The organism is Pseudoclavibacter helvolus (genome assembly GCF_014191305.1).
GTDB classification, from domain to species: Bacteria; Actinomycetota; Actinomycetes; order Actinomycetales; family Microbacteriaceae; genus Pseudoclavibacter; species Pseudoclavibacter helvolus.
Map to the genome: position 1 here is coordinate 1 of NZ_JACHWJ010000012.1, position 97,164 is coordinate 97,164.

At 65.0% G+C, this 97,164-nt stretch carries 111 protein-coding genes and 1 pseudogene; 49 read left to right on the forward strand and 63 right to left on the reverse strand.

All coding sequences use genetic code 11. The annotated features are described in order from the left end of the window. Window positions 1-1,000, reverse strand: a 1,000-nt coding sequence (locus tag FHX72_RS17895) for an ISL3 family transposase (RefSeq protein WP_183626860.1), incomplete at its 3' end; no start/stop codon positions are given. Window positions 1,001-1,316: 316 nt separating this feature from the next. On the opposite strand from FHX72_RS17895, the gene FHX72_RS17900 reads away from it, so the two are divergent. Next, window positions 1,317-1,916, forward strand: coding sequence for a NucA/NucB deoxyribonuclease domain-containing protein (locus FHX72_RS17900; RefSeq protein WP_183626862.1), 600 nt, complete (start codon window positions 1,317-1,319; stop codon window positions 1,914-1,916). Between the two features lie 7 nt (window positions 1,917-1,923). Beyond that, window positions 1,924-2,388 (forward strand): hypothetical protein, encoded by a 465-nt coding sequence (locus FHX72_RS17905; RefSeq protein WP_183626864.1) that lies wholly within the window; start codon window positions 1,924-1,926, stop codon window positions 2,386-2,388. Between the two features lie 373 nt (window positions 2,389-2,761). Here FHX72_RS17905 and FHX72_RS17910 read toward each other — a convergent pair. Beyond that, window positions 2,762-3,049: pseudogene (locus tag FHX72_RS17910) on the reverse strand (transposase); the annotation flags it as partial. A gap of 109 nt (window positions 3,050-3,158) precedes the next feature. Here FHX72_RS17910 and FHX72_RS17915 point away from each other — a divergent pair. After that, window positions 3,159-4,469, forward strand: coding sequence for an ISL3 family transposase (locus tag FHX72_RS17915; RefSeq protein ID WP_183626866.1), 1,311 nt, complete (start codon window positions 3,159-3,161; stop codon window positions 4,467-4,469). A gap of 34 nt (window positions 4,470-4,503) precedes the next feature. Continuing rightward, the gene (locus tag FHX72_RS17920) at window positions 4,504-6,180 is read left to right on the forward strand and encodes a hypothetical protein (RefSeq protein ID WP_183626868.1); all 1,677 of its coding nucleotides are present in this window, start codon (window positions 4,504-4,506) and stop codon (window positions 6,178-6,180) included. On the opposite strand, the gene FHX72_RS17925 is transcribed toward FHX72_RS17920, so the two are convergent. From FHX72_RS17925 to FHX72_RS17935, 3 genes are all read right to left on the reverse strand, one after another. Further along, window positions 6,114-7,424, reverse strand: a complete 1,311-nt coding sequence (locus tag FHX72_RS17925; protein WP_183626866.1) for an ISL3 family transposase — start codon at window positions 7,422-7,424, stop codon at window positions 6,114-6,116. The two genes, FHX72_RS17920 and FHX72_RS17925, sit on opposite strands and share 67 nt — an antisense overlap. Window positions 7,425-7,905: 481 nt before the next feature. Next, window positions 7,906-9,366 (reverse strand): hypothetical protein, encoded by a 1,461-nt coding sequence (locus FHX72_RS17930; RefSeq protein WP_183626870.1) that lies wholly within the window; start codon window positions 9,364-9,366, stop codon window positions 7,906-7,908. Beyond that, window positions 9,359-10,333, reverse strand: a complete 975-nt coding sequence (locus FHX72_RS17935; protein ID WP_221187055.1) for a hypothetical protein — start codon at window positions 10,331-10,333, stop codon at window positions 9,359-9,361. Before FHX72_RS17935 ends, FHX72_RS17930 begins: the two co-directional genes overlap by 8 nt. A gap of 495 nt (window positions 10,334-10,828) precedes the next feature. On the opposite strand from FHX72_RS17935, the gene FHX72_RS17940 reads away from it, so the two are divergent. The 3 genes from FHX72_RS17940 (at window position 10,829) to FHX72_RS17950 (ending at window position 12,233) form a co-directional block, all read left to right on the forward strand. After that, window positions 10,829-11,413 (forward strand): ParA family protein, encoded by a 585-nt coding sequence (locus tag FHX72_RS17940; protein WP_183626874.1) that lies wholly within the window; start codon window positions 10,829-10,831, stop codon window positions 11,411-11,413. Further along, the gene (locus FHX72_RS17945) at window positions 11,410-11,643 is read left to right on the forward strand and encodes a ribbon-helix-helix domain-containing protein (RefSeq protein WP_183626876.1); all 234 of its coding nucleotides are present in this window, start codon (window positions 11,410-11,412) and stop codon (window positions 11,641-11,643) included. The genes FHX72_RS17940 and FHX72_RS17945 overlap by 4 nt, the downstream gene beginning before the upstream one ends. 365 nt (window positions 11,644-12,008) lie before the next feature. Next, window positions 12,009-12,233: a DUF2188 domain-containing protein gene (locus FHX72_RS17950; RefSeq protein WP_183626878.1), complete on the forward strand. Its 225-nt coding sequence runs from the start codon at window positions 12,009-12,011 to the stop codon at window positions 12,231-12,233. Between the two features lie 104 nt (window positions 12,234-12,337). Here the strand turns inward: FHX72_RS17950 and FHX72_RS17955 are convergent, their stop codons facing one another. From FHX72_RS17955 to FHX72_RS17965, 3 genes are all read right to left on the reverse strand, one after another. Beyond that, window positions 12,338-13,051, reverse strand: a complete 714-nt coding sequence (locus FHX72_RS17955) for a DUF3800 domain-containing protein (RefSeq protein ID WP_183626880.1) — start codon at window positions 13,049-13,051, stop codon at window positions 12,338-12,340. 49 nt (window positions 13,052-13,100) lie between these two features. Then, the gene (locus FHX72_RS17960) at window positions 13,101-13,955 is read right to left on the reverse strand and encodes an ArsR family transcriptional regulator (protein WP_183626882.1); all 855 of its coding nucleotides are present in this window, start codon (window positions 13,953-13,955) and stop codon (window positions 13,101-13,103) included. 224 nt (window positions 13,956-14,179) lie between these two features. Then, complete coding sequence (locus FHX72_RS17965; RefSeq protein WP_183626884.1) at window positions 14,180-14,953, reverse strand: hypothetical protein; 774 nt, start codon at window positions 14,951-14,953, stop codon at window positions 14,180-14,182. Window positions 14,954-15,526: 573 nt separating this feature from the next. Here FHX72_RS17965 and FHX72_RS17970 point away from each other — a divergent pair. From FHX72_RS17970 to FHX72_RS17995, 6 genes are all read left to right on the forward strand, one after another. Beyond that, window positions 15,527-16,567, forward strand: a complete 1,041-nt coding sequence (locus FHX72_RS17970; RefSeq protein WP_244964386.1) for a DUF3560 domain-containing protein — start codon at window positions 15,527-15,529, stop codon at window positions 16,565-16,567. A gap of 558 nt (window positions 16,568-17,125) precedes the next feature. Further along, window positions 17,126-17,647 (forward strand): hypothetical protein, encoded by a 522-nt coding sequence (locus FHX72_RS17975; RefSeq protein WP_183626886.1) that lies wholly within the window; start codon window positions 17,126-17,128, stop codon window positions 17,645-17,647. Between the two features lie 451 nt (window positions 17,648-18,098). Next, window positions 18,099-18,503 carry a hypothetical protein gene (locus FHX72_RS17980; protein ID WP_183626888.1) on the forward strand — a complete coding sequence of 135 codons (405 nt, stop codon included), beginning with the start codon at window positions 18,099-18,101 and terminating at the stop codon, window positions 18,501-18,503. An 83-nt stretch (window positions 18,504-18,586) separates the two neighbouring features. Continuing rightward, on the forward strand, window positions 18,587-18,808 hold the full coding sequence (locus tag FHX72_RS17985; RefSeq protein ID WP_183626890.1) for a hypothetical protein: 222 nt from the start codon (window positions 18,587-18,589) through the stop codon (window positions 18,806-18,808). Then, on the forward strand, window positions 18,805-19,065 hold the full coding sequence (locus FHX72_RS17990; RefSeq protein ID WP_183626892.1) for a hypothetical protein: 261 nt from the start codon (window positions 18,805-18,807) through the stop codon (window positions 19,063-19,065). Before FHX72_RS17985 ends, FHX72_RS17990 begins: the two co-directional genes overlap by 4 nt. A gap of 31 nt (window positions 19,066-19,096) precedes the next feature. Next, on the forward strand, window positions 19,097-19,516 hold the full coding sequence (locus FHX72_RS17995; protein ID WP_183626894.1) for a single stranded DNA-binding domain-containing protein: 420 nt from the start codon (window positions 19,097-19,099) through the stop codon (window positions 19,514-19,516). Window positions 19,517-19,643: 127 nt separating this feature from the next. Here the strand turns inward: FHX72_RS17995 and FHX72_RS18000 are convergent, their stop codons facing one another. From FHX72_RS18000 to FHX72_RS18030, 7 genes are all read right to left on the reverse strand, one after another. Next, a complete protein-coding gene (locus tag FHX72_RS18000) occupies window positions 19,644-20,582 on the reverse strand; it encodes a translation initiation factor IF-2 N-terminal domain-containing protein (protein ID WP_183626896.1) in 939 nt (312 codons plus the stop codon). 117 nt (window positions 20,583-20,699) lie between these two features. Next, entirely contained in the window at window positions 20,700-21,494 is a 795-nt protein-coding gene (locus tag FHX72_RS18005) for an FAD:protein FMN transferase (RefSeq protein ID WP_338110171.1), read from the reverse strand. Continuing rightward, window positions 21,491-22,018, reverse strand: a complete 528-nt coding sequence (locus tag FHX72_RS18010) for an FMN-binding protein (protein ID WP_183626898.1) — start codon at window positions 22,016-22,018, stop codon at window positions 21,491-21,493. Before FHX72_RS18010 ends, FHX72_RS18005 begins: the two co-directional genes overlap by 4 nt. Continuing rightward, window positions 22,015-23,454, reverse strand: coding sequence for a ferredoxin reductase family protein (locus FHX72_RS18015; RefSeq protein ID WP_338110172.1), 1,440 nt, complete (start codon window positions 23,452-23,454; stop codon window positions 22,015-22,017). Before FHX72_RS18015 ends, FHX72_RS18010 begins: the two co-directional genes overlap by 4 nt. A 121-nt stretch (window positions 23,455-23,575) precedes the next feature. Beyond that, entirely contained in the window at window positions 23,576-25,051 is a 1,476-nt protein-coding gene (locus FHX72_RS18020) for a sensor histidine kinase (protein WP_183626901.1), read from the reverse strand. Beyond that, complete coding sequence (locus tag FHX72_RS18025) at window positions 25,048-25,737, reverse strand: response regulator transcription factor (protein ID WP_183626903.1); 690 nt, start codon at window positions 25,735-25,737, stop codon at window positions 25,048-25,050. The genes FHX72_RS18020 and FHX72_RS18025 overlap by 4 nt, the downstream gene beginning before the upstream one ends. Beyond that, window positions 25,737-26,480 carry a VIT1/CCC1 transporter family protein gene (locus FHX72_RS18030; protein WP_420892899.1) on the reverse strand — a complete coding sequence of 248 codons (744 nt, stop codon included), beginning with the start codon at window positions 26,478-26,480 and terminating at the stop codon, window positions 25,737-25,739. Before FHX72_RS18030 ends, FHX72_RS18025 begins: the two co-directional genes overlap by 1 nt. Window positions 26,481-26,758: 278 nt before the next feature. On the opposite strand from FHX72_RS18030, the gene FHX72_RS18035 reads away from it, so the two are divergent. Next, on the forward strand, window positions 26,759-27,322 hold the full coding sequence (locus FHX72_RS18035; RefSeq protein ID WP_183626905.1) for a helix-turn-helix domain-containing protein: 564 nt from the start codon (window positions 26,759-26,761) through the stop codon (window positions 27,320-27,322). A 116-nt stretch (window positions 27,323-27,438) separates the two neighbouring features. Continuing rightward, window positions 27,439-28,335, forward strand: coding sequence for a zeta toxin family protein (locus FHX72_RS18040; RefSeq protein ID WP_183626907.1), 897 nt, complete (start codon window positions 27,439-27,441; stop codon window positions 28,333-28,335). An 88-nt stretch (window positions 28,336-28,423) separates the two neighbouring features. Here FHX72_RS18040 and FHX72_RS18045 read toward each other — a convergent pair whose 3' ends face one another. Continuing rightward, window positions 28,424-28,801 (reverse strand): SPFH domain-containing protein, encoded by a 378-nt coding sequence (locus tag FHX72_RS18045; RefSeq protein ID WP_183626910.1) that lies wholly within the window; start codon window positions 28,799-28,801, stop codon window positions 28,424-28,426. 277 nt (window positions 28,802-29,078) lie between these two features. On the opposite strand from FHX72_RS18045, the gene FHX72_RS18050 reads away from it, so the two are divergent. From FHX72_RS18050 to FHX72_RS18060, 3 genes are read left to right on the forward strand one after another with little or no spacing between them, the layout of a single operon-like run. Beyond that, window positions 29,079-29,489, forward strand: coding sequence for a plasmid mobilization protein (locus FHX72_RS18050; protein WP_183626912.1), 411 nt, complete (start codon window positions 29,079-29,081; stop codon window positions 29,487-29,489). Next, on the forward strand, window positions 29,486-31,195 hold the full coding sequence (locus FHX72_RS18055; protein WP_183626914.1) for a relaxase/mobilization nuclease domain-containing protein: 1,710 nt from the start codon (window positions 29,486-29,488) through the stop codon (window positions 31,193-31,195). The genes FHX72_RS18050 and FHX72_RS18055 overlap by 4 nt, the downstream gene beginning before the upstream one ends. A gap of 16 nt (window positions 31,196-31,211) precedes the next feature. After that, window positions 31,212-32,060, forward strand: a complete 849-nt coding sequence (locus FHX72_RS18060) for a hypothetical protein (protein WP_183626916.1) — start codon at window positions 31,212-31,214, stop codon at window positions 32,058-32,060. 64 nt (window positions 32,061-32,124) lie between these two features. Here the strand turns inward: FHX72_RS18060 and FHX72_RS18065 are convergent, their stop codons facing one another. The 8 genes from FHX72_RS18065 to FHX72_RS18100 all read right to left on the reverse strand — a co-directional run bounded on the left by FHX72_RS18065 (window position 32,125) and on the right by FHX72_RS18100 (window position 40,862). Continuing rightward, complete coding sequence (locus FHX72_RS18065; protein WP_244964388.1) at window positions 32,125-32,583, reverse strand: DUF4913 domain-containing protein; 459 nt, start codon at window positions 32,581-32,583, stop codon at window positions 32,125-32,127. Next, the gene (locus FHX72_RS18070) at window positions 32,576-34,375 is read right to left on the reverse strand and encodes a type IV secretory system conjugative DNA transfer family protein (protein ID WP_183626920.1); all 1,800 of its coding nucleotides are present in this window, start codon (window positions 34,373-34,375) and stop codon (window positions 32,576-32,578) included. Before FHX72_RS18070 ends, FHX72_RS18065 begins: the two co-directional genes overlap by 8 nt. After that, window positions 34,372-35,943: an ATP/GTP-binding protein gene (locus tag FHX72_RS18075; RefSeq protein WP_183626922.1), complete on the reverse strand. Its 1,572-nt coding sequence runs from the start codon at window positions 35,941-35,943 to the stop codon at window positions 34,372-34,374. The genes FHX72_RS18070 and FHX72_RS18075 overlap by 4 nt, the downstream gene beginning before the upstream one ends. Next, window positions 35,940-37,451, reverse strand: coding sequence for an SCO6880 family protein (locus FHX72_RS18080; RefSeq protein ID WP_183626924.1), 1,512 nt, complete (start codon window positions 37,449-37,451; stop codon window positions 35,940-35,942). The genes FHX72_RS18075 and FHX72_RS18080 overlap by 4 nt, the downstream gene beginning before the upstream one ends. Continuing rightward, a complete protein-coding gene (locus FHX72_RS18085) occupies window positions 37,438-39,042 on the reverse strand; it encodes a TrbL/VirB6 family protein (protein WP_183626925.1) in 1,605 nt (534 codons plus the stop codon). Before FHX72_RS18085 ends, FHX72_RS18080 begins: the two co-directional genes overlap by 14 nt. Window positions 39,043-39,147: 105 nt before the next feature. Further along, window positions 39,148-39,915: a DUF8175 domain-containg protein gene (locus tag FHX72_RS18090; protein WP_183626926.1), complete on the reverse strand. Its 768-nt coding sequence runs from the start codon at window positions 39,913-39,915 to the stop codon at window positions 39,148-39,150. A gap of 13 nt (window positions 39,916-39,928) precedes the next feature. Then, window positions 39,929-40,234 carry a hypothetical protein gene (locus FHX72_RS18095; protein WP_183626927.1) on the reverse strand — a complete coding sequence of 102 codons (306 nt, stop codon included), beginning with the start codon at window positions 40,232-40,234 and terminating at the stop codon, window positions 39,929-39,931. Between the two features lie 10 nt (window positions 40,235-40,244). Beyond that, complete coding sequence (locus FHX72_RS18100; RefSeq protein ID WP_183626928.1) at window positions 40,245-40,862, reverse strand: DUF6668 family protein; 618 nt, start codon at window positions 40,860-40,862, stop codon at window positions 40,245-40,247. A gap of 139 nt (window positions 40,863-41,001) precedes the next feature. Between FHX72_RS18100 and FHX72_RS18105 the strand changes: the two genes are divergently transcribed. From FHX72_RS18105 to FHX72_RS18150, 10 genes are all read left to right on the forward strand, one after another. Further along, window positions 41,002-41,289 carry a helix-turn-helix domain-containing protein gene (locus FHX72_RS18105; protein WP_235812757.1) on the forward strand — a complete coding sequence of 96 codons (288 nt, stop codon included), beginning with the start codon at window positions 41,002-41,004 and terminating at the stop codon, window positions 41,287-41,289. Between the two features lie 137 nt (window positions 41,290-41,426). Then, on the forward strand, window positions 41,427-41,975 hold the full coding sequence (locus FHX72_RS18110; protein WP_183626929.1) for a hypothetical protein: 549 nt from the start codon (window positions 41,427-41,429) through the stop codon (window positions 41,973-41,975). 1 nt (window position 41,976) lies between these two features. Continuing rightward, window positions 41,977-43,071: a M23 family metallopeptidase gene (locus FHX72_RS18115; RefSeq protein WP_183626930.1), complete on the forward strand. Its 1,095-nt coding sequence runs from the start codon at window positions 41,977-41,979 to the stop codon at window positions 43,069-43,071. A gap of 12 nt (window positions 43,072-43,083) precedes the next feature. Then, window positions 43,084-44,640: an AAA family ATPase gene (locus FHX72_RS18120; RefSeq protein ID WP_338110173.1), complete on the forward strand. Its 1,557-nt coding sequence runs from the start codon at window positions 43,084-43,086 to the stop codon at window positions 44,638-44,640. A 2-nt stretch (window positions 44,641-44,642) separates the two neighbouring features. Further along, window positions 44,643-45,470 (forward strand): FHA domain-containing protein, encoded by an 828-nt coding sequence (locus FHX72_RS18125; RefSeq protein ID WP_183626933.1) that lies wholly within the window; start codon window positions 44,643-44,645, stop codon window positions 45,468-45,470. Window positions 45,471-45,561: 91 nt separating this feature from the next. Next, a complete protein-coding gene (locus tag FHX72_RS18130; RefSeq protein WP_183626935.1) occupies window positions 45,562-45,798 on the forward strand; it encodes a hypothetical protein in 237 nt (78 codons plus the stop codon). Between the two features lie 183 nt (window positions 45,799-45,981). After that, a complete protein-coding gene (locus FHX72_RS18135; RefSeq protein ID WP_183626937.1) occupies window positions 45,982-47,949 on the forward strand; it encodes a bifunctional DNA primase/polymerase in 1,968 nt (655 codons plus the stop codon). Between the two features lie 42 nt (window positions 47,950-47,991). Then, a complete protein-coding gene (locus FHX72_RS18140; protein ID WP_183626939.1) occupies window positions 47,992-48,672 on the forward strand; it encodes an SOS response-associated peptidase in 681 nt (226 codons plus the stop codon). A gap of 19 nt (window positions 48,673-48,691) precedes the next feature. Then, window positions 48,692-48,943 (forward strand): glutaredoxin domain-containing protein, encoded by a 252-nt coding sequence (locus FHX72_RS18145; RefSeq protein WP_183626941.1) that lies wholly within the window; start codon window positions 48,692-48,694, stop codon window positions 48,941-48,943. Between the two features lie 43 nt (window positions 48,944-48,986). After that, the gene (locus FHX72_RS18150; protein WP_183626943.1) at window positions 48,987-49,184 is read left to right on the forward strand and encodes a hypothetical protein; all 198 of its coding nucleotides are present in this window, start codon (window positions 48,987-48,989) and stop codon (window positions 49,182-49,184) included. A gap of 6 nt (window positions 49,185-49,190) precedes the next feature. Here FHX72_RS18150 and FHX72_RS18155 read toward each other — a convergent pair whose 3' ends face one another. From FHX72_RS18155 to arsB, 10 genes are all read right to left on the reverse strand, one after another. Further along, entirely contained in the window at window positions 49,191-49,550 is a 360-nt protein-coding gene (locus FHX72_RS18155; protein ID WP_183626945.1) for a hypothetical protein, read from the reverse strand. Window positions 49,551-49,631: 81 nt separating this feature from the next. Further along, entirely contained in the window at window positions 49,632-49,925 is a 294-nt protein-coding gene (locus tag FHX72_RS18160; RefSeq protein ID WP_183626947.1) for a hypothetical protein, read from the reverse strand. Beyond that, window positions 49,922-50,527, reverse strand: a complete 606-nt coding sequence (locus FHX72_RS18165) for a hypothetical protein (protein WP_183626949.1) — start codon at window positions 50,525-50,527, stop codon at window positions 49,922-49,924. The genes FHX72_RS18160 and FHX72_RS18165 overlap by 4 nt, the downstream gene beginning before the upstream one ends. 30 nt (window positions 50,528-50,557) lie before the next feature. After that, window positions 50,558-50,905 (reverse strand): hypothetical protein, encoded by a 348-nt coding sequence (locus tag FHX72_RS18170; RefSeq protein ID WP_183626951.1) that lies wholly within the window; start codon window positions 50,903-50,905, stop codon window positions 50,558-50,560. Then, window positions 50,898-51,170, reverse strand: a complete 273-nt coding sequence (locus tag FHX72_RS18175; protein WP_183626953.1) for a hypothetical protein — start codon at window positions 51,168-51,170, stop codon at window positions 50,898-50,900. The genes FHX72_RS18170 and FHX72_RS18175 overlap by 8 nt, the downstream gene beginning before the upstream one ends. A 99-nt stretch (window positions 51,171-51,269) precedes the next feature. Continuing rightward, on the reverse strand, window positions 51,270-52,646 hold the full coding sequence (locus tag FHX72_RS18180; RefSeq protein WP_183626955.1) for an FAD-dependent oxidoreductase: 1,377 nt from the start codon (window positions 52,644-52,646) through the stop codon (window positions 51,270-51,272). 15 nt (window positions 52,647-52,661) lie between these two features. After that, complete coding sequence (trxB, locus tag FHX72_RS18185; protein WP_183626957.1) at window positions 52,662-53,651, reverse strand: thioredoxin-disulfide reductase; 990 nt, start codon at window positions 53,649-53,651, stop codon at window positions 52,662-52,664. Then, the gene (locus FHX72_RS18190) at window positions 53,648-54,328 is read right to left on the reverse strand and encodes an arsenate reductase ArsC (protein WP_183626959.1); all 681 of its coding nucleotides are present in this window, start codon (window positions 54,326-54,328) and stop codon (window positions 53,648-53,650) included. Before FHX72_RS18190 ends, trxB begins: the two co-directional genes overlap by 4 nt. A 6-nt stretch (window positions 54,329-54,334) precedes the next feature. Next, complete coding sequence (locus tag FHX72_RS18195; RefSeq protein WP_183626961.1) at window positions 54,335-54,745, reverse strand: arsenate reductase ArsC; 411 nt, start codon at window positions 54,743-54,745, stop codon at window positions 54,335-54,337. 55 nt (window positions 54,746-54,800) lie between these two features. Then, window positions 54,801-55,895, reverse strand: a complete 1,095-nt coding sequence (gene arsB, locus FHX72_RS18200) for an ACR3 family arsenite efflux transporter (protein WP_183626963.1) — start codon at window positions 55,893-55,895, stop codon at window positions 54,801-54,803. A gap of 181 nt (window positions 55,896-56,076) precedes the next feature. On the opposite strand from arsB, the gene FHX72_RS18205 reads away from it, so the two are divergent. After that, on the forward strand, window positions 56,077-56,400 hold the full coding sequence (locus tag FHX72_RS18205) for an ArsR/SmtB family transcription factor (RefSeq protein WP_183626965.1): 324 nt from the start codon (window positions 56,077-56,079) through the stop codon (window positions 56,398-56,400). Window positions 56,401-56,504: 104 nt separating this feature from the next. Beyond that, the gene (locus FHX72_RS18210; protein ID WP_221187056.1) at window positions 56,505-57,359 is read left to right on the forward strand and encodes an arsenate reductase/protein-tyrosine-phosphatase family protein; all 855 of its coding nucleotides are present in this window, start codon (window positions 56,505-56,507) and stop codon (window positions 57,357-57,359) included. Here FHX72_RS18210 and FHX72_RS18215 read toward each other — a convergent pair. The 5 genes from FHX72_RS18215 to FHX72_RS18235 form a co-directional block, all read right to left on the reverse strand. Next, window positions 57,328-58,041 carry a response regulator transcription factor gene (locus FHX72_RS18215; protein ID WP_183626968.1) on the reverse strand — a complete coding sequence of 238 codons (714 nt, stop codon included), beginning with the start codon at window positions 58,039-58,041 and terminating at the stop codon, window positions 57,328-57,330. The genes FHX72_RS18210 and FHX72_RS18215 overlap by 32 nt on opposite strands. Beyond that, window positions 58,038-58,808, reverse strand: coding sequence for a phosphate ABC transporter ATP-binding protein PstB (pstB, locus tag FHX72_RS18220; protein WP_338110175.1), 771 nt, complete (start codon window positions 58,806-58,808; stop codon window positions 58,038-58,040). Before pstB ends, FHX72_RS18215 begins: the two co-directional genes overlap by 4 nt. A 103-nt stretch (window positions 58,809-58,911) precedes the next feature. Further along, complete coding sequence (gene pstA, locus FHX72_RS18225) at window positions 58,912-59,817, reverse strand: phosphate ABC transporter permease PstA (RefSeq protein WP_183626972.1); 906 nt, start codon at window positions 59,815-59,817, stop codon at window positions 58,912-58,914. Continuing rightward, window positions 59,817-60,770 carry a phosphate ABC transporter permease subunit PstC gene (gene pstC, locus FHX72_RS18230; protein WP_183626974.1) on the reverse strand — a complete coding sequence of 318 codons (954 nt, stop codon included), beginning with the start codon at window positions 60,768-60,770 and terminating at the stop codon, window positions 59,817-59,819. The genes pstA and pstC overlap by 1 nt, the downstream gene beginning before the upstream one ends. A 28-nt stretch (window positions 60,771-60,798) precedes the next feature. Further along, window positions 60,799-61,767, reverse strand: a complete 969-nt coding sequence (locus tag FHX72_RS18235; protein ID WP_183626976.1) for a PstS family phosphate ABC transporter substrate-binding protein — start codon at window positions 61,765-61,767, stop codon at window positions 60,799-60,801. Window positions 61,768-61,956: 189 nt separating this feature from the next. On the opposite strand from FHX72_RS18235, the gene FHX72_RS18240 reads away from it, so the two are divergent. From FHX72_RS18240 to FHX72_RS18270, 7 genes are all read left to right on the forward strand, one after another. Next, a complete protein-coding gene (locus tag FHX72_RS18240) occupies window positions 61,957-62,328 on the forward strand; it encodes an ArsR/SmtB family transcription factor (protein WP_183626978.1) in 372 nt (123 codons plus the stop codon). Next, window positions 62,325-62,732, forward strand: a complete 408-nt coding sequence (locus tag FHX72_RS18245; RefSeq protein ID WP_183626980.1) for an arsenate-mycothiol transferase ArsC — start codon at window positions 62,325-62,327, stop codon at window positions 62,730-62,732. Before FHX72_RS18240 ends, FHX72_RS18245 begins: the two co-directional genes overlap by 4 nt. Before the next feature lie 738 nt (window positions 62,733-63,470). Next, window positions 63,471-63,677, forward strand: a complete 207-nt coding sequence (locus FHX72_RS18250; RefSeq protein WP_183626982.1) for a hypothetical protein — start codon at window positions 63,471-63,473, stop codon at window positions 63,675-63,677. Between the two features lie 246 nt (window positions 63,678-63,923). Further along, a complete protein-coding gene (gene cmtR, locus FHX72_RS18255) occupies window positions 63,924-64,283 on the forward strand; it encodes a Cd(II)/Pb(II)-sensing metalloregulatory transcriptional regulator CmtR (protein ID WP_036297877.1) in 360 nt (119 codons plus the stop codon). Next, window positions 64,280-66,196, forward strand: coding sequence for a heavy metal translocating P-type ATPase (locus FHX72_RS18260; protein ID WP_036297919.1), 1,917 nt, complete (start codon window positions 64,280-64,282; stop codon window positions 66,194-66,196). The genes cmtR (FHX72_RS18255) and FHX72_RS18260 overlap by 4 nt, the downstream gene beginning before the upstream one ends. Next, the gene (locus FHX72_RS18265) at window positions 66,196-66,804 is read left to right on the forward strand and encodes a cadmium resistance transporter (protein ID WP_036297875.1); all 609 of its coding nucleotides are present in this window, start codon (window positions 66,196-66,198) and stop codon (window positions 66,802-66,804) included. The genes FHX72_RS18260 and FHX72_RS18265 overlap by 1 nt, the downstream gene beginning before the upstream one ends. Beyond that, window positions 66,801-67,331, forward strand: a complete 531-nt coding sequence (locus FHX72_RS18270) for a signal peptidase II (RefSeq protein WP_036297873.1) — start codon at window positions 66,801-66,803, stop codon at window positions 67,329-67,331. Before FHX72_RS18265 ends, FHX72_RS18270 begins: the two co-directional genes overlap by 4 nt. A 108-nt stretch (window positions 67,332-67,439) precedes the next feature. On the opposite strand, the gene FHX72_RS20000 is transcribed toward FHX72_RS18270, so the two are convergent. From FHX72_RS20000 to FHX72_RS18290, 3 genes are all read right to left on the reverse strand, one after another. Further along, window positions 67,440-68,930, reverse strand: coding sequence for a hypothetical protein (locus tag FHX72_RS20000; protein ID WP_377604252.1), 1,491 nt, complete (start codon window positions 68,928-68,930; stop codon window positions 67,440-67,442). Between the two features lie 683 nt (window positions 68,931-69,613). Continuing rightward, window positions 69,614-69,949 (reverse strand): helix-turn-helix domain-containing protein, encoded by a 336-nt coding sequence (locus tag FHX72_RS18285; protein WP_058631822.1) that lies wholly within the window; start codon window positions 69,947-69,949, stop codon window positions 69,614-69,616. Further along, complete coding sequence (locus tag FHX72_RS18290) at window positions 69,939-70,778, reverse strand: tyrosine-type recombinase/integrase (RefSeq protein ID WP_276510563.1); 840 nt, start codon at window positions 70,776-70,778, stop codon at window positions 69,939-69,941. Before FHX72_RS18290 ends, FHX72_RS18285 begins: the two co-directional genes overlap by 11 nt. Before the next feature lie 611 nt (window positions 70,779-71,389). On the opposite strand from FHX72_RS18290, the gene FHX72_RS18295 reads away from it, so the two are divergent. Continuing rightward, a complete protein-coding gene (locus tag FHX72_RS18295; RefSeq protein WP_068476692.1) occupies window positions 71,390-71,653 on the forward strand; it encodes a DUF3892 domain-containing protein in 264 nt (87 codons plus the stop codon). Window positions 71,654-71,689: 36 nt separating this feature from the next. Here the strand turns inward: FHX72_RS18295 and FHX72_RS18300 are convergent, their stop codons facing one another. Then, on the reverse strand, window positions 71,690-72,649 hold the full coding sequence (locus FHX72_RS18300; RefSeq protein WP_338110174.1) for an arsenic resistance protein: 960 nt from the start codon (window positions 72,647-72,649) through the stop codon (window positions 71,690-71,692). Between the two features lie 97 nt (window positions 72,650-72,746). On the opposite strand from FHX72_RS18300, the gene FHX72_RS18305 reads away from it, so the two are divergent. The 3 genes from FHX72_RS18305 to FHX72_RS18315 all read left to right on the forward strand — a co-directional run bounded on the left by FHX72_RS18305 (window position 72,747) and on the right by FHX72_RS18315 (window position 74,589). Then, window positions 72,747-73,148 (forward strand): MerR family transcriptional regulator, encoded by a 402-nt coding sequence (locus tag FHX72_RS18305; protein WP_183626986.1) that lies wholly within the window; start codon window positions 72,747-72,749, stop codon window positions 73,146-73,148. Window positions 73,149-73,261: 113 nt separating this feature from the next. Further along, window positions 73,262-73,648: an ArsR/SmtB family transcription factor gene (locus tag FHX72_RS18310; RefSeq protein WP_183626988.1), complete on the forward strand. Its 387-nt coding sequence runs from the start codon at window positions 73,262-73,264 to the stop codon at window positions 73,646-73,648. Further along, window positions 73,648-74,589, forward strand: coding sequence for a cation diffusion facilitator family transporter (locus FHX72_RS18315; RefSeq protein WP_183626990.1), 942 nt, complete (start codon window positions 73,648-73,650; stop codon window positions 74,587-74,589). The genes FHX72_RS18310 and FHX72_RS18315 overlap by 1 nt, the downstream gene beginning before the upstream one ends. A gap of 46 nt (window positions 74,590-74,635) precedes the next feature. Here FHX72_RS18315 and FHX72_RS18320 read toward each other — a convergent pair whose 3' ends face one another. Then, window positions 74,636-75,268, reverse strand: a complete 633-nt coding sequence (locus FHX72_RS18320; protein ID WP_183626992.1) for a copper resistance CopC family protein — start codon at window positions 75,266-75,268, stop codon at window positions 74,636-74,638. Window positions 75,269-75,297: 29 nt separating this feature from the next. Then, window positions 75,298-77,292, reverse strand: a complete 1,995-nt coding sequence (locus FHX72_RS18325; protein WP_183626994.1) for a bifunctional copper resistance protein CopD/cytochrome c oxidase assembly protein — start codon at window positions 77,290-77,292, stop codon at window positions 75,298-75,300. Window positions 77,293-77,451: 159 nt separating this feature from the next. On the opposite strand from FHX72_RS18325, the gene FHX72_RS18330 reads away from it, so the two are divergent. Further along, window positions 77,452-78,045 (forward strand): vitamin K epoxide reductase family protein, encoded by a 594-nt coding sequence (locus FHX72_RS18330; protein ID WP_183626996.1) that lies wholly within the window; start codon window positions 77,452-77,454, stop codon window positions 78,043-78,045. Here the strand turns inward: FHX72_RS18330 and lspA are convergent. From lspA to FHX72_RS18405, 15 genes are all read right to left on the reverse strand, one after another. Next, on the reverse strand, window positions 78,042-78,605 hold the full coding sequence (gene lspA, locus FHX72_RS18335) for a signal peptidase II (protein ID WP_271986294.1): 564 nt from the start codon (window positions 78,603-78,605) through the stop codon (window positions 78,042-78,044). The two genes, FHX72_RS18330 and lspA, sit on opposite strands and share 4 nt — an antisense overlap. After that, window positions 78,589-79,263 (reverse strand): DsbA family protein, encoded by a 675-nt coding sequence (locus tag FHX72_RS18340; RefSeq protein WP_183626998.1) that lies wholly within the window; start codon window positions 79,261-79,263, stop codon window positions 78,589-78,591. The genes lspA and FHX72_RS18340 overlap by 17 nt, the downstream gene beginning before the upstream one ends. A 33-nt stretch (window positions 79,264-79,296) precedes the next feature. Then, entirely contained in the window at window positions 79,297-80,046 is a 750-nt protein-coding gene (locus FHX72_RS18345; protein ID WP_183627000.1) for a cytochrome c biogenesis CcdA family protein, read from the reverse strand. Further along, window positions 80,043-80,660, reverse strand: a complete 618-nt coding sequence (locus FHX72_RS18350) for a TlpA family protein disulfide reductase (RefSeq protein WP_183627002.1) — start codon at window positions 80,658-80,660, stop codon at window positions 80,043-80,045. Before FHX72_RS18350 ends, FHX72_RS18345 begins: the two co-directional genes overlap by 4 nt. 195 nt (window positions 80,661-80,855) lie before the next feature. Further along, the gene (gene cmtR / locus FHX72_RS18355; RefSeq protein ID WP_068476667.1) at window positions 80,856-81,218 is read right to left on the reverse strand and encodes a Cd(II)/Pb(II)-sensing metalloregulatory transcriptional regulator CmtR; all 363 of its coding nucleotides are present in this window, start codon (window positions 81,216-81,218) and stop codon (window positions 80,856-80,858) included. A gap of 497 nt (window positions 81,219-81,715) precedes the next feature. Continuing rightward, entirely contained in the window at window positions 81,716-82,621 is a 906-nt protein-coding gene (locus FHX72_RS18360) for a cytochrome c oxidase assembly protein (protein ID WP_183627004.1), read from the reverse strand. 108 nt (window positions 82,622-82,729) lie between these two features. Beyond that, window positions 82,730-83,803: a M23 family metallopeptidase gene (locus FHX72_RS18365; protein WP_183627006.1), complete on the reverse strand. Its 1,074-nt coding sequence runs from the start codon at window positions 83,801-83,803 to the stop codon at window positions 82,730-82,732. 162 nt (window positions 83,804-83,965) lie between these two features. Further along, window positions 83,966-84,559, reverse strand: coding sequence for a hypothetical protein (locus FHX72_RS18370; protein ID WP_183627008.1), 594 nt, complete (start codon window positions 84,557-84,559; stop codon window positions 83,966-83,968). Window positions 84,560-84,721: 162 nt separating this feature from the next. Next, complete coding sequence (locus FHX72_RS18375; protein ID WP_183627010.1) at window positions 84,722-85,384, reverse strand: recombinase family protein; 663 nt, start codon at window positions 85,382-85,384, stop codon at window positions 84,722-84,724. 715 nt (window positions 85,385-86,099) lie between these two features. Beyond that, window positions 86,100-86,489, reverse strand: coding sequence for a hypothetical protein (locus FHX72_RS18380; protein ID WP_183627011.1), 390 nt, complete (start codon window positions 86,487-86,489; stop codon window positions 86,100-86,102). A gap of 244 nt (window positions 86,490-86,733) precedes the next feature. Continuing rightward, window positions 86,734-88,953, reverse strand: a complete 2,220-nt coding sequence (locus tag FHX72_RS18385; RefSeq protein ID WP_183627013.1) for a glycoside hydrolase domain-containing protein — start codon at window positions 88,951-88,953, stop codon at window positions 86,734-86,736. Window positions 88,954-89,092: 139 nt separating this feature from the next. Further along, window positions 89,093-89,404 carry a hypothetical protein gene (locus FHX72_RS18390; protein WP_183627015.1) on the reverse strand — a complete coding sequence of 104 codons (312 nt, stop codon included), beginning with the start codon at window positions 89,402-89,404 and terminating at the stop codon, window positions 89,093-89,095. A gap of 11 nt (window positions 89,405-89,415) precedes the next feature. Next, complete coding sequence (locus FHX72_RS18395; protein WP_183627017.1) at window positions 89,416-89,787, reverse strand: hypothetical protein; 372 nt, start codon at window positions 89,785-89,787, stop codon at window positions 89,416-89,418. Continuing rightward, a complete protein-coding gene (locus FHX72_RS18400; protein WP_221187057.1) occupies window positions 89,787-90,530 on the reverse strand; it encodes an N-acetylmuramoyl-L-alanine amidase in 744 nt (247 codons plus the stop codon). Before FHX72_RS18400 ends, FHX72_RS18395 begins: the two co-directional genes overlap by 1 nt. Before the next feature lie 46 nt (window positions 90,531-90,576). Further along, on the reverse strand, window positions 90,577-91,047 hold the full coding sequence (locus FHX72_RS18405) for a hypothetical protein (protein WP_183627020.1): 471 nt from the start codon (window positions 91,045-91,047) through the stop codon (window positions 90,577-90,579). 239 nt (window positions 91,048-91,286) lie between these two features. Between FHX72_RS18405 and FHX72_RS18410 the strand changes: the two genes are divergently transcribed. Further along, window positions 91,287-91,640, forward strand: a complete 354-nt coding sequence (locus FHX72_RS18410) for a hypothetical protein (RefSeq protein WP_183627022.1) — start codon at window positions 91,287-91,289, stop codon at window positions 91,638-91,640. Here FHX72_RS18410 and FHX72_RS18415 read toward each other — a convergent pair. Further along, window positions 91,637-91,963 carry a peptidoglycan-binding protein gene (locus FHX72_RS18415; RefSeq protein ID WP_183627024.1) on the reverse strand — a complete coding sequence of 109 codons (327 nt, stop codon included), beginning with the start codon at window positions 91,961-91,963 and terminating at the stop codon, window positions 91,637-91,639. The two genes, FHX72_RS18410 and FHX72_RS18415, sit on opposite strands and share 4 nt — an antisense overlap. 443 nt (window positions 91,964-92,406) lie before the next feature. Here FHX72_RS18415 and FHX72_RS18425 point away from each other — a divergent pair, with 443 nt between their 5' ends. Both FHX72_RS18425 and FHX72_RS18430 read left to right on the forward strand, forming a co-directional pair. Next, on the forward strand, window positions 92,407-92,760 hold the full coding sequence (locus tag FHX72_RS18425; RefSeq protein WP_183627028.1) for a helix-turn-helix domain-containing protein: 354 nt from the start codon (window positions 92,407-92,409) through the stop codon (window positions 92,758-92,760). 31 nt (window positions 92,761-92,791) lie between these two features. Continuing rightward, entirely contained in the window at window positions 92,792-93,178 is a 387-nt protein-coding gene (locus tag FHX72_RS18430) for an ImmA/IrrE family metallo-endopeptidase (protein ID WP_183627030.1), read from the forward strand. Window positions 93,179-93,244: 66 nt separating this feature from the next. On the opposite strand, the gene FHX72_RS18435 is transcribed toward FHX72_RS18430, so the two are convergent. Continuing rightward, on the reverse strand, window positions 93,245-93,805 hold the full coding sequence (locus tag FHX72_RS18435) for a hypothetical protein (RefSeq protein ID WP_183627032.1): 561 nt from the start codon (window positions 93,803-93,805) through the stop codon (window positions 93,245-93,247). Between the two features lie 165 nt (window positions 93,806-93,970). Here FHX72_RS18435 and FHX72_RS18440 point away from each other — a divergent pair, with 165 nt between their 5' ends. The 4 genes from FHX72_RS18440 to FHX72_RS18455 all read left to right on the forward strand — a co-directional run bounded on the left by FHX72_RS18440 (window position 93,971) and on the right by FHX72_RS18455 (window position 96,885). Then, window positions 93,971-94,573 carry a sigma-70 family RNA polymerase sigma factor gene (locus FHX72_RS18440; protein WP_221187058.1) on the forward strand — a complete coding sequence of 201 codons (603 nt, stop codon included), beginning with the start codon at window positions 93,971-93,973 and terminating at the stop codon, window positions 94,571-94,573. After that, window positions 94,536-95,096 carry a hypothetical protein gene (locus tag FHX72_RS18445; protein WP_183627033.1) on the forward strand — a complete coding sequence of 187 codons (561 nt, stop codon included), beginning with the start codon at window positions 94,536-94,538 and terminating at the stop codon, window positions 95,094-95,096. Before FHX72_RS18440 ends, FHX72_RS18445 begins: the two co-directional genes overlap by 38 nt. A 202-nt stretch (window positions 95,097-95,298) precedes the next feature. Next, on the forward strand, window positions 95,299-95,898 hold the full coding sequence (locus FHX72_RS18450; RefSeq protein ID WP_183627034.1) for a recombinase family protein: 600 nt from the start codon (window positions 95,299-95,301) through the stop codon (window positions 95,896-95,898). A gap of 396 nt (window positions 95,899-96,294) precedes the next feature. Continuing rightward, a complete protein-coding gene (locus FHX72_RS18455) occupies window positions 96,295-96,885 on the forward strand; it encodes an AAA family ATPase (protein WP_183627036.1) in 591 nt (196 codons plus the stop codon). Here FHX72_RS18455 and FHX72_RS18460 read toward each other — a convergent pair. Beyond that, window positions 96,854-97,164, reverse strand: a 311-nt coding sequence (locus FHX72_RS18460) for a transposase (RefSeq protein ID WP_183627038.1), incomplete at its 5' end; no start/stop codon positions are given. The two genes, FHX72_RS18455 and FHX72_RS18460, sit on opposite strands and share 32 nt — an antisense overlap.

Below are 97,164 nucleotides of genomic sequence, written 5' to 3' on the forward strand. Positions count from 1 at the left end.
CGGCGATCATGCGCTGGTAGATGCCCCAGGTCGCCTCGACCTCGACGTGCTCGGACACTGCGAACAGCGCGTCGAGACGTGCTTGCTGTCGATCGGTGAGCAGCCCCGCGCCGGTGTGGAGGGTGCGGCGGGCCTTGTAGAGCGGATCGTTCTTGCGCCCGCGCCGGCCGTGGAGGCGCTGCTGGACGCGGCGGCGGCAGACATCGAGCGCGTCGCCGGCGAGACGGACGACATGGAACGGGTCCATCACTGCCGTCGCTTTCGGCAGTTCTTCGCTGGCGGCGGTCTTGAACCCGGTGAACCCGTCCATCGCGACGACCTCGACCCCGTCCCGCCAGTGCTGAGGACGGGACGCGAGCCAGTTCTTGAACACCGCTTTCGAGCGGCCCTCGACCATGTCCAGCAGCCGCGACGGGCCCGTCCTGTCGCGCACCGGGGTGAGGTCGATGATCACGGTGACGTACTTGTCGCCGAGGCGGGTGTGACGCCAGACGTGCTCGTCAACGCCGATCACGGCGACGCCGTCGAATCGGGCCGGATCATCGATCAGCGCCCGCTTGCCCTCTGCGAGGATCGCGGTGTTCGTCGTGTGCCAGCCGACCCCGAGACCCGCCGCGGCGCGGGAGACGGTGAGGTGATCGACCACGACGGCTTCCAGCGCCCAGCGCATCCCGCCGCGGGACAGCTTCGCCCCGGGCTCGGCCGCCGTGGTGGTGTCCTGCCGCCAGACCCGCCCGCAGCCGGAGCACTTGTAGCGGCGAACACGGACCAGCAGCGTCGTTGGCCGATGCCCGAACGGGACATGCGCCAACCGGCGCGTCACCGTGTCGCGAGGAGCGCCCTGGGCCCCGCAACGCCGGCACCACGGATCCGGCTCGAGGACCCGGCACTCCAGCACCGTTCGCTCCGGGCTGCGGTGCTGGCCGACGACGACCAGGCCAAGGTCATCGAGATCGCAGAACGTGGTCAGATCGGGGGTCGTGAAAGTAGGGTGAGGCAACGTCGAGGTCTTCCTTCGGACGGTCGTGTAGGAACTTCCATCCTGGAAGACCTCGACCCCTACCCGGCGACCGCCCCGCGCCCACGGCTACACCTTCATCTGCGAAGAGCCTATATACTTCTCTCTCGTTCCTAAAATGAGGGCGAATGAGGGCTACATCAAGTCAAGCGTACGAATCGACAGCTGGACAGGCTCAATTCCTGGCATTACCGTGACATCGAAGCCTTCCTGTGGTGGAAGTTGCACGGTTGTGAGTAACAATTGGAAGATTGAGAGTTATCCGCTGGTCAACTCTGCCTCCAAACCTGACGGTTCGATGTCGTTCAAGACGACCCTTGGAGGCAAGAAGGATGTCAAATCCGCTTCGGGCATGTACTCGTTCGAGATGTGGGTTGGTTCGGAGAAAGTCCTCTCCGGTAAGCAGGTTCACAAGATGCGGTGTGACAATGCTGCATACGGTTATTCAATTGGCTGCGTGATTCCAGACTCTCCGGCGACGCACCTAGTGAGCAAAACTGGGCAGGAGCAGTATCACGCGCACCTGTTGAAAGCTAAAGCCGCCGGTGTCGTAGGCTTCTATAGCACCAATATGCTTCGACGCAGCATGGACACCTACACCAAGACTGCAAACAACAAGAAGGCCTGCGGGGCAGGCAGTGGTGTTCCGAGTCCCCGACCTGCAGGTATGCAATGCGACGAGTATCCATTTGCGAGTACGTACAATGGCGCTGCTTCTTCATCGACGACCAGGACATACAATGGTTGTGGGCTTCTGAACATGCCCAGGGAAGGTGCATACCCGAGTCGGTGTCTTATACTTGCTGAGCACAATCAGTCAGGTGGAAACAAGCTCGCTGTCTTCTATCTAAACAATCGAATGGCAGACTTTGAGCCGTTCTGGATCGACATTAGGTGAGGGTTGAATGAATCTTGAAGTGGAGTACGGCTTCTTCGTCGTCGAAATCGGCGAGCTGCCATCCGATAAGCCCCGTGAGGACTATATTCTTAGTCCCTCGAAGCACCAGCGGCTTATCCTCGCCGAGGCGGGGCTGGTCACTGTAAGTACCGGCTGGCCGAATGGGCAGGTCCAGGTGGATATCGACTTCCTCGAACACAATCCGGGGCGCCCCGTCCTCGAGAGTGGGCAAGAGATGCAAGAGATCTCCATTCGACCATTCGGTACAGACATCGTGCTCACCTCACCGGGGTCGATCGAGACGCCGGACACAGTTATTGGCTCATCTCCTTCAGGGTTCTATCGATTCCGCTGCATCGCTACAGGGCGAGAGCGCGACAACGAGGATTCAGTGGAGAAGTACCGAATTGAGATTTGGCCGACTTTTGGAGTCGAAGCCGAGGTCTTAGACAACATCCGGGACATGTACTGATATTGTCCTGGTGCCCCCCTGAGCGGTAGGAAGTGCTCGGAGGCTTTTCGAGGGCCCGTGCGCGTTGTGATGACAAGTCGGCACTCGTGCACGGACCAAAAGCAAGCCTGGAACAGCTGGCAGCATTCACGAGACGAGGGCCGGAACCTGTTAGTGGGTTCTGGCCCTCGGGCTTGGAGAACGTAATTCCGTTCCGGCGTTCAGCGCTGTCAGGGGCCAAGAACGCAGGCGACTAATCGTCAGCACGTCCGATTTCTATCGGACGGTGCGGGTTCAGTCGGGTGCGTGTCATGACGAAGATGGCTCCGCGCTGGGACACAAACCCGTGCTCCAGCAATGCGAGCGAGTGCGACTGTGATGCACCTGCTGTGCACTAGTGTCGCGTTTCTGAAGTTGGTTGACGGTTCGCTTTCGCGAGGATCTCGTCGCTGGTCTTGGTCCAGACGAGTGGGTGCTTTCGGTCGTTCCAGCCAGTGATGAACTGCCGGATCTTCGCGTTGAGGTCTTTCACCGAGGTGAAAATCCCGCGACGGATCGCTTGCCGGTCGATGATCCCGAACCACACCTCGACCAAGTTCAACCACGACCCGGACGTCGGCGTGAAATGAACGTGGAAGCGGGGTCGTTTCTCGAGCCAGGTCTTGACCTCTGGCGTTTTGTGGGCTCTTCGCAGATGAGGGTGTAGTCAGGATGCGCGCGGCGATTGGTGGATAGGGGTCGAGGTCTTCCAGGATGGAAGTTCCTACGCTGTCCACCGGAAAGACCTCGACGTGTTCCACGCTACCTTTGCCGCGCCCGATCTGACTACCTTCTGTCGCCTTGACGAGCTCGGCCTGCAAGCTGTCGGGCAGCGCCTGGAGCCGGATCGGGCGGTGATCGAGTGCCGGGCCGTTGAGGCTGATCCGTGGTGTCGGGGGTGCGGCGCCGAGGGCGTCATTCGGGATACGGTGATTCGTCGTCTTGCGCATGAGCCGTTCGGTCACCGGCCCACGACGCTGCAGGTTCGGGTTCGTCGATACCGGTGTGATCATTGCAAGCGCACCTGGCGGCAGGACATGTCGAAGGCATCGTCGCCGCGGACGAAGATCTCCCGAAGCGGGGTGCGGTGGGCGTTGGAAGCTCTCGTGGTCGACCATCTCACCGTCTCTCGTGCCGCCGCCGGGCTTGGGGTGTCCTGGCATACCGCGAACAGCGCGATCCTCGCCGAAGGCAAGCGACGTCTAATCGATGACCCTCACCGTTTCGACGGCGTGAGCACCATCGGTGTCGACGAGCATGTCTGGCGTCACACGCGCAAGGACGACAAATACGTCACGGTCATCATCGACCTCACCCTCGTGCGGGACAAGACCGGCCCCGCGCGACTGCTGGACATGGTCGAGGGACGCTCGAAGGCAGTGTTCAAGCAGTGGCTCGCGCAGCGGCCGAAACAGTGGCGAGATCGGATCGAGGTCGTCGCGATGGACGGGTTCAGCGGCTTCAAGACCGCCGCCGCCGAAGAGCTGCCCGACGCGGTCCCCGTGATGGATCCGTTCCACGTCGTCCGCCTCGCCGGCGACGGGCTGGATCGGTGCCGGCAACGCGTTCAGCAGGCCACGCTCGGGCATCGAGGCCGTTCGGGCGACCCGCTCTACAAGGCCCGCCGCACCCTGCACACCGGCGACAGCCTCCTCACCGACAAGCAACGCGCACGCCTTCAAGCACTATTCACCGGTGATGATCATGTTGAGGTTGAAGCGACCTGGGGAATCTACCAGCGCATCGTTGCCGCCTACCGTGAACCGGACAAGACCAAGGGCAAGCAGATGATGCAGGCCGTCATCGACGCCGTCACCAGCGGTGTTCCCACCGCGCTGATCGAGATCCGTCGCCTCGGCCGAACGTTGAAACAGCGCGCCGCTGACGTGCTCGCTTACTTCGACCGCCCCGGCACCAGCAACGGCCCCACGGAGGCGATCAACGGCCGCCTCGAACACCTCAGAGGCTCAGCGCTCGGCTTCCGAAACCTGACGAACTATGTTGCCAGATCGCTACTCGAAGCCGGAGGATTCAGATCCCACCTACACCCTCGATTGCGATGAGCCGGATATCCCGCTCGGACCAGGAGGGGCGACAGTGCAGCGCCTCAGCGAGACGCGGCTCTCCAGGACCGCGACTGGCCTGCAATCGATCAACGGAAACCGCGAAGAGCTTAAGGCAGCCGTTGAGGAAGCCCTCGTGGCCGCAGGGCGATCGTTGCTAGGGGCAACATATGGCTCGGTGCGAGAGCTACGCGAAGCGCTCGAACGAGCCGTGCAGGAGCACAACAATCGTTTACTCCCGTTGAACGAACTGAGCGGAACCGATGTCCCTGACCTTCCCGCGCTTCCCAACATGCACGACTACCTCGAAGAAGTGCGGCGCGCCGACAAGGTCGAAAGTGCGCTACTCCCACTGTTGACTGCTGTTGTAGACACTTCTGAACTCGCCGAAGTCGATCATTCAGTAGATTGTCCCGTTTGCCTGACACCGGACGCGCTCAGTCCGGAACGCATCGCCGAAATTCGCGAGCGTCTACGAGATACCAACAGTCTCTCGGCCTCCGCGGCAGCGGCTGAAAAAGAGCTCAGTTTGTTTCAATCTAGGATAACGGAATGGGAAAGCCGTGTTCGTGAATCCCGGCCGACAGCAGCCGCGTGGGGCCGGATACGAGTAGATGAAGTTATGTCCGCTGCGGCCAATCTCGGCGAAGACGTTGTAAAACAGCTCGAACCGGCGATAGCGCGCGCCGTCGACCTCGCGAAGTCATCAGTAGTCATTACAGATTCGGTGACCGCAGTGGTTAGTGACGTGAATCGCTTGGTCGAACTTGTTCGCCGTCGGGCGCCCATCCCTGAGACTGCGCGTCTAGACCTTGCGCCGACGAAACAGGCGCTAGCTGACTACCGGATAAGCCTCGCTGACGACGAGCCGTTGCGCGCATTAAACCAGACGGTCGAACCTATCCTGCGATCTCGGCTACAGTCCGAGGGTATTTCTGAGTTGCTGGCGGTCACAGGACTGATTGATGAGTTCGTAGACGAACGGTATGTGGCAATACGTCGTCAGGCAGCTGTCGTTCGCCTCCGACGAGTGGACCGCGCCTTGCAGAAGGCGGCAGCCACCGTGCTTGACAAGCGTTTCGCGGCGATGAGTGAGGCTATTGAGCGATGGTGGAGTACCATCCGCCCAGAAGAACTCGTTAGTTTCGCGGGCGTGAAAAGACGGGCTTCTGGGGCAGTTTTTGTGAACCTGGTAGCTGCGCTGCAAACAGACCTCCACGGTGAAACTGTTGAACGGGACGCGCTTGGCATATTTAGCGACTCCCAACTCAACGCACTGGGTTTGTCCACGTTCTTAGCCCGCAACGAACTAGTTAAAGCGCCGTTCGTGTTCCTAGATGATCCTATTCCAGGTAGTGACGGTGAGCATCGTCTTACGTTCGTTCAGAACACCCTCGCATCCCTACTGGACGCGAATGTTCAGGTTGTCATTACTACCTATGACCCTAAACTGGCGGAACATGCTCAAACCGTTAATGAACATCATCAGCCCATCACTTACGACCTCACTCTCACCAACGTTGTTGAGGGGACCGAACCTGCCCAGACTTCAGACCAATTTAGCAATTACATGCTCCAGGGCGAGGATGGCGTGAACGCGCCTACCGCGGTTGGGCGGGCGAATTCATCAGGCGCATACCGGGCTCATCGCAATCGAGGGTGTAGGTGGGATCTGAATCCTCCGGCTTCGAGTAGCGATCTGGCAACATAGTTCGTCAGGTTTCGGAAGCCGAGCGCTGAGCCTCTGAGGTGTTCGAGGCGGCCGTTGATCGCCTCCGTGGGGCCGTTGCTGGTGCCGGGGCGGTCGAAGTAAGCGAGCACGTCAGCGGCGCGCTGTTTCAACGTTCGGCCGAGGCGACGGATCTCGATCAGCGCGGTGGGAACACCGCTGGTGACGGCGTCGATGACGGCCTGCATCATCTGCTTGCCCTTGGTCTTGTCCGGTTCACGGTAGGCGGCAACGATGCGCTGGTAGATTCCCCAGGTCGCTTCAACCTCAACATGATCATCACCGGTGAATAGTGCTTGAAGGCGTGCGCGTTGCTTGTCGGTGAGGAGGCTGTCGCCGGTGTGCAGGGTGCGGCGGGCCTTGTAGAGCGGGTCGCCCGAACGGCCTCGATGCCCGAGCGTGGCCTGCTGAACGCGTTGCCGGCACCGATCCAGCCCGTCGCCGGCGAGGCGGACGACGTGGAACGGATCCATCACGGGGACCGCGTCGGGCAGCTCTTCGGCGGCGGCGGTCTTGAAGCCGCTGAACCCGTCCATCGCGACGACCTCGATCCGATCTCGCCACTGTTTCGGCCGCTGCGCGAGCCACTGCTTGAACACTGCCTTCGAGCGTCCCTCGACCATGTCCAGCAGTCGCGCGGGGCCGGTCTTGTCCCGCACGAGGGTGAGGTCGATGATGACCGTGACGTATTTGTCGTCCTTGCGCGTGTGACGCCAGACATGCTCGTCGACACCGATGGTGCTCACGCCGTCGAAACGGTGAGGGTCATCGATTAGACGTCGCTTGCCTTCGGCGAGGATCGCGCTGTTCGCGGTATGCCAGGACACCCCAAGCCCGGCGGCGGCACGAGAGACGGTGAGATGGTCGACCACGAGAGCTTCCAACGCCCACCGCACCCCGCTTCGGGAGATCTTCGTCCGCGGCGACGATGCCTTCGACATGTCCTGCCGCCAGGTGCGCTTGCAATGATCACACCGGTATCGACGAACCCGAACCTGCAGCGTCGTGGGCCGGTGACCGAACGGCTCATGCGCAAGACGACGAATCACCGTATCCCGAATGACGCCCTCGGCGCCGCACCCCCGACACCACGGATCAGCCTCAACGGCCCGGCACTCGATCACCGCCCGATCCGGCTCCAGGCGCTGCCCGACAGCTTGCAGGCCGAGCTCGTCAAGGCGACAGAAGGTAGTCAGATCGGGCGCGGCAAAGGTAGCGTGGAACACGTCGAGGTCTTTCCGGTGGACAGCGTAGGAACTTCCATCCTGGAAGACCTCGACCCCTATCCACCAATCGCCGCGCGCATCCTGACTACACCCTCATCTGCGAAGAGCCGCATACCGGCGCGCCGCGGAGCGGCTTGCCAAGCAGATCATTGCCACGAACCGGACTGCGTCGGGCATTCCGACTTCAGTCGCAGAGGTAGGCGCGGAGGCAAATACCCTCGGGGATTTAATCCCCTTGACGGTCCCGTTCATGTTGAGTGCGGACGAAACTGGGAAGTGGCGTGTCATACCTAGGGTCCTCAATCCAGGTAACCACGACGACGGTGCGCCCAGCAGTTCGGAGCTCAAAACTGTACGAGGTAACTTAAGGCAGTTTGCTAGGGCGCATCACGCTAAATGGGGCAAGCAATTCGTGCGATGATGACGACCCGTTGTCTGTCAGGTACCTGGGAATTCGAGATAGAGCCGCCTTTCTGGCCCGCTATTCCAGAAAGTAGGCGTGCGTCTTGGTCCTGGTGTCAAGCACCTCGTCTGGGGTAACGCCTGCCTGGAGTGCAAGCTCGACTGAACCGTGGAGAGCGACAGTGATGCTGGGTGCGAACGCTCGATCGAGGGTGTCGAGGTAGTCGGACATGCTTGTGTCGAGCTGCTGGATAAGCTCCTCGTACTCGTCTGCGAGCTGCCCGGCGAGAGTTTGCTGTTCGCGGAGGTAGCGCTCGATGAGTGCGGCCTCGCGTGCGGCAAGCGAGTCCTTGCCTGACTTATACATGATGGTGCCGACGGTGTTGCCGATGACGGCGCCCAGTACGGGCACGGGGATGAGTGCTTGGCCGATGAGCGAGGACAGGGCGCTCACTGCGGAGTCCAGGCAGACGAGTTCCGCGTTCTCGATGAACTCTGCTTCGGTGATCTCGCCTCGACGCAGTTGGTTGGCTTGTTCCGCGATGGCGAAGCTCGCGGTGACGACTGCACTGGCGACCGCGGCGGAGGTTTTGGTGAAGTTCGTTAGGGAGTAGATGGTGAGGCCGCGCACGCCACCCTTGGTGAAGCCCAGTCCTGTGGCGCCCGCGATATCGGTCCAGTCTTCGCGCGTGAAGTCTTTGAGCTGTGTCCCCTGCCGGCGCTTGTCGATGACGGTGAGCACGAAGGCGGTTCCGCCTTCGATGGCTGCGGCGCCGAGGGTCGCTTTCGCGCCTTCTTGAAGGGTCGCGCGGCTCGCTTGCGCGGCGTCTGTGCGGAGGTCCTGGTCGGTGGCTCGGAGGGATTCTTGCTCTGTCTCGAAGGTCTGCTCGTAGGCTCCGCGTTGCGCCTGGTGGTAGTCGAGTTTGGAGGGTTCGAGGGAATCGATGTCGACCGTGTCTTGGTCGAAGAAGGCCTGGACGCGTTTCCAGTCTCTGAAGGATGGCCCGTCGCCGGAACTGTTCAGGAGCTTGCCCGCGTCCTCGGGGCTCATGGCGTGCAGCTGCTGGATCGTTTCGAAGTGGTCTGCTGGGATCTGATACTTCGCACCGTTTTTGAGGAAGTCCGGGTACTTCTCGAGGTGGTCGGCGATCGCGCCGAGCCCGAGCCGGCCGCCGGCTGCGACGAACTTCTGCTGGATCTCGACGCCGTCGCGTAGGAGGTCCACCGGTCCGTTGTCGTTGACCCACTGGTACGCGGCTTCGCCACCGACGATCTTGCTGCGCGCGTTGCTGATACCGACTTCGGCGACCTCGGCGATGAAGCCATGCATGCCTTTAGTGCCGCCGCGGTTGGTTTCGATGACCTCGAGATTGATCTTCTTGATCGCCGAGTCGAGGGTGGAGAGCGCGTCCTTGAGGTTCAGGTCCTGCTGCCCGAGGGCGTCGAGGAGGGTATCCAGCCGGACTTGGTTGAGGTGACTGATCCAGGCGGCGACGGCCTGTTCCTGGTTGCTCTTGACGAGCTTGGGGGCGTCACTCATCGTTGCCGGCGGGAACAATGCGGTGCCCGAGCAGCGCTGCGCATGCCTTGGTGTTATTCACCAACGCTGCGAGCTGGGACTGCTGCGTCGAGGTCAGGGCGCGGAAGTCAGCTGCGTAAAACTGCAGGGCAGCGCTGTAGGTCTTGACTAGGAGTTCGCGTATCGATGCGGTTCGCTGGTGGAGGTCGCCGATCTGGGCGTCCATGGTGCGTACGAGGGCGGTGTTCTGCATCACGGCCTTCAGTGCTTCCTGTTTCGCTTCTCGGTTCTCGAACTTCTTCTTCGCGAACAGCGCGATGGAGGTGAGCAGTGCTGCGCCTGCCACGGTCCAGCCAATTGGGCCAGCGAGGGCGAGGAGTGCGCCGCCCGCGGCGGTGCCTCCCCCGCCAGCGGCGACCGCTCCCCCACCGAGCCATGCGATGGCTGCGTTGCTTGCGGCGGCGCCGGAGAGCGTGGAGATCGCTGTACCGGTGGATGCGGTCCCGAAGGTGGTTGCGACCCACATCGCTGCGGTCGGAGCCACGCTGGCGACCGCAGCTCCCGCGGTGATGCCCGCCCCTGCCCCAGCAGCTGACGCTCGAGCGGCTTGGAGGTCGTTCTGCGCGAATGCTTCAGCCTCGAGGAACTGCGCTTTCAGGATGTCGATCTCTTGGAAGTCTGTGTCAAACGATTTTGGGGTGTTGGCGACACTGTTCACGAGGAACTCGACGAGCTCGATGAGGTCTGTCGAACGCTCGCGCTGGCGCAGGAGGGAGAAACCCTTGTCGCTCATCGCGGTGAAGGCCGCGTTGTACTCTGCGATCGCGTCCTCGTACGGGTCTGACTTCGGGGCGTTTAGCTTCTCAACGGTATCGACCGTCGCGTCTTTCAGATCTCCAGCTTGCTCAACGAGTTGTGCTGATGCGTGACGCGCGAACTTCCCCAACCCACCGAACGCTCTCGAGAGGCCCTCCTTGGCCTCATCCAAGCCATCTCTGGCATCTTCCGACCTGACTGAGCTGTCCATTCGTGCCTCATATTCTTTTCGAGTTCTCGTGTGGCACGAGCGTAGCGAGCACCGCCGACATAGCGGGCAACGTGTGCGGTAGATGGGCGCTGCGTCAGCCCGAGAGGTTCTCGTGCGGCACTCCCCTACCGATAAACCCGCATCAGAGCTGCCACTTGCGTGCGGTCGTGCACATGCGCGCATGTGCACAACCGCACAAGTTCCCATGCATTCCGCTAGTGCTGATCACTGCGGAGCAACCGTGACGCATCCATGCGGGGTCCTGAAATCAATGAGCGCGCGAGTGCCTACGCCGTGCGACGGACTCCATGTCGAAGAAAGGATGCGCTACCCAAGACACACAACCCGCGCGTGCGCATGTGCACATGCGCGCACCTACACACGCGCACAAGCACACACGCGCACAACTACACAAGCGCACTTGTGCACATGTGCGCGGCGTGGTTTTATGATGCGATGAAGATCGCAGTAGTGAACCTCAAGGGCGGGACGGGTAAGACGCTGACGGTGATGCATCTCGCCGCCGAACTCATGAGCAGGCAGGAGAGTGTTTTCGTAGTCGATGCGGACCCGCAGGGATCCGCGCTGGATTGGGCGAACGCGCTGGATTGGCAAGCGACAGCTCATCCGAAGAACACCATCCATCGACAGTCCTGGCTCAGCGGCGTGGCTGACCATGTCGTGATCGACACTCCTCCCGGTGATCTGGGGGTGGCAACGTCGGCCATGCGCGCGGCCGATCTGATTTTGATCCCTATGCAGCCGACCGGGGGTGACTTCGCCCAGTTTGCTGAGACTGCGCAGTTGGTTGAGGAGGTGCAGGCGCTCACTGATGCGCATGCAGCGGTGTTGCTCACTCGAGTCGTGAAGCGCACGCTCGCCTCGGTCCAAGTGCGTGAGGCGCTCGAACCGTTCGGCGTTCCGGTCCTGGAATCAACCGTTCCTCAGGCTCAGGCGCTTGCAATGGCCTACGGGGCGAAGATCGCACTGGGCACTGCGTACGCAGATGTCTTGACCGAAATTCGGGAGATGAGCAAGTGAGCGAGAGTAAGAACATGTTCACCGCCGCGGGACGCACTGCGAGGCCGCAGCGCGCCAAGGCGGGGGAGCGAACCCAAGCTGCGGCGGTTGAAGAGGAATCGGTCTACCACTCCGCACGAGTGCCTCTCTCGCTTAGTAAGGAGATCAAGAAGCTCGCGCTCGAGGAGGGTACGTCGCAGCAGGCGCTTACAGTCGAGGCTCTGCGGCTGCTCCTTGCTAGCCGAAATTAGGACACTGGCGCCGCACCTAGTCCCACATGTGCATAAGTGCACGCACGCACATGTGCACATGCGCAGGTCTGCACACACGCACGTGTGCGCGTGTGCGCGTGTGCACGTGTGCACGTGTGCGCGTGTGCGCGTGTGCACACGTGCGCGGAGGCCGACTTATCAGGTTGAGTGACAGTCGGTCGGCCGGATGTAGGCGGGCGTTCGGCGCCTGCTGGAAGTTGCCTGCTGCTGCGTGACTTCTTGCACGCGTGGTCCTGCACGTTCCGTGCAGTTCATCTAGCCCCCCGAGTATCAGTATCCGGCTTTATCGAGGCAGCGGTGCTAAGAATCGTGTCAGGTGAGCTGGCTCTGAGGAGGGATGACGGATGGCTACTGGCGACGTAAGCACGTATAGCGAGGACGGTGTTTGGAAATCGAAGGTTGAGGGGAGCTCGCGTGCTGCGCATGTGGGTGGCACCAAGTCCGAGCAGGAGGCAGTCGGCCGCGACATGGCAAAGGCTCGCCGCGTCGAGCACACGGTTCGTAAGCTAGACGGCACGATCGGCAAGAAGAACTCGTACGGCAACGACCCGAATCCGCCCCGGGGGTGATGGACGCTGGAGGGTGTCTAGCCCCTCGGTGTAGCATGGTGGTTACAACGGGCCGGCTACCGGAACGTTGCCAGCCAAAGGCCCCGCACTGCGGGGCCTTTGTTTTATGGTGTCCACGTCCAGCTGTGCGCGGTGGCCGCGTCGAGGTACTTGCCGAGCCGGTTCATCGTGGACGCGGCTTTGGGGTGGGACTCGGCGACTGTTCGCCGTCGGCGGTGGAGGTAGACCGCGAGGTCGGCTGCTTGCAGTCCGGCGGAGTCCCTCGATGAAGCAAACTGGATCGGTGCCGAGATCAGGTCGAGCTTGCTGGACCTGTATCCGGGGGTGCCGATGAGCTGGTAGCTCTCGAACTGCTTCTTGTGATCGTCTTGGGTAGAGATCTCGTCGGCGACGACGATGACCTGTTCTTTGTCGAAGACGTGGAAGTCTCGTCGGTGCTCGTTGACGCGTTCGAGCAGATGGCTGAGCACGATCGAGTGGGGCTGATCGGGGTACTTGTAGCGGGCGTTGAGTCTTTGGACGTCGACTCCGCGGAACAGGTACCTGACGCCGGCAGCTTCGGCCGCGTGGAGTGCCGCTGCGTAGATGTTGGCTGCCTCGCGGTGGCGGCCGCGGAGGGGCTTCCAGTCACCTGACCCGCCCATGAGTTCGTGGCCGTGGAGCTCAGCGTTGGCGGGGACGCCGTAGTCGTTTGCTGCGCGTGTGCGGATGGTGTCGTAGGCGTCCTCGAGCACCTCCCACTGTTCTTGGGTCATGATTGCGGCGCCGATGAAGTAGAAGTCCTGGGTGTATGACTCATCGACGTAGGCGATCAGCACGGTTGGTTCCTCTCGCTGTCGCGTCGGTCTTGGTTCTTGGTGTGTGTTGTCATGCGGGCGGTCTCGTCGCTGCCTTGTTCTGCGCGGACGAGGGGGGAGTGGGCCGGACGCGTTTCTTGGCGGCCTCGCGGAGAGCTTCGCGTCGTTCGGTAGAGAAGTCTTCGAGCAACGTGTGTTCGGAGGCGAAGCGTCGCCCTTCGGGCGCGTTCGCGTCCTTGATCCATCGGTCTCTGCTGCTGAGCAGGTTCTTCGCGCGCAGCTCGGCCAGTCCCTTTTCGGTCGTTGTACGTGAGATCCCGTACCAAGCCTGTGCCTGGTCGATTTTCAGCGTCGTTGTCGACGTGGAACCGGTCTCCTTGAGAAGGATCAGCAGCGCGGCAAGCGCCGGCCAGGACAGCGTCGCGTAGAGCTCTTTGGTCCAGAGCTCGTGAGGTACGACCAGGTACGAGTCAGCACCCTTGCCCGTCGGAGCTTTGTAGGGGCCGGCCCCGGCTTCTGACCGAGGTGTTACCCGGATCAGGCGCCCTTGCCGTGGGAGCTCGACGAGGTCGAGGGCCTTGAGTGTTCGCCATGCGTTGGACAACGACTGTGGGTTCCAGGTGAGCGCGTTCTCTTCGTCGCTGGTCAGGAACCGTATCCAAGCAGAGGCTGAGATGGGGGCGTCTTCTCTCGACAACCAGGGCCAGTTCGCGAGCAGCGCGAGATAGAGCACCGTGGCTCGGTGGTTCCTGGTGAGCTTCGCCAACGTGCCGGGCCGACTGCTGTGACTGGTTTCAACTCGGGTCTGTACGAACGAGTGGCGAAGCTTGGTGTACCCGCTCTTGGTGCGGTCGAGGTAGATCTGCCGCGTCTCTGAGGGAGAAGCGGGATCTTCGTTGTCGGGATCTGGTTCGATGAGGTTCATGGGGAGAAAGTATCACCTGCTGGCCCTTGCAGATGTGTTCTGAGAAGAGCACCGTTCGAATTTCGCGACACTATATGAGAGTGCATGACTCCATATGAGATGCAGAGATGGCACGACGGCGTACTAACTTAGCCCCGCTTCGAGCGTGCCGTCGTGACGTGTCGCGCCGGGTCGCGGCTTGGTGCTGTTTTCGCCACGAATACCGTTGAACTTTGGCGGTCATCTCAGTTGAGGCCGTCAGCTGCTTGCGGTTGGTCGGTCGTGGTGGTCGCTCGCGGGTGCGGGGCTTCTCGTGGCAGCATCACGATGAGGGAGTCGTGGCGGCCGAGGTGCTCGCGTTCGGAGCAGCTCAGGGTGATCTCGGTCTTCGTCACTGTGTAGCTGCGGAGCATGCCTAAGTACTCACCGGTGACGGTCTCATACTCGCGCCCGATGCGGTCTGCGTTGACTGACGTCAGCTTGGACGGCTGGGGGTTTCGTGCCGCAGTCTTGCGTCGCTCTTTGGTGTCCGGGTTGCAGCGTAGGCAAGCGCGGTAGGAGCGCAGAGCTTCCACTTCGTCGAGGGTGAGCAGGTTGGGCCACTTCGCAACTCCGTCAAACCCCGTTCCCGAGTGCCAGGACCCGTGTATCTCGCCTTCCTGTTCCTGTTCCATCTCGTGGGCGACATCACGGTCGACCTGATGCCGGACCGTGGCGCAGGACGCGAAGTGCACCACGGGCGAAGAAGTGCCAACGGAGTTGACGAGGTACAGCTTGCCAGCGTTCAAATCGGCCATGACTTGACGGTTCTCAGCTGCGATACGTGCGGGCAGTTCGCGGTAATGCTGGCGTTCACGGGCATCGATGGTCGCTGCGAAGCGGACAGCGTCGTCGTAGGCGGCCTGTTGCCGCGGCGTCATCTCAAAGGTGATGACGCCCTGCGCCATGAGCTCCATAGCTGATTGCTCGCGAGCAAGGTGCTCCATGCGTAGCACCGCATCTGACTTCTTGAGGGGCATGGAGAGATCATCTCGCACGGTCCCGCTCGCTAGGCTCACGCCGCCTCGGCACGCGCAGCAAACTCGCTCGGTCCTCCTCGACGAGGTCGTCGTAGCGAAGCGACGTGAGCGTTGTGTCGAAGAAACCCACCGCGTGCGCGGCCTGCAGCCGGCGCACCTCATCTTCAGTCGCTGGTCCAGATGGGTGCTGTGAATCCATGCTCGATGGTCGCGGTGACCACCGACAAAGAGACATCATCGCGCACGACCAAGCAGATGACGTGGGGTGTCGTCTTGAGCGGTGCCCTAGAGGCTAGGGAGTCCTGAACGGAGCGGCCTGCGGCCACGCTCTGTTCTGTCACGCCTGCGGCGCTCGTTTTCTTGCCTGGAAGCCTGCGGCGATTGTACGGACGCTCCGTTGCGCACAAGCCCGCCACACGCTCCTGCGTCGGAGTGTCGGGCCCGACCGTCGAAACCGGCTCCGCACGCTCCGCCGGCCCCGACGCCCGGCCCTTCGGGTTGCTGCTCCACTCCTCGTCCTGATCGGCACTGCGTGCCTTCCAGGCAAAAAAACGATGGAGAGATGGGGAGTACATGATGAACAGTCACACAGCCACCGAGACGGCCGCCGAGGTGGGGGAGCGGACGCGTAGCGTCCTTACGATCACTCACACCCACGAGGCCGGAACATTGATCGAGGGCACAGCTCGCGGCGATGGAACCGCCGCTGTCCTGAAAGAGCAGCGCTGGCGCTGGAGCCGCAATCTCGGAGCCTGGTACGTGCCGCAGAGCCGCGACCGCCGCCCCAAGCACCACGTGATCCGCCCGACCGTCGCAGCGCTGGAGGCGGCAGGCTTCGAAGTCACCACGGAACTCGACGAGACCACCCGCAGCGCCGCGGAGGTGGACGCCGCCCGCACGGAACGCGCGAACGACCGTGCCGCAGCGCTCGACGAAAAGGCCGGCCGCAAGGCAGCCGACGCCGAAGCGGCTGAGCTGCGCCGCCAGCGGGACTACAACAGCCTGCCCGAGGGTGGGGAGCCCATCAAGATCGGGCACCACTCTGAAGCGCGCCACCGCCGCGCCCACGACCGCGCCTGGTCGAGCCTGGGGAAGAGCGTCGAGGCCGACCGCGCCGCCGAGGAAGCCGAACGCCGCGCGAGGATAGCGGCCAGCGCCAACAGCGCCCGCCACAACCCGGTCACGGTCGCGAACCGCATCGAGAAGTTGCAGGCCGACGAGCGGCGCATGCAACGCCGCATCACGGAGCAGACGTACTCCTACGAGCACGGCTACCAGGACGCGACGCCCGAGAAGCAGGCCCCACGCGCGGAAGCGCTCGCACAGCACCTCGCGGAGCTGCGCGACCAGATCGAGTTCTGGGAAGGCATCAGGGCCGAGCAGATCGCCAGCGGCAAGGCGACCGACTACGGCCGCCACAACGTCGCCAAGGGTGACGCCGTGCAGGTCCGCGGCACCTGGTGGATCGTCGCCCGCTGCAACGCGAAGACGGTCGCCGTGGAGACCGAGTACAGCTGGACGCATAAGACGCCCTGGCACGAGGTGCAGGACCACCGCACCGCGGCGCAGCTCGAAGAGGCCAAGGCCAAGAAAGCCGCCGCGGCCACCAGCTAGCCCCAATTACGGGGCCGCGTTCACGCGAGGAACGTGGCCCCGCACTCTGGGCACTGCATCGGCTTGGTCACGTTGAGTTGCAGGAGGCAGCGCGGGCAGCGTGGCCAGCCGAGCGAGTCGTCGTCGTTCATGCGGCGGAGCCTAGACCGCCCCAGCCCAGAGCGGAGAAATCATCCACAGGCGCGGGGAGTGGTCACGGCTCAGGCGACCTCCGGCCGCCGCGAGGGGGACGCGCCCCCTCGCGCACCCCCGAGTACACGAGGCTCCCCTTCGGGTCGCGAGTGATGCCGCTGCGCGGCCAGTGCTTTTTCACGCCTGCGGCGCTCGTTCTTTTACCTGGAAGCCTGCGGCGATTGTACGGACGCTCCATTGCGCACAAGCCGCGCTGCGCGCGGCCAGCTCCGCCGAGATTTTCGACCCGCGCTCGCAGGCTCGCTTACCTCGGGCCGAAATTCTCTCCCCCGCTGCCCTTCGGGTTGCTGCTCCACTCCTCGTCCTGATCGGCACTGCGTGCCTTCCAGGCAAAAAAACGATGAGAGAGATGAGAGAGATCACCCCATGAGCGCAATCATGCTGGCCCCCGAACATTTCAACGTCCTGATCTGGACCGCGATCCACGCGGCCCCCGCTGTCCCGAGTGAGCGGAACCTCGTCACCAACACGACGGCCGAGTCCACCCCGTACAACGGGGTTCGCAGCTGCGGACACATGGGCAACGTGCGCGAGCTCACCGCCGGCACTGAAACGGTGTACGGGCAGATGCTGGTCGACGCGAACGCCGCGAGCGTGAATGGCAAGTACGGCGAAGACAACGCGTACGTCTACGCCTACTCGCGGCCGAAATCCACCGAGTGGACGCCGCGCGAAGTGCTCTCCGCGCTCGACGGGTTCGAGTACCAGGCATGCGAGGTCGCGGACTGGGCGTCGAGTGAGGCGAAGCAGTTCTGCGACATCCTGCGCCGCCGCCTGGAGCGCCGCATCATCGGTAACGACGACGGCCCCTGGATCATCGGTGAGGACACGCTGCCTGCGCTCGTCGAGGAGCGCCACGCGAACATGCGACGCCGCGGCATCGCCTGACCCGGAGAGACGGCGAGGGCCGGGCGGTCTGAGAAACCGGCCCTCGCTTCCCCGACAGAGTGCCACACCGAAAGAGCGAGATCACCCCGGCCGCGCCCAGGCGACCTGGCGGCCGCCGCGAGGGGGAAGCATCCCCCTCGCGCACCCCCAGCTCACACGAGGCTCCCTGCGGTCGCGAGGGATGCCGCTTCGCGGCCAGTGCTTTTTCACGCCTGCGGCGCTCGTTCTTTTGCCTGGAAGCCTGCGGCGATTGTACGGACGATTCGTGGAGCACAAGCCCGCTGCGCGGGCCGGTTCTTCCGAGACTTTCGGCACGCGGTCGCAAGCTCCCTTATCTCGCGCCGAAACTCTCTCCCCCACCGCCGCAAGGGTTGCTGCTCCACTCCTCGTCCTGATCGGCACTGCGTGCCTTCCAGGCAAAAAAACGATGAGAGAGATGGAGACCCACATCATGGAACGTCCTACAGGAGCCGTCGCGATCAAGCTCGACGCAGACATCCTCCTCAACCGCGCTCGCGCGGCCGAAGCCGCACGACTCGAAGACGAAGTCTTCGACCCGGCAACGCTGACCCACGGGCCAGGCCCGCAGATGCTCATCGCGGTGGATCGCGGCGTGGCCGCCGTGATCAACGGTGAAGGCGTCGGGGAAGTGGAGCAAGATTTCGACCGCATCGACGTCTGGTTCACGCGCTCCGGCATGTGGGAGACGGTGCCGCTGTCGCTGGCCGACATCAACGCCGCCGCGACCGAAGAAACGATCGACCTCGCAGACGGCATCCGCCGCTTCGGAGATCGCCTCGACATGAACTTCTTCCGCTGGTTCGGCCGCTACGACCGCGACCACCGCCCCGCCTGACCGAAGAGACGGCGAGGGCCGGGTGCTCTGGAAAACCGGCCCTCGCAGCCCCCACAGATTGCCACATCGAGAGGACTCGAATCATGCTTGAACTCATCACCCCAACCGCCACGCTCACCGCGGACACCGAAGTCGAGCTCGCGTCCCGATGGGCCGCGCTGGAGAACGGCGGGGATTGGGAAGTCGACGTCATCCCGTTCGTCGAGCACAGCACCGTGTGGGCGTACGTCGAGGCGCTGGAGCTCGTGCGAGACGGCCACGTCGACGACCACACGCTGACCGCGACCATGGCAGGTGCGCGATGACCCTCGTCGGCCGCAACGAGGACAGCTCCGGGTTCTACGAGATCCACCAGGAGGGCGCCGCGCTCATCACGTACACGGGCTCGAGCTCCGACGAGCTCCAGGAGCTCGCCGTGCAGCAGCTGCGCCCCGTCGACCCCGGTAGCGTCGAACAAAGCGACGCGCACTGGTACGAGTACGGCACACACGGCCACCGCTGCGGCATCTACGAGGGAGACGGATTCGCCCGCATCAACGGCATCACCTACGAGCTCCACTAACCACGAACCACGACGACGCCGAGGAGGGCGCATGTTCACGCAGATCACCCGCACCGGGAACCTCACCAAAACCCCGACCCTGTTTCGCGACCAGGACGACGGCAAGTACACATACGCGAGCATCGCGTGCTCGCGCCGCTTCAAGGACAAGGCATCGGGGGAGTGGCAGTCCGGGCCGCGCATCGTCTACGACGTGCACGTGACCGGGAACCTTGCGGCAGCGGTCGTTGACCTCGCGACCAGGTGCGGAAACGTCGCGCTGGAGTTCACCGGCCGCCTCATCGAGGAGGCGGACGATTCCGGCACGATCCGGCAGAAGGTCTACGCCGACAACGTGACCGTGAGCCTGCGCGGCCAGAACGTCACCGTGGAACGCCCCAAGGGCAAGCCACGCCAGGGGCCGGACCTCGCCGCTGAAGCCAGCAGCGCGTGGGAAGAGCAGGCTGACTAGCGCCGCTCCGAGTCGCCGGCCTCGCTGCGGGCAGCGCGGGCGAGGGACCCCTCGCGCACCCCGGTTTGACGGTGGGATGTGTGTCGAGGCTTATCGGGGTTGCGGTGGTTCGCTGCTGCCGGCGGGTCTAGGACGGTTTGCGTGGTGCGGCGGTGACGAAGACGCGTTCTGCTTGGAGGAATGGTGCGTCTCGTGAGCCTGACGTGTGCTGTTTGATCCAGATGGTTTTGTGGGTCTGCTCGCGGGGGTACCACTGCTGTCGCTGGTGGGCCGATACTGGCCACCGGTGTTCTGGGCGTCGTCTGCGACGATTGCCTGCTTGTTCTGTGGCTTCGCTCGACAAAGGGCGGTACGCGAGGACAATTTCTGCGGGTGTTTTGGTCCCCGGAGGGGTGGGCGAGGGGTTCTGCTCCTGGTGAGTCGGGAGGGGAACCGTGGCGAGGCTTTGGTGGACGTCGTGGTGAGTGAGTGAGCTGATGGCGTGGACAAGCGTTGCGCCGTTGCCCCGTTGCTCGAGAAGTGAGGTGACGCGAGCCATTGGTGTTGCGGTGACAAGGTTCCCCCAAGGGGCAATCGCAACGATGTGTTTGTGCCAGTAGAGGAGGCGCTGGCCGTCTTCGAACCAGGCTATGCCGGAACGTGGGGTTCTTGATAGTTGTTCGTCGTTGGGGACTCGTTGGATGAGCTCCGGGAGAGTTCCGTAACGGAAGTAGCTCAGTGCGGAGTCGCGTCGGGCTTTGCGAAGGAGCGCAACGGAAGGTGTGTCGGCTGCGAATCGCAGCAAGGTTTGGAGAGCGATGTCGATGTTGGCCGGCATGCGTTGAGGTGTCCAACTAAGTGTGCGCGCATGTTCGATGTCTGCGTGCGGGACGGGCTGGATACCGGGGAAGCCCGTGGGCGAGTTGCTGCCTTCTGACCAGAGCTTGCGGAGTTGTTTCTCGACAGAGCTTTCGATGCTGGATGAGGCGCTTTTCACGAAGAAGCCGTTGTGGCTCATGAATTGCATGATGGTTCGCGAATCGATGCCGAGCTCGGAAGCGAGCTGGTGCACTCGGGTCTTGGGCATGTCGGAATAGTACGGGCGGTGGTGACTCACTCGGGCTTTGCGCGCTGACGTTCCCGGGATCGTGTCTCGGCTGACTTCTGTGAGCAAGAAGCGTGAGTGGTAGGGCGGGGCGTCACGTCATGGATTGAGGGTGTGCCAATGCTCGACTCGGCGGAGCAGGCGGGGTGAGAACCTGAGCGATCCGTCCCGTGCGCAGGTGACCGCGTCGATGTCGAAGCGGTCGGTGGCGTCGTTCAGCGCTGGGATGCCACCGGCGAGGATCGCGGTGGCGAGCGCGTCGGCGGTCACGATGTCGGCGGCGGCGACGGTGACTTGGATGAATTCACGCTGGTTCGAGTGGGGGTCGCGGCGCCAGATGTGCTCGCCACGTTCGCCGATGCCGGAGGTCGCCACCGCACGCTGAGCTTCTTGCAGTGGTACGGACATCAGGAGCGATGATCTGTCTGTGGGGTCGATGATGCCCACGGTCCAGTCTCGAGGCGACGGATTCTCTTGCGTACTGTTCTCGGTGCGTTCGCGCCCCCGCGCGAGGACATCACCGCCGACGTTGAGCAGCCAGTTCGCGACGCCGAGCTCGTCGAGCAGGTTGCCCGCTTCTTCCATGGCCTGCGCTTTCACCACACCGGACAGGTCGATGACCCCGTCGGGGCGGTGCGGGGTGAAGGCTCCGGATGTGAGCGAGCGCCAGTCGAGCGCCCGTGCGTAGGTGTCCCTCGTCTGGAGGCTCGCGTCGGCGAGGCGGAGCTCACCGCGAGCGATGAGGCTCGCCTCGGACGCTTCTCGGTAGAGGCTGAACTTCGCGTCGGCGTTCGCGAAGCAGAATTCGACGGGAGCAAGCACCTTGGGGCTCACCTGGGCGTGTGTGCGCAAACTCGCGACGGTGCCCATCGTCGCGAACGTGTGGGTGCTCACAGCCCCGCCTGGTCGAGCGCCGACTGCAGCGAGGACAGGTAGCCCTCGGTGGTGTAGGTTGCTCCGCTCACCGTAGAGACCTTGGCGGATTGTGCCGCGAGAACCTCCGCCCGGAGCACCGGTGCGGCACGGTTCGAGATCGCGACGGACCTGCCGTCGGCATCGGTGAGCTGCAGCGCTGTCACGTCCGTGATGGAGCCGCCGCTCACCGTGACCTGCACCTGGACGTTGCCGTAGCGAGTGCGCTGCGAATCGCCCGTGTACGTGCCATCGGCTGCAGTGGTCGTGGCCGAGCTCTGTCCCGCCGCGACCGGGTCAGTGGCCGTGCTGGGGTCGGGGGAGGCAGTGGGTGCGACGGCAGTGTCGGAAAGCGGGGAGCTCCCCGCCGTTGATGGCGCCGGAGCTCGCGACGTGGTGACGACGGCCTGTGGCTGATCGAGCGTTCCCGCGGCGCCGAGCTGCCACCCGGTGACGAGGACGGCGATCGACGCGATGACGCTGGCAACTGCTGCTCGTGTTCTCACCAGTCGAACCTCTCTGTGTGGATCTGCTGATCGGGGAGACCTGCGGCCTTCGCGTCCCTGACGACGAGGTCGGTCCAAGCACTCGGCCCGCAGATGTACAGGTCGGAGGAGCAGAGGTCGGGGAACACCGACTCGAGGGTCACACCTCGACCGAGGTCGTTGGCGGACATCCAGGTGCTGGTGCCCGCAGGGCGCTGCCCCACCATCGAGTGGACACGACTGCCCGTGCGCTTGGCGAGGTGCGCCATCTCATCCCACAGGTACGCCTGGGTCGGGTCGGTGGCCCGGAGGAGCACGGTTGCCTCGCCGGGTTCGAGCCTCGAGTGCTCGAGCAGCGCGCGTGCGGGGGTGATGCCGATGCCGGCGGTGATGACGGCGAGCTTCGGGGACGTGCGAGCGACGGGCGTGAAGGTCCCGTACGGGCCCTCGATGGAGACTCTCGTTCCGGGGCGGAGGCGAGAGAGGCGGCGTGTGCCGGAACCGAGCTCGCGAACAGTGATGCGCGCGTGCTCGTCGCCCGGGACCGCCGAGAAGGAGATGGGGTGCGCGTGCCACCAGGTCGCGCCATTCCAGAACCGCCAGATCGCGTACTGGCCGCCGTTCGCGCCGAGGCGGCGCAGCTTCCGTCCGCTCAGATGGATGGAGAACACACCGGGCGCGATGGCCTCGACTCCCTCCACACGCAGGTGATGGCGAAGCGATCGGATCGTGGGAGTCAGGAACCGGAACCAGGCGATGGAGCCGAAGGCGATCGCGTAGAGGCCGATCCAGTACGCGCGCTGTGGACCTCCTTCGGCGAGGACCTGCCCTGTGGAGAGCTGATGCGGCACGGCGGTGAGCACGGCGGCGTAGCTCAGCAGGTGAATGGCATGCCAGGCCTCGTAGGGGAATCTGCGCCTGACGGCGACAACCGAGGTGACGACGACCACGATGAGGAGGGCCATCGCGAGCACCGCGAGCAGGATGTCGGAAGCGCTCAGCAGCGAGATGGACTCTGCGATCACGCTGGAGCCGTCTGTCATGGCGTAGCCGATGATGAGCAGAGCCCCGTGCCCGAGGAGCAGGAAGAGGGCGGGCTTCCCCAGCCGCCGGTGAAGCGCCATGGCTTCGTCGAGGCCAACCGCGCGATCGACTGCAGGGATGCGAGCGGCGAGCACGAGCATCAGCAGGATCAGGTCGGTTCCCACGAGACCCGCGACGATGCCGACTGCCGTCACAACATCGCCGGGGGTCGCGATGCTCGCGGCGCCTCCGCTCGACAGGAACAAGGCGATCGCGGCGGCGACCGAAACCCAGCAGGCGGTGACGAGCAGGTCCGCCGCGCGGAGGCGACGGCGGTGCATGCGCGTCCTGGTCTGCGCGACCCGCTCACGGCTTGTCGGTGGCATCGTGGGCGCCTGGTCCGCGGGGGCGCTGGTGGTGTGCTGGGCGGTCACGTCGGTTCCCTCTGCAACTCTCGGGTCTCCGCTCCGAGTGCTCGGTGCGGTGGTGTCCATTCAGAGTGCGGTCGGGGCCTCGACGGAGCCGGTGAGAACGTGCCTCACTGGATTCGAGAACTCACATGTTCGCGCCACGGGGCGAACTGGGGAGGGTGACGGTCACTCGAGCACCCCCTTGTGCGAGGTTGACGATCGCGGCCACGCCGCCGGCGTTGCGAGCGAGCGCCTCGACGAGCGCGAGCCCGAGTCCACTGCCGCCGCTGCTCGTGTCCCTGGCCTCGTCTGGGCGGGTGAAGCGTTCGAATGCGTGGGGGATGAACGATTCTGGGAGGCCTTTCCCTGTGTCGCTTACCGTGAGCTCGACGGCGCCATCCTGCTGGCGGAGCTCGAGGTGGATTCTGCCAGCATCCGTCCCCCTCGTCGCCGCGATCGCGTTCGCCAGCAGGTTGTCGAGGATTCGGGAGAAGGCGGGCGCGGAAAGACGCGTGCGGTCTGTCGAGTCCTCGAGGTCGATCGTGAATTCGATATCTGGGCCGCGGGTGCCGGCGATCAGCCGAGCACGGTCCACCGCGCTCATCATCTCGGACTCGAGCTCGACGAGGTCGGCTGCCTGTTCCGCTTCGTTCGAACTCTGGCCGCGCAGGGCGTCGAGGCGCGACAGCTCGAGGAGGTTCGCGGCGAGCCGCGCGAGCCGCTCCAAGGAGCCTTGCGCGGCTCGGATCTCGTGTTCCAGTGCGGGAGCGTCACCGAACGAGCGATGAGCGAGCTCCAGCTGCGTCGTCAGCGCAGCGATGGGTGTGCGCAGCTCGTGACTGGCGGCCGAGACCATTTCCCGTTCTCGCGCGGCGGTGTCGCGCATCCCGATGATGAACGCGTTGAGCGTCTCCGCGAGGTCGGCGAGTTCGTCGCGAGCGGGTCCGACCGGCAACAGCGTCTCGCTCGACTCCGTGCTCAGCGTGCGAGCGATGCGCCTCATCCGGCTGACCGGCCGGAGCGCGGCCGTGGTGAGCGCCCAGGCGGTGAAGCCGAAGACGACCACCAGGAACCCTGCTCCGATGACCAGCGCCTGGTCGAGCGCCTCGACGGTCAGATCGCTCCCGGCGCCGCTGCGTGCCGAGACGAGCTGCCATCGGCCCTCTCCTGAGGTGACCGTTTCGGCGACCAACGTGAAGCGGACGTCCTCGTCGGTCACCATCGTCGAGACGCCCTCGGCCGCGAGCCTCGTTGGCTGGTTCCCGCTCCCGTCAGCGCCACGAGAGGCATCATCAGCGGGTGAGTCCGGTCCCTTGCCGCGGCCCTCGATCGCCGCACGGACGTCGTGGGGCATCGTATCGACTGGGACGGAGCCATCGGGCGCACGAATGTAGACCAGGACACCGGCGCTCGGCGCATCCGGTGCCTCATCTGGGTTGCTCGAGATATCAGCCACGTACGGGGCCAGGTCGCCCGTCGCCAGCGTCACCTCGGCATCGCGGACGAACTGGGCGAGCTGCAGGTGCACGGCGAACGCCGCGCCCGAGACGACGAGGGTCGCCACGAGCACGCTGCCGAGCGCGATACGGGCGCGGATGGACAGGGAGCGGAGCCACGTCATGACGTGCGCTCGCTGCTTGTGACGAGCTGGTAGCCCGCGCCGCGCACGGTCGCGATGCGGACTCCAGCGCCGCTCGGCTCGAGCTTCTTGCGCAGGTAGCTCACGTACTGGTCGACGATGGTCGGCTCGAAGTGCTCGACGGATCCCCACACTTCGTCGAGGATGTCCGCTCGAGAACACACCTCCCCCGGGTGCGCTGCGAGGTGACGCAGCAGCGCGAACTCCTTCATGCTCAGGGGGAACGGCCGTCCGTGCACGCTCGCGCGGACGGCGAGCGAATCGAGCCTGAGGGCGCCGACTTCGAGCACCGGTTGCGGAGAGCCCGATTGACGGCGGAGCTGCGCCCGGATGCGGGCGCTGAGTTCCCCGAAATGGAACGGCTTCGTGACGTAGTCGTCGGCACCCGCGTCGAGCCCGAAGATACGATCATCGACGCTATCCCTGGCCGTGATGACGATCACGGGCAGCTGGCTCCCTGACTCGCGGATGCGCCTGCACACCTCGAAGCCACTCATCTTGGGGAGCATCACGTCTACCACTGCGACGTCGAGCGGGCCGCTCGAGAACGCGATGAGCGCATCCACCCCGTTTCCGACCAGCGTGACGTCGTGCCCCTCCTCGCTGAGACCGCGATCGAGCAGCGCCCCCATCGTCGGGTCGTCTTCGACAACGAGGATCCGGGCCATCAGACCACGCCGGAAGTTCCGAGCAGAGAGCCGATGAGGAACGTCGCCCCGAGCGCCACGGCGCCTCCGGCGACAACGCGGATGGTCGGCCGCAGGGCTGGGCTCCCGCCGATGCGGGCGCCGAGGTAGCCGGTCGCCGCCAGCGCGAACAGCACGACCGCGAAGGTGGCTTGGATCCGGATGCTCTCGGGGAGCAGCAGAATCGAGAGGAGTGGGAGGAGCGCACCGATCGTGAACGCGAGTGCGGACGCTCCGGCGGCTGCGAGCGGGCTGGCCACCGCTTCTTCACTGAGGCCGAGCTCCGTCTCAAGGTGAGCCGTGAGAGCGTCCTTGGCGGTGAGTTCGACGGCCACCTGGCGTGCGGTGTCGGGGCTGAGGCCCTTGGCCTCGTAGAGGCCTGCAAGCTCGATGAGCTCTGCTTCCGGTTCCTCCGCGAGCTCGCGGCGCTCCTTCGCGATCAGGGCCTTCTGGCTGTCGCTCTGGCTGCTCACGGAGACGTACTCGCCGAGCGCCATGGAGATGGCACCGCCGACGAGCCCAGCCGTGCCCGCGGTGAGGATGGCCGGAATCGCTGTCGTGGCTCCCGCCACACCGACGACGAGCGCAGCGACGGAGACGATGCCATCATTGGCGCCGAGCACCCCGGCTCGGAGCCAGTTGAGCCTGCCGTGAATGGAAGCATCGTGTGGCTCGTGGGCATGGGCACCCGGGGTGGGCGCAGCGGGGGTCGTCATAGGCGTCATGAAAGCACAGCGCGGGCGCTTTGTGAGCGGCGAGCAGACACGAGCGGGTGAGCACTGCCTGTCCTTCCTCCGCCGAAACGTAGCTGTGGCGACGTCGTTGTCGTGGCCCGAGCTCGCTACTGCGCCAGCGCGGAGACCAGATTGATCATCGCGGCCAGCACGGTCACCCCCAGGACGAACGAGAGCAAGGCGTGCCGGAGAGCTTCGCGTCGGATACGCGTACTGAGTAGTTCTCGACGACGGCTGATACCTTGGGGTATCACTACTTGGAGGTCCGCATGTCTACTCAGCTTGAAGACCGCGCCAAAGAGGCGCGTTTGCTCCGTCGCCGTTCGGAGCTCGACCGGCTCACATACATTCGCAAGGTGGCCGAGCTCGCGCAGCTTGGCTCGCAGCGGGAGATCGCACGCGCGCTCGGGATCGCGCAGCCCAACGTGTCGAAGACGATGAAGGCCGCAGCGGCTGCGCCGCCGCTGGTCGAGGGGTTCTCGGGCGCTGACCCGTTCGAGATCGCGGAGCGCTACTCCATCGGTGAGCTGACGCTCTTCCAACTCGTCCACGAGCTGCTGCGGTGGGACTACAAGCCGACGCAGCGCACGGACGGGTACAACGACCTGTTGTTCTCCGTGCCGGGTTCGTGGGACGACATCGTGCGCGCCGAGAGCGAAGGACTGATCGGCCTCGATGTGTACGGATTCGTGCAGCGGGAGACCGCTGCGTTGGACGCGCGCCAGGAGGCTTCGGGGGAGCCTTACCGTGGGTTCACTCATGAGGAGGCGAGCGAGGCTGCGCAGCGGTTCGTTGAGGCGGCCTCTGGTGATGTGCTGGCCGGGGCTGCCTAGTGGTGGATGCGTCGCTGGTGGAGCGTCACCGGCGAGGTGTGGTGGAGCTTTCGCGTGATGGTGCGGCGCTCGCGCCGAATGCGCCGACGGCGACGATTCGGAACCCTGAGTGGTTCGTGACGCAGCGTGGGGTTTCGACGCCGACGCCGCAGCGTCTTGAGCTCCACAAGGCGCTGAAACGCGAGTACCTGGAGAAGTACCCGGACGTGCGCAACGAGTCGCGCGCGATGGTGCTGGCGGGGCCTCCCGGCGCTGGCAAGTCGACCGCCAAAGGTGAGGTGCTGGGGGAGCGGTCGGAGCAGTACCTGACGGTGGACGCGGACGAGTTCAAGGCCATGCTGTTGCGGGAGGCGTTGCGCGATGGCAGCTATGAATCGTTCATCAAGCCGGAGGCGGTGAAGTGGCTCGAATCGACGGGTGAGCAGTTCTTCCCGTTGGAGCTTGCGTCGCTCGTGCACGAGGAGTCCTCGATGCTCGCGAAGGAGCTGCGCGACGAGGCGTTGCGTGAGGGGAAGAACGTCATCATCGACACCGTGTTGTCGTCGGAGACGAGCGCCCGTCAGCTCGGGCAGCAGCTCGCAGCCGAGGGGTACACGGCAGAGGTGCTGGACGTTGAAGTGTCCTACGAAATTTCGCAGGGTCGCATCGCGAAACGGTGGCAGCAGTCCTACGAGGAAGCCACCGAAAAGGGCGGGCTCGGTGGTCGTTGGGTGCCGAGCGAATACGCACGCAGCGTGTTCGACGGACCGAACGGAAAGAGCAAGTCCGAGGCTGCCGCGCGGGTGCTCGCTGATGAGTGCCCGGTGGTGCAGCGCTACCGCGTCTATCGCACCACGCAGGAGAGCACGTCAGAGCGTCCCGCGGTCGCGTCCTGGGAGGTCGACATGAAGCGTGCAGCGCCAGGGGCTGCGCTCACGACTCCGAAGGCCGCCGCCGCAGCTGAGCACTACAACATCGCTCATCCGCAGCAGCCACAGGTCGATCCGAAGCGTGGTCCCGATCTCGGCCGGTAGATGCCGCCCGGAACGTCACGACCCCCTGCCCCGGTAGCCCGGTGCAGGGGGTCTTTCGCAACCGCTCATGGTCGCGAGGACGTGCGCGTTACTGCTGGTCTGTGTGCTGCTCTTCGCCGCCATTGGTGTCAGCTTGGGAGGAGGTTGCCGCCACCTTTGGTTTCCGAGCCGAGCGGGCGCGAACGCGCTTCTTCTTCTCGGGTTCCGTGAAGCCGATGTCACGCAAGGCGTCCGCGCTCCAGCCCGCCTTGATCGCCGCCGAGTAGGCGCGCACGTCGGCTGCTTCCGCGTCGCGCTGGAGCTCCGCGTGATGCGCTTGCAACTCCGCGAGTTCGCGCGCTGCGTCGTCGCGAGCGTCGGTGATTGACTGCCGCGCTGTGGCGAGCACTCGGATCGCTTCGATGCGGTCTTGTTCCGCGCGCTTTGCGCGCTCCACTGCTTCTTGAACGCTCACGCTATTACTCATGCTCTCCATCGTAGGGACGCGGACACAGAACGTCGAGCGCTGAGCGCTCTCTGGGTCAAGCGCTGTGCGCTTTCCCGCGGGCTCGGCCCGCAACGCGTCACGACCCGCGTCTGGCGACGTGTGCCGCTCCGCAGGGTGTCCCAGACGGAGCAAGCTATAGACTTAGCTGTGCTAAGTCGGCTTGGCCCTCGACTTTCCGTCTCTGGCTTGGCACACTGGTGGTGTGGTCCCAACGTTGTTGGTTCGCTGCGCTAGGCCGGAAAGGGGAGTGGTGTTCATGGATGAGCAGGCTTCTCGCGGGCGGTTCTTCGACCGTCGTCGTCGCGCGAATGTCGAGGGTGGTCGGCAGCACCGTCACGAGGTGAAGGTGACGCCCGAGGAAGAGGGCGCGCTGCTGCGGAAGGCGAATGCCAAGGGGATCACCATTCCCCGGCTGCTCGTGGAGTCAGCTTTGGCCGAGGACGGTGCGGAGATTCCCTCGGATCGTCGCGCGTTGCTGGTGGACATGTTCGCCGCGTACCGGACGCTGGCGAGCTTGGGGAACAACCTGAACCAGATCGCGAAGGCGACGAACGCCGAGGGGTCGGTGCCGTCCGAGCTGCGGGAGCCGCTGCGCCACACGCTGGATGCAGTGCGCACGGCGGCCGTCGCAATGAATGCGGCCATCGAGGAGATGCCGAAGCCATGATGCCGAATGTCGTGCGCGGTGATCGGATGACCGGCTTGCTGACGTATCTCGTCGGTCCAGGCCGCTCGAACGAGCACGAAGAACCACACCTGGTTGCTGGTGACAGCCCCCTCATGTCTTGGTACGACGACGCGGAGCTGAGCCGCGAATCCGCGGTCGAGATCGCTCGCCACCTCGACCTGCCGAAACGCATGTATGACACCGAGGTCAACGGCGGCCACGTCTGGCACGCGTCACTATCGCTGCGCGCAGACGAGGGTCAGCTCACCGACGAGCAGTGGGGCCAGATCGCGGAGGAGTTCGTGCGCGAGATGGGGTTCGATGACCACGAGGGCACGAAGGCACCGTGCCGTTGGGTCGCGGTCCGTCATGGCGTCTCGAAGAACGGCAACGACCACATCCACATCGCGGTGAATCTGGTTCGTGAAGACGGCACGAAAGCTCCCATCCACAATGACTACTACCGCGCGCAGCAGGTCACTCGTGCGCTGGAAACCAAGCACGGCTTGGAGGAGCTGGAGTCGGTGCGGCAAGAGCGCGCGACGCGCGGTTTCGACCCCGCGGAGCGCGAGGCGCAGGCGCGGTCTCGGGCGCGAGCTCGTTACGAGCGTGAGCGCGCGACCGGCGATACGAAGTCGCCCGCGTGGGAGGCGCTGTCCGGTGACGACCGGCGCACGAAAATCGCTGCCGAGCTGCACACTGATCAGCCCCGCTACCTCCTCTCGCTTCGCGTTCGAGGCGCTGCCGCTGCGTCACAGGACGAGGGGGAGTTCGTGCGCCGCATGCGCCGCGTCGGGCTGCTCGTGCGCCCACGTTTCGCGGACGGTCGAACGGACGTCGTGACGGGCTACTCGGTGGCCGCGCGACCCACCTACGGGGAGCGTCCGATTTGGTACGGCGGTGGACAGATGGGCCGCGATCTGACGCTGCCGAGGTTGCGCGCAGAGTGGCCGGATACCCCCACGGGCGCATCCGATGCTGCCAAGGAATGGGAGGCCGCGTACCGTGGCCGTCGCGCCGTCGCGCCGGGGCGTGAGACGCAGGAAATCGACCCCGAGATGTGGGAGCGGCAGGGCAAGGAGCTGCAAGAGACGGTTGCTCGTTTGGAGCAGATTCCGGTCGAAGATCGCGAGACATGGGCGAGGGTTTCGCGACACTCCGCGGGCATCCTGGCTGCATGGTCGAATGCCACCGAGAAGACCCCCGGACACCTCGCTGTCGCAGCCGAAGCACTGTCGCGTTCCGCGCAAACCTACCGGCAGCCTGAGCGTGAGCCGAAGGTGAACATGCAGGCCCTTGCGGGCACGGCGATGATCGTCGCCGCGGCCACTCGCGGGGGTCAGGGCGTGGTCGCGCAGCGCGCCATGATTCGGCAGATGCTGCGACTCATGGGCGCGATTCACGACTACGCGGAAGCACACCGCCAGAAGACCATCACCGACCGCATCATGACCGACACCGGATACCGGCTCGCCGCCGTGCGTGACCGCCTCGACGCACGCCCGATTCCGGGCGTCGCGGTGAAGCAACCGGAACGTGACACGTCGATGATGAGCGAGAAGGCGCGCATCGCCTACGAGCACGAACGCATCGGTCAGGCGCGCCCGCCCGAGGAGGCCGTGCGGACGCCGCTGCCGAACAAGTTGGAGCAGCCGACGCGCACTTACGAACCGACACCACAGGCCGATACCGGCGTGGAGCGATAGGAAGGGAACACGGATCATGGCTGAGGAATCAGACGGCATCGAGGAAGCCTTCGAAGGTCAAATGCGGATGGTCGCGATGACCGCAGCGCGCGCGGGGGAGATGTTCGCCCGAGCTCGCGAGGACGCGAAGCGGCGGGCACAGCAGAGCAGCGACCGCGAGGCGCGCGAGCTGGCGTCGCGCCTCGAAGCTGAGAAGCAGATGGCGCGCACGCAGTACGTCGACGTGCAGCGCCCAGAGTGGTGGGATCGCGCAACGCCGGACGAGATCGGGCAGCGCTTCCAGACCGCCCGTGCCTGGCAGCAGGAGGACCCGGAGGCAGCTCGCGCGGAGCTTCGGATGCGGCAGGAAATCAAGACTCGGTACGGCATCGATGTCCCCGCGGACGGGCGAGCGGTGAGCGGGGTCGAGGTCACAAACGCGGTGCAAGGCAGCGTCGACCAAGAGCGCGCGGCGGCCGAGCGGACGCGCGCCGAACGCGAGCGGGCCGAGGCGCTGTTGCTTGACGCTGACGCAAACCGGGACGACCGCGACGCGGACGCTGCGCGCAGCGCCGCCGAGCTCGAACCGGACGCTGAGGAGCGCGAGCGGGCCACCGTCGAGGCGGCGCAGCGCGACACCTCGTCGACGGTGGCGCGTGACAAGAGCGAAGTGCTCTACGACAGCGCCGAGCGCCGCGACGCGACCGCTCAGGAGCTCCAGAAGCAGGGTATGAGCGAGAAGGCCATCGCAGCGCGCATGCACGAGGACATCGGCCAAGCCACGCCACCCAGTGCTGCGGTCAAGCACGGCGGCCCGAAGAAGGCACCCAAGGCACGTAAGGTGGGCGGGCCGCAGAAGACCCAGCAGGCTGAGCTCGGCCGCTGAGTGGAATGCAGAAGGGGCGGGAATGGCTTGAAGTCATTCCCGCCCCTTCGTCGTGCGTGCGGTCTTATTGAGTCGTCCTGGACGCCTCCTCTGGCACGTATGGCAGCGGCTCTCCCGGACGATTTAGGTTCTCTGGGTTGTCGTGGTCAGCGCCAGCGAATGGGCCGTCCTTGTCCAGCAAGACGCGCATGTGCGGGTCGGCGTGGTTCAGGTACCAGACGCTGAGCCCGGTCGCGGAATCTTTGCGCAGGAACTCCCACGCCCGCCACATCGCCCCAAGCCGTGACATCGCTTCGGGGTACTCCCAGTAGCGTCCCGCCCACACGCGCGCGTGACCGTTGATGTGCCGCGCGTATCCGCTGATCAGGAAGCCGCGCACGAACTCATCCAACGAGGCGTAGTACAGGTCAGACTCCTCAGTCGCACCCGACTCCACATCCGGTTCCACGTCGTCGTCGACGTCGCTCGGGTCGGGCGCGAACGCCGCCGCCCCGGTGCCGAACGCTTCCCAGTCCTTAGGCATTGACACCCTCCCTCCGCTGGCGCGCCTGCTCGTCGCGCAGCTCCTTCTCCGCGTCAGTGATCGTCTGCTGTCCCTGCGGGTCATACCTCCGGATGGACTCTTTCACCGCGTCGGCGTGCGCGCCAGCCATCCACGGGATGGTCTTGGCCAGCACCGGCCGGGAGCCGGACGCGAACACGATCGCGCGGCCCTTGGGGAGCGCGGTGAGGTCGTCGACGTCCATGATCCGTTCTCGGTTCACGTTGTTCGAGACGGTGCGCTGCCCTCGCGTGTAGGAGGTGGTGGAGGTCTGTCGGTCTCGGTCTCCGATGACTTCCGACATGCTCTTCATGAACGCGGGCTCGTCGACGCCGCCGCCGTAGACCTTGATGTTGGAGGCGGACCAGAGCTTGCGCATGCCCGACTCGCCCCACACGTCCACGCCCTGCGACCAGGACTGCAGAATCGTCATGAGGATGATGCCGCGCGAGCCGTAGTGCGAATAGAGGCTCGGGAGCTGCGCCCACCGGCACACGTTCGCGGCCTCATCGAGCACGCCCACGAGCGGCACGCGCAGGCGTCCACCGGGGGACTGGCGGCCGAGCTCTTCGGCGGCTTCCGTGACGGCCACGGTCAGTGCGGTGACCAAAGGGCCGGCGGTGCTCTCCCCCTCCATGGAGAGGCTGTAGAGCGTGCCTGGGGTGCGCACGAACTCGGCGGGGTTGAAGTGCGGGCGCGCGTCGTGCTCGCCTTGCGGGTTTACCCACGCGGCCACTTGGCGGTTCGTGAGGCACGCGGCCATCTGCATGGCCGTGCCGTAGATGCCGCCGCGCTGTTTCTCGGGTGAGCGGATCACGCCGCGCAGCTGCTGTGCGAGCAGTGGGTAGTCGTGCTGCTGGAGGATCACTGCCGATTCTTCATCGTCGGGCTTCGCGAGCCACGTGTAGACGTCGGTGATCGGCCGCTGGTCGAGGGCCGCGGCGAGGAGGAGCCCTGCGAGGAGGTCTTTTCCTGCGGGCTCGAAGAACGCGTCCGTCTTGGCACCGGCTGGTCGGGAGCCGTTTGCGAAGTGGGCGGCGAGGTTCTTCGCCTTCACCTCGTCGGTCACGTACGAGAGGGGGTTCCACCACCACGTCGGTTGCTCGTTCGCGACGCCCTGCGGATCGAACACCCAGACCGGCCCCACGTTCGCGCGGACGCCACGGGTGGCGTCCACGACGTCGCGCTTGTTGGAGGTCACCAGCACGCCCCCTGGAGCGTCCAGAATCGCCGGGATGGCACGAGAGGTCGTCTTTCCCGTGCGAGGCCCCCAGATGTCGATATGCATGTCTTCGACGGAGCCGTAGAGCGTCTGCCCGTCGATGACGGCTTTCCCGACCTCGACGCCCACGAATCCGTCGACGCCGAGACGCTGCGCGGTGCCTTCGACGGCCTTGCGCTTCAACCCGGCGATGTCGCGACCCCGGCCCATCGAGCGGGCCGCGTAGTCGACGCGGCTGCGCTTGCGGCCGCTTCGCATCTTGGCGATGAGGAACAGCGTGAGCAACGCGGCGAGGACCACACCGCAGCCAATCGCGACGACGGTGCCCCACACTCCGGGCCAGGCGAGATCGCCGCCGAGGAGCCCGAAAAGCATCTGGAACGGATCGACCGGGAGATTGGTGCCCGTGGCCGCGAGCTTGTGACCGAGAACCATCGAGACCCACACGACGGCGAGCGTGACCACGACGAGGCCGATGCCCCAGAACATGAGCAGTGTGCCGCCCGAAAGGCGCGCCCCGTTGTCGTAGCGTTCCCGATGCTGTGAGCTCATGATGCTTCGCCTTCCCTGTCACCGACGCGAGATTGTTCGTGCCAGCGCGTGTTCGTGTCGCTCATCAGGTCATCGGCTGCCGTGAACTGCACGTCGACGGGGATGCCTGGGCGCCCGCCGACCTTGACCAGGAACTTCCCCCGCCCGGGAGGGGTCGCTTCCTGGTTCGTCGTCGGGTCCCACGCGGGCGGGTCCTGCCAGCCGATCAGCAAGTCCTGCTCCGCTCGGGACAGCGGGATCGCGGACGTGAGCTGCGGCATCTCCGCGGACGGGAGCCCGCCGCAGATGACCATTCCCGAGCGCTCCACGAACCCCTTCGCTTTCATCCGGTCCTCCTCAGAAGCGAGGGAGAGAAGGTCACTCATCGTGTGGGTGACCATCGCCATGCCGACTCCTCGAGTTCGGTTCAGGCGGGTGAGCGCGTCCACGCGGTCGACCATGCCGCGGCCGGCGCGGAGGGCTCGCCAGAGTTCGTCGAGCACCACGAAGTAGTGCCGTCGCGGCTCCAGGCCCGCGTCCGCGAGGGCGTTCGCGACGTTGACCGTGCCGAACCCGGCGGACCAGCACGCGAGCAGCGCTGCGGCCTGGAGGTCCATTTCGGAGTCGTCGATGGAGGAGACGTCGTAGACCACGGGCCGGTCACGACGCATCGGGTTCGTCGTCGGCTTGGAGAACATCTCCCCGAGACGGCCACCGCCCGTGAGCCCGATCAGCGAGGCTTCGAGGTCTTCGGTGATCTCCTTGTACCGCTCATCGCTGCCGCGGTCGAGCGCGACCGCCCGCACCTCCAGGGGTGGGTCCTGGATGACTTTGAGGAGATCGCCCAGCACAGGCACGCCCTCGTGGGTGTCGTCGAGCACCTTCAACGCTCGGTCCAGGATGGTCTCTTCCCGGTCGGTTGGCGGAGCGCCGCGCATGATCGTCAGGAGCGCGGAGACCATCGTGTGACGACGGCCGTGCGCGTCCGCGAGGACCTGGAGGGCTTCTTTCTCGTAGCCCTCCGAGCGCAGCCGGCGAGCTGCTTCCGTGGACTCGCCGGGGTCGAGGATGTTGAGGTATCCGCGGCCACGTCCGAGCTCGATGACCTGCCCGCCGAGCGCCTGGATCATCACCAGGTAGTCCGGCTTCAAGTCACCCAACACCATGGGAATCACGCCGTAGCCAGAAAGGCCGGCGGCCATGCGCCGGATGATCGAAGACTTCCCCAATCCGGGCTTGCCAAGTACGAACACCGAGGGGTTCGAGATCAGCTTGGCCCGCTGGAACCAGGAAATGGGGTCGCAGCAGAGCGTCGCGCCCGTGTGAATATGGCGACCAAGCGGCACGCCCACCATGGGCGTGCCGGTCCCGATGGCGAACGGCCAGAGCCCGCACACCTGGACCGTCGTGCCCCGCCACTCCTGAGGAGCCTGCACGTACGTGGATTCGCCACGGCCCTTGCCGAGCCAGCCGCGCATCCCCGGCCGCTTAGGACGGAGTGCGGTGGGCTCGGTCTTTTCGTTCTTGGCTGCCTTGGAACTCTTGCGCTTCTTCTCGCTCGCTCCCTTGTCGCGCCTGGTGAGTGTCATAGCTTGTCCCTCAGTTCGGCTGGCACCTTGACGTGCTTCTGGAGCACGAGTCCCAGCGGCAGGGCTGCCGCGAATGCGGAGTCCTGCGATCCGAAGACCGGACGCACACGCAGGCGTGCGGTCGCGGCCAGGTTGTCGATGGCAGCTCGCGCGTCGGCCACCATGTCGAGATCGTCGACGGTTGCCGTCACGAGCACGCCGAACTCGACGAGGCCCGCGCCGGATGCTTCCTCGCGTGCCGTGGCTTCCGCGGCGCGGATGCCGAGGCTGTCACGGGCGGAGGGCTTCGCCGTCGCGGTCGCGCGGAACTGAGCGGCCGACAGGTCGGCCTCAACGATGGCCGCAGCTCGCGCCGAGTCAATCGGCCGGTACAGCAGCGTGATGCGCTTGCGCGCGATGTCGCGGTGTGGGGCGAGGAGCTTCGCGAGGACCCCGGACTGGACGCTGCCGCGGGGAGCGGAGGTCATCGACCAGGTGACCGAGTAGGCCGAGTCGTGGCGGTATCCGCCCCAGTCGGCCTGCGCGGCCGTTGGGCCAACGTCGGGCCAGGTCAGCTCGGGCGTCTCCCCGTTCGCGTGCGCCTCATCGATCAGGGCTGCCGCGGCCGGGTCATACGCGATACGCACGGTCTCGCACAGCTCTTGCGCGGCGACCGGATGCGCAGCCCCAGCACCCGTCGCTTCAAGCCCAGCAGTGAGGCCCGGGATGCGAGCGGCCAGCTCGCGCGCCATGTCGTCGGCGCTGCGCTTCTTGCCACCGGATCGCATCGTGGCGGAGAACGTCAGTGCCACGTAGGCCTTCACGGTCGAGGAGCCGGACGGGTACGAGTCCACGATGTCGGTGAGCATGCCGCGCGCGAACTCGGGTGCTGACGCATCGATGTTCGTGGCGACCTCGCGGCGCAGCCGTGTCCCCGAGTCCGGGGCGGTCTCGATGGTGACGGCCGCGGCCTCCAGGCCCGGTTCGTCCCCGATGTTGGAGAGCCAGTGGCCCCAGTCGGCCACCCACGAGTCGACCTGTTCTGGGTCGACGAGCGCTGCCCCATCTGGCTCGGTGCCGAGCACGATGGAGTACGAGAGCGTCGCCGGCGTGTAGATCAGCGCGAACGGGCGACCGTACGAGTCGCGGTGCTCGCTGAGCCGCGTCGGAGCTGCGAGGCCGGGGAGCTGGTACGTTCCCCAGTCGGTGCGGCCGATGGGGCCAGACCGGTACACGTTCGCGCCCCGGCTGCGCGCCGCGGCGAACCCGAGGCGGGTCGCGATGCGGCTCACCACGGACTGCCCGTGCGAGTCCTTCGTGACCACTGCGAGCATGAGGATCGAGAGCACCCCGAAGGTGATCGCCGCCTCCAGCACGCCAACGAGCATCACGATGAGCACCACCAGCACGAGGCAGCCGAGCATGAGCGCGGTGCCGACCGATCCGAGGCCCATGAGGCCGGGGGAGGTTGGACGTCGCCAGTTCCCGTAGGTACGGGGCGCGCGGTTGTTGGGGTCAACGGCTACCATCTGGGCCGCCTCCTTCTCCAGTCGATTGCTCACCGAGGTCCTTCACGGCTCCTGCCGCGGCCTGTCCCGCTTGCTGCGCCTTCCCGAGCGCTACACCCGCGGCAGCGCCAGCCGCCATGCCGACCGGGCCGCCCGCGGCTCCTGCGGTCGCGCCCGCTGCGGCACCTCCACCGGCTCCCGCAGCAGCTCCAGCACCTGCACCGGCCCCAGCTCCCGCTCCTGCGGTTGCTGCGCCGGCACCGCTCGTCGCGGCTCCCGTCGAGGCTGCGCCGGAGGATGCTGCGGCGCCCGACTTGCCACCAGCTGCGCTCTGCGCGCCAGCGTTCTGCGCCGATGAGGACGCGGATTGGCTACCGGACTTCCCACCTGTGGGTGCCGAGCTCGAACCGCTGTCGCCCTTCTCGCCGGAACGGCCGCTGTTGCCGTTTCCACCGCCGCCACCTCCTGTCGAGAGGCGACCGAGGGCTGCGGCGCCACTGGGGAGAGCCGCCAGGGCGCCGGCGGCGAGCATCCCGCCGCCGGCGCCGGCTGCCATCGAACCGACCATGGGCGTCACGAAGCGCATGAGAGCGGGCATCGCGAAGAGCGCGATGATCATCAGCATCAGGCCGGTCAGAATCGCCAAGATGCCAGTGCCGTCGTCTTGGAAGACGTCGGTGCCGGCCAGTTGGAACGCCGCGCCGTAGACGATCGCAGCGGCTGGCTTGTAGAGGACGAGGGCGATGATCCAGCCGACGCAGCGCTTGAACCAGGTCTTTCCCATCTCCGTGTTCGTCGCGGCTGCGGCGACCGGGAGGATGCCGACGAGGACGACGAGCATGCCGCTACGAGCGACCATGAGCACGATCTGGAACGCAGAGGTCAGGATCGCGATGAGGCCCAGAATGATGATCAGGATGGGCGCGAGTGCTCCCCCAGCCGGGTTGTTCGTGAAGGCCAGGAGCGTCGTGATGTTCTCCCCGAAGCAGGCACTGCCTTCGGCGTCGACCCCTGTGGGGCAGTTCGTCGACGCGTTCAACACCCACACGGAGAATTGGTCGGATGCACTGATCAAGATGCCGACCATGGAGGTTCCGAACGCGGTGACGGCGATGAGCGTGATGAGGCTTTGCACGAGATCGCGCCCGGGCTCAGCGCGCTTCTCCCAAGCCATGCGGATGCCGCCGATGATCACCGACAACACGGCGACGGCTCCAAGAATCCACCACAGCGAGGATTGGATGAAGAACGCAGCACCGCCGACCCCCTGCGGGCCTCCGCTGCTCACGAGCTGAGCCACGAGAGCGCTTGCCGCGCTGATGAGCACGACGCCGCCGAGGACGAATCCGAGCTTCCCGACCGCCATGAAGCCCTCACCGGCACGCATGCGGGTCGCTATCTGCATGGCCAGGAAGACCGCCGAGATGATGGCGAAGACGAGACCGAGCCAGGTCACCCAGCCGAGCAGCACTTCTATCTCTGTGCTGATCGGAGGTGCACCCACGACGGTCTGGTCACCGCTATCGGTCAGGTTCGGCGTACCGATGTAGACCCAGATGGTGCCGAGGGAAGCCACCATCTTGCCGACGCCCTCTGCAATGGAATTGGCCAAGTCTTCAACTGCGCCGCTGGCGACAGCCTGCGCGCCTTCCGCCAAATGGCAGTTGACGTTCCAATAGTTCCACCCGGTGCAGCCCGGGTCTGCCGCGGCCACGGTCTAGGCGCTCCAGGCGATGTACCCCGCCAGGTCAGGGATGGTCGCCACGTCGATGGGTGCGTTCGGGTCGGTCACGCTGAGCTTCCAGTCACCGGCTTCCCACACCAGGTCGTAGACCGACGACAGGTTGACGACTTGCCCGTTCGTGGAGCCCTGCGCCGCGATATCGATGCGTGCTGTGTCGCCCGTGTAGGACAGAATGCGGAAACCTTCGATGTCTACGCGTACGCCTGTATTGCCGCCACCGGTTCCCGGTCCTGCGGCCAGGACGGCCTCACGGTTCGGTCCCTCAGCGAGGAAGTAGTCCAGGAACAAGCCAACGGTTTCGGAGTTGCTGCCCTGGGCGACTGCGTTCGCGGCGGCAAACACTGCGCCTTCGGGCGAGTGCTGGAAGCAGCTGCGGATCCCGTTCTCATCGGTCTGCCCTGGACCATACGTTGCAGACTTCGGGTACCCCAGAGTTCCATCGAACGCCCACTCCGCTTCGGGAGCCGCCGTGACGGAACCGGTCAGCACTTCACCGGGGAGGCCGCACACGCTGCTGCTTTCGGGAGCAGGTTCCTCGGTCGCCTGAGGCTCGGATGGAGCGGTGCTTGGCTGGCTGGTCGCGCTCGCCAGTGGGGCCGCCGCTTCGTCATCCTGCCTGTTGAGTGCGCCCACCACGGCGAGGGTGATGCCGAGTGTCGCCACAATTGCGACGACGATGGCCGCGACGATGAACCCTGGGCGCGTGAACGGGCTGGAGGTGTTTTCTTCGTTGTTGGCCATGTTGCGGCGCTCCTTAGATCAAGAACCCGATGAGGGACGTCGCGGCCGAGATGACGATGACGCCACCGAGGGCCATGCCGATCTTTCCGGCGTGCTCGCCGCCCTCACCACGGCGCGACTGGATCGCCATGAGGGCACCGGCCATGATGAGGCCGATGACGCAGATCGCGAGGGCGACCCACTTCAACCAGCCCATGATCGTGGTGACGCCTTCGGTGCCCGGAGGCTGGATGGGCGGGGAGTCCGGGATGCCCAGCGGGGCGACGGTGGCTGCGTAGTCTCCGACGAGCGCGACAGCGGTGATGAGTTCAGGGCTCATGACGGTCCTTTCAGTGGGTGGTGCGCGAGGCACCAGTGAGAATTGCGGTCAGATCGGTGACAAAGGCGCGAACGTCCTTGTGGGCTGTGGTGGGGTCCGGGAGTTCCCCGAGGCGTAGGGCGTCGCTCCAGGGCACGTTCCAGACGCGAGGGACTCCGCCGCCGACGATGGCGGCGAAGTCGCGCAGCGGGCGCGGGAGCTTGCCTGGGGCGTCTGCGACGATGACGAGGCCCACTACGTCGACGAACGGGACCAGTCCCGAGCCCCACTGTGTCGCCGCGCGCTGCGCATCAAGCAGCCCTTGCATGTTCGAGCGGGCGACGATGACGACTCGAGAACGGTTGTTCGACGTCGTGACGTGCGGCCACGCGTGTCCGGCAGCGACCCAGTTCGGAGAGAGCGCCGCAAGGGAGGACTCCCCCGCGCCGCCATGAGCTCCAACTAAGAAGAGCTCGGCTTCCCGGTGGAAGGGACGTGTGCCGAGCTGGTCTGCTCTGTCTGGAGCTGGGACGCCGCGTTGCGGAGCAGCCGGCCCCTGTATGCCCGTCGAGATTGCGTCTGCGCTCGCTTCGAGCTCCACGGGCGGAACCAGCGGCTGGGAGACCCATGGGTTATGAGCCGTGCTCATCTTCTACCTCCCCCGATAATTGCGGCATGTCTGTCGACCTCAACCAAGCCCGACAAGCCAATTTAACTATAGAGAAGAGTGTAGCTGACGTGAAGCTATCCAGTGCTGTACAAGACGTCAAAATGTGTATAGTGGGCGCATGGCGCGCAAATACTGGATCGAGGTCGTAATGGCCGACCACGAGGGCCTCGAAGCAGCGTTCGCCAACGCCCCGGACATCCTGACCACGCCAGAGCTCGCTGAGCGGTTGAACATGACCGTCCAGGGCGTCCAGAAGTGGCTGAAAGACGGGGTCCTTCCCGGATACAAGGTCGGCCGCACCTGGTTTGTGACGAAGCACGATCTGCTCGCCACCTTCCAAGCCGGAGCAAACCGGGGGGCATCTGGAGAGGTGGCTGTCGACGTTTCAGAGGAGTCAGAAAGCTGACAGCCACGCGGAGGGGGCACAGATGCGGAGATCAAAAGACTCGTCATCCTGCCTCCTCATGCTCGACGTTCCGAAGTTGGATCTCGTCTAAGTAACCCCATCACAAACCGTGGACATAGCGAAGGGCAGTACTCCCCATGACGCGCACACACCGACTCAGCGCCGGTCTCGCCCTTCTCGCGATGCTCGGGCTGACGGCGTGCGCGACGGACGAACCGGCAGAGACCGCGGTCCCCACCGCGACACCGACGTCCACCATGTTCGTCCCGGACCTCGACCAGTTCACCCCGCCGCCCGCGGGCATCATCGACGACAAGACCGGGCAGACGACCGGGCCAAAAGCCCCCGCCGTCTGGGACGAGGCGTCTCGCGCCGCGGTGATCGCCGCCGCCGAGACCGCCATGACCGCCTACGCGCGCCCCACGGTCGATGCGAACACGTGGATTACCGAGCTCACGCCGCTGCTCACTCCCAAAGCGGCCAAGGACTACAACTACAGCCGCAACAGCAACATCCCCGCCACGCAAGTCACCGGCCCCGGCGTCATTGTGAAGGACGACAGCGTGTACCTCGCGCACGTCGAAGTCCCCACCGACGCAGGGACCTGGACGCTCATGCTCGTGCGCGAGTACGGCGACTCCCCGTGGCTCGTCGAGCGGTTCACGCCGCCTGAGGGAATCCACTGAGATGAGCGAGCAGAAGAAGGGCTCCGGCGCGCTCATCGCGCTCATCGCCGTCCCCGGCGTGGTCATCGCCATCGTCCTGAGCATGGTGATTCTGCTGGGTTCCGACCCCGATGCCTGCAACCCTGCAAAGGGGGGCGCGAGCGGCGTCTCGGTCGATCCGAACAGCGTCCCTGACGTCGAGATCGCGGGCTATGGCCGTGAGCAACTGATCAACGCCGCGAACGTGATCCTGGCCGGGAAAGACATGGGGCTGAGCGTGCGAGATCAGACCATCGGCGTCATGACCGCGATGGGCGAATCCACCCTCAACAACATCGACTACGGCGACTGGGAAACCAGCGGCGTCACGAACCCGGACGGCTCCCCCACCACCTCTATTGGCCTCTTCCAGCAGCAGGACCACTGGGGCAGCCGCGAAGAGCGCCTGGACCCGTACCGGGCTTCACAGATCTTCTTCTCCGCCATGGAGACCTCAGTGCCGCTGCCCGAGCGCGACTCCGTGGAACCGACACTGGTGGCACACCGCACGCAGGTCAACTTGGACCCGTACTACTACACGAAGTTCTGGGACGGCGCGGTGCAGATCGTCGAAGAGCTCTCCGGCACCACGACCGGCCTCAAGTCCGGTGCGGGCGCGCAGGTGTGCTCTGGTGTTGCGGGCACGCCAGGCCAGGTTTCCTCGTCCGGCTGGGCGATGCCGGGTGAGGGACCGATCACCTCGCCGTATGGCATGCGTGTCCACCCGATCTACGGGGACGCTCGCCTGCACTCCGGCACCGACCTCGCGGCCGGTGGCTGCGACGGGCCGATCTGGGCAGCCCAAGCCGGAACCGTCACGTTCCGTGGCTTCGACTCTGGCGGCAACGGCACGATCACCCTCGACCACGGTGGCGGCATCACCACCAAGTACCTGCACTCCTTCGAAAGCGGGCTCCTTGTCAACGTCGGAGACACCGTCAAAGCCGGACAGCAGATCGCGATGACCGGCACCAGCGGCCAGTCGACCGGTTGCCACCTGCACTTCATGGTCCTCGTCAACGACGAGACCGTGGACCCCGAACCTTTCCTCGCCCAAGTGGGCATCACTCTCGGATAGATGGAGCACACCGTGACCACGAATCAGGCAGTTCCCGTCATCACCGCCCGCACGGACGCCTCCGGCGTCGGCTACATTGCCGTCGACGGACAGCAAGAGCCATTCGACGCCCCCACGGTCGACGTGGCACGCGGCTACATCGTCGACAAGCTCAGCGAGATCGCCCGCACCCGCAACGAGGTTGTGCGGGCAGAGACCACCGACCCAGACGGGGTGTGGACGCTCGTCGTGGACCCGTGGGGGCGAGTCAAAGCCGAAGTGCAGCACAGCAGCGATGGCATCGACGAGGACACCGCGCAGGCTCCCCCGAAGTCGCGCACCGAACCCAAGCCCATCACCGCGCCGCAGCCGATCATCGCGACCGAGCCTGCGGCTCCCATCGCACCCGTTCAGCTCCCCGCTCCGGTGCAGCTCCCCGCTCCCGCAGCCCCGGCAGCGTCCGCCCCCGCAGCACCGTCCTACCAGGCACCAGGGGCCTTCATCTCGACGCCACCCAGAGCCGTGCCACAACAGCCGGCCCCTGCGCAGGCCCCGAGCTACGCACCAGCTCCAACCCCCACGGCCTCCGCGCCTGCGCCCAGCTACGCGGCCCCCCAGCCAGCCCCTGCGCCAGCTCAGCAGCAGCAGCAGGGTGAGCAGCCGACGCGGCGCGACGCTCGCCAGTCGTTCCTCACCCAGGAGCAAACCGAAGAGCCCGCCACGACCGGATGGCGCGGCGCGCTGTCTGGCATCGGCATTCGTCTCAGCCCGTCCGAGAACGAGCGAGCGGAACGCGCCGACGTGCAGGCCGTGAGCCAGCACTGGCCCGGACCTCGCACCATCGCCGTCGTGAACGCGAAGGGCGGCAGCTCGAAGACGCCCACCACGATCCTTCTTGCGGCCGTGTTCGCCCGCTTCGGCGGCGCAGGCGTGTTGACGTGGGACAACAACCAGACCCGAGGCACGCTCGGCTGGCGCACCGAGCAGGGGCCGCACGAATCCACCCTCCTCGAGCTGCTGCCACAGGTCGACCGGTTGCTGTCCACCGGCGCGCAGTCCGCGGACCTGGCCCACTACGTGCACCACCAGACGCGCGACCGGTTCGATGTGCTGCGCTCGCAGCCCACGAACCTCGCTCACGAGCAGCGCATGGCACCCGAGGACGTCGACGCGATCCACGCGGTCGCCTCGAAGTATTACCGGCTCGTGTTCATCGACTCCGGCAACGACGAGTCCGACCCCATGTGGTTGCGCATGATCGACCACACCGACCAGCTCGTGCTGGCTACCACCACCCGTGACGATCACGCTGAGGCGGGCGCGCTCCTGCTGGAGGCGCTGTCGCAGCGGGACGAAAAGTCGGCGCAGCTCGCGCGCCAGGCTGTCGTCGTCGTCAACCAGGCGAACGCGAAGAGCAACCGCGCCGACGTCGACCACGTCGCCAACGGCTACCGCAGCTTGGTGCGCGACGTCGCGGCGATCCCGTTCGATCCAGCCATGGTCGACGGCGTGCTGCGCTACGGTTCGCTCGGCGTCAAGACGCAGCGAGCCTGGCTGTCCGCTGGCGCTGCCGTCGCGAGGGGACTCTGACCATGCCGAACACCCAGACCGCGCAGCATGCGCAGCAGCTCGCCTCCTGGCCGCGCATGGTCGCCCTCGTGCGACCGGACGGCAGCGGATCGCTCACGATCAACGGCACCGAGCGCGCCTGCGCCGCCGCCTCGATTGAAGAGCTCCGCACCGGCATGATCGCCCGTTGTGTGTCCTACGCGATCCAGCTCGGCCGCCCCGTCCGACTCGACGTCGACGAAGCCCCGAACGCGTGGACGCTCGCCGTCCGCGCTGACGGCATCGTGCAGGAGATCGACGAGACGGGCGAGCTGCCCTCCCCCGATGGGCTCGCCCCCATCGAGGGACGATGCCGAACCTGTCGGCACCTGGAGCCGGTCATCGCCGCCGCCTGCTCGCAGTGCGCGACGCCCGAGCCCCACCGCGTGGAGCTCGACGCCACGGTCACCGAGAGCGCGCAGCTCGCCACCATCCGCGACGAAGAGAGCAAGCCACAGGAGCAGACCCGGGACCGCGCGCCGAGCGCTCCCCCGGCACGCCTCCAGCTCACCTTCAACGGGCAGCCCGCGGTCGTCGTCGACGGGCACGCCGCCATCGGGCGCGACCCCGAGCCGGTCAACGGCCGCACGCCCATCCGCGTGCAGAGCCCGCAGCAGCTCGTCTCCCGCACGCACCTGTTCGTCGACCTCGACGAGGAGGGACGCATCGTCGTCACCGACAACGGCTCCGGCAACGGCACGGAAGCGCAGACCGAGCCGCCCATGCGCCTCGACGCGGGCACGCCATACGCGCTGCATCCCGGCACGACGCTGCACCTGGGCGACGCGACGTGCCGCATTGATTTGGTCTGACGGACCCGGATTTCGAGAGGAAACGCACCCAATGCGCCGACACGCCGCTAACGACCGCGTTAACAAGCTCGGTCATCTCCATCATGGACCCATGACCGGTGACAACGCAGGTATCCGCCGCAACAGGCGTCCCGCAGGCGAGCTCGCTAAGCCATTCCAGGTGCGACTCGCAGCCGACCTCGCCGCAGAAATGCGGCAGGCAGCCCGAGCATCGGGCAACCTCTCCTACTCCCTCTACGTGGAGCGTATGGCCGCCACTCTCCGTGACGAGAATGGCCAGCTCCCGGTCTTCACCGATGATGCGGAGGCACATACGGCAGCGGCTTAAACGAAGAAGCCCGCCGCTTCCGCGACGGGCTTCCTAAAGTTTCGTAGCTCCAACCCTCTGAGTTTGGCGACCTGAGGTTCGAGCTAATCCCCACACAGTCCCGGCTACCAACCGGGGGCTTTGTAGTACCCACTCCGAGGAGGAGGTGCCCTCATAGTACCCAAATCTGTCTCGTTTGTCCCTGTGTTGGCACTGAGTCGTGCGCACGAGGGCGTCCCAACCACCCCGAGCGGGTGGGAACTGGCGAGAGCACTCAGCCCACGGCCGCGCATTCGCGTCGCGGATCGCCTCGCTGACGGCGAGGTGCTGAACGCGTACAGCCGCGATGTTTCGGTGTTCGCGGAGCAGCCGCAGAGCCCCTGGGCGATGTACCTCGCGACCGAGACCGGCGACTACCGGTTCCTCTGCTTCGACCTTGACGCGAGCCGCGGCAACACGGTCTACGACGCAGGCAAGCTCACACTTTGGTTGAACGAGCTCGGTATCGACCACGTGCTCACGAAGTCCGGTCCCAGTGGAGGGCGCCACGTCTGGCTTGCGCTCGAGGAAGAGGCATCGGCCGAGACCGTGCGCGAGCTCGCGCAGCTCGCAGCTCAGCTCCTCCCGTCGTTGGACCCCACTCCCCTTACCAATCCGCGCACGGGGTGTGTGCGTCCGCCTGGTTCCCCTCACCGCTACGGTGACTCGTCGCGGCCTGCCGGCCCGCTCGACGCACTCCTGGACCCGTCGGTGACGCCGGACCAAATGCGGGAGCTCCGGGCGTTCCTCATCGACACAGGAGCTGAAGAGCTCGCCCCGGTCACGTCTCTCACCAAGGGCATGGTCGTCGATGCTGGCGGCCACCCGCACATCACTGGTACGAAGCGCCCTCTGAGTTCGCGTGTGCGTTTGGTGCTCGACACTCCCCCAATCGATGACGCTTCCCTCTCGCTCGCTACGGTCCTGGCGGGCTGCGCGAACGCCCGCTGGACACTCGCGGACGTGCGCGAGCTCGTCGACGATGCGCCCGCGTTCGAGCACGTGCGGTCCCAGCGCCACAAGCACGGCCACCGCATCCCCCGCACCCCACAGGGCCGGGAACGCGCCCTGGTCTCCGCGTGGAGGCATGCCGTGACCTACGTGGCCGCGAACCCGTCCACGGGCGACGGCACCGATGACGGCTTCCTCACCCGCTGCGCTGCCACGGTCGAGGCCGTGGACGCGGCGCAGGCACGCGCGAACGCGATGCCAGGCCTCTGGGGCGGCGACCGTGCCTCGTCCCGCTCACGCGTCCGCACGGGCACGCACAGCACCCGCGCCGTCCTCGACGCCCTCTGCCTCTACATGGCGCAAGCCGCACAGCTCACGGTCGAGGCCGACGTGCGCCGCATCTCCGCGGACACCGGCTATGGCCGCACCACCGTGCACGAGGCGCTTCGCCGCCTCGCCACCCCGACCGACGAGGCCTCGCCGGAGTCGGCCTGGATCGTCCGTGTGGGAACCCCGGAGGGCGCCCACGCGCAGCGCTACCGCCTCTCCCAAAAGTTCTCCACAGGGGCTGGAGTTGGTAACCGGACACAAGTGCGTGCACGCCCCGCCGACCACTCCCCCCTGCAAGCTCGAACCCAGCACATCGCCTGGCTTGCGAAGAACCTGCAGGCGCTCGCGCACGACACCTTCGCTGCTCCTCGCAGCTTGGGCCGAACCGCCGGACTCGTCTACAAACACGTCGATGAAGGCTCCGTGCTCACCGTCGAGGAGCTCACCCGCAGTACCGGTCTCGACGCCCTCCGTACCCGGCAAGCTCTCCGTGCCCTCCACCTGCATGGCCTCCTCTCCCGGACCGATCACGGCTGGACTCGGGAAGAAGGCAGCTCCGTTGACGTCGTGGCGCAAACCCTCAATGTCGCGGGGCACCTCGAAGCACGTCGAGCGCGCTACGCCGACGAACGGCACTGCTGGGCGTGGTGGCAGGCGGAGGTGCAATGGATGTCGAGGCGCGGGAAGCGACGTCGTCGACGCCGCTCCCCCACGGCCGCGCAGCTGCTCAGCGTCAGCGATCGGCCGGACTATCCGAGATACCCCCGCAGCGAGGGTCGAGGCGATCACCGAGCCGCGCTCGCCCTCGTGAGGGCTGGCACCGTCAACGCTCCAGCGCTGCGCGCCGCGTGAATCTCTCGACCGAACCGAACTTCTGAGCTTTACGCTGACGACATGCGCGGCCGATACGTCATCGCGAAGACCAGCAGCGACCTCCTGTTCGAGTTCGACGCGGGCGGTGAGTTCGAGTGGGAGCCCGCCTACAGCGTCGCGCCCACGAACTCCGCCCCGATCCTGCGTCAGCACGACGGTGAGCGCGAGTTTGAGATTGCGAAGTGGGGCTTTCGGCCGTCTTGGGCAAAGGCCGGCGGCCCGCCCCGCATCAACGCGCGCCTGGAGACCGTGGCAACGAACGGCTTGTTTCGGGGCGCGTTCGCGGGGAGCCGCTGCATCGTGCCGATGAGCGGCTACTACGAGTGGGAAGAAGTGGAAGACGGCAAGCAGCCGTACTTCATCTCCTCCCCCGCAGCCGTGCTCGCCGCAGCAGGGCTACAAGCTGCGTACAAGGACGAGAACGACGAGTGGCGCTCCACGTTCACGATCATCACCCGCGAAGCCAAGGACGCCTCTGGGGAGATCCACGACCGCATGCCCGTGTTCCTCGAACCGGAGATGTTCGACCGGTGGATCAGCGCCGAGAAGATCGAGCACAAGGACGCGATGCTGCACGAGCTCGACGAAACGTCGGCTGCGGTCGCGGCGACGATCACGACGCTGCCGGTTGCTCGAGCTGTCAACAACGTGCGGAAGCTCGACCGCACCGATGCCAGCCTCATCGAAGCCATAACGCTCTAGCGGTTACCGGGGCGATGTCGTGCGCGAGGAGGTGCGGGTCTACACAACCGGCGAGAGCTGCATACGTTGCAAGCTCACCAAGAAGGCTCTGACAGCCAAAGGAATCGAGTTCGTCGAGGTCGACGTCACCCTGGCCGAGAACGCCGCAGCCCACGCCTACATCACCGACGAGCTCGGCTATACGGAAGCGCCCGTCGTGGTCGTCGACGACGAGGACCACTGGTCCGGGTTCCGTCCCGACCATATCGACCGCTTGGCCGCGCACCACTAGTAGCTGCGGTGCGATTGTCGGAGGGAGGTGCGAGACTTCCCGCATGGCTGAGCAGCAGACGAACGTTGTGACCCTCGATCTCACGGACGGTGACCGGTACGCGATCCTGGTCAACGCGCTTCAGGACTACGCCAGCGATGCCCTCGATAAGGCGCAGCAAGAGGGCAACACGACCGCGGAACGCGACCACTTCCAGAGCGTCGCTGCGACTGCCACTGAGCTGCTCGACGAACTGGGCTAACACCAGTCAGTTCGCCATCCACGCGCCAGGCGGCAGTCGGTCGTAGCTCGTGGTCAGGTAGTTGCGCCGATCCGCGAGGTAGCGGCACCCGTCGACGAAGACGGCCGCGCTTTCCAGGCCCGTCGCGGGAAGCTCGCGAAGCGAGTTCGGGTAGCAGGGCGGCACCTTCTCCCACAGCAGCCAGGAGAGCCCGTCGATGGGGCGGGTCGCGAGCGGCACCCACTGAATCTCTTTCACGAAGCGTTGCCCTTTGACGCCGAGGTAGTGGATGCGGCTGCATCGCAGGGTGAGCGCCGCGAGGGCAGTAGCGGCAGGCACGAGCTCCGCTGAGGGAACGATAGAGCCTGGATCGAACGAGGTGAACACGACCCGCAGGGTCCCACCAACCGGGGACATTTACGGCGGGCGGCCAATGCGTGCCGCGCTTCTCGGCACCCTCGGGCTTGCCTATTCCGCGCTGGCTCGCGCGTCTTCAACGTCGAATGCTGCTCGGTACTGCTCTGGCACGGAATGGATGAGTTTGAGTCGTTCGTTGGGGTTGATGAACACACCAGGTTGAACCCCCACCCACGTGTGCATGGCCCGTGACCAGGCCTCGACCGACTCCTGCACCACGAGCCCGATCAGCCGGGCGTAGGTGTCGGGTATCAGCCAGGACGTCGAGAGGTGGATTTGCTCCCCGTGAACGACTCCGGACATCCCCGAGTAGGTCTCCCCAATCGTGGGAATTTCTTCGGTCACCCGCTGCGAATACTGAAACCGGGTCTTCGCGTGCGCCCGTCCCACGATGACCTGGGACACCTCGTCGGTGGAGATTCCTTTTTCGTGTGGCGCACCACGCGGACGCCGCTCTTCGCCAGGTCCTGCACGATGCCTTCGCGGAGCACGCGGTGTCGTTCTGCGTCGCTGGTGAGGGAGCCGGAGATGCTCTTTTCCAGAGACCGGAACAGTCCCGCGTATCCACGAGCTGCGCGCTCGTCCGGTTCGACATTCGCTGCGAGCGCCCACGACGTTGAGGCTGCGACCTCTGCGATGGACCTCGCAATTGGCATCGCCGGCAGCGGGTAGAAGGTGCCTTGTTGCAGCAAGATATCGAGGCCAAGCAGGTGCGAGAGCATGGCGTTACTCGTCGCCTCGGCGTGAGCGACTTTCCACTGAAGCGCGAGCTTGTGCTGTCCCTGAGCCGCAGCGGCAGCCTCTATGCCGTATGGCGTGGAGGCGGATGCGGCGGCGAGCCGGCCCGCGTACCTCAGTGTTGAGGCGTCAACGTGCGTTCGGCACTGCCGGACGATGCGTCGCGCAGCGTCGGCAGCGAGCTGGAAACGGGCGTCATCATCGGTCATAGGCAGGTTGGGTGAGGAGTCGGGCTGCGGCTATGGGCGGGCAGCCGGTGTGGTGTGCGGGGTCTGGACGTACTGGGCGACCGCGTCGCGGACCACCTGGGAGATGGAGATCCCGCGCTCTTGCGCGACGAGGCGGACTTGCTCGTCGAGGAAGGGGGTTGGGCGCACCTTCCACACGTGGGATGCGGGGGCAGTCGCGTCGAGACGTGGACGTCCCTTGGCGACGCGCACGGCCGATTCCAGATCGCCCGTGCCCGCTGCCTCGATGAGGGCGCGCTGGGCGGCCGCGGCCGCGGCCGGACCGCGACGGACCGTGCCCTTCTTGGGGAGCAGCGCGCCAGCTTCCGCCTGTGCTGCGAGTTCGGTGTAGTCACTCATGGTCTTCTCCTTCAGTCGGCAGGTCTCGGTACAGGTCGCTCAGTTCCATCACGTGGAAGATCACGAGGTCACGCGGTGGGCGGTGGGCTGCGATGACTTCGAGGTAGCGCTCTGTCTGCGCGTGCGGGTGGCCGATGTACACCGTGGTGGTCTCCCCCGGCTTCCCATCGAGCTCGGCTGCGGCCTCGGCATGCGTCATCGCGTAGAGCGCATCTTCACGCGAAATGCCGTGCTTCGCCGCGCTTGGCGTCCACCGAATACCCATGCAAAAAACGTACCACAAAAAGCGACCACGAAACAGGGGGTGACAGGCGTGATTCGGAGCAACGCGACCGTCCGCCGGCTCCGTCGCGAGGAGTGTTGTTCAGCCGCAGCTGGAAGTGGGCTGGGGGGTCTGTCCGTCACTCGTGACGAGTTGCGGTGCGCCGCAACTCGTCACGTTGTTCTCTTCGGGTGTGCTGGTCGAGCACACCCCGGTTTCCGGGAGGACGAGGGTGACGAGGCGCGCTTGCTCGTGGTGTCCGGCGAGCTCGTCCGCGATGGATCGCACTTGCTCGTACCCGGTGAGGAGCAGGAAGGTGGGGGCGCGGCCGTAGCTCTTCATGCCGGCGATGTAGAAGCCGGGTTCGGGGTGGGTGAGCTCGTCCACGCCGTGCGGGTAGACGGTGCCGCAGGAGTGCGCGTTCGGATCGATCAGGGGTGCGAGTGCTCGGGGTGCTTCCACGACGGTGTCGAGGTCGAGTCGGAGTTCGCGCAGCAGGTCAAGGTTGGGGCGGAACCCGGTCGCGTTGACGATCACGTCGACGTCTACGGAGGCGGCGACTCCGGCGCGAAGCCCGGTGACTCGAACGCCACCATCTTCCGCGGGGGCGAGGGCGTCGATCTCGAACTGGTCGAGGAGCTGGACCTGCCCGGAGGTGACGAGCGCCCGGGTGGCCCCGCCGAGTTCGCCTCGCGCTGCGAGCTTGTCGTGGGCGGACCCGTATACGCGGGTGGGCTGTTTGCCACGGATGGCCCAGAAGATCTGTGTGGCAGGTTCCCGCTTGGCGAGGGAGGCGAGTTTCAGCAGGGTGTTCGCGGCGGAGTGGCCGGCACCGACGACGAGGACGCGTTTCCCGGCGAATTGAGCACGGTCGTGTCCGAGCACGTCGGGGAGGGCGTGGCTGAGGTGCTCGCGCACCTGGTTTGCGCCGATGGGCTCGAGGCCGCTGGAGCCGATGGCGTTGCTCGTCTCGTACGTGCCGGACGCGTCGATCACGGCACGCGCGAGCGTTTCGGTGACCCCCGCAGTGGATTCGGTGCGGAGCACGAAGGGGGCGCGTTCGCGTCCGAGTGTGCGGGTGCGGTCCATGCCGCGGCGGGTGACGGCGAGCACCCGGTGGCCGTAGCGGACGCGGTCCGCGAGGGCGGGGACCGCGGCGAGCGGCAGGAGGTAGTCGTCGACGAGCTGCTGCCCGGTGGGCAGGGTTTTGGCGGGTGGTGCGTTCCAGTCGGCATCGTCCAGGAGGCGCGCGGCGGCTTCGTCGACGAGGTACTCCCACGGTGAGAACAGGCGCGTGTGTCCCCACGCTGCGACAGAGGCTCCAGCTTGGTCTCCTGCCTCGAACACGACCACCTCCTGCCCTCGCTCCAGCAGCTGCGCGGCGGCGGCGAGGCCGATTGGCCCCGCGCCGATGATCGCGACCGGCAACGCGTCGAGCCCGGTGGTCGATGCTGGGGTGGTCGCTGGGGAGGTGGTCATGACTGGCTCCTTGGGTTAGCGGACGGGTGTGGCGGCCGCGTCGAGTTCAGCGGTGGCAGCCTGCGGGTAGGTGGCGAGGCCCGCGGAGGCGAGGTAGTGCTCCGCGTCTTGGGCTGCGGCGCAGCCGGTGCCCGCAGCGGTGATCGCCTGCCGATACCGGAAGTCGACCAGGTCGCCTGCCGCGAACACCCCCGTGAGAGAGGTGTGGGTGGTGGGTGCGCTCACGCGCACGTACCGGTTCTCGTCGACGTCGACCTGCCCGTCGACGAGCTCGCTGCGGGGGTCGTGGCCGACGGCGATGAACAGCCCCGTCGCGGGCAGCTCGTCGAGCTCACCTGTGACGGTGTCGCGCAGGCGCAGCGATTCGAGGTGATCAGTGCCGACCGCTTCGAGCACCTCCGAGTCCCAGCGCACGGTGATGCGCGGGTTCGCGAACGCACGATCCTGCATGATCTTCGAGGCGCGCAGCGAATCGCGGCGGTGGATGAGGGTGACGCTGTTCGCGAAGCGAGTCAGGAACATCGCCTCCTCCAGGGCGGAGTCCCCGCCCCCGACGACGGCAATATCTTGACCCTTGAAGAAGAACCCGTCACACGTCGCACACCAGGACACCCCGTGCCCGGTCAACCGCTCCTCACCCGGAACACCGAGCTTCCGGTACGCGGACCCCATGGCGAGCACCACGGCGTGCGCATCGAACGTGCCCGAGTATCCGGTTTCAACGGTCTTGACCGGACCCTCGAGCTGCAACTCCGTGGCGTCGTCGACGACGATGCGCGTCCCGAACCGCTCCGCCTGCTGCCGCATGTTCTCCATCAGGTCGGGGCCGAGGACGCCGGCCGGGAAGCCCGGAAAGTTCTCGACCTCCGTGGTGTTCACGAGCGCGCCGCCCGCTTCCACGGCGCTGGTGAGCAGCACCGGAGAGAGTCCTGCGCGGGCGAGGTAGATCGCAGCCGTGTACCCGGCCGGGCCGGAGCCGACGACGACGACGTTCTCGACGCTCACGCGCGGGAGCCTTCGAGCGCGATGGGGGTGACGCCGAGGCCGGCGAGCAGCTCGGTGACGTGCGTGTGGAGCTGGTCGCGGATCGCCCGCACCTCGTCGGCACCCAGCCCGGACGGATCGGTGAGGTTCCAGTCCTGGTATTGCTTGCCCGGGTAGACCGGGCAGGCATCGCCGCAGCCCATCGTGATCACGACGTCCGCGGCCTGCACGACATCGTCGGTGAGGGGCTTGGGGAACTCCTGGCCGAGGTCGAGGCCGAGCTCCGCCATCGCGTCGACCGCTTCCGGGTGAAGGGTCTTCGCGGGTGCGGAACCCGCGGAGCGCACGTGCACCTTGTCGCCGGCCAGCGCCTGGGTGAGGAGCGCGGCCATCTGGGAACGGCCCGCGTTCTGCTCGCACAGGAAGAGGATCTCCGGCACGGGGCGAGCGATGTCGCCCTTCGCCTGCGCGAGCGCCGTCAGTCGGTCTTTGACGAACCTGGTCGTGTTGGTGATGAGGTGCGCCTTGACGGTGGAGGTGCGCAGGAGTGCCGCGTACGACTCGAGCACGTATCGCTCGACCGTCTCTCTGTTCAGGATGCCCGTGAACTGCTCGGCGAGCTGGTCGGCAAGGCGGTGCAGGGCTGCTTCGGGGTAGGCGAGGCCGGGCAGTCCGCGGCGCTGGCTCAGATCAGTCATGGTCGGCTACGCCTTCGCGGGAAGGAGCTCGGCGATGAGCGCTTCGACGCGCTGCTTGATGTCGTCGCGGATGGGGCGCACGGCCTCGATGCCCTGGCCTGCGGGGTCGTCGAGCTTCCAGTCCTCGTACCGCTTGCCGGGGAAGAACGGGCAGGCGTCGCCGCAGCCCATCGTGATCACGACGTCGGAGGCCTGGACGGCTTCCGTGGTCAGCACCTTCGGGGTGTTCCCCGCGATATCGATGCCTTCTTCGGCCATGGCCTCGACGGCGACGGGGTTGATCTGGTCTTTCGGCTCGCTCCCCGCGGAGAGCACCTCGATACGCCCACCTGCGAGGGCGGTGAGGTAGCCGGCGGCCATCTGGGAGCGGCCAGCGTTGTGGACGCAGACGAACAGCACGGAAGGTTTCGTGGACATCAGGGGCCTTTCACAGAGGTGGGTGGAGCGGGGTCAAAGAAGGAGGTGGAGCGAGTCAGGCGAGGGTGGACGTCGACGCAGCGGGTGCCGGGCTGGCTGCTGCGGCGGGGAAGAGCCGGGGGCGCAGCCAGAGCGCAACGTAGACGAGGGCCACGAGCACGGGCACCTCGATCAGTGGGCCGACGATGCCCGCGAGGGCCTGCCCGCTGGTCGCGCCGAACGTGCCGATGGCGACGGCGATCGCGAGCTCGAAGTTGTTGCCCGCCGCCGTGAACGCGAGCGTCGTGGTGCGCTCGTAACCGAGCCCCACGAGCTTCCCGAGCCCGAAGCCGAGGAGGAAGGTGACGGCGAAGTAGATGAGCAGCGGCAGGGCGATGCGTGCGACATCCATTGGGCGGTCGATGACCTGCTGCCCCTGGAGCGCGAAGAGCATGACGATCGTGAACAGCAGCCCGTAGAGCGCGAATGGGCCCACCTTAGGGAGGAACCTGGACTCGTACCAGTCGCGGCCCTTCGTCGATTCCCCGATGCGGCGGGACAGGTAGCCGGCGAGCAACGGGATACCGAGGAACACGAGCACGCTGATCGTGATCGCCCAGAACGAGAAGTCCGCACTGGTCGTGGGCAGGCCCAGCCAGGACGGGAGCAGCTGGAGGTAGAACCAGCCAAGCGCCCCGAACATGATGACCTGGAACACGGAGTTTAGCGCCACGAGGAACGCGGCCGCTTCCCGGTCCCCGCAGGCGAGGTCGTTCCAGATCAGCACCATCGCGATACAGCGTGCGAGCCCCACGATGATGAGCCCGGTCCGGTATTCGGGCAGATCTGGCAGCAGCAGCCACGCGAGGGCGAACATGAGGGCGGGGCCCACGAGCCAGTTCATGACGAGCGAGGAGATCAGCAGCTTCCGGTCCCCCGCGACGGCCCGTGCATCCGAGTAGCGGACCTTCGCGAGCACCGGATACATCATCACCAGCAGCCCGATGGCGATCGGCACGCTCACCGAGCCGATCTCGAAGGTGTGCAGGAACGCGCCGACGGAGGGCACGAACACCGCCAGCAGGAGGCCCACTCCCATGGCCAGGAGAATCCAGACGGGGAGAAGGCGATCGAGGGTGCCGAGCCGGGCAGGTGCGGTGGGGGTGCTCATGAAACTCCAGATCTGCCGGCTTCGGCAGTTGACATCGATGCTGATCGATTCGAGTATTGTCACCATATCGATGGCTGTCAATCTGACCGGGAGGAGTTCAGCTGTGGTTCAGCCTTTTGCCCCCGACTCGTAACCGGTGTTCGCGGTTGGGGGTGGCAGCTTGCGGATCTAGACTCGGGTGATGACTGGTCCCGAGTTTGCGTCCGTTGACGCCACGCCGTCGGGTCCGTTGAGTCGCCCCGCCGCTGAGGCGCTCGCGAGTACGTTCCGAGCCATCTCAGATCCCACTCGGCTGCAAGTGCTGAGCATGCTGCTCGGGAGTGCGACCGGGGAAGCGACGGTGGGTGAGCTCGCGACCAGTTTGGGGCTTCGTCAGCCCACCATCACGCATCACCTGCGCATCCTGCTCGAGGACGGAATCTTGACCCGCGAACAGCGTGGCCGCCACGTGTGGATGTCGATTGCGCGCGAGCGCAAGCAGGAGATCGTCGACCTATTGAGGTAGCCATGCACGTCCCGCCGGGATCGCTCGCACGACCATTGGACGATGAGTCAGCGCACGCGCGTTCGCGGCAGCTGCATCTTCTCGCGTCTCCCGCGAATCTGCGAGTGCTGAGTGCTCTCGCGGCTCGCCCCGCCGAGCACACACCGCTTGCGGCACTCGCGGCCGGCATCCAGCTGTCCAGCTCGGAGTTCGCCGCGTCGCTGTCTGCGCTGGAGGAGGTGGCGCTGGTGTTCTGGGATGCGAAAGGGGCTCCGCAGTTGACGGCCGAGGCGTGGATACGCTTCGGCCGTCTCCTCGCCGGCACGCCGATCGCGATCGCATCTCTTCCTGATCGGCCCCGGCCGCCGGTTGCGGGGTTGGAGCGTGTTGTGCGGGACCTCTCGGATCGGTTCGCGTCCGTGCTCTCCGTGGAGACGGTCCGAGAGTACGTCGAGCGCAGCTACGAGCTGTTGGTGCCGCGGGTGAACGCTGACGACCATCTGGTGGCGATGACGGCGCAGTTCGCGACCTCGCGCCTCGATGCGCTGGTGGCTGCCACCGGGCTGCGACCCGCGGCGATCCCTGAGGTGCTGTTCGTGTGTGTGCAGAACGCCGGCCGCTCCCAAATTGCGGCCGCGGTGCTTCGTCACCTCGCCGGCGAGGGTGTGCATGTCCGGACGGCGGGCTCCAAACCGGCAGACGTTGTTCACCCGAGTATCGTCTCGGCGTTAGCGGAGATCGGTGTCCCGTTCGCCTCGGAGTTCCCGAAGCCGTTGACGGACGAAGTCGTTCAGGCGGCCGACTTCGTGGTCACGATGGGGTGCGGGGATGCGTGCCCGGTGTATCCGGGGCGACGGTACATGGACTGGCCGATCGCGGATCCTGTCGGTCGCTCCGAGGGCGAGGTGCGGGAGATTCGCGATCAGATCGTGGATCGCGTCCGGAACCTCATTCAGACGTTGGCGTCGCCGAGTCGGTGAGCGTCGGACTGAGTCTTGGGACGCCGCCGCTTCGTGGATCGAGGAGGTCGGGGGTCCCGGGAGCAGAATCGGTGATGCGCAGACGGAGGCGTGTGGCGATGGCGCGCACGTTGCGGGTTCCGCCCACCGCGATCGCGAGCTCAGCGAAGCTTGGCGTGACGGGGTAGGCGCGCGCGAGACAGTGGAGGAGATCGAATTCTCGACCGACGAGGGCGAGGTCGTGTCCGTGCCAGTGCGCTCGAGTGATGTCAACTTCGAGGAGGAGCTCTCCGAGCTGGAGCCGCTCGACGAAGTGAGGCTCGGGCAGTTCACCGAGTGCGACCCGCAGCGTCGCTGCGGACACGGGCGCGGGGATCGCGTAGGTGCGCGAGTGTCGGGCACGAGCAGTGGTGACGCCGGGGCGGGCCCGGGGGCTCACCGCGAGGAAGAGGGGGGCCTCGGTGAGGGACCGGACGAGGGTGGCCCCCTCGTCCGGTCCCACGTCTGCGTGCTCGCTGCTGAGGACCACCGCGTGGGCCGCGTGCTGGGCGAGGTCGAGCAGCGCGTCCACGAATGCTGAGTAGTGGACGAGCGCCATTCCGAGGTGACGAAACTCGGCGGCTCGGCTGCGCGTCACGTAGTTCTGGCGGCCGATGGTGACGACTCGCAGCTGCCCGTCAGCAGCCGTGAGGGCTGCACTCACCCAAATCGCCCGCTGATGTAGTCCTCGGTGCGCTTGTCGGCCGGGTCTTCGAAGATCTTCGTCGTCTGGTCGTATTCGACGAGCACGCCGGTGCGGTCACCGCTCGTCTCATCGGCCAGTGCCGTGAAGAACGCCGTGCGATCTGCGATGCGGGCCGCTTGCTGCATGTTGTGCGTCACCACGACGATCGAGTACTCGCGTCGCAGATCGTGCATGAGATCTTCGATGCGGGTCGTCGCGATCGGATCCAGGGCGGAGCAGGGCTCATCCATGAGGATCACGTCCGGGCGCACGGCGATCGTGCGGGCGATGCAGAGACGCTGCTGCTGCCCACCGGAGAGCCCGAACGCGCTCTGCTTCAGCTTGTCTTTCACTTCGTTCCAGAGCGCCGCCTTCGTGAGCGCCTCTTCGACAAGGTCGTCCATCGAGGACGGCTTCATGCCGACCACGCGCGGCCCATACGCAATGTTGTCGTAGATCGATTTGGGGAACGGGTTGGGCTTCTGGAAGACCATGCCGATACGTCGGCGCACGGAGATCGCGTCGACGTCTTTCGCGTAGATGTCCTGCCCGTGGAAGAGGACTTTGCCCTCTACACGGGCTCCGTCGACGAGGTCGTTCATACGGTTCAGCGACCGGAGCAGCGTTGACTTGCCGCAGCCCGATGGGCCGATGAGGGCGGTGATCTCGTTCTTGCCGAAGGTGAGGTCCACGTTGGTCACGGCCCGGAACGAGCCGTAGTACACGTCCACGCCATGGCATTCGATGACCGGCTCGGGAACGGCGGGAATCTGGGGACGCTTGCGGGTTGCGATGTGCAGGCCGTCGGAGAGGTTGGTGGTGGCGTTTGTAGTCATGGTTGCCTCGCGTCTACCAGCGCTGCTGGAATCGGTTGCGGATGATGATGGCGATCGCGTTCATGGCGAGCAGGATCACGAGCAGGAGAATCGAGGCGGCGGACGCCAGCGTGTGGAACTCCTCTTGCGGTCTGCCGGTCCAGTTGAAGATCTGGATCGGCATGGTCGTGAACCCGCTGAGGAGCCCGTTCGGGTCGAAGCTCACGAAGACCAGGGCGCCCAGCAGCAGCAGCGGCGCGGCCTCACCGAGCGCTCGGGAGAGCGCCAAGATCGTTCCGGTCGCGATTCCCGGAACCGCCGCGGGCAGGGTCTGCCGGAACGCGGTTTGCACCTCGGATGCCCCCAACGCGATCGAGGCCTGCCGAATGTCGAGGGGAACCGCTCGCAGCGCCTCACGCGTGGAGATGATGATGACCGGCAGGATGAGCAGGCCAAGGGCGAGCGCCCCACCGATGACGATGTTCTTGTCCCGCACGCCGATCAAGCTGAGTGCTGAGAGTGCCAGCAGGCCGTAGACGATGGACGGGACGGCGGCGAGGTTCTGCACGTTGAGCTCGATGAACCGATTGAAGCGGTTCTTCTTGTCGGCGAACTCCTCGAGGTGGAGCGCCGCGGCCACCCCCAGGGGAATGGTGAGCACGGCGGTGACCGCGATAACCCAGATGGAGCCGAGGATCGCCGGGCGCGCGCCGGCGCGCTCCGGGTCCGAAGAGGGGTATTCCGTGATGAGGCCAGCATCGAGACGGCCCATGCCGTCGATGAAGGTCGTAACGATGAGGGTCACCAGGAAGCTGAGCGCGATGAAGAGGCAGATCCAGAGCAGGATGAGGAATGCGACCGAGCGTGGGCTGAGTTCTCCTCCCCGCACGCGTCCAGCGATGGAGGGTCGGGTTCCGAGCGGGGCGAGTTTCGTGGACATCAGTAGGCCTCTCGGAAGCGACGGACGATGCGAACGGCAACGGCGTTGATTAGCAACGTGAGCAGGAACAGCAGCAGGCCGACGGCGAAGAGGGTGTCGTATTCGATGGATCCGACCCGGGAGTCTCCCAGGGCGGCGTTCGCGATGAACCCGGTCATGGTTTGGCCCTGTTCGAGAGGACCGGTGACGATGCGTGCCTGGTTCCCGGCGGCAATGGCGACGATCATGGTTTCGCCGACGGCTCGGGAGATGCCGAGCACGACCGCCGCGATGATGCCGGACAGTGCGGCCGGGAACACAACCCGCAGGGTGGTCTGCATGCGGTTCGCTCCGAGGGCCGCCGATCCTTGACGCATGGCCTGTGGTACGGCGGACATGGAGTCTTCGCTGATGGAGGCGATGGTGGGAACGATCATGATCCCCATCACGATGCCGGCGGCGAGCACGCTGAACGCTTCCGTGGGCAGCTGCAGCCATTCGCGGAACACCCGTGCTTGCACGAACTGCAGGGCGAAGAGGCCGTAGACGACGGTGGGGACGCCGGCGAGCACTTCCAGGATGGGTTTCAGGATCCGTCGCCACTTGGGGCGGGCGTACTCAGAGAGGAATACCGCAGCGCCGAGGCCCATCGGGACCGCGACAGCGAGGGCGATCAGTGTCGTCCATGCGGTCGCGGTCAGGAGTGGAACGACGCCGAAAGAGGCGTCCGCGAATCGGGGAGCCCAGCGGGTACCGAAGAGGAACTCCCAAATGGGGACCTCGGTGAAGAATCCGATGGAGGGCACCAGGAGTGCGATGACGATACCGAAGGTGATGACGACCGCCAGTGACGCGGCAAGGCGCAGCGCGAGGCGGACCAGGCGTTCACCGGTTCGGCGGTTGCCGGAGCTGAGGACGGAGCGGGGAGCCCCCTGCTGGACAGTGGGCTCCCCAGAGGTGACGACGTTTGGCACGAAGGTCCCTAGTGGTGTCGTGGAGTTCTTAGGCCAGGGCGGCGAGTTCGTCCTGCGCGGTGGTGACCTGCTCGTCCGTGAGTGGCACGAAGAGTGCGTTGCCCGCGATGTCCGTGGAGTTGGCGACGTAGAAGTCAACGAAGGTCTTCACGGCCGGCTTGTCCGTGTAGGAGGCGTTTGCGACGTAGATGTAGAGCTCGCGGCCCAGCGGCTGGTAGCTGCCGTCCTGCACGGTCTCGTTGGTGGCAGCTACGCATCCGCTGCCGCCATCGATCTCGACGGCACGGACCGAGTCGGCGTTCTCTTCCACGTAGGAGAGGCCGAAGAAGCCGACGCCGCCCTTCGCGCCAGAGACGCCCTGGACGGTGATGTTGTCGTCCTCGGAGGGGCTGTAATCGGTGCGGATCGCGCCCTCGTCGCCGTTGATGGCATCAGTGAAGTAGTCGAACGTGCCCGAGTCCGTGCCCGCGCCGAAGAGCGCGAGCGGCTCATCGGGGAATGACGGGTCGATCTGGTTCCAGCTGGTGACGCTGCCTTCGGCTTCCGGTCCCCACATGGTGGCGAGCTGTTCGACCGTCAGGCATGTTGCCCAGTCGTTCTCCGGGTTCACGACCACGGAGAGCCCATCGTTAGCCATGACGATCTCGGTGAACTCGATGCCATTGGCTTCACACTCGGCGATCTCCTCATCGGAGATAGCTCGCGAGGCGTTCGAGACGTCCGTTTCGCCGGCGCAGAACTTCGAGAAGCCGCCACCGGTGCCGCTGGTTGCGACCGTGACATTGATGCCGGGCTCGGTGTCGCGGAAGAGGTCAGCAGCAGCCTCCGTCAGCGGGGCAACGGTGGACGAGCCGTCGGTGGTCACGGAACCAGTCCCGGCACCCTCACCTTCCGACGCGCTGCCGGAACCGCCCTGGCCCCCACATGCGGTCAGCACCAGGAGTGCGAGAGCAGCAACGGACGAGGCTCCAGCGAGTTTGAGCGACTTAGCAGTCATTACAATCCTTCCAACGCGGACGCATCCGCAACGAGACGTGTAGGCCAGCCACGCTGACCAATGCATAGAAGCTCGTCTATATGAATTCGCGGTAAACGCCGTCGGAGATGCTCAGGATGCCGCGTATCGACATCCATCGATGTGAAGCGGTAGAGTGTGTGCTGTCGATGATTCGTGCGGAGGATGCCGATGACCACCCCCCAGTTGCTGCCGCTTGCTGACGTGACTGCGTGCTGCGAGCCGCTCACGCATGAGTCCATCACGGCAGAAAATGCGCTCAGGCTCTCGAAGGTTCTGAAGGTCATCGCTGACCCGGCCCGGTTGCGGCTCATTTCGATGATCGCGGCGCAGGAGAAGGCGGAGGCGTGCGCGTGCGACCTCACGGAGCCGCTCGGGCTCGGGCAGCCCACCGTGTCCCACCACCTGAAGATCTTGGTCGAGGCGGGCATCCTCGCCCGCGAGAAGCGCGGTTCCTGGGCCTACTTCAGCCTCGTCCCCGGCGCACTCGACTCACTCGCCGCCCTCCTCACCAGCAACGAACTCGCCGGAGCGACCCGATGACCTCCACCCCCACGAACATCGTCTTCGTCTGCCAGAAGAACGGCGGCAAGTCCCAGATGGCCGCAGCGCTCATGCGTTCCGTGGCCGGCCCCGAGGTACACGTCACCTCAGCGGGCACCAAGCCCGGCGCCGCCCTCAACCAGCAGTCCGTGGACTCGCTCGCCGAGATCGGCGTGAGCGTCGGCGACGAGCACCCGAAGCAGCTCACGCCGGAGATGATCGACGCGGCCGACCTCATCGTCGTGCTCGGCGCAGAAGCGCGCGTCCCCGAGACGCCTGGTGTGGAGATCGAGACGTGGATCACGGACGAGCCCTCCGAGCGCGGCATCGAAGGCATGGAGCGCATGCGCCTCGTCCGCGACGACATCCGCGCCCGCGTCGAAGCCCTCCACGCACGAATCTAACGAGCGCAGCCTCCAATCCGGGTCTTGACGTCGCCGCGGAAATCGAGCGATGATGTCCCTACGCAGATTTCCGCGCTCAAAAGGTCAGCCACCAGCTGACCTTTTCTCGTTCCAGCACGACCTTGACGTCCCACCGTCTTCACCCAGTACGTTGAAGATGCGAGGGACCGACACCCCACTGTTTGCGCCTATTTCCCACCTCCGGGATAGGATCGCCCTGGCGGTTCGCTCCGCCTAAGGCCAACCTCGCGGTTGGCCTTTTTTGGTGCCAGCTCGATCGGTGCAGGTCTTGAGGCGTGAGCGATGTCACCCAGTAGCTTCAAGATGGGGCGCTCCACAGCAGAGTTGCAGCGTGACTGCCTTTCGAGCGATGATCGAGGCTCCGGGGGGCGTCTGTCCGAGCGTGGCAGCTTCGCAGGGTCGGCCCGAGATCGTCTTGCGCCGAGCTGATGTCCGCTCGTACCGTGAGCATGGAACTGTGTGGTTGCCGAAAAGGCGTGAAACCCGCTACTTTCTTTCTGTATTGCTGATCCGTCTGCCTGCGGATTCGACGCCGACACCTCGTGTCGGCTTTTTTCATGCCCGGGCACAGGCCGCCCTGCTGGCCCGCTCTTCTGTCATGCAGACGGAAGCCCCGAATTCACGAGCGCTCAGTGTCGAGCGTTCGACAAGCTCACCGTCCGTCCCGGGCGGTGAATCCTGGCGCACTCTCGTGCGCCGAACTCAGTGGAGGTCCACATGGTGAACCTGCTTCCTGAGCTCCTCGGCAAGGTGGACCCCACCGCGCTGCTGGTCATCCTGACCGGGCTCGCCCTGATCCTCATCGCGCTCGTCGCGGCGATCGTTCTGGGCGTGCTCTTCGGTCGTAGTGGTGTCCCGGCAAAGCGCGTGGTGGCGATCCTCCGCGCGATTGGCGACATGCTCGCCCGCGTCCCCCGCCGGTAGCTCAAAAACGCATCCTCCTCTGAGTATGCAGGAGTCTGCCTTCATGTGTCTCATAAGTAAACTGGTTTTGAGACACCTGGTGAGGGTGCTGGCTGCAACGGTGCGCCGAGAGGAGTGCACCAGATGCCTACTGGTAGCGCCGACTGTTGCTGAGTTGCGTATTCAGCGGCTTCCGACTCTTCTCCCAATGAATGGTGGGGAACTGATCACCAATGATTGATCAGCGCTTGCTGTATAGTTCAGTACATGCTGACTATTGCTTCGCGCCTCGACGTCATGAACCGGCTCGGCCGGGCCATGGCGGACCCGACGCGCTCCCGGATCTTGATGACTCTGCTGAACGCCCCGAGCTATCCGGCCGTGCTCTCGCGCGAGCTGGAGCTGACCCGCTCGAACGTCTCGAACCACCTGACGTGCCTGCGTGACTGCGGGATCGTGGTCGCCGAGCCTGAGGGTCGCCAGACGCGCTACGAGATCGCTGACCCGCATCTTGCGGCTGCGCTCGTCGCGCTCGTGGATGTGACGCTGGCGGTCGATGAGCACGCGCCGTGTGTGGACTCGTCGTGCACGGTGCCGGGCTGCTGCGGTACAGGGGCGGACGCGTGAGCGCGGCGTGTAGCTGCGAGCACGAGCCTGCCACTGCGGCGGAGGATGAGACCGAAGAGGTGGAGCGGCCCTGGTGGAGGGACCGTGGGATCATGGTGCCGGTCTTCTCCGGTGTCGCGTTCCTGGCTGGTCTGATCCTTGAATGGTCCGGGCTCGAGATCCCGGCGCTCGTACTGTTCTGGATCGGCCTGCTGCTGGGCGCGTCGACGTTCACTCCTGGCGCGATTCGGAAGCTGTTCAAGGGCAAGCTCGGGATCGGGCTGCTGATGACGATCAGCGCGATCGGCGCGGTCATCCTCGGCTATGTGGAGGAGGCCGCTGCTCTGGCGTTCTTGTACTCGATTGCTGAGGCGCTTGAGGACAAGGCGATGGACCGTGCCCGTGGCGGCCTGCGGGCGCTGCTGAAGCTCGTGCCGGAGACGGCGACCGTGCTGCAGAGTGGCGTCTCTGCGCAGGTGCCGGCGAGGGAGTTGACGGTCGGCCAGGTCATGGTGGTCCGCCCGGGCGAACGGATCGCAACCGACGGGATCGTCCGCTCTGGCCGCTCAAGCCTGGACACCTCGGCGATCACCGGGGAGTCGATCCCCGTCGAGGTCGAGCCCGGGGACGCGGTGTCGGCCGGCGCGATTAACAGCTCCGGCGTGCTGGAGGTCGAGGCGACCGCGGCCGGTACCGATAACTCGCTTACGACGATCGTGGAGTTGGTCGAGAAAGCGCAGACGGAGAAGGGCGAGCGTGCGCGTCTCGCGGACCGGATCGCCCGCCCGCTCGTACCCGGTGTGCTGATTCTCGCAGCGCTCGTCGCGATCATTGGGTCACTGCTGGGCGACCCGGAGGTATGGATCACTCGTGCGCTCGTCGTGCTGGTAGCGGCCTCTCCGTGCGCGCTGGCGATCTCGGTGCCGTTGACGGTCGTTGCCGCGATCGGCGCGGCGAGCAAGTTCGGCGTGATCATCAAGTCCGGCGCGGTCTTCGAGCGCTTCGGCACGGTCCGGCACGTCGCGGTCGACAAGACCGGCACCCTGACCCGTAACGAGCCCGCGGTCACCGCGGTCCTCACTGCGAACGGCATTGCCGAGGAGCAGGCGCTGGCTTGGGCGGCGGCTCTGGAGCAGCACAGCACGCATCCCCTTGCGGCGGCGATCACCGCTGCAGCCCCGGGTGTTCCCGTGGCCGCGGATGTGACCGAGCAGGCCGGGCACGGCATCGACGGCACCGTCGATGGCGCTCGTATCACGGTCGGCAGCCCCCGCTGGCTCGACGCCGGCGAGCTCGGCGACCGGGTTGCAGGGCTTGAGGAGCAGGGCATGACTGTCGTGATCGTGCACCGCGACGAGGCACCGGTCGCGGCGATCGGCGTCCGCGACGAGCTGCGTCCGGAAGTCCCCGAGGTGGTCCGCACGCTTGCGGATCAGGGCGTCGGCATGACGATGCTCACCGGGGACAACGCCCGCACCGCTCGTGCGCTGGCTGCGCAGGCCGGGATCGCTGATGTGCGCGCGGAGCTGCGCCCTGAGGACAAGGCGACCGCGATCGGCGAGTTGTCGAAGGCGGGATCGGTCGCGATGATCGGTGACGGCATCAACGACGCCCCGGCCCTGGCGTCCGCGGACATCGGCATCGCGATGGGAGCGACCGGCTCCGATGCGGCGATCGAGTCTGCGGACGTGGCCTTCACGGGTCATGATCTGCGGCTCATCCCGCGGGCGTTCGATCACGCGCGGCGGGGCCGGCGGATCATCAACCAGAACATCATCCTGTCCCTGCTGATCATCACCGCACTGCTCCCGCTCGCGCTCTTCGGGGTCCTGGGGCTCGCGGCTGTCGTCCTGGTCCACGAGGTCGCGGAGGTCATCGTGATCCTCAACGGCCTGCGCGCCGCACGCACCCGCACACCACGAATGGAAAGCTGATGCTCGCAACCATCGGGTCGGCGATCGGCCTGTTCGCGGCGACCAACATCGACGACATCGTCGTGCTCACCGTGCTGTTCCTCGCCTCCAGCCGGGGAAAGCCGCGACCGTGGCAGATCGTCGCAGGCCAGTACCTCGGGTTCATCACACTCGTCGTGATCAGCGTGATCGCCGCGCTCGGTCTCACGATCGTCCCGGACGAATGGGTCGGCTTCCTGGGTCTGATCCCGCTCGGCATCGGCATCTGGACGCTCATTCGCGGCCTGCGCCGTAACGGCGACGACGATGATGACGACTCCAAGATCACCGCGGTCGGACTATGGGGGGTCGCCGGGATCACGATCGCCAACGGGGCCGACAACATCTCCCTCTACACGCCGATCTTCCGCACCAGCTCGCCCGGCGACGTCGCGGTCATGATCGTCGTGTTCCTGATCCTCGTCGCCGTCTGGTGCGCTGCCGGGCGACTGATCGGCACCCACAAGGCCGTCACCGAAACGCTCGAACGTGTCGAGCACTGGCTCGTCCCCGTCGTGTTCATCGGCCTGGGCCTGTTCATCCTCATTGAATCCGGCGTTATCGTCCGTCTCTTCGAGGCCCTCGCATGACCCCGGACACGAATACCGACGTTGAGTCGGCATCGGCGTCGGGAGAGCGTCCGCAGAGAGGACGCTGGCGGCTCACTGCCTGGGCGCTTCTGATCGCCGTGGTCGTCGTCGTGATCGATCAGGGAACGAAAGTGTGGGCCGAGGCCACCCTGTCGGAGCACGAGCGCATCCCGCTGATCGGCGACCTGTTGGGCCTGCAGCTCGCGTACAACCCCGGCGCGGCGTTCTCCTTCGGGGAGAGCTTCACCTGGGTGTTCGCTCTCATCGCCGTCGCGGCCACGGCCACCGCGATCGTGTTCGCGTTCCGGGTCCGACGCCCCGGGTGGGCGATCGTGATCGGTGCGCTCGGCGGGGCCGCTGCTTCGCACGCCGGCGACCGGCTTTTCCGCCAACCAGGATTCGCCCGGGGGCACGTCGTCGACTTCCTCGCCTACGGCAACTGGTTCATCGGGAACCTCGCCGACATCGTGATCGTCACCGCTACGATTGCCGGAGCGCTCCTGATGCTCCGCGGCACCGAGAACTGAGAGGGCCAACCATGGAGATCACCCTGCAGTACTTCGACGGCTGCCCGAACTGGGAAGTACTCGACCGCCGGCTTGCTGAGCTGCTCGACGGTCGATCAGATATCCGCGTCACACGACAGTTGGTCGAGACCGCCGAGGACGCCGAGCGCCTCGGATTCCACGGGTCACCGACCGTCCTCGTCGACGGCGTCGATCCCTTCGCCGACGAGCACACGCCGGTCGGGCTCGCCTGCCGGGTGTTCCGTACCCCTGCCGGGCTGGGAGGCTCTCCGACCGTCGAGCAACTGCGCGAAGCGATTTCCGGCCCGGCTCTGACGGGTGATGCTTGATCAGGGGTGGGTGGAGCGGAGAGCCGGGTAATCGGACCACTCGCCACCGGCGAGACGCGACCATGAGGCAGCGGATGCCGGTGATGCCGAGGAGATCCGAGACGATCCGGGGATGCAGTTGCCGGGTGAGCTCGATGAGCACTGTCGTGCGGGCGCTCCCGGCAAGCAGGCCTTCGGCGCGAAGGCGACGGCTGAGCGGCCCCGGGGTGAGGTGACGGCCCGGGTTCCGGCCGGGGAACAACCACCCTTCAGGATGGCCCTTTGTGGCATCGACGAGCTCGACGATGGCGTCGCCGAGGATCGCGGGGACCTCGATCGGCTCGGCCCCGACGGTGAGCGTCACGGGCCGCGAGCTCGTGTCGACCTGTGCCCGGGTGATCGTGACGATGCGGGTCAGCTGGATCCCGTAGAGCAGCACGAGGAGACCCGCGGCCCGGGTCTTCGGGTCCATGTCGGCATCGGACAGGAACCTGCGGGCCATCTGCCATCGGTGATCAGAGGCGTAGTCTCGCCCCTCGAGGCGATGGGCTCGAAACTCGACCCGAAGGGTGCTCAGCCGGTGTTTTCGCAGCCAGCGAGTGAACGGTGCCAGCGCGTCGCGTTGGCTAGGCGAATCGGTCAGATACGCGTCGAGTAGGCGCTGCGGGAACGTCGCCAGCGTCTCCTGCTGCGCCCGGATCTCCCCGAGGAACGCGGCGCAGTACTTCAGTGCAGCCCTCTGCCTCTGGAAGCCGGAAGCAGGGCTGGACGCGCTGCGCAGTGTCCGAGTGGATCGGAGGAGCTCCCAGGTGCAGTAGCGGCGCAGGATCAGCCGGTCCTCGGGATGGTCGATGCCACCGAGCCAGTCGTTGAGCCAGTGGTCGAAGCGCGTGCCCTCGACGTCGAGCTCCGGCAGCACGCCGGAACGGACCAGCAGTGAGAGGAGGAACGCGACCGACTGTCCCGACCGGGCTCGGGTGATGATCGCCTCGGCGGTGAGCGGCAGGGTCCCGTCCGCGAGCTCGCGGAGCACCATCGCGCACTTGCTCTTGTGCAGCCAGCGTTCGAGCGACGCCGCTTTGCCATGGTGCGTGAGCAGATAGTCAGCAAGCGGGTGGAGATCCTCACGGATCTCTCCCGCATCGTCGGCGAACAGCTGTTGGATCGCGACGGGCCGGCGGCACTCGACGCAGAGGTGATGTTTGCGGATTTCCTCGATCGAGCCGCATCCAGGGCAGGCCATCGTGATCGGAGTGCCCGCGCAGTCGGCGCAGACCTTCTGGCCATTCATGAACCCGGTGAGGAACACTCTGCGCGCGCACTCGGGACAAGGTTGGGGTCTGCGCATCGCGTAGTAGCAGCGCGCGCATACTCGTCGTCCGTCGAGGTGCGAGGCGACGCGGCCAGGTTCTCCGCAAAGACCACAGGTCTTGATCGGTGCGGTGTAGCAGGCCAGGCAGACGAGTTCCGGGCGACGGACGATGATGGTCGCGTGCTGACCGCACCGCGAGCAGTCGCCGAACGATCGAGGGTCGGCTCGCCAACAGTCACGGCAGAAACGCTGTCCGTCGATGGTGCGCTGCACGGGCCGGACCCGGCCACAGGACGCGCAGGAGACGGACCGGGCCTTCCGCTCGCATCGGGAGCAGTGCTGACCACCGCCCGGCGTCTTGTGGGGCATTCTCACCGCGCGTCCGCAGGACTCACACGTCGGCAACACCACCCGGCTCGCCCCTTCTTTGACCAGCGCATGGGCCAGATTCTGAACGGTCGCTGGCACGTTCGCATGCTGCCCCTCCAGGACTCCGGGCTGCTTGATCAGCGCGAGCTCAAGAAGCCGCTGCGTGAGGGGTACTGGCGCGACCGTATGCACGATCTCAGTGAGTCGCTCGGGAAAGATCTCGGGAACGAGAGGGCGGACGAGAGCGACGACTTCAGCGACTCGCGGCAGCTGCGGAGGCTTGGCCACCGCGGCTACTTCGTACGCGGCCGACGGATCGCCGCGCGAACAGGACGGAGATCACCGATCGCCCCCCGTGTCGCCTCCTCACCCACCGCCACCGGGGTCGAGGCCTCCCGGCGAGTGATCGTCACGAGATCGTCGAGCGAGCACTCCAGCGCATCGCACAACGCCGCCAACACGTCGAGACGCACCCGCTGGGGCGGCTGAGTCACCAGCCGATACACCTGCTCCCGGGACAGGTCGATGCCGCGCTCTTCGAGTAGGGGTTTCAGTTTGGAGGTCTGGAAGATCCCGCGCGACGCCATCACGCTGCGCAGATTCCAGCCGGTGTCGAGCTCAACGGTCATCAGCTTCTCCTTCGATGAGGGCCTTCAGCGCTTCGGCGAGCACACGGTTCTTGTAGTCCGAGCTGACGGAGGCGTAGATCGAGGTCGTCGAGGCATGCATATGCCCGACCTGCTCTTGGACGAATCGATCGGCGTACCCGAACTCCAGAAGGTGCGTGACATAGGAGTGCCGGAGGCTGTGCAACGTCAGGTCCTTCGACAGGCCGGCTTCATCACGCAACTCTGCGAACCTCCGATCGAGATACCCAGCAGACAGACGCGTGCGGCGCTCGGTCACCCAGAGCGCGTCGAGGTCGTCTCCGGGCGCGAAACGGGCCCGGGCCTGCTCGAGCCATTGCTGCATGCCGGGGACCCACCAGTCGAATTCCGGCACCAGCAGCACCGTGCGACGTCGTGGCGCGCCACCGCCCGCCGCCTTCGCCCATCGCACGTGGACCGCGCCGTAGCGGCCCCACTGGCGCATCTTCGCGTTGTGGTGCAAATCGACGGTATCGAGCATCACCGCCTCAGTGCGGCGCAGACCGAACGCGTAGACCGTCTTCAGCAACTGGGCATCCCGCAACGCGCCGAGCGCACCCTTTCGCCCGGAACTCACGAGCAGCTCGACGCGGGCGTCGGCCGTATCGAACAGGCGCTCGATCTCGTCGTACGTGAACGGGCGACGCTTCCCATCGCCTTCGAACTCGAACCGGTGCGCCACCGTGTTCCACGGCAGGCACACCTGCGAAGGGACCTCCCCAAACTCGCGATCGCAGATCTCCATCCAGTCGTACAACGGGTTCGTGAGGTAGTCACAGAACCCACGGATAGACCCATGGTTGGCGCGCATCGTCGACAACGTCCGAGTGCGACCGCCAGACTGAGCAGTGAACTCATCCACATCCGCGACAGTCCACCTCCAAGGCGGTTTGTCCACGAAATCACGGAACCGTGTCACCGTCGCCGTCCGGTTCCGGATCGTCTGCTCACGGAGCCCGCGCGACAGCTGCTGGTTCCGCCAACCATCGATCATCGCACTGAAAACCTGCGCTTCCGGGTTCGCCAGTGCGACGTTCGATGCTGACGTGATCAGCCGAAGCGCCGCTGGAGAAGCCTCAAAATCTTGCATTAGATGCAACAAAGTATGGGACAGTGCATCACTGTGTCAACCCAGATCTCCGCATCCGCGAGATCACGCTGTTATGGTCGGAACACTTCGACACCGAAGGAGCCGAATAGGTATCGATTGCAAGCACGGACAGTTGCATTCACTGCAACATGCGAGGGTTCGCTTCCTGCGTGGACACAGGCGCTTAATACCCGCACTCGGACAGGACTGGCGAATCGACCGCCGCCAGAGAATTTGGATCATGTGGAGCAGACTTAGCTCCGAACCCGGAAGTGCGGAGGCCTTTTCGAATCCGCATCTCCGCACGTGAACAAACCGCTTGAGGAGCCACGATGGCAGATAGGCCAGTACGACAGACCGGCAAGGACCGAGATGGAGACATCACCTCCCTCGCCGATGAGGGCCAGCGATGGTCCCCCATCCCGAAATGGCGAGCGATCCAGGACATCGAGAACGGCTCGCACACGTACTACGTTCCGTGGCTGAGTGGACGAACCGAGATTCGAGTCATCACGACGGCCACGGGGGCCAAGCACCTGAGGACGGACCGAGACGCGACCACCAGGAACAACCTGGAGGACCTCCCCAATCCGTAGTCAACACAAAGATGCCTCCGCTGGCTCGGCTTCCACCTACCGATCCCGGATCATCTTCGGCAGCAAGCGCACGAGTGCGACCATGCCAACGAGCTCGACGAGCGTCTGCATCACGATGACCACCGGAGTCAGCGCGAGTGCTGGTGGCAGGGCGAGTGCGAGTGGCAGGACGACGAGGGAGTTGCGAGTGGCACCGCTGAACGCCAGGGCTCGGGTCGCGGGAACGTCGAGGCGGAAGGTTCGTCCGGCCAGGAGGCCGACGAACACCATGATCACGAGGAACGCGACATAGATCGGCACGAGTATGAGCAGCTGCGGCCCTGCAGCACCGACCGCTCCAGCTTGGGATGCCACGACCGTGAAGAGGGTCGCCATCATGAGCGGCACCATCAGGTTCAGCATGCTGCGCTCGATCACCTGGCCGCTGCGGTGTCGTTTCGCGAGGAACTGGACAAGCGCGGCGGCACCGAGTGGCACCACGATCAGCAGCAGGAAGGCTCGCACGAACGGGCCGACTTCCACCACGGCCACCCCATCCGGGCCGAGGAAGATCAGCAGATAGATTGGCAGGAGCAGCATCTGCGCGAGCATCAGCAGTGGGGCTGCCGCCAGTAGTCGGTCGGCTGCGCCGCCCGCGAGGCCGGCGAACACGATCACGTAGTCGATGCACGGCGTGAGGAGCACCAGCAGCACTCCGAACAGCAACGCGGGCTGGTCCGCGACGAACCGCGACAGTCCGTAGGCGACGAGTGGCACGATCACGAAGTTCACGCCCCCCACGGCCCCGAGGAAGCGCCCATCGCGAAGTGACCTGCCGATGGCAGCGAACGGGACGCCCAGGAACGTCGCGAACAGCAGCAGCGCGAGCACCGGCTCAATCGCGAGTTCGAGGTGATGCACCCCGGGCACGAGGAGGCCGAGCGCGCCGCCAGCTGCAATCGCCGCGAGGTACAAGGCGATCTGGTGGCGCTCCAGGACTGCGGTGAGGCGCGTCACGAGACGGGGTTCGAGGTGGAGTTGATGGGCACGGCCTGACGGTAAACGTTCGACCCGCTCGAAGGTCAAGCCCGCTCCGCGCTCGTAAGCTCCCGGCATGCGTATCTCTGAGGTCAGCAGGCGGAGCGGGATCAGCGCGACCGCGCTGCGCTATTACGAGAGCATCGGCCTCGTCCTACCCCGCCGCTCCAGCAACGGCTACCGGGACTACGACGCCGCCACCCTGCACCGACTCGATCTCATCGAAGCGAACAAAGAGCTCGGACTCCCCCTCGCTGACATCAGCAGACACCTCGCTTCCCTGGAGGTCGACTCCTGCACCGACGTACGCGAGCAGCTACGGCCACTCCTCGCCGAGCGCGTGCGGCAGATCGACGAGAAGCGGGCCCGCCTCGATGAGCTACGCGCCCGAATCGATGCCGCCGACCGCAATCTCGGGCAGTGCCCGGACCGGGATGAACGTTGCTCCACGGAGTGCCTCCGTCGCGTGTATCCCTAAGGGCATCATCGCTCCCACGCCACTCGTGCGAGCGGGTGCGTCGCCTCCACCTGTTCGCACCGTCACAGTGAATGGGGGTCGATAAAATCGTCAAACAGAGATATCATCGTCAAATGACGATGATTAGAGAGGTGCGGTCGGAGCTGGATGACGCGTCGACGCAGCACTACGCCCACCTGTTCGATGCGTTGAGCGATCCCACCCGACTCGACGTGCTGCAGCACCTCGCGTCAGGGGAGCATCGAGTGCGTGATCTCGTTGCGCATGTTGGTCTCGCTCAGTCCACGGTCAGTAAGCACCTCCGATTCCTCCTCGAGTGTGGGCTCGTGCATGCGTGCCCCGAGGGGCGTTCTACGTGGTACTCGCTCTCACAGCCGGCAGCGCTTTCGCGGCTCGTTGGTGCGGCGGAGGCGTTGCTCGAGGCGACGGGAACGCGGGCGGCTCTCTGCTCGCATCTCCAGCGGCCGCTCACCGCCGCTGACAGCTCACTGGAGCTCTGATGGGCGCGGGACATGACCACGGCGGCGCGGCGCCGGAAGCTGGCCGGCCGGGAGATTTCCGGACGAAGCTCTGGATAGCGTTCGGCATCACGGCGACGATCGTTGTCGCGCAAGCTATCGGTTCGGTGGTGACGGGCAGCCTGGCCCTCCTCACGGACACCGCTCACGCGATCACGGACGCGACGGGACTGCTCGTCGCGCTCATTGCGGCGACGCTCACCTTGCGACCTGCGAATGCCAAGCGAACGTGGGGATTTCGGCGTATTGAGGTCATCGCGGCGCTGGGGCAGGCAACGCTCTTGCTGGCCGTCGGTCTGTTCGCGGCCGTCGAAGGCGTACGTCGCCTGTTTGAGCCACCGGAGGTTCCGGCCGGGGAGCTCTTGATCTTCGGAATCATTGGCCTGGTGGCCAACATCGTGGCAATCTCGATCCTCGCGTCGAGCCGGGGCGCGAACTTCAACATGCGGGCCGCGTTTCTGGAAGTGTTGAATGATGCGCTGGGTTCGCTCGGCGTGATCGTCGCCGCCATCGTGATCGCGACCACGGGATTCATGCAAGCCGACGCGATCGCCGGGCTCGTGATCGCCGCCCTCATTGTCCCTCGCGCGTTCAAACTCATGCGGGAAACAACGAGCGTGCTGATGGAGTTCACCCCCGCAGGACTGGATCTCGACGAGGTCCGCCGTCATATTCTCGAGCTCGAGCACGTGACCGATGTTCACGACCTGCACGCGTCGACGGTCTCAACGGGACTCCCCACGATTTCGGCACACGTGGTTGTCGAGGATGAGTGTTTCCAGGACGGGCACGCAGCCGAAGTCCTCGGCAACGTCAGGGCATGTGTGGCCGAGCATTTCGAGGTCTCGATCCCGCACTCGACGTTCCAAATTGAGACGCAGCACCTCAAGGATCTGGAGCCTCCCGCTTCCCAGCATGCGTAGCGAACAAGCCAGGGACTACCGCGTTCGGTGGGAACCGATGGGGCTCTTACTGCTGCGATTCTGGCTCGTCGCGCGCGCGAGTTCGTTGACGAGCGCTGCGGATGACCAGGAGCACGGTTACGAGGACGAGGCCAGCGAAGATGAGCACCGCGATCACGATGAACGACGTGAGTTCTTCGGGCGTCTCGTGTGCGGCCGACGCTGGGGCCGTCGACGTGGAGGTCTGTGGGACGGGCTCCGGCGTGGTGGATGCTGACGGGGTTGGGGCGTCGGTTGGGGTTGCAGCTGCTGATGTGCTGGTCGTGTAGCTGAACTCCCCGCTGATGGGGTGCCCGTCGCTGGAGACCACGCGCCACTGAACGAGGTAGGTCCCTGCGTCGACGCTTGCGTCGACGGCTTGTACGACCGTTTCGCCGTCGATGACGGGGCTGCCGTCACTGATCGCTGTTCCGTCGGGCGCTGTGACGATCACGACCGCCGCGTCGCCCAGGGAGAGGACACCGGCCGAGAAGGTCAGCGTTAGGGACGCGGGTGGCTCGGCGAGTTCATCGTCTGGTGCTGGGACGGTGCTGATGAGCGAGTCGTGCGCCTGCGCTGGACTTGGCACGGAGAGTGTGCCGGCGACGGCGAGGAGGAGCGTCGCCACGAGAGCCGCCAGGAGGGCGACGGGTCGAGGCATTCGAACCCGGGCATGTGTTCCGGAGTGGGTCATCGCTGACTGCTTTCTGTTGACGAGGAGGTGGGCGAGAGGGGCCGCTGGTGCGGAGCTGAAGGTGGTGAGAATTTCCTGACGAGGGTGGTGCCTCCAAACGCCAGCGCGAGCAGTGCGCCCACGATGAGTGCCACGGCGCCACCGATCTGTTGATCGACGATCGCTGATACACCCCAGGTGCGGCCCAGTGAACCGAACCAATCGGCGGCCAGCAGATCAGTGGAGGCCAACAATGCGATTCCGAGAGCCACGAAGGACGCCGAGACGATTCCGGCCGCGAGGGCCTTCCTCCGCCAAGCTATCGGCGGCCCGATCCGGTCGATTCCGACGATCGACTGCGCGGAGAACCACCCTGCCAGGAGGAAGTAGCCGATCATCCACATGTGGCCGACGTGGTCGCTGACCGCCCACCGCAGCAGCGGCGTGTAGTAGAAACCGATCATCGAGACGCTCAGCACCGTGGCGGCGACGATGGGATGTACGAGGAACGTCACGGTCCGAGCGTGAGTGCCGGCGAGTACCCACTCCCGGGTCCCGTAGCTGCTATCGCCTCGAGCGCGCACAGTGCGCACCAGCAGCGTGAGCGGTGCGCTGAGGGCGAAGAGGAGCGGCACGAGGAGCGTGAGGAGCAGGTGTTGGGCCATGTGCAGGCTGAAGAGGAACTTGCCGTACACGATCAGAGGGCCGTTCACGAGGTACAGGCCGAGGAGCACAGACGCTGTGAAGGCAACGGTGCGCCGGGCGGGCCAGACCTCGCCACGCGCCCGCAGCCGCGCGATGCCCGCGATGTAGAAGAACAGCCCGAAGAGGAAAATCGTCGTCGACATGGGGTCCAAGCGCCACTCGGTGAGCAGACGCACCGGGGAGAACTCCGGCGGAAGCTGCTCGCCCGTGAGCAGCTGCGCTGGGGTTGGCGCGGGCAGCTGCGACCCTGGAACTTCGGTGACGGGTGAAGGGGTGCGCCCAAGCGCGGCGGCCGCTCCCGAAGCGAGGCCCATGAACGCGAGCTCGAGCGTCACCAGCCACACCAGTGGCTTCCGAGGCGAGGTGGTGGCCGAGGGCGTGCTGCGCATGCGCGCGATGAGCGCCCGGCGCTGCAGCCACCCGATGACACCCAGCACCACAAACACGGCGACTTTCGCGAGCACAAGCACCCCGTAGGGCGAGAGCAGTTGGTCAACGCTGCCGATGTTGGCGACACTCGAAACCACACCTGACGTCGCCACGATGATGAACGCGATCAGCGCGAGCGTCGAGTACCGCTCGAACAGCGCAACCCGGCGAACACTGGACAGGCGCGGAGCGAGCAGAGCGATGACGGTGAGCCCGCCGAGCCAGAGGGCCGCCCCGATGTAGTGCAGGGTAATTCCGGCAACAACGGTCTCGTGGTTCTCGGCCCCTGCCGCGTGGCCCTGTGACCCGAGGGGCCAAAGACAGAAGGTCGCGTACACGGCCGCGAATCCCACCATCGCTGGGCTACGCACCGCGATCACCACGATGGAAAGCAGCACCACCATCCCGAGCGTCATCACCCAGGACTGTCCGAGTTCCAGCGAGGTGAAGAAATAGGCGAGTCCTTCGCCAAATTCTGCGTCGAACGCGAGGGGTGCGTTCGAGATTTGCAGGTAGGTGAGAAACGCTGCTGCGGCGGTCGCGACGACCCACGCGGTCGCTGCTGACGCGGCGATTGTCATCGATCGTTCAAACTCCGGTTCGTGTCGGCTGGTGGCCCACGCGGCAAGGACCAGTGCGCCGATGGTGACCGCGGCCGACAGGTTCATCGCGAGCCGCGCCAGCGGTACGCCCCACATCACGATGGGGCCCGGATCGGACACCACGAGAGGGGTCGCCCCGCCGCCATACGCCAGGCCCGCGACGGTCGCGGCGAGAGCGGCCAGGAGCAGGAGCGCTGGCCCTGCCACGATCGCCCGCTTCGCGCGTGAGGACCAGGCGTCGTCGACGACGGATTGGTTCGGATTGCTGGTCGCCATCACACTGCACCGTTCCGGAACGGTACGACTTCCGGCCTGCCGGCTCGCGGCGAAGAAATAGACTGAGCTGTCCCTGCGCGGTCCCGTGCGTCGCGCGTGTCGCGGCACACCGTGCGTTGCGCGCCGACCGGACGCATCGCCCTATAGGTCTGGAAATTCATGCAGCCTCTACATGCTCGTGAGCCGTTCTTCGGCTTGTTCTTGGTGGTTACAGGGATCATGGGGGTAGCTGCCGCCCTGGCGTTGTCGATCGAGAAGGTCGTGCAGCTGCAGAACCCGACAGTGGCGTTGAGCTGCGATGTCTCGGTCCTGGTGCAGTGCTCCACCAACCTCGAGAGTGCGCAGGGGGCAGTGTTCGGGTTCCCCAACCCGTTCTTGGGGCTCATCGGGTTCGCTCTGGTCCTTGCGGTCGGTGTGGCGGTGTGGGCGGTCCCGCACTTCGCGTCTTGGTTCTGGGCCGCGTTCAATGTGGGCGTGGCTGGAGCATTCGCGTTTGTGGTGTGGCTGATCGGGCAGAGCATCTACGTGCTGGGGACGCTGTGCCCGTGGTGCCTCGTCGTGTGGCTGGTCACGATCCCGTTGTTCGTGTTCGTCACCGGACGGAATGCTCGCGCAGGGGTGTTCGGGTCACGCATGAAACGGGTCGCAGAAGCGGCCTGGCCGTGGCTGACGCTCACGGCATTCGCGCTGCTGGTCGCAGTCGGCGTGCTCGCGCAGCTTCGCCTGGACGTGATCGGGAGCCTCACGTTCTAGGTGGCCTGCTGCCCATCCGTGGCAGTAGCCGACTGCTGGGCGTGCTCCGCCTCGTCCCTGCGGGTGACCGTGAGGAGCACACCAAGGATCATGCCGACGACAAGCGCAATGTCTGCCAGATTCCCGATGAAGAAGTTGCCGTAGGCGAGAAAGTCAGTGACGTACCCGCGTCCGAATCCCGGGTCCGCGAAGAGCCGATCGAGGAGGTTCCCCACGGCTCCTCCCCAGATCAACCCGACCGTGATTGCCCAGCGCGTCGTCGTGATGCGGCGGGCGACGAACAAGATCCCCACCGCGACGATGGCGCTGAAGATGGTGAACAGCCAGGTGGAGTTCTCGCCGAGCGAGAACGCTGAACCCGGGTTGAAGGCGAGCTGCAGCCCGAGGGCGTTCCCGAGGAGCGGAATGCGCTCGGTCTCGCTGAGCTGATCGAGGGCGATGGCCTTGCTGAGCTGGTCAGCGCCGGCCACGACCGCGGCGACCGCCGCCGTGGCGAGAAACGAACCCCACGAGCGACGGGCAGTCGTTCCTTCGGGGTGGTCGCTACTGGGCGATGGCACGGTCGAGCGCGTCCGTGAGGTCGGTGAGGGCTGTGAGCTCCAGCTGTTGGCCGTCGAGGAAGAACGTCGGGGTTCCCTGGATGCCGAGGGCGCGGCCTTGGTCGAGGTCTTCGGTGACGCGAGCTTCGGTCGCAGGGTCGGCGACGGCCGTGTCGAACGCGGCCATGTCGAGCCCAAGTTCTTCTGCATAGGTGCGGAAGAGCGGGGCCTGGGAGGTCTGCTGCTCGCCCCAGTCGGCCTGCGTTTCGAAGAGCTTGCCGTACATGTCCTCGAAGCGATCCTGCTGGGCTGCCGCTTCCACCGCGACGGCGGCGTTCATGGAATTGAGGTGGCCTGGGAGGGGGAAGTAGCGGACGACGTAGTTGATCTCACCCTGGTACTCGGCGCGGATCTCCTCAATGTAGGGGTAGAACGCACCGCAAGCCTCGCACTCGAAGTCGAGGTACTCGACCAGGGTCGGCGCTTCTGGGCCGGCTTCATCGAGGACGTGCGAGTTCGCGGCGACGCCGGGCAGGCCACCATCGTCGGGGATGGCAGCTGCTGCGACAGGGTCGTTCGAGACGTCCGGGGAGGACGAGCTCGTGAAGATGAAGCCGGCCACGACAAGCACGGCAACGACGGCGATCGAGATGAGGGTGACTTTCGTGGGAGTTTTCATGATCCTTGGTGGTCGTAGTTCGGGCGCTGACGGCTAGAGCGGGAGGGCGATGTTGAGCATCACGCCTTGGAGTATCGACATGAGGGCACCCCAGAGGCCGGTGACCATCAGGATGCCGAGCAGGATCTGCACGCTGCCGGCCACGATGTTGATGGGGCGGATGTGCTTGGACACGAACTTGACCGACCGCGTTGCCCATCCGAACCCCCAGGCCAGCAACAAGAACGGCAGGCCAAGCCCGAGCGAGTACGCGAGTCCCAGGAAAGCGGCCCGTCCTGGGTCGCCGAGGTTCCAGGACACCGACATGATCGCTGCGAGGGTCGGACCGATGCAGGGCGTCCATCCGATCCCGAGCGCAACCCCGAGCAGGGGCGCAGAGAACACGCCGAGGGAGTTGGAGAAGCGTGGCCGCTTTGTGCGCTGCGCCATGGGAATGGCACCGATGAAGACCAGTCCGAGCGCGATGACGACGACGCCGAGGAGGCGCGTGATGAGGTCCGCGTACTCGAGGAAGAAGCGCCCCATGACGCCGCCCAGGATCGTCACCGCCATGAAGACGGCGGTGAAGCCAGCGATGAACAGCAGGACGCCAATCAGGAGACGTCGACGAGTGCCGGTCGCGGCCTCCCCATCCGAGCCCTGCACGGTGGCCCCGAGATATCCGAAGTAGCCAGGGACGAGTGGGAGTACGCAGGGAGAGGCGAATGACACCAGCCCAGCCAGAGCCGCGACGAGCAGCGCTACCCCGAGTGCACCATCGAAGATCAGCCCCTCTGGTGTCACGGTGCTTCCGCCACTGCGTCCTCAACCAGGGTCGCGAGGATCGATGCGGACGGGATCTGCCCGATGATGCGCGCCGCCACCCTGCCCTGTCGGTCCATGACCAGGGTCGTGGGGGTGGCCTGGATCGGGGTGACGAGGGAGAACGCAAGGGTTGCCTGGCTGTCGATGACGTCGATCACGCTGGGGTAGGTGATGCCGAACTCTTCAGCGAAGGAGATCGCGGTCGCTGGTTGGTCGTAGGTGTTGATGCCGATGAATCCGACCTCGTCGTCCTGGTATGCCTCCCACGTGTCTTGCAGGATGGGTGCTTCCACGCGGCATGGGGCGCACGCGGCGTACCAGAAGTTCACGACGTACACGCGCCCTGCATAGTCCGCGCTCCCAACCGTTTCGCCGTACTCGTCGGTGCCCTCGAACTTGACTGGTGCTCCGCGCTCGGCGGCCGCGATCTCCACGACGCGGGCGTCGACGCTGGTCGTGCTGCCATCGGCGTTGGGTGCGTTGAGCGCCAAGTCTTCCTGCGGTGCGCACCCGGCGATCAAGACGGCGGTGAGTCCCGCCGTGATGGTCGCAAGCAGCGTCCGGACTCGACGTGCGCCTGACCGCTCACGCATGAACGACCTCCGATATCTTCGCCCGCTGCGGGAGCGGTGCGAGCTGCGGTGTTGCTCGCCGGGTGGTGCGGACATTGTTCAGGATGAGGCGGAGCTCAGCAGGCTGAGTCAGCGAGAACAGGAACGCTATCGTCGCGCCTACAATCCCCAGCCGCACTGCGCGAACAGTCGTGATCCTCACGAAAAGCCTGCCGCTCATGGGCGGATCGCTTCCGGTCCGCAGCAGACCGAAGACTCCTCCTGGCTGGGTGAGCAGTCGATGCCGTCGTCGACGGCGATGACCACCTCGATGAGCTCCCCAATGGCTCGACTGATCTGCGAATCTGCGATTTCGTACCGTGTCTGACGCCCCTCCGGGGTCGCGACGACAATGCCACAGCCCCGCAGGCACGCGAGATGGTTAGAGACATTGGTCCGAGTGAGACCCAATGACTCTGCGAGACGGGCCGTGTATCCCGGGGCGGTGAGCAATTCCAACAAGATGCTGGACCGTGTTGGGTCCGCCATGGCTCGACCGAGACGGTTCATCACGTCGAGCCGCGAAGCAAGAGTCAGCATCCACTGACTATATCGTGAGGCGGCGAAGATAGGCGGGTTGCAACGTGTTGACCTAGACGCCGTCTCCCGGGCTGAAGTGTCGTATCCGGCAAGTTGAAGATGAGTGCATACCTGCAGGACAACGCGCGGGCACACCGCTTCGAAGTTTGGTTTCGCGTGCGGATTGTCGCTCACACTCGGTGAGCTGGTCGGCTCGCAGGGGCGTGGTCGAGTGGAGCATTCAGGCTGCCGGCTCGGCTCGAGTAGGCGACGGACCCCGGTTCCGGTGTCGCTCAGTCGCCACACCGTCAACTACCTGGGTCACCGAAGGGGTCCTTTGGGTGAGGCCGGGACCGCCCCTGACCCCTGACGCAATGACCCCGTCGTTGAGCTGCGCACGATCGGCCGCTCGCGAGACCAGAACAGTGACTCAGTCGCGCGGTACTTTGGCGGGTGGGATGCCGACCGGGTCCCTCCGCTGCTCTTGCGCCTAAGAGATGCTCTCCGGCAGGAGAGGGTCAGCGCTGATTTCCGTAGCGGGCGGCGAGGGCTGCGTTGTGCAGGCGAAGCTGCTCCTCTTCGAGCTCCTCACGGCGACGGGAGGAGCGTTGGTCCCGGCTCCACCACTTCGAGAGCGTGACGATGAGCACGATGAACAGTGGGAGGCCTCCATACGCCCAAGCCACGCCACCACCGATGGCCTGGTCGACGATCGGCGAGATCCCCAAGGCCTCGGATCGGTTCGCGTACCAGCTGAACAGTGGCGTGTTCATGATCAAGAGCACGAGCCCGAAGACCGCGTGGACCTGCATTTCGATGAAGGCGTTCAGCAGGCGTGCGGGGTACGACGGCACCCGCGGGAGCGGGTCGGTGGACCAGAGGGGAACGGCTCCAACGACGCCGAGTAGCAGGAACACGAGCATGGATGCGTCGTGCCCGCCCGGCACGCTCATCACCCAGCTCACACCCCCGGTGAAGTAGAACGCGGGGAACACGATGATCGGAATCACAATCGCGACGCCCGGGTTCAGCAGCGCGTAGGCCAGCTTCGAGCGGTATGCACTCAGCGCGGTGCGCAGCACGATTCGACCAGCTCCCACGTGCGGCGTCGCCCGCAACAGCAGCCGGCCCGGGGCTCCGATGAGCAGCAGCGGTGGTACGAAGACCATCACCGTGACCTGCTGGAAGATCAGCACCGACACCAGCTCTCGAGCGTACTCAGAGGTGCTTGAACCGGTAACGCTGAACAGCAGCATGCAGCCGAGCGCGAAGCTCACGCTCTTGAGGATCGACCACCCGCGCCCGGCGCGCCACAGTCTGATGGCGCCCGCCAGGTATGCGGCCAGCAGGAGTACCGCCAACCACGCCAACGGTGACGTCGCAGCGTTGCGGAAGGAGAGGAGGTCAGCGATTTCGAACTGCACGGCGAATCTCCCGGAATCAAGTGACGTTGCTTCATCTGCGCACCAGCACGCTCCGGTGTGGGGTTGAAAGCTGTTACGCCCAGGAGCTTCGGCTGCAGGTGGCGCTGACTATTCTCCCTGGATCGTGACCACGGTGGAGGGCACGTTGTTCTGCTTGAGGAACTCCTGGGCATCGATTTTCTGTCCGGACGCGTCCTGCAGTTCGAGATGCAGGTGCGGGCCAGTGGACACGCCAGTGTTGCCGATGAGTCCGACCTGATCGCCCACCTTCACGGCGTCGCCCAGCTGGAGTGTCACGGAACCTTGCAGCATGTGGGCATACCGACTCTGGTAGGTCTGTCCGTTGATGACGTGCTCGAGAACGACGTTGACTCCGAACCCGCCGTTGTCCACCGGAGTGACGCTGACAACCGTACCCCCGGCGATCGCACCGATGGGTGTCCCTTGGGCTGGAGCCATATCCAGTCCCATGTGGTTCGTGCTGCCGATGCCGCCTGGGGAGACGCGAGGTCCGAATCCATCCGTGATCGGAACCCCGACCGGGAAGGGCCACTGCACGGTAGCTGTCAGGTCGTTGCTGAACGTTCCTCGATCGGTCAGTCCGCCGCTGAGGTTCGCGACTGTTGCGGACCCCATCGTTGTCACCGCGTAGGTCGAGCCCCGATCGCTCGGAGTTGCTTCCCCATCGGTGACCGTCAGTGTCTGGCTGGGCAAGCTCGAGACCGCGTTCGCCAACGCTGCTGACTCAGACCCCACGGCAAGGTCCTGCCGGACCGCCATTGTTGCGGCGGGAAGGGTCGTAAACGCTGCAAGGCTCCCTGCGACCCCAAGGGCCGCGACCCCGATACCGCTGCGCACGAGCAGGGAACGAGCATTTCGCCGTGAGTTGGGCGTCTCACGCTTGGACGGTTGCTTGTCCGCAGCGCCGGCTTCCTGCGCAGCCCGCTCGTTGCGCCCGAAGCTCGCAGGAGTCTCCACAGCGACGTCCGGACCTGCCGTGGGAGCCTTCGGAGAGGTCTGCGCTCGCTCGGCAGGGGCAGTGTGGGCTCGTTCAGCTTCGCGACGGGCGCGGCGAGAGGCGAATACCTCTGGCAACGAGGCTCCGGCCTCGGACGTGCCTCGAAGCCCGGTCGTCTGGAGTTGCCGTTCGCTCTCGCGAGCTGCTCGTCGAGTCAGTGGCATGGGGTCCGGCTGCATGTCGCGTGTCTCCTGCAAGTCGTCTGCCCGCTGGTCGGGATCCGAGATTACGGTAACAGAAACATCACGATTGTCACAGAAAAATAACGACAGCGGGTGCTGTCGCCTGCCCCGTGGCCGACTTCCGTGTGATGTTGGGGGCGAGGACTACTCCTGGGGGTACGCCCACTCAATGCCGGTCAAGGCATTTGGTCCAGTGAGGATCAATGCACCTGCGGGGGTGGGGACATCGAACACGATCGCACCGTGCACGGACTCTCCAGGCCCGATCGCGGTGGGCAAGTAGGCGTCTGCCTCGAGGCAGCTCGTAGCCGTAGCTGACCCCACCTGTCCGTCAACCAGCTCGCCCTGGTCATCCACCGCAGTCCAGGCCGACGGGTCAAGCTTCACGCTCTCCTGAAGATCGGGGGCCGTCCGGCCCTCGAAATTGAACTGCACGAAGAACCCATTCTCGGGTTCGGCGCTGGGATCGCCGGTGCAGGACGGTCCGACCACGATGCTCGTGACCGCGAACTCGGCAAGCACACCAGCGTCTCCCGCAGCTCCGATCCGCATCGGCTCACCGGTCGTCTTCACGATGTTGCCCCGCTCGTTCCTGACAGGCGACTCGACGGGCAATGACGGTGATGCCTGAGTCGGCTCTTCCCCCACTGTCGGGCCGTAGGTCGTGTCCAGTGGAGCGGAAGCGCATCCCGTCAAGGCGAACATGGCGGTGAAGGCTACGAGAACACGTTTACGCATGCTGACACGATAGGGCCAGGCGTGAACAGCCAAACGGCTCTGGCGTAAGAGCCGATGTCACCTGTTGAGTCGCGAACTGCGCAAGGTCGGGGCTCACAGACGCGGCCCATCCCCAAGAGGACCTCAACCCAGAGAACGTCGAAGTAGCATCTGCGAGGCGAGCTATAGGCGCGTGATCGGAACCGTCAATCCGCCGAGGGTCGGAGGGTGTGTGCCCCCTGCAATTTTCGGAGACTCGACATTGGCCGGCTTGGCAGTCTGTAGTCGTCGATAGAGTGTGGCGCGCGAAATGCCAAGATTGCGGGCGACCTCAGCCACCGGCACATCGGCCGCGATCAAATGCGCGGCGTTGCTCAGTTGGCTGTCGCTGACCTTCCGGGGTCGCCCCCCGAGATCGGCTCCCGCAGCTCGTCGCTTGCTCACTGAGTCCAGAACTCGTTCGCGTCTGATCTCGAGCTCCATCTGCGCGAGCGCGGCCATCACGGTAAACACCATCGACCCCATGGGGGTCGATGTGTCCACGTCTCCCCCACCGAGATTCAGCACCCGCAGGGCGACACCATTGGCGCGGAGGTCCTCCGCCAACGTCAGCATGTTGCCAGTCGAGCGCCCCAGACGGTCGAGGGTGGTCACCACGAGCGTGTCTCCATGCTCCAGGGCTCGCAGTGCTATGTCCAAGGAGGGCCGCGAGGCGTTCGCGCCAGACGCTCCCCGATCGACATAAAGGTCGTCAGCGCGCACTCCAGCTGCCCGGAGGTCGAGCTCCTGCCGGTCGGTGTCCTGGCGTCGAGTCGAAACGCGGGCGTAGCCAATGAGTTTGGGCACGATTCTCCTGTCGCAAAACCAACGGTGGTTACGCGACTCTACCGACCCAGTTGTGACACATAGTTATGAGAATCGCGAGCCGCGGAAAACCGGCCGCCACTCCCCCGGCTGTGCGTACTGAGTGAGACGTCGCGAAACCCATGGGTTTCGCGACGAACAGGAGCCGACTAGGCCCGTGGTGGTCGTCCATGTTGTGGCGCGGACCACGTCTCCGACCATGGTGCCTGTGATGGCTCGTGGCGAGCCTCGACCTTGCCTCCAGTATCGCTGGGGCTAGCGGCGACCTGCACGCCCTGCTCTCGCAGACCCGCACGATCGACAGAGCTGCGAGCCGCTCGAATCTGATCCGGTCGAAGAAGCCCGCGACCTGCGGTGCGGGGTCGGGTCCCCCGCGAAGCAAGTCGGCGCGGCTTTCAATGCCACGACGTCGTTCCGAAGCCGCTTGGTCGAGACGTGGAGCCGAGTACCTCCGCGCACTCCCGTTGGTTCGGTCGTCACGGTCACCCGTGTCGATCTAGGCCTGTAGTACAGCAACGATTCCGCGCTAGCGCCCTCTTGTCTCGCCACGGCAGTGATCGCTTTCGCTCGCGACGCATGCTCGCTGCTGTGGTCGCGTACGAGCCGCACTGCTCGCTCCCGCAGGGAGGGGTCAATCTTCTCTGGCAGAGATGCCATCCTTCAACTTGAAAGGAGACAACACTAAAACCAGGATGGTTCAGGGGGACATCGGATCGTTATGCACGCCCAACTCAAAGAGAGCGCCTCCCCAAACTAGCTGACCAGCGACAATGCCGAGAACGCTCGCAGCGATGGTCATAGCCAAGCCGATAGCTAGTCCTTTCCAACGCCAGCCTCGCCACCCAAGGGGCAGAAGTAGTCCGAGGCTTAGAAGGTGGGCCAACGCGAGCGGGGCCGCTCCGACAACCGCGCCGAATCCAGCCATCGTCGTGTTCGCGGCGAGCGCCTTGGACTGATCGGTTTGCGCCTCAAATTGAGCGAGGCCGTACCAGTTCCAAGAGACCACCATCACGACAAAGATCATGCCGACCGAGATCCAGAAACCAGTTTGGGTCCCTCGTGCAGTCACAGGTTGGGATTCACTCATGGATTCAACCTACCTGGCGCCCGACGCCAGTCCCTGAAGTACGGGAGGCCCGCTTGGGAAGGGGCCTGAGGAGACTTGAGAGTTCATCCTCTACTCGTCACCAGGGGCGCGACTGCCGACTGGTGCCTGTGTTCTTGACTGGTGCTTAGTTGAGAAGTGGGCCCATGGCCTGAAGGGCATGGACCCACTTTCACTGAAACGTGCCTCGAGGGGGTAACTCTCGAACCAGTTGCGATGGGACTACTCAGCGAAAGGAGTGATGCCACCGTTCGATCGTGTAGTACAGCTGCGCGCGCCTGCGGCCGTATCGCATGGCGGCATCGTTCTCGCCGTTGTATCGGTAGCACATCGAGATGACTTGGCTTGGGGTGAGGTTGCGCAGCGTGCTTGGGGGTGCTGCTGCTTCTCGTGTCGCTGCTTCCATCATCATCGTGAACATCGCTGACATGATGTTGTACTCAGGGTCTGTGCTGAGTTTCTTCCACACAGCCCACATGTCCCGCCAATTGGAGGCGTTGAGCTTCGGTTCGCTGATCAAGCCGGTGTCGATCGCCCAGTTCCGAGCTCCGATCGCGGTTTTCGCGAAGATCTGGCACCAGCCAGTTGAAGAATCGGACCGACTCGTCGGGAGTGGGGTGACCCCAGCCTCCATCGCTGAGTAGTAGTCCCGAACAAGCCTGTCGGCGAAGACATCGACCGGGTTGGTGACCATTCCTTCCCAGATGACAGGAGTGAGAATGAGTGCCTTGCGAACCTTGTACTTCGTCGCGAGGTTCGTGATGAACTGATCCTTGGCGCGAACGTTCGCGGATATTTTTGCTCGATTGGTGTGCATGACCGCTTGCTGTTCAGTGGAGTCTGCGTAATACAGGCAGGCTTTAAACCAGTCCTCCTCGAAATTTGACCATTTGGAAGACGGTACCAGAGGATCGTTTCCGACGCTAATTGCTGGCCCGAGGGAACCGAAGCCGAGATCGCGTCCGGAAGTGATGTTCTTGTCGATCTCAACTTGACCAAGGCCAGCCCCGACCGTGAGTGTCTGGACCTGATCAAAAGACCAGTTTCCTGGGAGGCGGTGAGCGAGATTGCCCGTGTACATCGTAGACATATCGGAAACGAAACTGTATGTGGCGTACCCGGCTGCAGTGACCATGGTGCACACGTTCCTGGCCCCGTAGACGCCAATCTTATAATTCAGGCCCAGCTCTGCAATCCGTTCGTGAATTCCCTTGAAATAAGGAATAACGAGGTCCTGTACCTGGCTAGGGTAGGCGTCGAAGTCCACAGCGAAATAGATAGTTGTACCGGTGGGAATTCGATAAGCCCAGGCGGCATTTGCTGCCTCAGCTCCCACTTCAAGTCCTCGCGCGTAAGTGAAGTGTTCGATTTCACTTCCACCGGTCTGGAAAATCGGGAATACTCGCTTACCAGCGGCAAAAATTCGCTCCAGTTCCCCTGCTTTGATATGCTTGTCTGGATCGAAGTCTGGAGTATTAGTGAGGTAGCGACCAAAGTAGCTGTAGCCAGCGCTTGTGAGAGCCGTGAGTCGCTGTGGTGTGAGCGTGCTGATGCAGTCGGCTGCCGTTCCTGGGCGGTCCGGATCTCCTGTGCTGACCAAGAGAGAGCCCCACGTAGCTACGTCCACCTTGCCGGTGATGGGCAAAGCGACGAATGACTGGAAGGCGCGAACCGCAGTTGTTGTTGCCGCTCCGTACGTCCCGGTCACAGCGACGTTGTGACCGTTGAAAAGCAGTGCCGCATGGAGTAGGTGGACGAAGTGCTTGCTACTGTCCGTGGCTCCGGACGAAAGATTGGCCTGGGTTCCTAGTCCGCTCTTGGTGGCCGGGCCGAAGTTTCCATTTGCAACGCCGTCCGCGAGGCCGATTTCATATTGAAGAGCGAACATTAGCGCTCGCTGGACGTCGCGGCTGTAATGGCCATCTGCCGGGATGATGAAAAAGTCCTTCCGGTTCAAGTATCGACCATTTAGCATCCTCTGTGCGACTCGAATATTCGTGTTGCCGCCGTCTACGACAACATATGCATCTGTGGTGAGCAGTGCTTTGAAGAGCTTGGGCTCGACAGAGCCATCGCCTGGAGTCAGGCCGATGTCCGTTCGAAGTTTCTGGACCCCAGCTTGGGTAACGCTGTCCCATGTGCCGGCCATAGAACCATTGCCGCCGTTGTAGCCCTTGCAGTAGAGGCCTGCCCTCGCGATCCGAATTACGTTCTTGTTGCCCGTGGTGTTCTTCACTGGTCCTAGTGTTGTTAATGCGGTCAATGTTCCTGGACCAAAACTGTCGGAAAGTGTTGTAATTCCGAGTTCGTACTGAAGTGCTCTGGTAAGTGCGTAAAGCGTCTTCCAGCCACTTTCGCCGTCTACCATTACCGGCTCGATCCCGGGAACTGAGGCGTAGGTGGTGTTGATCCAGGTTTGGACGTTGGTGACCCATGGGTCGGACATGGTGTGCTCCTTGTGGTTGGTGTTCTTCTTAGGGGTTCAGCACTGAACAGCGCGGTTTTTGGGCGCGATGGATCGCGCTGGCGGGGTGCCGCTGCGCTGAGAGGTGCTGAAGTGTGTGGGTGTGGCCGGGGTGCGGGGTCTAGCCGGGGGCGCCGGTGTTCTGCAGGGCGGTGGCGGTGCCGGTGGGTTTCCAGAGGCCGTAGTGAAGGCCAACGGCGATGAGGAACGAGGGCAGCGCGAGGAGGAGTCCGGTGCCGACGTCATAGAGGTGCCCTTGCTGCCACGCGTTGATCGCTTCCGCGAGCAGCGCGGAGATAAGGGCGAGGCCGGCGAGGAGCCAGGCTTTCCTGGCCGCGGAGGTCACGCGTGTGGTGACGAGGGCGACGAGCAGCGGGAGCACTGTGGAGAAAACGAGCTGTCCGATGAGGACCGGGTCAAGGGTGAAAGTCATGGGCTGGGGTCCTAGCGGGGTAGCCCGTCGGGCCAGGCCGGCGGTGGAGGTGGAAGTTCGTTGTAGATGTGGGCGCGGAGGGTGTGGGCATAGTCGCGGTAGCCCTCGGCGCGGTGCTCAAGGCGTTCCATGCGCTCGTCTTGCACGGTCGCTCGTCGGTCCTGGTCGGACGCGCGCGCATCGGCGTCGTTCCGGTACCCGTGGAGCTCTTCCTGGAGTTGGTCGATCATCTGCTGTTCGTTGGAGCGTTTGTTCGCTTCCGCTTGGACCGCAGTAGTGCGGGCAGAAGCTCGAGCGGAGAGGAGGTGTCCTGCGATGGCGCCGCACACTGTGAGCACAACTCCGCCGAGGCTGAGCAGCGCAATGATGAGCGGCTCGACCATCAACTGGCCAGGAGTTTCGTGACGTCGGCGCGCAGCGGGTTGATGTTGCTCGATTCGCGGGCCTGTTCGCTGATCAGAGTGATCTGCGCGGCGTAGAGGCGGATCGGGTCGGACTTCATGCCGCACTGTTGCAGCAGGGACTGGATGGCGTAGACCGTGTCCATGCTCTGGATGTGGGAGGCACCAGTGGAGGTGACGAGGTAGATGGCGCCGTCTTCGACGCGGGAAACGAGCACCATGAGTTCCTCCAGGAGGTGTCGAACTTGCTTGAGTGGGTGTGGGGCGCCGGTGGCGAGTTGCTGTCGGCGACGTTCTGCGGTGGTGAAAATCCAGTCGAGGTTCAACCCGCCGGGGCAGGCCGTTTGGTAGGAGACTCCCCACTTCAGGTACATCTCGCCGTGCCCGTAAAGGGAGAAGTTGGTGGTGGAGCGTTCGATGATGAAGCCGTTCTCGAACGCGATGTCCGCGCACCGGTTCGCGACGGTCTCGTGAGCGGCGTCAGAGACGGGCCACCCGGAAGCGTCGCCAAGTGCCGCGTTGCAAATCTCCATGGTGTGCGCCTGCGCATCGAAGGTCGCGGACCCGGAGGTCCAGGCCCTGGCTCCACGCTCGACAACCTCGATGAGCTCCCCGTTCGCGCCGACGACGTCGTTGGACGAGACCTCTCGGCTGCCACTGACCATCATGTCGACGACGCTGCGCCACGACGTGGACGTGGCGTGATGCAGCTGCAGAGCGCGCACTTTCGATCCATGCCGGGACGACTTCTGGTTCGTGCGGAAGGTGTGATCAATCGTCGCGAGTGGCATGGCCGTGACCTTCCGGACTGGGTGGGAGCGGGACGGAGTTGACGGCCGCGTCCCAGGCGGCTTGCGTGAACTCCGCGCTGCTCGGGTACGGGCGCCAGGCTGACGACTCGTCGAGGGGTGCTGGTTCGGGGGGTGTGTGTCGGAGAACGAACACCCACGCGATCCGGGCGCACTCCCCCGCGGCCAGGTCACCGATGCGCGCCGCACCGTCCACGTCTCGGGCGATCGTGACGCCAGGATGAGCGCTGGGATGGCGGCCGAAGAACATCTCAAGTTCGGTGTCCATCACACGTGCGAGGTCGAGGTCGTCGATAATGATGTGGCACGGTTCGCTCGAATTGTTCAGGAGCGTGATCTGCGTGATTCGGCCCGCGGAATCGCGACGGAGCGAACCGATCAGGCCATTGATGCTCTCGCCTTCGGTGAGAAGTTGCGTGATGAATGTCGTCATGTTCTTCCTAGTCGGGATGAGCGGTTCGGTGGGCCCTCGTTGGTTCGGGGTGGACTGACTGGAGGTACGATTTGAAGATGCGTTTCTACAAACTGGCTGTCGCTAGTGCGCTGCTCGTGGCCCTCTGTGGGTGCTCCTCCCCGCAAGAAGAGGTGGCACCCACAGGTAGCCCCACGAACAGTCCGAGTCCGACGGAATCGCAGATAGCTTCAGAAGCCCCCCAGGGCACATCCCCACCGTTGACCAAAGCCGAAGCCATAGATCAGTGCGGAGATGCGCTGTACTTCTGGTACCCGTTCGAGTGGGACGGGACTGGGGGGTGGAACGCACGCTTCAAGCCCGGTGAGTCCGAGGCCACTCCCGTCATGTCTGAGTGGAGAGTGGTGTTCGACTACGTCGGGGGCGACGAAGAGTCTTCAGAGGTCCTCATTGACGATGTGGCGCACGATGGTCGCGCAGCGACCTGGTGCGAAACGAACGGCGATGGAACGTATGACGTTGGCATTCTCGATGGACCCGAGATGCTAGGTGCCACTCTCCCGGAGCTGAAGCAGGTCATGTTCGACCGTTCCGGTGAGTACCTGAACGGTTAGCGCGGGAAGTAGATCCGCACAACCTCGGACAGGCGCTTGTGGAACTTGCTCCAGTGAATCGATGCAAGCACCTCGTTGTAGTTGAGGGGCTGCGTGGCGTAGCTGCCGTAGAGAGCCACCGCCCGGGCCGTTGAAGGCCCCGGCACTCCGTCCACTGTGATGTCCGAGTACTCATCGGAGGCGTTGCAGGTGATCTGGATACCGCGAATGGTGTTCGCGCCCCAGATCCCGTCGACGGGACCGCTATACCGGTTGGCCTGCTTCAGGAGTGCCTGAATGTTGCTGCGGCTGGTTGCGTTAGAAGGCTGTGCCCAAACTGCCATGATTTCTCCTAGTTGTGTGTTGTGGGTGAGGTGCACGTTCGTCACCAGGGAGTCCGACTGTCGGATATCCCGCGTGTTCGCGCGGCGCTGTCTTCGCTACCGGTCGATGGATTTCCACCAGATCGGTTATCGCGATACCCAGCCACGTTGCGATCACGCTGAGCTCGTTGAGGCTGATGTCGACGTCTCCGCTGAGCCGACGAGCAGCAGCGCGCGGGGAGATTCGCAGTGCTGCTGCAAGGTCTCGGGTGGCGAGGTTTCGCCATCCCATCTCCGCGCGGATCGCTGCGACCACTTGGCCGCTGAACCCGCTCCCTGAACTCATGACATGACTCTACATCTCATGAGACGCAGAAACGACGATATCAACCATCTAAAGGTAGTTTTGGGGTGTACAACCAATTTTTATGGTCGTTTAGCGCCTCAGGAGGTACCATGTGGTCATGGGAAGACCGAAGCAAGATGCCGCAGGAGTGTTCGCGCGGAGCCTGAGCCGCATCGTTCGCCGCGAGTTGGGCGACCGCAATATGTCGCGGTCGAAGTTGGCTGAGCTCATGGGTAAGAGTGAGCCGTATGTGCGGGCGCGCATCAACGACCAGACTGACTTCACGCTCAACGACCTGGAGAACATCGCGCGCGCGTTCGACATCGCTCCCATCGAACTCTTACGGCATGCCGAGATTGAAGTGCCGAGCAACGTGACGCAGCTCCGGACGCCCGACTGGACCGAGGCAGACGCTCGGAAGGTTGCGAAGGTCAGCTCCTCTGCTGAGGAGCTCGACCCGAACCGCGAGTAGCAATGTCGGTGGTTAGTGGGAGTGTGCGGTCATGCCTGTTTTCACGCTCGCGAACCTGCTCGGCATCAACGTGTTCTGGCGCGATGACCTGCGTGATGCTGGCAACTGGCACCCGAAGGAGAACGCCATCTCACTGCGGACGGGGCTCACAGAAAGCGAAACCCGCTCGGTCTTAGCGCACGAGATCGGTCATGCCGTTCTTGGCCACCATTGCGATGGGACTCGTGCAGAGCGGGAAGCTGACGAGTGGGCAGCGAATATGCTCCTCAGCGCGCGGATGGTGGCAGACTGCGCGAAGCGCTGGCCGGAGTCACCCGAAAAATGGTGCGATGAGCTGCAGGTCACGCCAGACATCCTGCGCGCCTGGATGGCACAGACGGAAAACTACGCACGAGCAAGTCAACATCTGCAGTCCTGAACTTGGTGTCAGGCCTCGACTCCCCCGGTGCCGGCGTATCAGGTGGCCTGGGGAAGGTGTTTCAGATCAGACGAGGCCTTCGAGCTTCCGGATCTCGTAGTCAGCAGCCTCGAACTGTGCCTTGAGGTCGCTCATCGTGACCCCGGTCTGGCTCGTGCCACCGACGAAGCCCACGTTGAAGGTGTCCCCGTTCTGTTCGCACCAAATATCGGCGTTATCGTCCGCGATGAGGGAGTCGACATACGGCACCACATCCGGATCGGTGTAGGGGTAGCCCGGGAAGTAGTCATAGTTCGCGCTCTGATTCTCGAACACGTACCGCGTGCCTTCGACTCGTACATTGTCGAGGTTGAATCGTCCGTTGAACATTCCATCGAGGTAGAAGTAGTACAGCGCGTCGCTGCACACGTTGATCGCCTCGGGGCTTCCAACCTCCGGCGTCACTTCTTCTTGTGCGACAGGATCCACGGTCGGGGAAGCAGGCGCCGATGGAGTTCCGGTCGTCTCTGCGGCCTGAGGGGAAGAAGTAGCTTCGCCGGAAGTGGTCGCATCGGTGCACCCGGTCGCCAGCGCGACCAGGGAAACCGTGACGAGGGTGCTCGTGACGAGGCGCGTGCGGAAGTTCATGGCGAACACTGTACGCAGGTTCCACCCGCATTTTTCGCCCGGCAGGTTCGTCAGACATCAACGTCACCATGCCTAGAAGTGCCGCGCACTGAGGTGTTGCCGCTGCGGAGACACGCGGAAAAAAATTTGCGTGAACTCTTTTGCTCGTGAGGTGCAATACATGTTGTGAGCACAGACAACGAGATCATCGCGCGTTCCCGGGCAGCCCCCGCTGCGTTCGCCGAGCTATATGAGCGACACCACCTACTTATCCATCGGTACGTCGCGCGACGCACGAACAGCGCCATCGCCGACGACGTCATGTCCGAGACCTTCCTCGTGGCGTTCGAAGAGCGGGGCCGGTTCGACGCCGCGCGTGGGGAAGTGCGTTCCTGGTTGCTGGGGATTGCCACCACACTCCTGAAGAAGCACCGTCGAGTCGAGGCACAGGAGTGGCGTAACTTCACGGCCGTCGCCGCATCAAGCGGCAATGCCTTTGATTCGATCGCTGACACGGATTCACGACTCGACGCAGACTCCCGGGTGCGAGGACTCAGCCAAGCGATTTTGGCGCTTTCAAGGGGTGATCGCGACGTCCTCCTGTTGTACGCCTGGGGCGATCTGGACTACGGCGGGGTCGCTCAAGCTCTTGGCATCCCGGTAGGGACAGTCCGATCGCGTCTTAACCGTGCTCGTCGACAACTGCAACGGGCAACTGAACGACAGACCAAAAACGAATCGAGGAGTGGCCATGGACAAGATCGACCAGCTACGTCGCGTGCGCGCTGACCAGCCAAACCCATCCGACGCAGCCGTGCAGGAAGGGCGACGCGCTCTTCATCAGCAGATTGCGAACGCCAAGCCGTTGAAGACCTCCTCATCGAGCATCGTGCCGGGGTTCCGAACCCGGCTTGCCTGGACCTTCGGGGCTGTGGCAGTGACTGGGGCTGCAGCCGCTGCACTCATTGTCGCTGCAACGCTGTCGAATCAAGAAGTGGTTCCGGTTGTTGGCTCGACTGCTCAGCCGACGGTCTCGGCCAGCGAAGAGCAACCCGAGCTCACGGAAGCAGAAGCCATCGCAGGATGTGTCGATGCGTGGAAGCCCGCCCCGGGAGCCCTGCCGCAGGCGGAGTACGAGAGCTTGTACGTCAACGACAAGACGATCGCAAACGTCGTAGACGGGGAGTGGCAGATCACACTCGTACCCACGCAACAGGTGGAGGCCGAGTGGAACTACTACTGCACTACAGACGGGAATGCCGTCAGTGCCTACACGAACGGCTACGAAACCTGGCCCACCTCTGGTTCTTGACCTCTGCTTGCTGACCAGCCTCGGCGTTCATCGTCGAGGCTGGCGTCTTGGAAGACATTATGTTTTCGAGACACAGCGGCGACTTGTCCGTGGCGTGCCCACTCCCCCGCGAGTCCAGGGCTCAGCTTGTCTCAAAAACTCGCCTCATCATAAATTGTCTTGGCAGTCACGCCCCGAGGGGTTTCTGAGGCAAACTGTCCGAGTGAGACTCCTTGGCTATACCCGCGTCAGCACCGCGACTCAGGATGCGCAGCTTCAGTTGGACTCGCTCGTCGCTGTCGGCGTGCAGAAGCGCGACATCTTCGCCGATGTGACGTCTGGGAGCCGGACTGCGATTGAGCGCCCGGGCATGAAACGGCTGCTCGAGCATGCGGAGGCCGGTGACACTCTCGTTGTGTGGCGCGTAGATCGTCTCGGGCGATCGCTCATCGACGTCCTCAACACCGTCAACCTCTTGCGGGAGCGCGGCATCAACGTGCGCTCCGTCTCCGACGGTATCGATCCGGCGACTTCAACGGGCCGGCTCATGTTGAACATGCTCGCCACCCTTGCCGAGTACGAGCGTGAGCTCATCGTTGAGCGTGTGAATGCTGGTATCGCCGCGGCACGTCAGAACGGTACGAAGTTTGGCCGGCCCCTCTCCGATCCTGTCCAGGTCGCAGAGAAGCTCCAGGTCGTAGTCGATGCGCGCAAGCGCGGTCGGACGGCGGAAGAAGCAGCTCGTCTCGTTGGATGGAGCCGCGCGACGTTCTATCGACATCAGAGAGCGAATGTGGTGGGCGAGCGCTCAAGCGTGGGGTGAGCTTGCGGGGCCAGTTGAAGCCGCGTATCTGCTCGAAACAACGCTTCAGGGATGGAGCTGGTAACGGAGGCAGCTCCGAGGGACAGAGGTAACTCCTTCACAGGGCACCAGCTGCTATTTGAGGGCTTCTGCACTTGAGCGAAGAACCGAACGCGCGCAGCCGAATACTGCCATCGGGGCCTCGTTGCGGCTGTGGACAGGCAAGAATGTGCACATGAGCTCACTTCTGCCAAATCTAGTCGACCTCCTCGCGGCACTACCCGACACAGCTGCGCACACAGACGCACGGCAACTCGCCACCGCGGCAGCGCCTGCAGAGAATCTCGACGAACTTGACGCTGCGTTGTCCGAGATTGTGCGGAGCTGGTTGACGTGAGTGCGCTTACATCGACTCGGATGGAATGGATAGAGATCCGGGGGTTTCGTGCGTTCGGTTCAGAGGTGCGACGATTGGACTTGAGCTCAAAATTGATCGTGGTTCACGCCGGCAATAGCCATGGCAAGACCAGCATGGCTGAAGCGGCGGAGTGGCTCATCACAGGCCGCAGTAGTCGACGCGACTTATTTGGCGGGGCTAAAGCGGAGTACAACGCGAGCCTCCGCAACGCTCACCTTCCTCCTGAAGATCCGGTGTGGGTAGCCGCGGGAATCCGAGATCGCGACGGCGTGCTGCGTACCGTGCGCCGAAGTTTGTTGGCTGACTTTGCCGCAGCTGCCGACTGCGCCTCCCAGCTCACTATCGACGGTCAGGTTGCAACGTCCTTGGCTTCGATAGGCATCGAAGCTGAGGACGCGCTCGCTGCGCCTGTCTTGCTTCAGCACACTCTTCGGTACGTGCTCTCTACTGAACCCAAGCAACGAGCCACCTACTTTAAGGCGTTGTTGGCGCTGTCGGATCTTGACGTCTTGCGCGCTCGAGTGAAGGCGCAGGCAGTTGGGTTGGAGGATATCCGGCTCATCGCATTTGAGGGTGTAGGTGGTTCCTGAACCCGCCGGTTTCGAGGAGGCTCCGCGCGATGTAGTTCGCCAGGTTCCGGAACCCCAGGGCCGAGCCGCGGAGGTGTTCGAGGCGGCCATTGATGGCCTCGGTGGGACCGTTGCTGGTGCCGGGCCGGTCGAAGAACGCGAGGACGTCCGCGGCGCGCTGTTTTAGCGTGCGGCCGAGCTTGCGCAGCTCAACGAGCGCGGTCGGGACGCCGCTGACGAGCGAGTCGATCAGCGCCTGCATGGCCTTCTTCCCGAGTGCGCGGTCGGGTTCGCGGTAGG

Excerpts from the sequence above, each read along its gene's own strand:
- FHX72_RS17900 (WP_183626862.1), top strand. The coding sequence starts at position 1,317 with ATGTCGTTCAAGACGACCCTTGGAGGCAAGAAGGATGTCAAATCCGCT.
- FHX72_RS17905 (WP_183626864.1), top strand. The coding sequence starts at position 1,924 with ATGAATCTTGAAGTGGAGTACGGCTTCTTCGTCGTCGAAATCGGCGAG.
- FHX72_RS17930 (WP_183626870.1), bottom strand. The coding sequence starts at position 9,366 with ATGAGTGACGCCCCCAAGCTCGTCAAGAGCAACCAGGAACAGGCCGTC.
- FHX72_RS17940 (WP_183626874.1), top strand. The coding sequence starts at position 10,829 with ATGAAGATCGCAGTAGTGAACCTCAAGGGCGGGACGGGTAAGACGCTG.
- FHX72_RS17950 (WP_183626878.1), top strand. The coding sequence starts at position 12,009 with ATGGCTACTGGCGACGTAAGCACGTATAGCGAGGACGGTGTTTGGAAA.
- FHX72_RS17960 (WP_183626882.1), bottom strand. The coding sequence starts at position 13,955 with ATGAACCTCATCGAACCAGATCCCGACAACGAAGATCCCGCTTCTCCC.
- FHX72_RS17965 (WP_183626884.1), bottom strand. The coding sequence starts at position 14,953 with ATGCCCCTCAAGAAGTCAGATGCGGTGCTACGCATGGAGCACCTTGCT.
- FHX72_RS17970 (WP_244964386.1), top strand. The coding sequence starts at position 15,527 with ATGATGAACAGTCACACAGCCACCGAGACGGCCGCCGAGGTGGGGGAG.
- FHX72_RS17975 (WP_183626886.1), top strand. The coding sequence starts at position 17,126 with ATGAGCGCAATCATGCTGGCCCCCGAACATTTCAACGTCCTGATCTGG.
- FHX72_RS17980 (WP_183626888.1), top strand. The coding sequence starts at position 18,099 with ATGGAACGTCCTACAGGAGCCGTCGCGATCAAGCTCGACGCAGACATC.
- FHX72_RS17985 (WP_183626890.1), top strand. The coding sequence starts at position 18,587 with ATGCTTGAACTCATCACCCCAACCGCCACGCTCACCGCGGACACCGAA.
- FHX72_RS17990 (WP_183626892.1), top strand. The coding sequence starts at position 18,805 with ATGACCCTCGTCGGCCGCAACGAGGACAGCTCCGGGTTCTACGAGATC.
- FHX72_RS17995 (WP_183626894.1), top strand. The coding sequence starts at position 19,097 with ATGTTCACGCAGATCACCCGCACCGGGAACCTCACCAAAACCCCGACC.
- FHX72_RS18000 (WP_183626896.1), bottom strand. The coding sequence starts at position 20,582 with ATGCCCAAGACCCGAGTGCACCAGCTCGCTTCCGAGCTCGGCATCGAT.
- FHX72_RS18020 (WP_183626901.1), bottom strand. The coding sequence starts at position 25,051 with ATGACGTGGCTCCGCTCCCTGTCCATCCGCGCCCGTATCGCGCTCGGC.
- FHX72_RS18025 (WP_183626903.1), bottom strand. The coding sequence starts at position 25,737 with ATGGCCCGGATCCTCGTTGTCGAAGACGACCCGACGATGGGGGCGCTG.
- FHX72_RS18030 (WP_420892899.1), bottom strand. The coding sequence starts at position 26,480 with ATGACGCCTATGACGACCCCCGCTGCGCCCACCCCGGGTGCCCATGCC.
- FHX72_RS18035 (WP_183626905.1), top strand. The coding sequence starts at position 26,759 with ATGTCTACTCAGCTTGAAGACCGCGCCAAAGAGGCGCGTTTGCTCCGT.
- FHX72_RS18045 (WP_183626910.1), bottom strand. The coding sequence starts at position 28,801 with ATGAGTAATAGCGTGAGCGTTCAAGAAGCAGTGGAGCGCGCAAAGCGC.
- FHX72_RS18050 (WP_183626912.1), top strand. The coding sequence starts at position 29,079 with ATGGATGAGCAGGCTTCTCGCGGGCGGTTCTTCGACCGTCGTCGTCGC.
- FHX72_RS18055 (WP_183626914.1), top strand. The coding sequence starts at position 29,486 with ATGATGCCGAATGTCGTGCGCGGTGATCGGATGACCGGCTTGCTGACG.
- FHX72_RS18060 (WP_183626916.1), top strand. The coding sequence starts at position 31,212 with ATGGCTGAGGAATCAGACGGCATCGAGGAAGCCTTCGAAGGTCAAATG.
- FHX72_RS18065 (WP_244964388.1), bottom strand. The coding sequence starts at position 32,583 with ATGCCTAAGGACTGGGAAGCGTTCGGCACCGGGGCGGCGGCGTTCGCG.
- FHX72_RS18070 (WP_183626920.1), bottom strand. The coding sequence starts at position 34,375 with ATGAGCTCACAGCATCGGGAACGCTACGACAACGGGGCGCGCCTTTCG.
- FHX72_RS18075 (WP_183626922.1), bottom strand. The coding sequence starts at position 35,943 with ATGACACTCACCAGGCGCGACAAGGGAGCGAGCGAGAAGAAGCGCAAG.
- FHX72_RS18080 (WP_183626924.1), bottom strand. The coding sequence starts at position 37,451 with ATGGTAGCCGTTGACCCCAACAACCGCGCGCCCCGTACCTACGGGAAC.
- FHX72_RS18090 (WP_183626926.1), bottom strand. The coding sequence starts at position 39,915 with ATGGCCAACAACGAAGAAAACACCTCCAGCCCGTTCACGCGCCCAGGG.
- FHX72_RS18095 (WP_183626927.1), bottom strand. The coding sequence starts at position 40,234 with ATGAGCCCTGAACTCATCACCGCTGTCGCGCTCGTCGGAGACTACGCA.
- FHX72_RS18100 (WP_183626928.1), bottom strand. The coding sequence starts at position 40,862 with ATGAGCACGGCTCATAACCCATGGGTCTCCCAGCCGCTGGTTCCGCCC.
- FHX72_RS18105 (WP_235812757.1), top strand. The coding sequence starts at position 41,002 with ATGGCGCGCAAATACTGGATCGAGGTCGTAATGGCCGACCACGAGGGC.
- FHX72_RS18110 (WP_183626929.1), top strand. The coding sequence starts at position 41,427 with ATGACGCGCACACACCGACTCAGCGCCGGTCTCGCCCTTCTCGCGATG.
- FHX72_RS18115 (WP_183626930.1), top strand. The coding sequence starts at position 41,977 with ATGAGCGAGCAGAAGAAGGGCTCCGGCGCGCTCATCGCGCTCATCGCC.
- FHX72_RS18125 (WP_183626933.1), top strand. The coding sequence starts at position 44,643 with ATGCCGAACACCCAGACCGCGCAGCATGCGCAGCAGCTCGCCTCCTGG.
- FHX72_RS18130 (WP_183626935.1), top strand. The coding sequence starts at position 45,562 with ATGACCGGTGACAACGCAGGTATCCGCCGCAACAGGCGTCCCGCAGGC.
- FHX72_RS18140 (WP_183626939.1), top strand. The coding sequence starts at position 47,992 with ATGCGCGGCCGATACGTCATCGCGAAGACCAGCAGCGACCTCCTGTTC.
- FHX72_RS18150 (WP_183626943.1), top strand. The coding sequence starts at position 48,987 with ATGGCTGAGCAGCAGACGAACGTTGTGACCCTCGATCTCACGGACGGT.
- FHX72_RS18165 (WP_183626949.1), bottom strand. The coding sequence starts at position 50,527 with ATGACCGATGATGACGCCCGTTTCCAGCTCGCTGCCGACGCTGCGCGA.
- FHX72_RS18170 (WP_183626951.1), bottom strand. The coding sequence starts at position 50,905 with ATGAGTGACTACACCGAACTCGCAGCACAGGCGGAAGCTGGCGCGCTG.
- FHX72_RS18175 (WP_183626953.1), bottom strand. The coding sequence starts at position 51,170 with ATGGGTATTCGGTGGACGCCAAGCGCGGCGAAGCACGGCATTTCGCGT.
- FHX72_RS18180 (WP_183626955.1), bottom strand. The coding sequence starts at position 52,646 with ATGACCACCTCCCCAGCGACCACCCCAGCATCGACCACCGGGCTCGAC.
- FHX72_RS18190 (WP_183626959.1), bottom strand. The coding sequence starts at position 54,328 with ATGACTGATCTGAGCCAGCGCCGCGGACTGCCCGGCCTCGCCTACCCC.
- FHX72_RS18195 (WP_183626961.1), bottom strand. The coding sequence starts at position 54,745 with ATGTCCACGAAACCTTCCGTGCTGTTCGTCTGCGTCCACAACGCTGGC.
- arsB (WP_183626963.1), bottom strand. The coding sequence starts at position 55,895 with ATGAGCACCCCCACCGCACCTGCCCGGCTCGGCACCCTCGATCGCCTT.
- FHX72_RS18205 (WP_183626965.1), top strand. The coding sequence starts at position 56,077 with ATGACTGGTCCCGAGTTTGCGTCCGTTGACGCCACGCCGTCGGGTCCG.
- pstA (WP_183626972.1), bottom strand. The coding sequence starts at position 59,817 with ATGTCCACGAAACTCGCCCCGCTCGGAACCCGACCCTCCATCGCTGGA.
- FHX72_RS18235 (WP_183626976.1), bottom strand. The coding sequence starts at position 61,767 with ATGACTGCTAAGTCGCTCAAACTCGCTGGAGCCTCGTCCGTTGCTGCT.
- FHX72_RS18240 (WP_183626978.1), top strand. The coding sequence starts at position 61,957 with ATGACCACCCCCCAGTTGCTGCCGCTTGCTGACGTGACTGCGTGCTGC.
- FHX72_RS18245 (WP_183626980.1), top strand. The coding sequence starts at position 62,325 with ATGACCTCCACCCCCACGAACATCGTCTTCGTCTGCCAGAAGAACGGC.
- FHX72_RS18250 (WP_183626982.1), top strand. The coding sequence starts at position 63,471 with ATGGTGAACCTGCTTCCTGAGCTCCTCGGCAAGGTGGACCCCACCGCG.
- cmtR (WP_036297877.1), top strand. The coding sequence starts at position 63,924 with ATGCTGACTATTGCTTCGCGCCTCGACGTCATGAACCGGCTCGGCCGG.
- FHX72_RS18265 (WP_036297875.1), top strand. The coding sequence starts at position 66,196 with ATGCTCGCAACCATCGGGTCGGCGATCGGCCTGTTCGCGGCGACCAAC.
- FHX72_RS18270 (WP_036297873.1), top strand. The coding sequence starts at position 66,801 with ATGACCCCGGACACGAATACCGACGTTGAGTCGGCATCGGCGTCGGGA.
- FHX72_RS20000 (WP_377604252.1), bottom strand. The coding sequence starts at position 68,930 with ATGAATGGCCAGAAGGTCTGCGCCGACTGCGCGGGCACTCCGATCACG.
- FHX72_RS18285 (WP_058631822.1), bottom strand. The coding sequence starts at position 69,949 with ATGACCGTTGAGCTCGACACCGGCTGGAATCTGCGCAGCGTGATGGCG.
- FHX72_RS18290 (WP_276510563.1), bottom strand. The coding sequence starts at position 70,778 with ATGCGCGCCAACCATGGGTCTATCCGTGGGTTCTGTGACTACCTCACG.
- FHX72_RS18295 (WP_068476692.1), top strand. The coding sequence starts at position 71,390 with ATGGCAGATAGGCCAGTACGACAGACCGGCAAGGACCGAGATGGAGAC.
- FHX72_RS18305 (WP_183626986.1), top strand. The coding sequence starts at position 72,747 with ATGCGTATCTCTGAGGTCAGCAGGCGGAGCGGGATCAGCGCGACCGCG.
- FHX72_RS18310 (WP_183626988.1), top strand. The coding sequence starts at position 73,262 with ATGACGATGATTAGAGAGGTGCGGTCGGAGCTGGATGACGCGTCGACG.
- FHX72_RS18315 (WP_183626990.1), top strand. The coding sequence starts at position 73,648 with ATGGGCGCGGGACATGACCACGGCGGCGCGGCGCCGGAAGCTGGCCGG.
- FHX72_RS18320 (WP_183626992.1), bottom strand. The coding sequence starts at position 75,268 with ATGCCTCGACCCGTCGCCCTCCTGGCGGCTCTCGTGGCGACGCTCCTC.
- FHX72_RS18325 (WP_183626994.1), bottom strand. The coding sequence starts at position 77,292 with ATGGCGACCAGCAATCCGAACCAATCCGTCGTCGACGACGCCTGGTCC.
- FHX72_RS18330 (WP_183626996.1), top strand. The coding sequence starts at position 77,452 with ATGCAGCCTCTACATGCTCGTGAGCCGTTCTTCGGCTTGTTCTTGGTG.
- FHX72_RS18340 (WP_183626998.1), bottom strand. The coding sequence starts at position 79,263 with ATGAAAACTCCCACGAAAGTCACCCTCATCTCGATCGCCGTCGTTGCC.
- FHX72_RS18350 (WP_183627002.1), bottom strand. The coding sequence starts at position 80,660 with ATGCGTGAGCGGTCAGGCGCACGTCGAGTCCGGACGCTGCTTGCGACC.
- cmtR (WP_068476667.1), bottom strand. The coding sequence starts at position 81,218 with ATGCTGACTCTTGCTTCGCGGCTCGACGTGATGAACCGTCTCGGTCGA.
- FHX72_RS18365 (WP_183627006.1), bottom strand. The coding sequence starts at position 83,803 with ATGCCACTGACTCGACGAGCAGCTCGCGAGAGCGAACGGCAACTCCAG.
- FHX72_RS18370 (WP_183627008.1), bottom strand. The coding sequence starts at position 84,559 with ATGCGTAAACGTGTTCTCGTAGCCTTCACCGCCATGTTCGCCTTGACG.
- FHX72_RS18380 (WP_183627011.1), bottom strand. The coding sequence starts at position 86,489 with ATGAGTGAATCCCAACCTGTGACTGCACGAGGGACCCAAACTGGTTTC.
- FHX72_RS18385 (WP_183627013.1), bottom strand. The coding sequence starts at position 88,953 with ATGTCCGACCCATGGGTCACCAACGTCCAAACCTGGATCAACACCACC.
- FHX72_RS18390 (WP_183627015.1), bottom strand. The coding sequence starts at position 89,404 with ATGACTTTCACCCTTGACCCGGTCCTCATCGGACAGCTCGTTTTCTCC.
- FHX72_RS18395 (WP_183627017.1), bottom strand. The coding sequence starts at position 89,787 with ATGGTCGAGCCGCTCATCATTGCGCTGCTCAGCCTCGGCGGAGTTGTG.
- FHX72_RS18405 (WP_183627020.1), bottom strand. The coding sequence starts at position 91,047 with ATGACGACATTCATCACGCAACTTCTCACCGAAGGCGAGAGCATCAAT.
- FHX72_RS18415 (WP_183627024.1), bottom strand. The coding sequence starts at position 91,963 with ATGGCAGTTTGGGCACAGCCTTCTAACGCAACCAGCCGCAGCAACATT.
- FHX72_RS18425 (WP_183627028.1), top strand. The coding sequence starts at position 92,407 with ATGGGAAGACCGAAGCAAGATGCCGCAGGAGTGTTCGCGCGGAGCCTG.
- FHX72_RS18430 (WP_183627030.1), top strand. The coding sequence starts at position 92,792 with ATGCCTGTTTTCACGCTCGCGAACCTGCTCGGCATCAACGTGTTCTGG.
- FHX72_RS18435 (WP_183627032.1), bottom strand. The coding sequence starts at position 93,805 with ATGAACTTCCGCACGCGCCTCGTCACGAGCACCCTCGTCACGGTTTCC.
- FHX72_RS18445 (WP_183627033.1), top strand. The coding sequence starts at position 94,536 with ATGGACAAGATCGACCAGCTACGTCGCGTGCGCGCTGACCAGCCAAAC.
- FHX72_RS18455 (WP_183627036.1), top strand. The coding sequence starts at position 96,295 with ATGGAATGGATAGAGATCCGGGGGTTTCGTGCGTTCGGTTCAGAGGTG.